89 protein-coding genes (2 of these 89 cut by a window edge) are annotated in these 115,343 nt (G+C 34.6%); 25 read left to right on the top strand and 64 right to left on the bottom strand.

Going from position 1 to position 115,343, the window contains the following annotated elements; genetic code table 11:
• A protein-coding gene (locus tag TL18_RS03680; protein WP_067041491.1) for a non-ribosomal peptide synthetase crosses the window boundary here: on the bottom strand, positions 1-21,133 show its 5' portion. Its footprint begins 11,315 nt before the window's first position; only the first 21,133 of its 32,448 coding nucleotides appear in the window; it begins with the start codon at positions 21,131-21,133; the stop codon falls past the left edge of the window.
• 515 nt (positions 21,134-21,648) lie between these two features.
• Here TL18_RS03680 and TL18_RS03675 point away from each other — a divergent pair.
• From TL18_RS03675 to TL18_RS03665, 3 genes are read left to right on the top strand one after another with little or no spacing between them, the layout of a single operon-like run.
• On the top strand, positions 21,649-23,358 hold the full coding sequence (locus TL18_RS03675) for an ABC transporter ATP-binding protein (RefSeq protein WP_067041488.1): 1,710 nt from the start codon (positions 21,649-21,651) through the stop codon (positions 23,356-23,358).
• Positions 23,359-23,378: 20 nt separating this feature from the next.
• Entirely contained in the window at positions 23,379-25,133 is a 1,755-nt protein-coding gene (locus TL18_RS03670) for an ABC transporter ATP-binding protein (protein WP_231483663.1), read from the top strand.
• A gap of 33 nt (positions 25,134-25,166) precedes the next feature.
• On the top strand, positions 25,167-26,150 hold the full coding sequence (locus tag TL18_RS03665; protein WP_067041482.1) for a hypothetical protein: 984 nt from the start codon (positions 25,167-25,169) through the stop codon (positions 26,148-26,150).
• Positions 26,151-26,380: 230 nt separating this feature from the next.
• Here TL18_RS03665 and TL18_RS11295 read toward each other — a convergent pair whose 3' ends face one another.
• Complete coding sequence (locus TL18_RS11295; protein WP_082706356.1) at positions 26,381-26,716, bottom strand: histone family protein; 336 nt, start codon at positions 26,714-26,716, stop codon at positions 26,381-26,383.
• A 370-nt stretch (positions 26,717-27,086) separates the two neighbouring features.
• On the bottom strand, positions 27,087-28,034 hold the full coding sequence (locus tag TL18_RS03655; RefSeq protein ID WP_067041479.1) for a phosphatase PAP2 family protein: 948 nt from the start codon (positions 28,032-28,034) through the stop codon (positions 27,087-27,089).
• A gap of 375 nt (positions 28,035-28,409) precedes the next feature.
• Between TL18_RS03655 and TL18_RS03650 the strand changes: the two genes are divergently transcribed.
• Positions 28,410-29,027, top strand: a complete 618-nt coding sequence (locus TL18_RS03650) for a zinc-ribbon domain-containing protein (RefSeq protein ID WP_067041477.1) — start codon at positions 28,410-28,412, stop codon at positions 29,025-29,027.
• 199 nt (positions 29,028-29,226) lie between these two features.
• Here the strand turns inward: TL18_RS03650 and TL18_RS03645 are convergent, their stop codons facing one another.
• Positions 29,227-29,919 (bottom strand): type II CAAX prenyl endopeptidase Rce1 family protein, encoded by a 693-nt coding sequence (locus TL18_RS03645; RefSeq protein WP_067041474.1) that lies wholly within the window; start codon positions 29,917-29,919, stop codon positions 29,227-29,229.
• A 291-nt stretch (positions 29,920-30,210) separates the two neighbouring features.
• Positions 30,211-30,966, bottom strand: a complete 756-nt coding sequence (locus TL18_RS03640; RefSeq protein WP_197031847.1) for a CPBP family intramembrane glutamic endopeptidase — start codon at positions 30,964-30,966, stop codon at positions 30,211-30,213.
• Positions 30,967-31,285: 319 nt separating this feature from the next.
• Here TL18_RS03640 and TL18_RS03635 point away from each other — a divergent pair, with 319 nt between their 5' ends.
• Positions 31,286-32,740: a sodium-dependent transporter gene (locus TL18_RS03635; RefSeq protein ID WP_067041467.1), complete on the top strand. Its 1,455-nt coding sequence runs from the start codon at positions 31,286-31,288 to the stop codon at positions 32,738-32,740.
• Between the two features lie 5 nt (positions 32,741-32,745).
• Here the strand turns inward: TL18_RS03635 and TL18_RS03630 are convergent, their stop codons facing one another.
• The 6 genes from TL18_RS03630 to TL18_RS03605 form a co-directional block, all read right to left on the bottom strand.
• Complete coding sequence (locus TL18_RS03630) at positions 32,746-33,135, bottom strand: hypothetical protein (protein ID WP_067041464.1); 390 nt, start codon at positions 33,133-33,135, stop codon at positions 32,746-32,748.
• A gap of 63 nt (positions 33,136-33,198) precedes the next feature.
• The gene (locus tag TL18_RS03625; RefSeq protein WP_067041461.1) at positions 33,199-33,627 is read right to left on the bottom strand and encodes an RNA-binding protein; all 429 of its coding nucleotides are present in this window, start codon (positions 33,625-33,627) and stop codon (positions 33,199-33,201) included.
• Between the two features lie 29 nt (positions 33,628-33,656).
• Positions 33,657-34,214: a 50S ribosomal protein L15e gene (locus tag TL18_RS03620; protein ID WP_067041458.1), complete on the bottom strand. Its 558-nt coding sequence runs from the start codon at positions 34,212-34,214 to the stop codon at positions 33,657-33,659.
• A 184-nt stretch (positions 34,215-34,398) separates the two neighbouring features.
• Positions 34,399-34,584, bottom strand: coding sequence for a hypothetical protein (locus TL18_RS03615; RefSeq protein WP_067041455.1), 186 nt, complete (start codon positions 34,582-34,584; stop codon positions 34,399-34,401).
• Complete coding sequence (locus TL18_RS03610; RefSeq protein WP_067041452.1) at positions 34,585-35,316, bottom strand: hypothetical protein; 732 nt, start codon at positions 35,314-35,316, stop codon at positions 34,585-34,587.
• Between the two features lie 105 nt (positions 35,317-35,421).
• On the bottom strand, positions 35,422-36,612 hold the full coding sequence (locus tag TL18_RS03605) for a glycosyltransferase (RefSeq protein ID WP_067041449.1): 1,191 nt from the start codon (positions 36,610-36,612) through the stop codon (positions 35,422-35,424).
• 53 nt (positions 36,613-36,665) lie between these two features.
• Between TL18_RS03605 and TL18_RS03600 the strand changes: the two genes are divergently transcribed.
• A complete protein-coding gene (locus TL18_RS03600; RefSeq protein ID WP_067041446.1) occupies positions 36,666-37,067 on the top strand; it encodes a DUF3795 domain-containing protein in 402 nt (133 codons plus the stop codon).
• 198 nt (positions 37,068-37,265) lie between these two features.
• Here the strand turns inward: TL18_RS03600 and TL18_RS03595 are convergent, their stop codons facing one another.
• The 3 genes from TL18_RS03595 to TL18_RS03585 all read right to left on the bottom strand — a co-directional run bounded on the left by TL18_RS03595 (position 37,266) and on the right by TL18_RS03585 (position 48,151).
• A complete protein-coding gene (locus tag TL18_RS03595; protein WP_067041443.1) occupies positions 37,266-42,188 on the bottom strand; it encodes a right-handed parallel beta-helix repeat-containing protein in 4,923 nt (1,640 codons plus the stop codon).
• 185 nt (positions 42,189-42,373) lie between these two features.
• Positions 42,374-46,081, bottom strand: a complete 3,708-nt coding sequence (locus tag TL18_RS03590; protein ID WP_067041440.1) for a right-handed parallel beta-helix repeat-containing protein — start codon at positions 46,079-46,081, stop codon at positions 42,374-42,376.
• 249 nt (positions 46,082-46,330) lie between these two features.
• Positions 46,331-48,151 (bottom strand): Ig-like domain-containing protein, encoded by a 1,821-nt coding sequence (locus TL18_RS03585; RefSeq protein WP_067041438.1) that lies wholly within the window; start codon positions 48,149-48,151, stop codon positions 46,331-46,333.
• A 451-nt stretch (positions 48,152-48,602) separates the two neighbouring features.
• Here TL18_RS03585 and TL18_RS10945 point away from each other — a divergent pair, with 451 nt between their 5' ends.
• On the top strand, positions 48,603-50,474 hold the full coding sequence (locus TL18_RS10945; RefSeq protein ID WP_067041436.1) for a hypothetical protein: 1,872 nt from the start codon (positions 48,603-48,605) through the stop codon (positions 50,472-50,474).
• Between the two features lie 26 nt (positions 50,475-50,500).
• On the opposite strand, the gene TL18_RS03575 is transcribed toward TL18_RS10945, so the two are convergent.
• The 34 genes from TL18_RS03575 to ehaA form a co-directional block, all read right to left on the bottom strand.
• Positions 50,501-50,923: a DUF3021 domain-containing protein gene (locus TL18_RS03575; protein WP_067041434.1), complete on the bottom strand. Its 423-nt coding sequence runs from the start codon at positions 50,921-50,923 to the stop codon at positions 50,501-50,503.
• Positions 50,924-50,931: 8 nt separating this feature from the next.
• A complete protein-coding gene (locus TL18_RS03570; protein ID WP_067041431.1) occupies positions 50,932-51,372 on the bottom strand; it encodes a LytTR family DNA-binding domain-containing protein in 441 nt (146 codons plus the stop codon).
• A 3-nt stretch (positions 51,373-51,375) separates the two neighbouring features.
• Positions 51,376-51,651, bottom strand: a complete 276-nt coding sequence (locus tag TL18_RS03565; RefSeq protein WP_067041428.1) for a 2TM domain-containing protein — start codon at positions 51,649-51,651, stop codon at positions 51,376-51,378.
• Complete coding sequence (locus TL18_RS03560; RefSeq protein ID WP_067041424.1) at positions 51,652-51,903, bottom strand: 2TM domain-containing protein; 252 nt, start codon at positions 51,901-51,903, stop codon at positions 51,652-51,654. It lies immediately after the preceding gene.
• Between the two features lie 129 nt (positions 51,904-52,032).
• On the bottom strand, positions 52,033-52,731 hold the full coding sequence (locus tag TL18_RS03555; protein WP_067041421.1) for a diacylglycerol/polyprenol kinase family protein: 699 nt from the start codon (positions 52,729-52,731) through the stop codon (positions 52,033-52,035).
• The gene (locus tag TL18_RS03550) at positions 52,731-53,849 is read right to left on the bottom strand and encodes a tocopherol cyclase family protein (protein WP_067041418.1); all 1,119 of its coding nucleotides are present in this window, start codon (positions 53,847-53,849) and stop codon (positions 52,731-52,733) included. The genes TL18_RS03555 and TL18_RS03550 overlap by 1 nt, the downstream gene beginning before the upstream one ends.
• A 97-nt stretch (positions 53,850-53,946) precedes the next feature.
• Entirely contained in the window at positions 53,947-56,127 is a 2,181-nt protein-coding gene (locus TL18_RS03545; RefSeq protein ID WP_067041416.1) for a nitrous oxide reductase family maturation protein NosD, read from the bottom strand.
• 271 nt (positions 56,128-56,398) lie between these two features.
• A complete protein-coding gene (locus tag TL18_RS10940; RefSeq protein ID WP_156064552.1) occupies positions 56,399-56,497 on the bottom strand; it encodes a zinc-ribbon domain-containing protein in 99 nt (32 codons plus the stop codon).
• Between the two features lie 11 nt (positions 56,498-56,508).
• Positions 56,509-56,934: an EamA family transporter gene (locus TL18_RS03540; protein WP_067041413.1), complete on the bottom strand. Its 426-nt coding sequence runs from the start codon at positions 56,932-56,934 to the stop codon at positions 56,509-56,511.
• Between the two features lie 39 nt (positions 56,935-56,973).
• Positions 56,974-57,600, bottom strand: a complete 627-nt coding sequence (upp, locus tag TL18_RS03535; protein WP_067041410.1) for a uracil phosphoribosyltransferase — start codon at positions 57,598-57,600, stop codon at positions 56,974-56,976.
• Positions 57,593-58,882 (bottom strand): uracil-xanthine permease family protein, encoded by a 1,290-nt coding sequence (locus TL18_RS03530; protein WP_067041407.1) that lies wholly within the window; start codon positions 58,880-58,882, stop codon positions 57,593-57,595. Before TL18_RS03530 ends, upp begins: the two co-directional genes overlap by 8 nt.
• Before the next feature lie 320 nt (positions 58,883-59,202).
• Positions 59,203-60,195, bottom strand: coding sequence for an NAD-dependent epimerase/dehydratase family protein (locus TL18_RS03525; RefSeq protein WP_067041404.1), 993 nt, complete (start codon positions 60,193-60,195; stop codon positions 59,203-59,205).
• A gap of 15 nt (positions 60,196-60,210) precedes the next feature.
• The gene (locus tag TL18_RS03520) at positions 60,211-60,846 is read right to left on the bottom strand and encodes an HPP family protein (RefSeq protein WP_067041401.1); all 636 of its coding nucleotides are present in this window, start codon (positions 60,844-60,846) and stop codon (positions 60,211-60,213) included.
• Positions 60,847-60,860: 14 nt separating this feature from the next.
• Positions 60,861-61,688, bottom strand: a complete 828-nt coding sequence (locus TL18_RS03515) for a 4Fe-4S binding protein (RefSeq protein ID WP_067041397.1) — start codon at positions 61,686-61,688, stop codon at positions 60,861-60,863.
• Between the two features lie 39 nt (positions 61,689-61,727).
• Positions 61,728-62,663, bottom strand: a complete 936-nt coding sequence (locus TL18_RS03510) for a carbohydrate kinase family protein (RefSeq protein WP_067041394.1) — start codon at positions 62,661-62,663, stop codon at positions 61,728-61,730.
• 8 nt (positions 62,664-62,671) lie between these two features.
• On the bottom strand, positions 62,672-63,562 hold the full coding sequence (locus TL18_RS03505) for a formylmethanofuran--tetrahydromethanopterin N-formyltransferase (protein WP_067041391.1): 891 nt from the start codon (positions 63,560-63,562) through the stop codon (positions 62,672-62,674).
• A gap of 15 nt (positions 63,563-63,577) precedes the next feature.
• Positions 63,578-64,624 carry a hypothetical protein gene (locus TL18_RS03500; RefSeq protein WP_067045390.1) on the bottom strand — a complete coding sequence of 349 codons (1,047 nt, stop codon included), beginning with the start codon at positions 64,622-64,624 and terminating at the stop codon, positions 63,578-63,580.
• 4 nt (positions 64,625-64,628) lie between these two features.
• Entirely contained in the window at positions 64,629-65,996 is a 1,368-nt protein-coding gene (locus TL18_RS03495; protein ID WP_067041388.1) for a 4Fe-4S binding protein, read from the bottom strand.
• Positions 65,993-67,018, bottom strand: a complete 1,026-nt coding sequence (locus TL18_RS03490) for a 4Fe-4S binding protein (protein WP_067041385.1) — start codon at positions 67,016-67,018, stop codon at positions 65,993-65,995. Before TL18_RS03490 ends, TL18_RS03495 begins: the two co-directional genes overlap by 4 nt.
• Positions 67,019-68,143, bottom strand: coding sequence for a nickel-dependent hydrogenase large subunit (locus tag TL18_RS03485; protein WP_067041382.1), 1,125 nt, complete (start codon positions 68,141-68,143; stop codon positions 67,019-67,021).
• Positions 68,140-68,589 (bottom strand): NADH-quinone oxidoreductase subunit B family protein, encoded by a 450-nt coding sequence (locus tag TL18_RS03480; RefSeq protein ID WP_067041380.1) that lies wholly within the window; start codon positions 68,587-68,589, stop codon positions 68,140-68,142. The genes TL18_RS03485 and TL18_RS03480 overlap by 4 nt, the downstream gene beginning before the upstream one ends.
• A 36-nt stretch (positions 68,590-68,625) precedes the next feature.
• Positions 68,626-69,018 (bottom strand): DUF1959 family protein, encoded by a 393-nt coding sequence (locus TL18_RS03475; protein WP_067041377.1) that lies wholly within the window; start codon positions 69,016-69,018, stop codon positions 68,626-68,628.
• 5 nt (positions 69,019-69,023) lie between these two features.
• Positions 69,024-69,329 (bottom strand): energy-converting hydrogenase subunit EhaL family protein, encoded by a 306-nt coding sequence (locus TL18_RS03470; protein WP_067041373.1) that lies wholly within the window; start codon positions 69,327-69,329, stop codon positions 69,024-69,026.
• Between the two features lie 8 nt (positions 69,330-69,337).
• Positions 69,338-69,592 carry a hypothetical protein gene (locus TL18_RS03465; RefSeq protein ID WP_067041369.1) on the bottom strand — a complete coding sequence of 85 codons (255 nt, stop codon included), beginning with the start codon at positions 69,590-69,592 and terminating at the stop codon, positions 69,338-69,340.
• Positions 69,589-70,461, bottom strand: a complete 873-nt coding sequence (locus TL18_RS03460) for a respiratory chain complex I subunit 1 family protein (RefSeq protein ID WP_067041366.1) — start codon at positions 70,459-70,461, stop codon at positions 69,589-69,591. The genes TL18_RS03465 and TL18_RS03460 overlap by 4 nt, the downstream gene beginning before the upstream one ends.
• 9 nt (positions 70,462-70,470) lie before the next feature.
• Positions 70,471-70,686 carry an energy-converting hydrogenase A subunit I EhaI gene (locus TL18_RS03455; RefSeq protein WP_067041363.1) on the bottom strand — a complete coding sequence of 72 codons (216 nt, stop codon included), beginning with the start codon at positions 70,684-70,686 and terminating at the stop codon, positions 70,471-70,473.
• 8 nt (positions 70,687-70,694) lie between these two features.
• Positions 70,695-71,366, bottom strand: coding sequence for a hypothetical protein (locus tag TL18_RS03450; RefSeq protein WP_067041360.1), 672 nt, complete (start codon positions 71,364-71,366; stop codon positions 70,695-70,697).
• Positions 71,367-71,375: 9 nt separating this feature from the next.
• Entirely contained in the window at positions 71,376-72,074 is a 699-nt protein-coding gene (locus TL18_RS03445; protein ID WP_067041357.1) for an EhaG family protein, read from the bottom strand.
• On the bottom strand, positions 72,074-72,667 hold the full coding sequence (locus TL18_RS03440) for an EhaF family protein (RefSeq protein WP_067041354.1): 594 nt from the start codon (positions 72,665-72,667) through the stop codon (positions 72,074-72,076). Before TL18_RS03440 ends, TL18_RS03445 begins: the two co-directional genes overlap by 1 nt.
• Positions 72,664-72,924, bottom strand: coding sequence for an EhaE family protein (locus TL18_RS03435; RefSeq protein WP_067041351.1), 261 nt, complete (start codon positions 72,922-72,924; stop codon positions 72,664-72,666). The genes TL18_RS03440 and TL18_RS03435 overlap by 4 nt, the downstream gene beginning before the upstream one ends.
• Complete coding sequence (locus TL18_RS03430; RefSeq protein ID WP_067041348.1) at positions 72,917-73,186, bottom strand: EhaD family protein; 270 nt, start codon at positions 73,184-73,186, stop codon at positions 72,917-72,919. The genes TL18_RS03435 and TL18_RS03430 overlap by 8 nt, the downstream gene beginning before the upstream one ends.
• A 5-nt stretch (positions 73,187-73,191) precedes the next feature.
• The gene (locus TL18_RS03425) at positions 73,192-73,440 is read right to left on the bottom strand and encodes a DUF2109 domain-containing protein (protein ID WP_067041345.1); all 249 of its coding nucleotides are present in this window, start codon (positions 73,438-73,440) and stop codon (positions 73,192-73,194) included.
• Positions 73,441-73,444: 4 nt separating this feature from the next.
• Positions 73,445-73,942, bottom strand: a complete 498-nt coding sequence (locus TL18_RS03420; RefSeq protein WP_067041341.1) for a hypothetical protein — start codon at positions 73,940-73,942, stop codon at positions 73,445-73,447.
• On the bottom strand, positions 73,942-74,325 hold the full coding sequence (gene ehaA / locus TL18_RS03415; RefSeq protein WP_067041337.1) for an energy-converting NiFe hydrogenase A subunit EhaA: 384 nt from the start codon (positions 74,323-74,325) through the stop codon (positions 73,942-73,944). Before ehaA ends, TL18_RS03420 begins: the two co-directional genes overlap by 1 nt.
• Before the next feature lie 112 nt (positions 74,326-74,437).
• On the opposite strand from ehaA, the gene TL18_RS03410 reads away from it, so the two are divergent.
• Positions 74,438-75,370 carry an NAD-dependent epimerase/dehydratase family protein gene (locus tag TL18_RS03410; protein WP_067041335.1) on the top strand — a complete coding sequence of 311 codons (933 nt, stop codon included), beginning with the start codon at positions 74,438-74,440 and terminating at the stop codon, positions 75,368-75,370.
• 45 nt (positions 75,371-75,415) lie between these two features.
• On the opposite strand, the gene TL18_RS03405 is transcribed toward TL18_RS03410, so the two are convergent.
• Positions 75,416-77,230, bottom strand: a complete 1,815-nt coding sequence (locus TL18_RS03405) for a YhgE/Pip domain-containing protein (RefSeq protein ID WP_067041332.1) — start codon at positions 77,228-77,230, stop codon at positions 75,416-75,418.
• Positions 77,231-77,543: 313 nt separating this feature from the next.
• Positions 77,544-77,915 carry a hypothetical protein gene (locus TL18_RS03400; protein WP_067041329.1) on the bottom strand — a complete coding sequence of 124 codons (372 nt, stop codon included), beginning with the start codon at positions 77,913-77,915 and terminating at the stop codon, positions 77,544-77,546.
• Between the two features lie 456 nt (positions 77,916-78,371).
• Between TL18_RS03400 and TL18_RS03395 the strand changes: the two genes are divergently transcribed.
• From TL18_RS03395 to gatE, 7 genes are read left to right on the top strand one after another with little or no spacing between them, the layout of a single operon-like run.
• A complete protein-coding gene (locus tag TL18_RS03395; protein WP_067041326.1) occupies positions 78,372-78,923 on the top strand; it encodes a helix-turn-helix domain-containing protein in 552 nt (183 codons plus the stop codon).
• A gap of 22 nt (positions 78,924-78,945) precedes the next feature.
• The gene (locus TL18_RS03390) at positions 78,946-80,610 is read left to right on the top strand and encodes an AMP-binding protein (protein WP_067041324.1); all 1,665 of its coding nucleotides are present in this window, start codon (positions 78,946-78,948) and stop codon (positions 80,608-80,610) included.
• A gap of 8 nt (positions 80,611-80,618) precedes the next feature.
• Positions 80,619-80,900, top strand: a complete 282-nt coding sequence (locus TL18_RS03385; RefSeq protein WP_067041320.1) for a 4Fe-4S dicluster domain-containing protein — start codon at positions 80,619-80,621, stop codon at positions 80,898-80,900.
• Positions 80,901-82,016: a 3-methyl-2-oxobutanoate dehydrogenase subunit VorB gene (locus TL18_RS03380; protein WP_067041317.1), complete on the top strand. Its 1,116-nt coding sequence runs from the start codon at positions 80,901-80,903 to the stop codon at positions 82,014-82,016. It abuts the gene before it with no gap.
• A gap of 13 nt (positions 82,017-82,029) precedes the next feature.
• Positions 82,030-83,475 carry a 2-oxoacid:acceptor oxidoreductase family protein gene (locus TL18_RS03375; protein WP_067041314.1) on the top strand — a complete coding sequence of 482 codons (1,446 nt, stop codon included), beginning with the start codon at positions 82,030-82,032 and terminating at the stop codon, positions 83,473-83,475.
• Positions 83,476-83,484: 9 nt separating this feature from the next.
• Positions 83,485-84,795, top strand: a complete 1,311-nt coding sequence (gatD, locus tag TL18_RS03370) for a Glu-tRNA(Gln) amidotransferase subunit GatD (RefSeq protein WP_067041311.1) — start codon at positions 83,485-83,487, stop codon at positions 84,793-84,795.
• Between the two features lie 9 nt (positions 84,796-84,804).
• Positions 84,805-86,670, top strand: coding sequence for a Glu-tRNA(Gln) amidotransferase subunit GatE (gatE, locus tag TL18_RS03365; protein ID WP_067041308.1), 1,866 nt, complete (start codon positions 84,805-84,807; stop codon positions 86,668-86,670).
• Positions 86,671-86,733: 63 nt separating this feature from the next.
• Here gatE and TL18_RS03360 read toward each other — a convergent pair whose 3' ends face one another.
• Entirely contained in the window at positions 86,734-88,080 is a 1,347-nt protein-coding gene (locus TL18_RS03360) for an MFS transporter (RefSeq protein ID WP_231483697.1), read from the bottom strand.
• On the opposite strand from TL18_RS03360, the gene TL18_RS11190 reads away from it, so the two are divergent.
• Both TL18_RS11190 and TL18_RS10935 read left to right on the top strand, forming a co-directional pair.
• Positions 87,980-88,237: a hypothetical protein gene (locus TL18_RS11190; RefSeq protein WP_067041302.1), complete on the top strand. Its 258-nt coding sequence runs from the start codon at positions 87,980-87,982 to the stop codon at positions 88,235-88,237. The genes TL18_RS03360 and TL18_RS11190 overlap by 101 nt on opposite strands.
• 453 nt (positions 88,238-88,690) lie before the next feature.
• A complete protein-coding gene (locus TL18_RS10935; protein ID WP_156064547.1) occupies positions 88,691-88,831 on the top strand; it encodes a hypothetical protein in 141 nt (46 codons plus the stop codon).
• Positions 88,832-88,866: 35 nt separating this feature from the next.
• On the opposite strand, the gene TL18_RS03350 is transcribed toward TL18_RS10935, so the two are convergent.
• The 10 genes from TL18_RS03350 to TL18_RS03305 form a co-directional block, all read right to left on the bottom strand.
• Complete coding sequence (locus tag TL18_RS03350; protein WP_067041299.1) at positions 88,867-90,831, bottom strand: hypothetical protein; 1,965 nt, start codon at positions 90,829-90,831, stop codon at positions 88,867-88,869.
• Positions 90,832-91,686: 855 nt separating this feature from the next.
• The gene (locus tag TL18_RS03345) at positions 91,687-92,295 is read right to left on the bottom strand and encodes an Ig-like domain-containing protein (RefSeq protein ID WP_067041296.1); all 609 of its coding nucleotides are present in this window, start codon (positions 92,293-92,295) and stop codon (positions 91,687-91,689) included.
• Positions 92,296-92,533: 238 nt separating this feature from the next.
• A complete protein-coding gene (locus TL18_RS03340) occupies positions 92,534-95,434 on the bottom strand; it encodes an Ig-like domain repeat protein (RefSeq protein WP_067041293.1) in 2,901 nt (966 codons plus the stop codon).
• A 144-nt stretch (positions 95,435-95,578) separates the two neighbouring features.
• A complete protein-coding gene (locus tag TL18_RS03335; protein ID WP_156064544.1) occupies positions 95,579-98,692 on the bottom strand; it encodes an Ig-like domain-containing protein in 3,114 nt (1,037 codons plus the stop codon).
• 560 nt (positions 98,693-99,252) lie between these two features.
• The gene (locus tag TL18_RS03330; protein ID WP_067041288.1) at positions 99,253-99,834 is read right to left on the bottom strand and encodes a carboxypeptidase-like regulatory domain-containing protein; all 582 of its coding nucleotides are present in this window, start codon (positions 99,832-99,834) and stop codon (positions 99,253-99,255) included.
• A 152-nt stretch (positions 99,835-99,986) separates the two neighbouring features.
• A complete protein-coding gene (locus TL18_RS03325) occupies positions 99,987-104,141 on the bottom strand; it encodes an Ig-like domain-containing protein (RefSeq protein ID WP_197031846.1) in 4,155 nt (1,384 codons plus the stop codon).
• A 566-nt stretch (positions 104,142-104,707) separates the two neighbouring features.
• Positions 104,708-105,319 carry an Ig-like domain-containing protein gene (locus tag TL18_RS03320; protein WP_067041282.1) on the bottom strand — a complete coding sequence of 204 codons (612 nt, stop codon included), beginning with the start codon at positions 105,317-105,319 and terminating at the stop codon, positions 104,708-104,710.
• Between the two features lie 245 nt (positions 105,320-105,564).
• The gene (locus TL18_RS03315) at positions 105,565-106,188 is read right to left on the bottom strand and encodes an Ig-like domain repeat protein (protein WP_067041279.1); all 624 of its coding nucleotides are present in this window, start codon (positions 106,186-106,188) and stop codon (positions 105,565-105,567) included.
• A 69-nt stretch (positions 106,189-106,257) separates the two neighbouring features.
• On the bottom strand, positions 106,258-106,959 hold the full coding sequence (locus TL18_RS03310) for a hypothetical protein (protein WP_156064541.1): 702 nt from the start codon (positions 106,957-106,959) through the stop codon (positions 106,258-106,260).
• 78 nt (positions 106,960-107,037) lie between these two features.
• Positions 107,038-107,451 (bottom strand): C-GCAxxG-C-C family protein, encoded by a 414-nt coding sequence (locus TL18_RS03305; protein WP_067041272.1) that lies wholly within the window; start codon positions 107,449-107,451, stop codon positions 107,038-107,040.
• Positions 107,452-107,569: 118 nt separating this feature from the next.
• Between TL18_RS03305 and TL18_RS03300 the strand changes: the two genes are divergently transcribed.
• Positions 107,570-108,862 carry a dicarboxylate/amino acid:cation symporter gene (locus TL18_RS03300; RefSeq protein ID WP_067041270.1) on the top strand — a complete coding sequence of 431 codons (1,293 nt, stop codon included), beginning with the start codon at positions 107,570-107,572 and terminating at the stop codon, positions 108,860-108,862.
• Positions 108,863-108,970: 108 nt separating this feature from the next.
• Positions 108,971-109,885 (top strand): thioredoxin-disulfide reductase, encoded by a 915-nt coding sequence (gene trxB / locus TL18_RS03295; protein WP_067041267.1) that lies wholly within the window; start codon positions 108,971-108,973, stop codon positions 109,883-109,885.
• On the opposite strand, the gene TL18_RS11095 is transcribed toward trxB, so the two are convergent.
• Positions 109,882-110,028 carry a hypothetical protein gene (locus TL18_RS11095; protein ID WP_197031845.1) on the bottom strand — a complete coding sequence of 49 codons (147 nt, stop codon included), beginning with the start codon at positions 110,026-110,028 and terminating at the stop codon, positions 109,882-109,884. The genes trxB and TL18_RS11095 overlap by 4 nt on opposite strands.
• A 46-nt stretch (positions 110,029-110,074) precedes the next feature.
• Here TL18_RS11095 and TL18_RS03290 point away from each other — a divergent pair, with 46 nt between their 5' ends.
• The 6 genes from TL18_RS03290 (at position 110,075) to TL18_RS03265 (ending at position 114,763) form a co-directional block, all read left to right on the top strand.
• Entirely contained in the window at positions 110,075-110,590 is a 516-nt protein-coding gene (locus tag TL18_RS03290) for a hypothetical protein (protein WP_067041264.1), read from the top strand.
• Between the two features lie 59 nt (positions 110,591-110,649).
• The gene (locus TL18_RS03285; RefSeq protein ID WP_156064538.1) at positions 110,650-111,213 is read left to right on the top strand and encodes a GMP synthase subunit A; all 564 of its coding nucleotides are present in this window, start codon (positions 110,650-110,652) and stop codon (positions 111,211-111,213) included.
• A 2-nt stretch (positions 111,214-111,215) separates the two neighbouring features.
• Positions 111,216-111,473 (top strand): hypothetical protein, encoded by a 258-nt coding sequence (locus TL18_RS03280; RefSeq protein WP_067041262.1) that lies wholly within the window; start codon positions 111,216-111,218, stop codon positions 111,471-111,473.
• Between the two features lies 1 nt (position 111,474).
• The gene (gene guaA / locus TL18_RS03275) at positions 111,475-112,401 is read left to right on the top strand and encodes a glutamine-hydrolyzing GMP synthase (RefSeq protein WP_067041259.1); all 927 of its coding nucleotides are present in this window, start codon (positions 111,475-111,477) and stop codon (positions 112,399-112,401) included.
• A 49-nt stretch (positions 112,402-112,450) separates the two neighbouring features.
• Positions 112,451-113,623: an Nre family DNA repair protein gene (locus tag TL18_RS03270; protein WP_067041256.1), complete on the top strand. Its 1,173-nt coding sequence runs from the start codon at positions 112,451-112,453 to the stop codon at positions 113,621-113,623.
• A gap of 228 nt (positions 113,624-113,851) precedes the next feature.
• Entirely contained in the window at positions 113,852-114,763 is a 912-nt protein-coding gene (locus tag TL18_RS03265; protein ID WP_231483659.1) for a DegT/DnrJ/EryC1/StrS family aminotransferase, read from the top strand.
• On the opposite strand, the gene cgi121 is transcribed toward TL18_RS03265, so the two are convergent.
• Positions 114,747-115,238 (bottom strand): KEOPS complex subunit Cgi121, encoded by a 492-nt coding sequence (gene cgi121, locus TL18_RS03260; protein WP_231483657.1) that lies wholly within the window; start codon positions 115,236-115,238, stop codon positions 114,747-114,749. The two genes, TL18_RS03265 and cgi121, sit on opposite strands and share 17 nt — an antisense overlap.
• Positions 115,239-115,246: 8 nt before the next feature.
• Positions 115,247-115,343, bottom strand: partial view of a (R)-citramalate synthase gene (locus TL18_RS03255; protein WP_067041251.1) — the final stretch only. 1,373 nt of this gene lie beyond the right edge of the window; only the last 97 of its 1,470 coding nucleotides appear in the window; its start codon lies off the right edge, out of view; its stop codon occupies positions 115,247-115,249.

Raw genomic sequence — 115,343 nt, 5'->3', positions numbered from 1 at the left:
TGAACCATCCAACTGTTCTGTTAACATCAGCCAAAGTCTCTTCACGACCATAAGATTCACGATTGAAAATTATATCCCTATCATAAGTCTTTTTATATGCACGTGCAATGGCCAATGCAAGATATTCCTCTTCAGACAACATCAAAATATTATCAACATCATACACAGCATTTTCAATATTAAAGATGAAAGGTCTAGATTTACCTTTAATATCCAAATCATCCAATTGATTATTAATTTCCATCCAATACTCACGTTCTTCAACAGAAATATCATCCAATAAACCTTTGACATCTTCAACCCAATTTTTATACGGATAAGGCCTTAAAATATCAATTTCATTACCCGAAACCAGATTATTGTATATATGAGTTAAATCATCCAATATAATGCTCCAGCTTACACCGTCAACAATCAAATGATGTAGAACAAAAATAACATAAGACTCACCATCATGTCTCACCAAACTAATATCCATCATCCTATTATTATAAATATCAAGTGAATTAACGGCATTTTCATGAATTTCAGCAATATTCTGATCTAAATCACCATCAACAACAAATTCCCTAATCTCACATACCCGGGTATTCAATGGCAGGACCTCCTGAATAGGAACACCATCTTCAAGACTGTAACTTACCCTCAACATATCATGAAGATTAGATAACTCATCCCACGCACTTTGCAAAATACCAACATCCAAATCAACAAGAGATTTAACAATAAAAGACTGAGTATAATCATTCTTATGGACTTTATCAAAGAAATAACTCTGAATAGGTAATAAATCAACAGGACCTTCAACAGCATCATAAGAAACTTGCACCTTATCCTCAATAATTTGAGCAATAGCATATGGAGTCTTATAATCTAAAATATCCTTAGCAGCACAATTAATACCCTCTTTTTGAAGCAATGAAATAAGCCTTATGGATTTAATTGAATCACCACCAAGACGATTAAAATCATCATACAAACTAACAGTTTCTTGGTCAAATACAAGCTCAAATGCCTCAACAATTATCCTTTCAATCTCATTTGTAGGAGCAACATACTCCACTTGCAATTCTTTAACATCGACTTCAGGCAGCGCATGTTTGTCCACCTTACCATTTACATTCAATGGAATCTCATCCAATTCAATAACAAATGACGGAACCATATATTCAGGCTTACGTTCACCAACATAAGCAGAAATTTCCTTTTTAAGGCCATCACCATCAAATTCATCAGATACAACAACATAAGCAACCAATTCATTGTTAGTACCATTTTTAACTGTTTGAACAGTCAAATCCTCAATGAAGTCCATTTCACGTATAACCGCTTCAATTTCAGATAACTCCACACGATTTCCCCTGATTTTAACCTGACTGTCACGACGACCAACAATACCTAAAGAACCATCTGCCAGAACCCTTACAATATCTCCTGTCCTGTACATCACCCTATAGTCCTCTCCTTCATCAAATGGATTTTCAAGGAAAGCTTTCACTGTTTCTTCATCACGGTTCAAGTATCCGTCTGCTATTTGATTACCTGCCAAATACAATTCACCAACTGCACCAACAGGAACACGTCTGAACTCATCATCCAATACATAAGCCTTGATGTTGTCAAGCAGGAAACCGATAGATGACGAATCGATTCTCTCATCCAGATCAATACTGGTTACATCAACACATGCTTCTGTCGGACCATATGAATCTACGAAACGATATTCCACGTCAATTTCACTTTCACCCATCTTTTCTCCACCAGTGGTTAAAACTTTCAATGAAGTTTCGTCAACTTGGCTTATGAAGAGTTTGGCTACTTGTGTTGATATTTCCGTGTGTGTTACGCCCTGCTTAATGAAGTATTCATTCATTGCGTTCATATCCAGTTTGATATCACCAGGAATTACACTTAAACATGCTCCAGCACAGATTGTTGGGAATATCGCTTTCATTGCCACATCAAATCCAATGGAAGCGAACAATGCATACACATCATCTTCACCAAGACCATATTTTCGGATATAGAACTCTGACAGGTTCAATACAGATTTCCTTGTAATTTTAACACCTTTAGGAACTCCAGTAGTACCACTAGTATATAAAATACAAGCCAAATCACCATAGCAAACAGGCAAAGCATCCAAAGTGCCTATGTCTTCTTTCATCATATCGGAAATATTTAAAAGAACAACATCATCACTAATCAGCATTCTGGCACGTTCATAAGTTTCATCACTTACAATCAGAACTTTAGCAGCAGTATCCTCCAATATGAACTGTATACGATCATCTGGATGAGCATCATCTAAAGGAACATAAACCGCACCCGCAGACAAAATACCTAGAACACAGAACATGTAGAGTTCAGAACGTTCAACAAGGAAAGCAACACAATCCTGTTCACCAACATCCATATCCTTTAAAGTTTTAGCCAGTTTATCAGCAATGAATGCTCCTTCACCATAACTATATACATCATCCTCATATGATACAAGAGCATTATCCGGATTATCTGAAAGATTGTCATTGAATGCATCCAAAATATCATCATATTTCAAAGCATGTTCTGTTTGATTATATGTATCTAAAAGTTCCAAATCGTAATCTGAAACATAATTGATTTCACTTAACTTATCAACACAGATTATTTGTGACAGTATAGATTTATAAGATTCCGCAAACCTATTCATCACATCTTCAGAATACCTAGCTGAATATTGAAGACATATCGAATAAGACTCGCCTTTTTGAATAATATCAATACCTAAATCACTAATTAACTCATCTATTTTTTCAGATCCGCTATCCTCATGCATAGATTCAAATTCACTGTAGTTTGTATCATCACTTTCTATCCATTCCGGTATGAATTGGAATAATATGCTTGAATCAATACCATATTCTTTTGCAAGCAATCTGAATGGATAATAATTATATTTCATTACATCGTATACCAAATCAGACATATATTCCATGAAATCAGAAACATTCCAGTCTTTACAGTCAACTAGCATAGGCAATGTGTTTACATACATACCGATTGCATTGTAATTGTTGAATCTGCCACGCCCATTCTCGATAACATTGAAAGACACCCTGTCACTGCCTGTAAATCTGGATAATGTGTAAGCAAACACACCGGTGAACAGTACATTTTCACTAACTTTGCATTTTCTTAAGAATGACTTGAACTGAGTTAAATCCAATTCCAAATTCAACTGAATAATGCCCAAACCATCACCATCAGCACAATCCAATAGTCCACTTACTTCATCTACATCCGCAAGCATTCTATCATAGAAGCTTTTAGCATCAGAATATTCATCTGTTTCCTGTATTTGTTGACTGAATGCAGAAACTTTCAAGAAGGAATCATCAATATCAACACTGCCACCATCAAGGATTGTTTGTAAATCTTTTTTAAATACTCCATCAGATAATGCATCAAAGATTATATGATGGAAAACAGAATATAACGAATAACCCTCATCATTTCCAACAACCAGGAACCTAGACAAACTATCGTACAAATCAAATGGTTTAATTAAAAATTCTATAATATAATCATCATCCACATCAGATTTAAATTCAATAGACGGTTTTGGTCCTTTTACCAAATAAGGAATTTCATTATCATCACTTATGCATGTACTTAAAATTGGATGAACATCCAATATTACATCCAATGCATTTAATATACTATCCATATCATATTCATTACCTATTTCCATAATACTTGGAATAAGATAGATATCAAATTTATTATTTGCAACTATATCAAGGTATACATTCAATTGAGGCTCATTTAAAGGACAACCATTTTCTAAAGTGTAAATATCCAAATCCAATGTATCTTCTTTAATGCTTTCAGCAATTGCAAATGGAGTTCGTAAGCTCAAGATGTCCGTCGCAGTAACATTATAGTCGCCAAGATAAGACAGCACTTTAATTGCAGTTAATGAATCACCACCAAGATTAACAAAATCATCATAAACACCAATCTTATCTTGATTAAAGACTTCTTCAAATGCATGTACAATTAATTTTTCAGCTTCAGTGGTAGGAGCAACATACTCCACACGTAAACTATCCATATCAACATCAGGCAATGCACGCTTGTCAACTTTACCATTTACATTCAATGGAATCTCATCCAATTCAATAACAAATGAAGGAATCATATACTTAGGTTTACGCTCATCAACATAATTAGAGATGTCCTGTTTTAGGTCATCACCATCAAATTCATCAGATACAACCACATAAGCAACCAGTTCATTGTTTGTACCGTTTTTAATTGTTTGAACAGTCAAATCATCAATGTAATCTATTTCACGTATAACAGCTTCGATTTCAGATAATTCCACACGATTTCCCCTGATTTTAACCTGACTGTCACGACGGCCAACAATGCCCAGAGACCCATCAGACAATACACGTACCATATCACCAGTACGATACATCACACCATAATCTTCACCATCTTCAAATGGATTTTCAAGGAAAGCTTTTGTTGTTTCTTCATCACGGTTCAGGTATCCATCTGCTATTTGATTACCTGCCAAGTACAATTCACCAACTGCACCAACAGGAACACGTCTAAAATCATTATCCAATACATAAGCCTTGATGTTGTCAAGCAGGAACCCGATAGATGATGAATCAATTCTCTCATCTGAATCAATACTGGTAACATCAACACATGCCTCTGTCGGACCATATGAATCTACAAAACGATAATCAACATTTATTTCACTTTCGCCAAGTTTTTCACCACCAGTTGTTAAAACTTTCAATGAAGTTTCATCAACCTGACTTATAAATAGTTTGGCCACTTGTGTAGATATTTCCGTGTGTGTTACACCATATTTCATGAAGTAATCATTCATTGAAGCCATATCCAATTTGATTGCATCAGGAATAACGGTTAAACATGCACCAGAACATATTGTTGGGAAAATAGCCTTCATTGCCACATCAAAACCAATAGAAGCAAATAGAGCATAAATATCATTTTCACTTAAGCCGTATTTTCTGATATAAAATTCAGATAAGTTAAGAACAGATTTTCTAGTGATTTTAACACCTTTTGGAATACCTGTTGTACCACTTGTGTATAAGATACAAGCCAAATCACCATAAACAACAGGTAATTCATCTAAAGTTCCAACATCTTCTTTCATTATATCAGAAATATTTAAAAGGATTGCATCATCAGTTAATGATTCAGCACGCTCATAAGTATTATCATCAACGATAAGAACACTAGCCCGAGTATCTTCCAATATGAACTGTATACGGTCATCTGGATGTTTATCATCTAATGGAACATAAATAGCACCCATAGACATCACACCTAAAACACAGAACATGTACAATTCAGAACGTTCAACAAGGAAAGCAACCTTATCCTGAGATTCAACACCAAGATTCCTTAATGTATCAGTAAGTTTGTTTGCTATAAATGCTCCTTCAGAATAAGTGTAAGACACATCAAAATAAGACACAAGAGCATTGTCTGGGTTTTTGTTGAGATTTTCATTAAATGCATCTAAAATATCCTCATGCACCAAAGAATGTTCAGTTTGATTAATAGAATCTAAAATCTCCAAATCAGACACGGAAACATAATTTATATCTGATAATTTTTCCACATCCACTATTTGTGTTAATATTTCGGCATATGCTTCAACAAAACGAACGCCAGTTTCATGTGAATATCTGTTGGAATGTTCTAAATTAACAAGATATCCATCATCCAAATCATTTACGATGCATGAAATATCAGATACCAAATCAGGCACAGATCCAACGATTAATTCATTTTCTACATGAGATACATCATTTAAGTCAAAGTTATATTCGAAACTGACATCATTGTTTAAATCATATTCACTAGCAAGCAATCTGAATGGATAAACACTGTTTATCATTGAATTTAAGTTCAACTCAGAGAAGTAACTTAAGAAGTTTTCAACTGAGTCATCCTTACAGTCAACCAATAGAGGAATTGTACGGACATACATTCCTAAAGATTCCTTATTGTATTCTTCATGACGACCGTGTTCAGTGAAAGTGTAGTAAACCTTATCAGTGCCAACAAAGCGGGAATATGTGTATGCAAATATCGAATTCAATAATGCTCCTACAGTGATGCCCTTTTCGAGCGCAAATTCTTCAACACGATCACGAATACCTCTAACAGGAAGAGATAAATTCTCCGAAGTACCATCAAAATCATCCAAAATAGTGTTTACTTCATCAATGTCTGCAAATAGGTTATTAAAGAATTCATGTGCAGATTCATAAATAGGTTCAAATTTAGATTTAAATGAATCCGTACTGTCATATACAAATCCTAAATCAATTTCATCATCTAAACTGCCATCCAATGCCGCAAGTATGTCCTGCCTGATTATTGAATCACTGGTTGCATCACTTATCACATGGTGCATATTATAGAATATGACTTTTTCATATGCATTAATATAGAAACAGCAAAGAGATTCAGTCAAATTGAATGGTCTGATAAGATTTTCATAATTATTATGGTCAATTTCTTCAATTACAGGATTACTGTCACAGACAATAAGAGGCAAGTTACTATCATCAACAATACGTCCTTTTAAAACAGGATGTTTATCAATTAAAGCCCCGATAGCATTTTTCATATCTTCAACAGTACAGTCTGAACTGCATTCAACAAAGCCCGGTGAGGCATAAGCTATACCTTTATCGTTGACTTTTTCATCCAAATAAATACCTAATTGGGATTCAGATAAGCAGCAGACAATACCGTCTTCAATTCCATAACCGCCAATAAATTCTAATTCACATTTAATATTGCTTATAAACTCATTTAATGCGTTATCAATATATGTGCCTTCTGCACAATTACCAGATACAATATAATCATCATTTTCACGCCTAATATTCAAATCAATACCATAATAATCATCATCAGAAGACCCCATTTTACTTAAATCATCTAAGGATATCTTAGAAATATATGATTCAAATAACTCATTTTTGAATTCAAATGCACCGCTTAAAAAGTTGAAAGTTACAGGACAATGCTTAAACTCCAATTCATTAGCAGTATAAATCAATGAAGAGTAATTTAAACCTAATTTTTTAACTTCATTGAATGCTTTTTTAATCTTATAAACATCCTCCATCAAAGAGACATAATCATACTCATTACCAACATCTACAATTACCGGATATTCTGAAGTGAACCATCCAACTGTTCTGTTAACATCAGCCAAAGTCTCTTCACGACCATAAGATTCACGATTGAAAATTATATCCCTATCATAAGTCTTTTTATATGCACGTGCAATGGCCAATGCAAGATATTCCTCTTCAGACAACATCAAAATATTATCAACATCATACACAGCATTTTCAATATTAAAGATGAAAGGTTTAGATTTACCTTTAATATCCAAATCATCCAATTGATTATTAATTTCCATCCAATACTCACGTTCTTCAACAGAAATATCATCCAATAAACCTTTGACATCTGCAACCCAATTTTTATATGGATAAGGCCTTAAAATATCAATTTCATTACCCGAAACCAGATTATTGTATATATGAGTTAAATCATCCAATATAATGCTCCAGCTTACACCGTCAACAATCAAATGATGTAGAACAAAAATAACATAAGACTCATCGCCATGTCTCACCAAACTAATATCCATCATCCTATTATTATAAATATCAAGTGAATTAACGGCATTTTCATGAATTTCAGCAATATTCTGATCTAAATCACCATCAACAACAAATTCCCTAATCTCACATACCCGGGTATTCAATGGCAGAATCTCCTGAATAGGAACACCATCTTCAAGACTGTAACTTACCCTCAACATATCATGAAGATTAGATAACTCATCCCACGCACTTTGCAAAATACCAACATCCAAATCAACAAGAGATTTAACAACGAAAAACTGAGTATAATCATTCTTATGGACTTTATCAAAGAAATAACTCTGAATAGGTAATAAATCAACAGGACCTTCAACAGCATCATAAGAAACTTGCACCTTATCCTCAATAATTTGAGCAATAGCATATGGAGTCTTATAATCTAAAATATCCTTAGCAGCACAATTAATACCCTCTTTTTGAAGCAATGAAATAAGCCTTATGGATTTAATTGAATCACCACCAAGACGATTAAAATCATCATACAAACTAACAGTTTCTTGGTCAAATACAAGCTCAAATGCCTCAACAATTATCCTTTCAATCTCATTTGTAGGAGCAACATACTCCACTTGCAATTCTTTAACATCGACTTCAGGCAGCGCATGTTTGTCCACCTTACCATTTACATTCAATGGAATCTCATCCAATTCAACAACAAATGACGGAACCATATATTCAGGCTTACGTTCACCAACATAAGCAGAAATTTCCTCTTTAAGGCCATCACCATCAAATTCATCAGATACAACAACATAAGCAACCAATTCATTGTTAGTACCATTTTTAACTGTTTGAACAGTCAAATCCTCAATGAAGTCCATTTCACGTATAACCGCTTCAATTTCAGATAACTCCACACGATTTCCCCTAATTTTAACCTGACTGTCACGACGACCAACAATACCTAAAGAACCATCAGGCAACAACCTCACCATGTCTCCAGTACGATATAAAGTGCTATAATCTTCATCGTTGTCAAATGGATTGTCAATGAATGCCATGATGTTTTCTTCTTCACGGTTCAAGTAACCGGCAGCAACCTGATAACCAGATACATATAATTCGCCGACAGCACATATAGGAACACGTCTAAATTCATCATCCAATACATAAAACTTAGTATTGTAGTTAATTTGACCGATAGATGATGAATCAATCTTATCGTCGTTATTAATTGATGATATGAATGCAAATGTTTCTGTTGGTCCGAATCCATCTATTAAAAGGTAATCTTCAGGGCTTTCAAAGTCTCCCAGTTTTTCACCACCAACAGTTAAAACCTCCATAGAGGTGTCTTCAACATTTTCCACAAAGAGTTTACCCACCTGAGTCGTAATCATTGCATGAGTTACGCCATGTTCTACGAAATATTCGTTTAATTCCCAGATATTCATCTTGATGTCATCTGGAACGACCGATAGACAAGCCCCAGCATAAAATGTTTGGCAAACAGCCTGTGAACCTGCATCAAAACTGATATTGGCAAACAATCCATAAACATCATCTTTTCCAAAGCCGAACTTGTCAACATAAACTGTAGCTATATTAAGAATGGCTTTTCTTGTAACTTTAACACCTTTAGGAAGGCCTGTAGTACCACTGGTGTACAGAATACATGCAACATCACCATAAACAACAGACAACTTGTCCAAAGTTTTGATGCCTTCATTGAGAATGTCTGAAATATTTAGAAGAGTTACATCTTTTATCAGCGATTTGGCACGTTCATAAGTCTCATCACTAACAAGGACAACCTTAGATTCAGTATCATCCATTATGAATTGTATACGATCATCCGGATGGGCATCATCCAAAGGAACATAAGTAGCACCAACAGACAAAATACCTAAAACACTGAACATGTAGAGCTCTGAGCGTTCCACAAGGAAAGCGACATTATCACCTGTTTTAATGTCATGATCTCTTAAATATTTTGCTATTTTATCAGCAATAAAAGCTCCTTCAGCATAAGTGTAAACGGAATCCTTATAAGAAACAAGATTATTTTCAGGATGATGTGCAAGATTATCATTGAATGCATCTAAAATGTCATCATAATCCAAGGGATGTTCATTATTGTTCAGGGCATCCAAAAGCTCCAAATCAGATTGGGAAATATAATTGATTTCACTTAACTTATCAACACAGATTATTTGTGACAGTATAGATTTATAAGATTCAGCAAACCTATTCATCATATATTTAGAATATTTAGCTGAATATTGAAGACGTATCGAATAAGACTTAGCTTTTTGAATAATATCAATACCTAAATCACTAATTAACTCCTCTATGTTTTCAGAGTCATTATCTTCTCTCATAGATTCAAATTCACTGTAGTCTGCATCATCATTGTTTATCCATTCCGGCAGGAATTGGAATAAAATACTTGAATCAATACCATATTCTTTTGCAAGCAATCTGAATGGATAATAATTATATTTCATTACGTCATATACCAAATCAGACATGTATTCCATGAAATCAGAAACATTCCAGTCTTTACAGTCAACTAGTATAGGCAATGTATTTACATACATTCCTATTGCATTGTAATTGTTGAATCTGCCACGCCCATTCTCAGTTATATTGAAAAATATGTTTTCACTACCGGCAAATCTAGATAACGTATATGCAAACACACCAGTGAACAATACATTTTCACTAACCTCGTATTTATTTAAGAATGATTTAAATAATGTAAAATCCAATTCTAAATCCAATTGAACAACATCAGGACCATCACCATCAACACTGTCCAATAGACCGCTTACTTCATCCACATCCGCCAACATTGTATCATAGAAAACATTCGCATCAGAATATTCATCAGTATCCATTATTTGTTGACTGAAAGCAGAAACTTTCAGGAATGAATCATCAACTTCCACAATACCTCCATCAAGGATTGTTTGTAAATCCTCTTTAAATACTCCGCCAGACCTAGCATCAAAGATTATATGGTGGAAAATAGCAAACAATTTATATTCATCTTCTGATTCAACAATTAAAAACCTAGCCAAATTATCATATAAATCAAATGGTTTTGTTAAGAATTCTTTAATAATATCCTCATCAGCATCATGTTCAACAACAATTGACGGTTTAGACCCTTTAACTAAGTAAGGAACTTCATAATCATCACTAACACACATACCCAAAATCGGATGAACATCCAACATAACATCCAATGCATTTAATATGTCCCCCACATCATATTCTTTACTTATTTCCATAATGCTTGGAATCATATAGATATCAAATTTATTATTTGCAATTATATCCAAGTATACATTCAATTGAGGCTCATTTAAAGGACATCCCTCTTCTAAAGTGTAAATATCCAAATCCAATGTATTTTCTTTAATGTTTTCACCAATTGCAAATGGAGTGCGCAAACTCAAAATGTCAGCCGCAGTAACATTATAGTCACCAAGATAAGACCTCACTTTAATTGCAGTTAATGAATCACCACCAAGACGAGTGAAATCATCATAAACACCAATATTGTCCTGATTGAAGACTTCTTCAAATGCATGTACAATTAATTTTTCAGCTTCAGTGGTAGGAGCAACATACTCCACACGTAAACTGTCTACATCAACATCAGGCAATGCACGCTTGTCAACTTTACCGTTTACATTCAATGGAATCTCATCCAATTCAACGACAAATGAAGGAATCATATACTTAGGTTTACGCTCATCAACATAATTAGAGATGTCTTCTTTTAAATCATCACCATCAAATTCATCAGATACAACCACATAAGCAACCAATTCATTATTTGTACCGTTTTTAATTGTTTGAACAGTCAAATCATCAATGTAATCTATTTCACGTATAACAGCTTCGATTTCAGATAATTCCACACGATTTCCCCTAATTTTGACCTGACTGTCACGACGACCAACAATACCTAAAGAACCATCCGGCAATAACCTTACCAAATCCCCTGTACGATACAGAGTTTTATACTCTTCTTCATCACTGAATGGGTTTTCAATAAATGCTTTGGCATTTTCCTCATCACGGTTCAAGTAACCAGCAGCAACCTGATAACCGGCAAGGTACAATTCACCAATAGCACCCACAGGAATACGGCGCTGCTGATTATCCAAAATATAAGCTTTAGTGTTAAGACTTAACATACCAACTGAAGACCCATCAAGCTTATCGTTATTGTTTATAGATGATACGAATGCAAATGCTTCAGTCGGACCATACGCATCAACTAATTGATAGTGATTAGGACTTTTGAATTCACCCAATTTTTCACCTGCAACAAGCAGGACATCTAATGATGTCTCATCAACACTTTGCATGAAATATTTACCAACCTGAGTAGTAATAAAAGCATGAGAAACATTCTGATTCATAAAATACTTATTCAGTTCAAGCATGTCTAAGCGAATGTCTTCTGGAATGACTGATAAGCAGGCTCCGACATATATTACTGCTGAAATGACAAAGCTACTTACGTCAAAACCGATTGCAGAAAACAAACCATAAACATCATCACTAAAAAGACCATAAATATCCCGATAATATTGTGAAATGTTGAGAATTGACTTACGGGTGATTTTTACACCTTTAGGAAAACCGGTAGTACCGCTGGTGTATAAGATACAAGCCAAATCATTATAAGCTATCGGCAAGCTATGTAATGTTCCAATATCATCACCCAATATATCTGAGATGTTTAAGATGACTGAATCATTAGTTAACAATTTAGCACGTTCATAAGTTCCATCACTGGCAATGACAACCTTGGAACTAGTATCCTCTAAAATGAATCGTATACGTTCATCAGGATGCAAATCATCTAAAGGAACATAAACTGCACCCGCAGACAAAATTCCTAAAACACTGAACATATATAACTCTGAACGTTCCACAAGGAATGCGACACAATCTTGATTTTCAACACCCAAATCCTTTAATGTATTGGCCAGCTTATCAGCAATAAACGCACCTTCAGCATAAGTATAAACATTCTCATTATATGATACCAGATTGCTATCCGGATATTTAGCAAGATTGTCATTGAATGCATCCAGAAGATCTTCATAATCTAAAGCATGCTCTGTTTGATTATATGTATCTAAAAGTTCCAAATCAGATTTTGAAACATAATTAATTTCACTTAACTTATCAACACAGATTATTTGTGATAGAATAGCTTTATAAGATTCAGCAAATCTATTCATCACATCTCCGGAATATTTATCCGAATATTGAAGACATATCGAATAAGACCTGCCTTTTTGAATAATATCAATACTTAAATCACTAATTAACTCATCTATATTTTCAGATTCATTATCTTCTTCCATAGATTCAAATTCACTGTAGTCTGCATCATTATCCCTTATCCATTCCGGCATGAATTGGAATAAAATGCTTGAATCAATACCATATTCTTTTGCAAGCAATCTGAATGGATAATAGTTGTATTTCATTACATCATATACTAAATCAGACATATATTCCATGAAATCAGAGACATTTTGGTCTTTACAATCAACTATCATCGGCAATGTATTTACGTACATTCCTATTGCATTGTAATTGTTGAATCTGCCACGCCCATTCTCAGTTATATTGAAAAATACGTTTTCACTACCGACAAATCTGGATAACGTATATGCAAACACACCTGTAAATAATATATTTTCACTAACCTCATATTTACTTAAGAATGATTTGAATTGGGTTAAATCTAATTCCAAATCCAATTGAACAACATCAGGACCATCACCACCAACACTGTCCAATAATCCACCTACTTCATCCACATCCGCCAACATTGCATCATAGAAAACACTCGCATCAGAATATTCATCAGTATCCTGTATTTGTTGACTAAAAGCAGAAACTTTTAAGAATGAATCATCAACTTCTACACTGCCACCATCAAGTATTGTTTGTAAATCCTGTTTAAATACACCATCAGATAATGCATCAAAGATTATATGATGGAAAACAGCAAATAATGAATAACCCTCATCTTCTTCAACAAGCAAGAATCTGGACAAACTTTCATACAAATTAAATGGTTTTGTTAAAAATTTAATGATATAATCATCAGCAGCATATGATTTAAATTCAATAGATGGTCGGAATCCTTTTATCAAGCAAGGTATCTCATTTTCGTCGCTTATGCATGTACCTAAAATCGGATGAACATCCAACATAACATCCAACGCTTCCAGTATATCTTCAATATCATAATCCTTAGCTATATCCATAATGCTTGGAATAAGATAAATATTAAATTTGTTATTTGCAATTATATCCAAGTATACATTCAGTTGAGGTTCATTTAAAGGACATCCCTCTTCTAAAGTGTAAATATCCAAATCCAATGTATTTTCTTTAATGCTTTTGGCAATTGCAAATGGAGTGCGCAGACTCAAAATGTCTGCTGCAGTAACATTATAGTCGCCAAGATATGACAGCACTTTAATTGCAGTTAATGAATCACCACCAAGACGAGTGAAATCATCATAAACACCAATATTGTCCTGATTGAAGACTTCTTCAAATGCATGTACAATTAATTTTTCAGCCTCAGTGGTAGGAGCAACATACTCCACACGTAAACTACTCATATCAACATCAGGCAATGCACGCTTGTCAACTTTACCGTTTACATTCAATGGAATCTCATCCAATTCAATAACAAATGACGGGACCATATATTCAGGCTTACGTTCATTGACATAATCAGATATATTCTCTTTAAGCACATCACTGTCAAATTCCTTTGATACAACAACATAAGCTACAATTTCATTGTTGGTGCCTAATTTAATTGTTTGAACAGTTACATCTTCCACATAATCTATTTCACGTATTACTGCTTCGATTTCAGATAGTTCCACACGGTTTCCTCTGATTTTAACTTGACTGTCACGACGACCAACGATAGCCAGTGTTCTATCCGGCAACAACCTCACCATGTCTCCAGTACGATATAAAGTGCTATAATCTTCATCGTTGTCAAATGGATTGTCAATGAATGCATTGATGTTTTCTTCTTCACGGTTCAAGTAACCGGCAGCAACCTGATAACCAGATATGTACAATTCACCGACAGCACCTGCCGGCACGCGCCTAAACTCATTATCCAAGACATAAAACTTAGCATTATAGTTAATATCACCAATGGATGATGAATCAATCTTATCGTTGTTGTTGATTGATGATATGAATGCGAATGTTTCTGTTGGTCCGAATCCATCAATTAAAAGATAATCTTCTGGACTTTCAAAGTCACCTAACTTTTCCCCACCAACCATTAAAACATCTAAAGAAGTGTCTTCAATACCATCCATAAATAGTTTTCCTACTTGTGTGGTAAGCATTGAATGAGTTACACCATGTTCTACGAAATATTTATTTAATTCTTGGACATTTAGCTTAATTTCATCTGGAACGATTGATAAACATGCCCCTGCATAAATTGTTTGGCAAATACCCCATGAACCAGCATCAAAACTGATATTGGCAAACAAACCATAAACATCATCACTATCAAAGTCAAACTTATCAACATAAACGGCAGCAATATTAAGAATTGATTTTCTTGTAACTTTAACACCTTTAGGAAGACCTGTAGTACCACTGGTGTAGAGCATACAAGCCACATCACCATAAACAACAGGCAATTCATCTAAATTTCCAATACCTTCTTTAAGAATATCTGAAATATTTAAAAGGATTGCATCTTTTGCCAGTGATTTAGCACGTTCATATGTATCATCACTAACAATAACAACCTTAGATTCAGTATCATCCAATATAAATTGTATACGTTCATCAGGATGAGCATCATCCAAAGGAACATAAGTAGCACCAACAGATAAAATACCTAAAACACTGAACATGTACAGCTCGGAACGTTCAACAAGGAAAGAGACATTATCACCTGTTTTAATGTCATAATCCCTTAAATATTTTGCTATTTTATCAGCGATAAATGTTCCTTCAGAATAAGTGTAAACGGAATCCTTATAAGAGACAAGATTATTTTCAGGATGATGAGCAAGATTATCATTGAATGCATCTAAAATATCGTCATAATCCAATAGATGCTCATTATGGTTCAAGGCATCCAAAAGCTCCAGATCAGACCGGGAAACATAATCCATATCAGACAATTTATTATGACTAATCATCTGAGATAGAATCTGATTATATGTTGCCGCAAAGGTTTTGCACATGTCTTTGGAAAATTTAGCTGAGTAGATAATATTCAAAATATAACTTTCATCTATTTTCCTAACATCAACAGTAAAATCATTAACTGAATCATCCAAATACGGAATTAATTCATTTTCAATATCCAAATTATCTGCATTATTGTCAGCATACTCTATCCATTCAGGCAAATATTGGAAAATAATATCAGAATCAATATCATACTGATTTGCCAGCAATCTAAATGGATAATAGTTATGTCTCATCACATCATAAACCAAATCAGACATCTGTTCCATGAAACTAGAAATGTTTTGGTCTTTACAGTCAGCCAAAATAGGTAATGTGTTAACATACATGCCAATAGAGTCAAAATTATCGAATCTGTCACGCCCATTTTCTATTATGTTAAATGAAACCTTATCGCTACCAGTGAATCTGGATAATGTATAAGCAAATACGCTGGTGAAAAAGATATTTTCACTGATGTTGCATTCCTTTAAAAATCCATTAAATGCATCATTATCCATTTCCAACGTAGTCTGAAGGAATCCCTGTTCATCGCCCAATACATCTTCCAATAAGATTCCTGCATCATCACTATCTGTCAATCTGGAAGCATAGAATTCTTCAGCCTCTTTAAATTCTTTTGTATCCTGTATTTGCTGATTAAATGCAGCCACCTTTAAGAATGAAACATCTAATGCAATGGAACCTCCATCAAGGATTGTCTGCAAATCACGTTTGAATATATGTTTGGATGAAGCATCATACACCAAGTGATGGAAAACAGCAAATAATACATACCCATCTTCATTTTCAACAATTAGGAATCTTGATAAACTGTCATACAAATCAAAGGGTTCAGTCAAAAAGTCACGAATAAAATCCTTATCAATGGCATGCAAAAATGAAATTGATGGCTTTCTTCCATTAACCAAGCAAGGAACTTCAAAATCATCGTTTACATGCATTCGTAATATAGGATGGAAATCAAACATGACATTCAATGCTTCCTCTATATCACTGAGAGAATAATCATTAGAAATATTCATGAAGAAAGGAAGATTATATGCATTTACCTTTTCATTAGCAATAATATCCAGATAAACATTTAATTGAGGCTCATTCAATGGGCAGCCATCCTTTAGAGAATAGATATCCAAATCGAATTCCTTATCATTACGTATACTGGCTGCAATGGCTTGAGGGGTGCGCAACCTTAAAATATCCGCTGTTGAGAAATTATATTCCTCAAGATATGACAATACTTTTATGGCTGTCAGGGAATCTCCTCCAAGACGAACAAAGTCATCAAGAATACCTATATCATCCTGATCAAATATTAGTTTAAATACCCTTACAATACTTTTTTCCACATCGTTTGTTGGAGCAACATATTTTGCACGCAGCTTATCACGATTAACGTCAGGCAATGCACGTTTATCCACTTTACCATTTACATTCAATGGAATTTCATCCAATTTTATTACATATGATGGAACCATAAATGGAGGCTTGCTTTCACCTACATATTCCAGAACATTTTCCCTGAGCTTTTCCTCGTCACAGTTATTATCCGCAACAACATATGCCACCAATTCATAATTGGATTCATGTTTAACTGTCTGAACACTTACGTCAGATACATAATCCAATTGACGGATGATAGATTCAACTTCAGATAATTCTACACGATTCCCTCTGATTTTTACTTGAGTGTCACGGCGTCCGATAATACCCAATGCTCCATCAGGCAAAATTCTTACCATGTCACCTGTACGGAACATAACACCGTAATCTTTGCTGTCATTGAATGGGTTATTTACGAATGCTTTACTGCTTTCTTTTTCCCTATTTAGATATCCGTCTGAAATCTGATAACCAGAAATGCATAACTCCCCAACAGCTCCAACTGGCACACGTCTCAATTCCGCATCCAAGATATACATTTTGGTATTGAAATTCCACATACCAATCGAAGATGAATCGATTTTTTTGGTATTGTATAATGAAGTAATACTTGAAAACACTTCAGTAAGTCCGAATGAATCTACAAAATGATAATCATTAGGATTATCAAATTCCCCTAATTTTTCACCAATTACAGTAATAATTCTTAAAGGAGACTCATCAATAGTTTCCATGTAAAGTTTTCCAACTTGCGTTGTGATTAAGGTATGTGTAACTCCATGTTCTATGAAATAATCATTCAATTTTACCATGTCAAGTTTAATGTCTCCCGGAACAACTGACAAGCAAGCTCCTGAATAAAAACTTATACATATTCCAAGTGAAGCTGTGTTAAAGCCAATTGTAGCAAATAAACCATAGACATCCTCATTAGTCATATTATATTTATGGACATAGGATTCCACACTATTTAAAATTGCTTTTCTTGTAATTTTTACACCTTTAGGAAGGCCAGTGGACCCGCTGGTATAAAGAATACATGCAATATCAGATTTAACAGTGGGTAAGCTAGCTAACTCTTCAATTTCTCCATTGACAATGTCTGAAATGTTAATGATAAATGTATCACCATTTAGGTATTTGACACGATTGTAAGTTTCATCGCTGACAATAACTGTCTTAGCTGAAGTATCATTTAATATGAACTTAATATGTTCATCCGGATGGGCATCATCTAAAGGAACATATCTAGCGCCAGTTGATAAAACACCTAAAATACAGAACATGTACAATTCAGATCTTTCAACTAAAAAAGCAACATTATCGCCTTCACTAACGCCGGCATCCTTTAAGGTGCAGGCAAGTTTATCTGCAATAAATGCTCCCTGACCATAATCATAAACCTTATCTTTATATGATACAAGAGGCCTGCCCAAATCTTTAAACAAATTATAGTTAAATGCTTCAAGAATATCATCAAACATTAGAGGATATTCAGTTTTATTGTAACTGTCTAAAAGTTTTAAATCAGATTCATCAATATAATTGATATCTGATAGCATCTCTTCGGTAACGATGCCCTCCAATATTAATTTGAATGAATTGGCAAAGTGTTTTACAAAATTATCAGAGTATTTTTCAGAGTAGAAAATTCTTATTTCCAATGAATTCTCTTTTGCATAATAGACCACCACTGAAAAATTAGCCCACATGTCCTTTTCCATCATCTCAAATTCTATATCTAGTGTAGACGAAAATATATCCTGCAAAACACCAAATGAAACTGTATTTTCCAGCTGATAGTCAAACACCACGTCCAGATAAGAATACAGGTCAAATTTGCTTACAGTATCAATTATATCACTGGAGTAATTCATGAATGATTCGACACTTTGATTATCGCATTCCATCAGCACTGGAGATGTTTGGAAAAACATTCCTACAGAATCAGACAACCCCAGATGAGCCCTACCATCTGTAATCAAATTAAATAAAACTTTAGAATATCCTGTAAATCTTGATAATGTATATGCAAAGACGCTTGTGAAAAATTGATTGTGGGTTATATTATGATAATCTAAAAATGAAGTCAAACTTTCATCATCAATGCTGAACCGTTCAACATAAGATTTGGAGCTATCTTCAGCAACGGAAAATATCAAATCATTTACCTCATCCCTTTCAGACAATGCGCTATCATAGAACTTTTGAGCGTAATCCCTATATTCAGAATTGTTAATGGTTTCTTCAAATGATATTTCTCTTAAAAATCCAGTATCCACCAATTCAGTATTTTCTCCATTTAAGATTTTCAATAAACTGTTTATTGCTGTATTGAATGAGGTTGCATCGAAAATCAAACTGTGAAAATCCATACATAAAAATACATCATTTTTATTTTCTACAATTAAAAAACGGGACAGATAATTATTCAGTTCAAAAGGCTGGACAAAGGTTTCAATGTCTTCAGCTGAACCGACCACTACCGGAGGTTTAGCATCAAAACCCATTAGGCATTCTTCTATGATACGTGAAGTTAAAACTGGATGTAATTTAAGTAATTTGCTTATGGCTTTTTTTATTTTTGCTATAGGGTATGAATTTCCAAGTCCTAATTTGAGTGGGTTATTATATCTGGTGCCGGTGCCATTTTGAGAATCCCTATAAATAGTCATTTGAGAGTCTGTTAATTCATATAACCCATTAAAATCATACTTTTCCCCAATTGATAAAAATTCCAAATCGCCACAACGCTGGTTGATGCCTTCCAAAACATTATCGGTCAAATGCTTTATGTTTTCTATCAGATATCTAATGTAAATATCCGAAAATACCTCATAATTGTATATGATATCAATTGAATCTTTGTATACATTGAATGTTAGGGCGGATCCGTCTCCATTTCTAACATCAATATCATTTAGATTAGTGAAATCGTGAATCGCATAATAAAATGAACTGTCAACATAATCTTCAATACGCACTTTGGTGTGTTCAATGGCTTCTTTATAATCCTTTTGTATTCTGTTCAGATACTCTTCGAAAGTGTCATTTTTATAGTAATCAATCACCAATAAAGTATTTTTGACATGTGATCCAAAAACAACTTCATCAGCATTAATTGATGATTTCAATAGACATCCTTCAGTTGAATCTGTGCGAGACAGATATAGTGAAAAGATAGCAGTGAAAAAGTCATATCGGGAAATTTTATGATTTTTTAGAAAAGTGAGAATTGAATCGTTTTCAATCGAGAATCCGATGTTTCTATAATTATTAGATTTTATATTGAAATATTTTACATAATTTTCAGCACCAAAAAGTTTATTTTGCCAATAGCTGCTATCATTTTTAAAATCTGGTGAATTTAGATATGCATCATACTCTTCAAAGTAAGGCCCTATGTCTTTTGGAATATGGGATGCTTCAGGGTTGTTGAATATTTCCTTGATGACATTTACTGATGAGTAGTCAAAGATTGAAGAGTGAATATTTGCCAAGATGGTTAATTCATCATTACATCTTAGAACTAAAAATTTATACAGAGGAACATCAATAATGTCGGTGAATGTGAATTTGAAAAAGATATTCATTTGTTTTTCAATTGTCTCATCACTGACTTCCTTGAGTTCGTAAATTTCCCCATCATTTTTTTGACGGTAAAAATTTAAATTTTCATCAAAACGCACATCAAACAAGTCCCCAATATTACTAAAGACTGTATCCAAACTCTTTTTATCCATCAGCTTATGGTTGAAGCTGAATTTTATTTCATAAAATTCCATATTTCATGCCTCGAATTTTCTAATATATTATAATATTATAAAGTAAATTATATATAACTTATTAAATATTCTTCAGAATTTTTAATAAAAATTAAACAAAAACTATTATATAAAGTGTAATAAAATAAACATTGTACAGTTATTTATAAAATAATTATGAAAAAAATATTTAAATAAAAATTTTTGTAATTTATTTCATTATTATGATACTACAACTTAAAAAATAATAAAAAAATAAAAATTTAAACATTAGATTACTACTAAACTAAAAATATGAATCAAAATTTTTTTAAAAATAAACAAAAATATAAAATAAATATATATTTTTAAAAAATAAATAAATTTTAAATATAAATTAACATAATAATTTCAATTATGAACTAATTTATCAAAAATTGATAAAAAAAATATGAAATAAAATCAATTCTATTATATTTATAAACAAAATAATAAAAAGTGTGTAAATTATTGAATAAAAAATAATTTAAATATTACTTAAGAAAATAAATATTATTATGAATTCATTGATTTCACCAATATTGAAAAAATACAAAACAATAATACTTATTCTGCTGCTGTTAATTGTTCAGGCATATTTTACATTAATGCTGCCTGAATATACTGCAGACATTGTAAATGTTGGTGTTGCCAATGCAGACATAAATTATGTCTATGATATTGGAATAAAAATGATTGCAATAACAGTTCTTGCAACAATTACTGCAATACTTGTCTCATTTTTCTCAAGCAGGTTTTCTTCAGGATATGCGAGAGACTTAAGAAAAATGATTTATCCAAAGGCATTGAAATTTTCCAATCATGAACTGAACAATATTTCTAAGTCTTCATTGATTACCAGAATCCTGATGGACGTTTCACAAATCCAGATGTTTGCAGAAGAGCTTTTAACAGTGATTATATTCGCACCAATAATTGGGGTTGGGGGCATTATCAAGTGTTTTGAACTTGGAACAAACTTATACTGGATTGTTCTGATAATATTTATCGTCATTATAATTTTGATGATTCCACTTTTTAAAAAAGTCATGCCATACTTTGGAAAACTGCAAGAAATCACTGATAGAATCAACAGTAACATCAGCGAAATCATAACAGGAATGTCTGCCATTAAAACTTTTGTAAGGCAAGATTATGAAGAAAAGAAATTTGACAAAGTAAATACTGAGTTTAAGGAAAACAACATTAAAGGTTACAGACTCATTCTTCTTTTAGGACCCTTAATGACATTGCATTTATCCATTATGACCATTAGTTTAATTTATTTTGGATCTTTTCATATTGAAACAGGAGATTTATTGGTTGGAGACTTGCTTGCATTTATTCAATATGCAACCCAAATTGTTAGCGCCTTTTTAATGATTGCAACATTTTTTACCGAAATACCTGAAGTAATCGTATCCATAAGGCGCGTGAATGAAATATTCAAAACCGAAGTGAGTATCGTTGACGGTGAAATAGAAACAATCAGTACAGAAAAACCAAGCATTGAATTTAGAAATGTGGATTTCAAATATCCTAATAGTGAAAAAAACACTTTAACAAACATCAATTTCAAATTGGAGCCAAGTAAAACCGTAGCCATTATCGGAGGAATCGGATGCGGAAAATCAACAATACTCAATATGATACCTCGCCTTCAGAATCCAACTGCCGGAGAAATATTGTTAAATGGAGAAAATATCAAGAATTATAAGTTAACTGCTCTGCGGGAAAGCATAAGTTTGACACCGCAAAAAGCCCAGCTATTCGAAGGAACCATCAAATCCAATATGCTCCTCGTTGATGAAAATGCAAGCGACCATGACATTAACGAAGCATTAAAAAAGGCCAATGTGAATTTCATCAATGGTTTGGATGATGAAGTAGTACAGGGAGGATCTAATTTTTCAGGCGGGCAAAAACAACGTTTATCCATAGCAAGATCAATTTTAAAGAAATGCAATTTTTATTTATTTGATGACTGTTTTTCAGCACTTGACATGAACACTGAAACAATAATAAAAAACAACTTGAAAGACTTGAATGATGCATCAATTCTAATTGTATCCCAAAGGATTTCGACAATTAAGGATGCTGATGAGATAATTGTCTTAAATGATGGGGAAATCATTGATAGTGGAACTCATGACGAATTAATTGAAAGTTGTGACATTTATCGTGAAATTGTAAACAGTCAAGTCGATACATTGAGGGATGCGATATAATGACTTCCGATGGAGAAAAAATGGGAATTAAAAAAATTATAAAAAATGTTTTGCAATTAATGAATGAGTATAAACTTACATTCACTTTTGCAGGCGTTTGTGCAATAATAACAGTCATATGTACCGTCATTACTCCCATATTTTTAGGAGACGCAATAGATATTCTCACTGAAGGAGCCCTCAATATTGTTAACCATACTGGAACACTTGATTTTGCTAGATTATGTTACATATTACTCATTATTGGAACACTATATTTCATCGGCAATGTATTTACATACCTTAAAACATATTATTTGGCGAAAACGACTTCCAAAATTGTTTACACATTAAGACAAAGAATGACAAATAAAGTAATGGGAATGCCGATGAATTCTGTTGATGAAAATCAAAGAGGTGATGTTTTAGCAAGAATGACAAATGATATTGACGCTCTGGAAACTGGTCTTATATCATCATTTTTTGAAATAACAACTGCCATAATTACAGTCATAGGTACCCTCATAATGATGCTTATCACTAATGTTTGGTTGACATTGGCCGTTGTTTGCATATCCCTCCTGTCAATATTTTTCATTGGAATCGTCGTGAAATTCTCTCAAAAATATTTCGATAAACAGTTATCCATCCAAGGAAGTACCGCAGGCCAAATTGAAGAAATATTTTCCAGCCAGGAATTAATAAGAACACTTAACTATGAAGACCGCGCAGTCGATGATTTTAATGAAAAGATTGATGAATGGTACGCCCATGAATGGAAATCACAATTCTTTTCAAATCTCAACACCCCGCTTATGAACCTGGATTCCAATCTGGGATATGTTGCAATAGCAGTATTGGGATCAATCTTTGTTCTTCAAGGCACAATGTCAATTGGAAGAATTTTATCATTTTTTGAATTCTTAAATAATTTTACAGAACCTATAGAAAACATAACCTCAATAATACCTCTACTTCAGGCAGGAACAGCCTCTGCTGAAAGGATATTCGAGTTTTTAGATATGGAAGAAGAAGAAAATCCCTCCAAAAAGGAATTTAAATCATTTAATAATAAAATAACCTTCGATAACATCAGTTTCGGTTATACTGAAAATGAAAAGATTATTGACAACTTTTCATTAACCGTCAAAAAAGGTGAAAAAGTAGCCATTATCGGTGAAACAGGATCCGGTAAAACAACCCTCATTAAGCTACTTACAAGATTATACGATGTCGATTCGGGAGAGATAAAAATTGACGGAGTAAACATCAACGAATATGACAAACATTCTCTTAGGTCATTTATTGGAATGGTTTTACAGGAAATCTGGCTGTTTTCAGATACGATTGAAGAAAACATCAGATACGGCAATCTGGATGCAACAGAGGATGAAATAATTGAAGCTGCAAAGAAGGCGAATGCAGACAGTTTCATAAGACAACTTCCAGAAGGTTATAAAACCATCCTAAATGAAGATGGGGATAACCTATCACAAGGTCAAAAACAACTCCTGACAATAGCTAGAGCAATTATCTCCAATAAGGAAATCTTAATTCTAGACGAAGCAACATCCAATGTAGATACAAGAACAGAACTATTGATTCAAGAGGCTTTAGACAAGTTGATGGAAAATAAAACCAGTTTTGTTGTAGCTCATAGACTGTCAACCGTTAAAAATGCCGATAAAATCATTGTGCTTGGAAAAGGAAGGGTAATTGAGCAAGGAAACCATGATGAGCTTTTAGCCAAAAAAGGATACTACTACAATACACTGAAAACTCAAGAGAATAACTAATAATATATTTCAATAATTAATGGAGGACTAATAATGATTGATGATTCCAAATTAGGTTATAGGAAATATGTTCTAGAAGAATTTGAATTTGAAAGCGGATATGTCCTTCGGGATGTTGAAGTGGAATATACCACTCGCGGAACTCCAAAATATGACAGCGAAGGCAACATTACCAATGCAATCATCTATTGTCATAGGTTTAATGGAAATTGCCTATCCATCGAAGATTTGCATCAATTGATTGGTCCGGAAAGCGAGTTATCTGATTTTAACTTTTTTTATATATCCATTACATCTTTAGGCTATCAGGAATCATGTTCACCATCTACAACCAATTTAAAATTTGATTTCCCAGAATATTCCATTAGAGATCGTGTAAACTTCAAAAGAAAGTTTTTAGACGAAGTATTCAATATGACTAGAGTCCTTGGTATTCTGGGGGTTGGAATTGGTGGTTATGAAGCCTATACATGGGCATGCGAATATCCTGATGAACTTGAATTTCTAATTATAGGCAGCAGTTCTTTTAAGACAGATGGCTATCGCTACATTACTTCCAAAGCCCTGGATAATATGATTTATGTCTCAGATGCTTATTGGAGTACTGTTTATAGTGAAGATTTATCTAAGATGATGTTTTCAATCAATTCATTAATTTATTCCCAGTACTTTCCAAAAAGAGCATTTCAAAAGTTTACCCGAGATGAACTTGACATATTTATGGATAAATTTATTGATGAGGGTTCTTCTGAAGACATCTATGATTTTAAATATAGGAATAATGCTCTTTTAGATTACGATGTGGAAGATAAATTATCCAATATCAAAGCAAAAACATTGATTGTCGGTTCTTCCGAAGAAGTTTATTATTCTCCCGAATTTGATTTATGGCCTCTTAAAGACAAAATAGAAAATGTAGAAATCCGTCTTTTTGAAGCTGAAAATTTCGTTTACAAATATGATTTTTCAATGTTTGTAACACTATTTAGAGAATTTTTAGAAGAGTTTAGAAAATAGATTGAACCTCCCTATGATTAGAAAATGCGCAAAAAGAGCAACAAATCATTTTATTGACCGCCTGTGAATTCTACAGTTATTTCATGTTTTCCAATCCAGAAATGAAAAAAAATATCTAATTAACCTTAATAAAAAAATAAAAAAAATGAAGAAAAACTTGCGAATAATAAACTATAAGATTTAAATTAAATCAATATAATTTAATCGTATTAATATTAATATCCACCAGTTTATTCTTGTTTTTCCAATTTCATAAATCCTTTAATGATTTCTTCAATGCCTTTTCCTTCTGAAGCAGCTTCAAATACATCTTTGATTACATCTAAAAGATTGTGTTTATTCTTAACAGAAGATCCACTAGTTTCTGATTTGCCAATAGCTAAAGCAATATCTTCTGCTTTTACTGTTTGCCTTTTTGCATATTTTGCATATTCAATTGCCTTTTTAGCGATTGCTTCTGCGTCATCTTCTAAGAATTCAACTAATGTGTCTACTGCATCAGCACTTACTCTTTCAGCACCTTCTTCTTTGATAATCCTTTTTACAGGAGCTTTAGGAATTGCCATAATTTTCACCTCCGTTATAATCGTATGATATTATTATATTATAATTTAATATTAAAGCTTTTTCATATTTAACTTAAAATTACTAAATTTCATATAAGAAAATACACAAATTATAAGCATCAATTCAATTTTTACATAACCCTTTATAAATGAAACCGAACGCTCAAAAAAATATCCGATAAATCAGCTTTTGCTGTCTATCGATATATATAATAAACTGTCATGGCCTACACATAATCCATTGAATTATATAATAATTATTAGGGTTACCCATACCTTAAAGAAATAATTTTTAGAGGGAAATATCCATAGTTTAATTTAAATACAAACATTCAAAAACCAACAGGATAATGTGATTAAAACTAACTTATTATATTATTTGGCTCTTTTGGAAAAATTTAATTATTGCCGGATATATTAACATGACAAATAATCCTAATATAAACATTCCCAGGAAATTTACTAGTGGAGTAGTGGATCCAATTAATGGCAAAATAACAGTTGCAATAAATCCAATGCCCACAAACCCACATAAAAATCTAATCATTTTAATTTCAGTTGTTCCTTCATCTGAAAATTTAATGAATCTTCGCTCTATTGGCCATGAAATCAATATTGCTGAAATTAAACCGATATTATAAAAAGCACCTAAAGTCAAAATTGCAGGATCAACAATTAATTTACCTGCAGAATCATAATCCATTGGATATCCTTTTGTTAAAATATAAATAGTTACTATTGCTGCAAGTATTAATCCAATAACTGATATGATTATGTCAAAATTAGGTTTTTCATCTAATCTATCGAATAATTTGGAAAATATTAGCAATACAATAACCGTATATATGAAAGCGCCCAAAACATCCAAAACAGAATGAACACATAAATAAAGTCTACTAAAAAGAACAAGCATCATGCAAACAGCAAAAACAATATTTAAAGCTTTAGAGTATTTTCCCCTTATAATAATTCCGCCGAATAAAGTTGTTACATTTGATGAATGGCCACTTGGAAAAGAATATCCCGTAGCTGAGGGCATGGCATCATTTACAGGATGTATTCTTGAATCCAGTATCCATGGCCGATATATACATGCAATATTTTTAAGAAAGGAAGTAACAATATTAGACCCGCAAAATGCAATAAACAGATATTCTCCTAGTTTTTTATCCAAACACCAGTAAAATAATGCCATTAAAACAATGACGCTTATTGTTTCACCATAATATGAACATGAAACAAAAAACGAATCAAATATTCCGCCTATTGATTGTCTAAAAAATTGTATAAATAATAGTGGGTCTACAATAATATTCATAAGAATCATATAATTCTATATTTGGAGAAATATTTAACTCTTCCCAAAAATAAAAATATTAAACTAATTTACTGAAAATTTATATAATTCACCCCAGACTATAACTAATTAATAATTTTATCTATTTTATCAAAAATACTTCCGCAACGAAATTAGTTCTTAACGATTTAGCAATTAATGATAATTATAGAAAAAACATTCAGTTTAAACTCTAAAAAAAATGTGAGAAAAAACTAATTTAAATTAAGAGAATAAGTTTTAAAATCTTTTTTATCTAATCCGACCATCGTAGTAGAAATTGGAAAAATATACACAATATATAAATAAGTTTTGACTAAAATTTGTTTAAGAAGACTAATTTGAGAAGGGTATGAAATGGCCAATTTTTGTACTAATTGCGGGACTAAATTAAGAAAAGATGATAATTTCTGCACTAATTGCGGAACTAAAATAGATAAATCTGATATAAAACAGAATAATCCTTTATTAAAATCAGCACCCGACAGTATAGAAAAGAATAAAGCTAAAAAAGAACTTAAAAGAGTGGTTGGCGGAAAATTATTATACAATGAAACATTTAGTGAGGAATTACTCAGAAACGGTTTAGATCTTATCCCTACAGGAAAAGCTATCAAAGAGCAAGTTGAAAAAGAAATAGATTCTGGTCAAATTAAAAGCGGAGGCGTAGAATTTAGGGTGAATCAATTAATACAGGAATACAAAATCAAAAAAGAAGAAGAACCTAAAATCACAAAAGTAAAAAAACAAACTAGAATCAAAAAAGTAAAAAAAGAACCTGTAATAGCTAAAGAAAAAGAAATAGAAATGACTCACAGAAACTATTGTGATTTGAATTGTATACATTGCCACGAAGAATTTTTAGATAGTGAAGGATCCATAATTGGTGATTATACTGATGGAGGGATGTTTGACTATTATTGTGATTTAGGACATCAAGTAGCCCATGGAAGATTCTGTAAAGATTATGAATGAATTGTTACAATTGTTAAGTTTTAAATATTTTCAACAACCATTGCTAAACAAAATACGATGAAACTAATTCTAAAAATTATTACAATAATTATAATCTTAAAATTTTTGATTATAAAGTAATCTGCAATATAAATGCATCCACTAAGATTAAAAAAATGGGTTTAGAAAAAAATAATTAGAGATGCAATTGCATATCCATTTAGACAAATCCAAGCAATGTAATCATTACAATAAACTCATCAGTCAATAAATGACAAAGGTATGGAACAAGGATGTTTTTAGTTTTAATGTATCCATAAAACTCGAATATTGATCCAAAGCCCTGTATGAAAAGTGCAAATATGAACATGATAGGATTATATGCATGCAAGGCTGCAAACATTACCATGATTAAAGCAACAGATGAGATTATGGATAATTTACGGTTATTCGAGTATTTGTAAATCACTCTTAAGAAAAATATGAATGGAATGAATTTAACGAATTCCTCACCCATCACTTGAAATATCATACTAAACATTGTAAAAATATTGAATGAATGCGGATCCAGGGTTCCACTACTAACTATTCCAAATTGGGACAATATAAAATCCATAACAATTGAATATATCATATATCCGGCAAAAAGAGCTACTATAAGAACAATATCTCTACGGGAAGGCATTCTAAATACTGCCTCATAATCCCATTTTAAAAAATATAATACTGGAACAATTAACACTATACATCCCAATATTGAAAAATGAATCTTATCAGATATTGCTAAAAAAAAACCAATAAAAAATGCAAAGAATAAAACAATCCAACCCCATTTTGGAATGTATGGATTTTTATTATAAAACGGGATATCATAATCCTTATCTTCAAACTTAAACCAATCTGTTTCTACCATATTCTAAACTATAATTTAAACATATTTATAATTTTTCAAATTATTTTTTATTTATAATATGAAAAACATTTTAAAGAGTATTTCAATAGATTTTGTCTGATATTTCTTTTAAAAAAAAGTAAAAATCTATTCCGTCCTCCAAAAATTTAAATTGTAAAATATTGTTTCAAAGAAATGATTCCATAATTTCATGAGAATGTTTGACGGACAAAGATTTTTTCATTTTCAAATCTAAAAAAAATTAGTTTAAATTCCAAAAAATAATTAAAAAGATTATTCATAATTGAATAATCATATGTTTTGAGCGTTTTCTGGGATTTCACCAAACCAATCAGTTTTCTTACCAACGCAATACACTATAATGTATAGTATAATTAAAAAAACAATTCCTGATACAACATCCAATAATTGCGGAGATGAAGTTGATACTTTTAGTCCAAGCATGACAAATAAACCAACAGCAAAATTATTCACAGAATGCATGGCGGAACTTACTTCAATACCATTTGTTTTCCAGGCAAAAAATCCATAACCAAGACCTGAAACTAATGTTTCAAAGAGGCCAATACTGTTATATCCATGGGCCAGCGTAAATATTATGGCTTGAAGAACCAACGCTAAAAGAGGTATCCTAAACCATGACCCAAATGTTTGCATAATCAATCCACGAAATACATATTCTTCTGCAATAGACTGGAGAGGTACAGAAATCAAAATTACGGCAAGAAATGCTATTGAAAAATGAGATACATCCTTTTGTCCTGAAATAGCGGCCTCTGCACCCATATATATTATGTACAATATTAATGGAATAACCAATGCCTTGAAATAGAGTTTGAAATTCCATCCTCCACGTGAAGATGAATAAGAGGAAAACGGCCTATCCCCAACAACTTTTGATGCAAGATATAATGAAGGGATAAACACAATAACAAACAAATCGGAAAAGAGTATTGCAAGTGGAGAATTTAATGCCTCATATCCTCCTCGGATAGTATCTCTTACAAAATCAGGTCCAACAATTATGTAAAAAACCCCTATTACCACTCCAGTGAGTATAAGAGTTATTATAAAACTTAGTATAAAAACAATTATCGGTTTGTACCACCTATAGTTCTCAAAGGTTCTTGGAAACGTAACATAATCAGCTATCTTATCATTCATTGTCATAATTATAAATTACAAATTACATCATATATACTTTTAGAGGAGGTAGTCAATTTCATATTACCTCTCCAAATATGATTAAAGAATTACAAGTACATGCTAAAAGAACTTTTTTAAGTTAAATGAGACATATCCGATTAAATTAACATGAATATATTTATATTATTTTTAAAAGAAAGATTAATCAGGTGAAGAATTAATGGTTAATCAAACTCAATGGAATTCAAGAATTGCATTTCTTTTGTCAATGATTGGGTCTGCTGTCGGATTAGGCAATATCTGGCGTTATAGCTATGTGGTTTATACTAATGGTGGAGGAACCTTTTTTATACCATATTTAATTGCAATTCTAATTATGGGAATTCCATTTATTGTATTGGAATACGGTATTGGATTCAGACATAAGGATTCATTTTCCAATATTCTAAAGGGCATTAATCCTAAATTGGAGTACATGTCATGGGCATTAGTTTTAATCATGTATTTAGTTTTAATCTATTATCTAGTTATAGTAGGTTGGGATTTGGTATATTTGGGTTCCAGTTTTAATTTCAACTGGGGAAGTGATCCTGCACTTTATTTTGTAAAAAACGTTGGTGGAAGCTCAAATTTATCCAATATGGCAAATTTCATAATTCCAACAACAATTTCCATGTTGATAGTATGGATTTTAGTTTGGTATATTTCCCATAAAGACTTGAATGAAGGAATAGGCACAGCTTCAAAGATCTTAATCCCTATGCTTTTTGGCATAATGGCTTTCATTATCATTTTTGCATTAACGCTTCCAGGTGCAAGCATCGGCATAAAAGCACTATTGAATCCTGATTGGCCTATGCTTCTGGATATAGATATTTGGCTGGCTGCCTTTTCACAAATTATTTTCTCATTAAGTATGGGATCGACCATTTCATTAACATTTGCCAGTTATCTGCCTGAAGGATCAAAATTAACAGATAATGTTTTTATTGTGATTTTTGCAAATTGTGCATTTGAAGTATGTACAGCATTTGGAATATTCTCCATTCTAGGATATATGTCCTATACTTCAGGAACCCCCCTGGTCGAATTGGTAAATGAAGGTACGGGACTGGTATTTGTTGTATTCCCAATGATTTTTAATATTATGGGTCCTATTGGCCGCATAATTGCCCCATTATTATTTATAGCAATATTATTTGCTGGAATAACTTCATCTGTTGCGATATTTGAACCAATGATAAATTCAACAGTCCATAAGCTAAACTGGTCTCGTAGAAAAACAGTAACTATATGGTCAATAGTTGGTTGCATACTCTCATTATTATTCACAACAGGAATTAGCTGTTATCTGGTGGGCATTGTTGACGGTTTAATTACAGACTTCTGCATCCTTCTTTTAATTGCAATCCAATGTATATTATTCACATGGTTCTATGATATTGAAGGACTCATTCCAATATTGAATGAAAATAACAAGGCTAAAGTTGGAAAATCATGGGTGTTTGTCCTTAAATATATATTGCCGATATTTCTGTTCATCATGTGGGGCATTGGAGTATATAATTTACTTTTAAATGCAGATAATTTCGAATTAACTATTTATGGCATAATTACAGTCGTTATTTTAATCGTGAGTTATATTTTTACAAATATCATTGAAGAACGCCATTGAAAAAGTTATCTGCTAACGACAGTAACATTACCCTCATAGGTGCAGCCCTGATACTTTCCATCGCCTGCAAAGGTAAAATCACCGTAATAGTTTTCATTTTTGGCATCGGGCAGGTATTCTGCATGCTCTATCGTGAATTCACCGTTTTCATCAGTTACAACATCTACAAGAGTGCCCATTTCATGGCCGGGCTTGTGGTATGTGATTGTCTTATTTGCAACGCCATAACTGTATGCATCCATCAATACTCCTGAAAAAGAGCCATTCTCGGCAACTTCCGTTTGGTTAATAAGTATAAAAGTTGCTACATTATTGTTGAACTGGAACCAGAATACTCCAAAGCATATTACAAGAGCAACCAATAGAATTATTAAATAATAACTTTGCTTTTCCATATCAATCCCTTGTAAATATATTAGATTTTTTCTAAAATAAACCTTATGACTGAATAAGTATATCTAGCAAGTTTTCTCATTTGAAATAGCTTCACGAACTTTATCAACAGCAATCTGTTTTTTAGCAGGAAACGCAGCAATCTTTATTTTGAGATGGATTGCATCACCCTTATCCAAAATGGTGAATTTTTCATCTAGAGCGTCAGCTTTATCAAATCTTAAAAACCAGTTCCCTTTATCATCAATTTTGCGCTCTAAGTCATCGTTTAATTTGTCCAAATCGACATTTTCCAAAAGTGTATTAAAAAAAGTCTTTGTGTATCGTTTTTTGGAAACAACACCAGATAAAATAATAATCTTATCTTCCAATAATCCTTCGGCTTCTTCTGCTTCGATTTCAGCCTCGGGAAGAATGTTTAAAATAGCTTGAGAAATCTCATCAACACTTTCATTTTCATAAACGAAAGCTCTAAATTTTATATTATGAATCATTTTAATCAAAAAAGGAATTTGAAGAAAAATTAGATTTTTCTTCTTCTAGCTTGTTCTGAGCCTTTTCCTTTAGATTTGATTCCACGTCCTTTGTTACCAGCACTAGTTAAGCCTCTGAGAGCTCTGTTAGTGTGTTTTTTGGAGCAAATCCAATTGATTTTCTTATCGTTAATGATAGAAGGACTGTTTGGATCAACTAAAATTACTTCATAATATTTATGTTTTCCAGTAGACCATACCCAGTAGGAGTTCAATACTTCTAAGTTAGGGTATTTTTTAGCTACACGTTCTTCAGCAATTCTTTGAATGGATTTTGCTTGGGTAATTTTGTTTACACCCATTCTTTTAGGTTTACGACCATTGAAACGACGAGTTTTTCTTCTTCCACCACGTCTTACTCTGGTTCTTACTAAAACGAAACCTTTTTTAGCTCTGTAACCTAAACTTCTAGCTCTGTCGAGTCTAGTTGGTCTTTCAATTCTTTGAACTGCTTTTTGTCTTTTCCATTTAGGAGCTCTTTCCCACATGAGTTCACGTACGTAGGACTCATCTGGGTTTTTCCATGCGTCTCTAATATATTTATACATAAATTAACACCTTTTTGTTCAGCCACGAAGGCCACATCCATATGGGAACTTATCCCAAAAAAAGTAATTATTACTGTCAAAAATAACAGTAATCAAATATTTGTTTTATGTATTTATAAATGTATCTATATTTTAGATAATTATGAGATTTAAAAAAGCTGAACAGAAAAACTAAAAGAATATCCTAATCTATTAACTCAAATCCATATTTTCTTAAAAACTTTATAACCCTTTTTTCTCTATTTTTAATATATTCACTCGATTGACCCTCAATCCTTTTTCTAAAAAGTGAATGTTCCTTAGGGTACATGGGAATTCCACCACATTTATGCACATGACAGATTCTTTTTGACGGGTTTTCTTTTGACATTTACTCATACTCCATTTTATTCAAAATTAAAGGTATACCACCAATACTTTTTTCAATAGAGGTTAACAAATAATCACTAAATATACATTCAATCATATCCCTTACCATCACTACCCCACCATATTGCAATTTAGTTTCTTTTTCAATTTTATCTAATTCAATTGAAAGATTCAACTGGAAATTTTCTCTTAATTCTTTATCAATGCCGCCCTTAAATTCTACTGTCCAAAAAGAATTTTTTGAAGTTATAACTTCATAATCTTCAAATTCGTTTTCTAATATGTCAAAATTCTCTGGAGATGGAACAGAGTAATAACCTTCTGTATGGTTATGAACAGATGCTAAATTCCGGTCATTTAACTGAATTATATCTAAATCCCCTCCACTTTCACCCATTTTTCCTTTCCAACAATATATCACATCACCTGTTCTGTAATCAAAATATATCAACCATTCAACATCTTCATTAACAGTTTTCCTTCTAAATTCATCAACTAACCTGCATGCCCCATCACAAAAGTCACTAGGCAAATCTTTAGGATTAATTGACTTAACACTTTCATCAACTTTTAATTTTTTATATTCTATCCAATCTTCATCATCTATTGCATTGCCTGAAATTGGTAAAACCAAACCGCCCCCATCATCATTTAAAAATTCATTGAAACTTTCAATCGACAATAGCGAAGAAAAAGCACTGATGATTATCAAAATAATGTTTCTGAAATTCATGAACTTATATTAAACTTTAAAGCATATAAATTACTTTGTTTTAAATTTAAACAATTTTAAAGAGTTAAATAAATATTTCAAAGTAAAAATAATATTCAAGAGTAACTACAATAATCGTTTCATGGCTTCCTCAAACTTATCCGTGATTGCTTCCCAATCATTTGATTCCACATATTCCCTTCCGGCAGAAGCGATTTCATCATATTTTCCACTTGCCAAAATGTCATCCACGGTTTCCAATACCTCAGAAGCTTCATGAATATATTCAATGCCATGACCATATCCGAATTCCTTTGAAATGCCCGGAAGTTCTGTTGCAATCACTACCTTCTTCATGGCCAGGTACTCATATAGCTTAATCGGAACAATATCCTGCATTATCTCTTCATCAATGTATGCTGGAAGCAGGCAGAAATCGGCTGATGCCAAAAACTCAGGAATCTTTTCAAATGGCTGCTTTCCGGTTAAAATAAGCTGATTTGACATGTCATATTCGTCTCTGATTTGGCACATCTCATCATATGCATCGCCGTCACCCACAACCAAAATCTTATAATTGGGATAGCTTTCCTTGTTTTTGCCAAGTTCACGTGCGAGCTCCTTCATTCCTGCAAACTCATAAATCCAACCCATGAAGAAAAGAACAATGTCATCTTTGGCTATTCCGTATTCTTCACGTATTCTGGAATCGTCCAAATCAGGATTGTAGCTTGCAAGATCAATTCCCGCATCAATCAATATTGTAGACTCGGGCTTTGCACCGACAGTGTATGCGAATTCCGTCAATTTCTTATTGATTGTAATTACCAAATCCGCATTGCGAATGGTTTTTTCTGTAAAAATTTGGCCTAACTTTTGAAATGCCTTTTCCGGAATCAACGCATAAATCACATCAATGAAATAGTATACGAATGGAATGTTTTTCTTCTTGGCGATTGCTGATGCATTGTATGAATTTAAAATGCCCAATGCCAATATGATATCCGGTTTGAATTCATCTATCTGGTGTTCAATTTCCTTTTTATGTGTGAAAAACAGTGTTGCGTAATTGAGTCCCTTGATTTTGATAAATCCCGGCCTTATCACATCAATATTTGCACCCTGTTTGATTTTTGAGACATCTTCATGGACTTCCCTATGGTATATTAGGCCTTTGTCATCATCATTCGGCCAGTCAATAGGATAGTCGATAACCCTGATTTCATGACCTCTTAAAGCCATTCTCTCCATCAGATGATGCTGTTGGTGAGGATTTCTCTCCAGCCAGTCGGACTCCTGAACAACCAATATTTTCATGAAGTAATATTTATTATTGAATAGATATATAACTTATCTTTGAGAGTGTTAACATGAAAATGCCTGATGAAATAAATCCGAAACTACTTGCGCCTTGCGGAATCAATTGCATTAGCTGTGAAAAATACCAGAACCCATGTGCAGGCTGCTTGATTAGTGATGACGGGAAAAGCAAAGCCAGCTTAAAATGTAAGATTAAAACTTGTTTTGACACTAAGAATTTCAGCTATTGCGGACGCTGCAGTGAGTTTCCATGTCCCCTAATTAAAAAGCACTCCAAAAAGTATGTCAAAAGGCATGATTTGAATACATTGGACAGTGCAAAAAGAATCAAGACTACTGGCATCGGGCGCATGATGAGCCAAGACCGTGAAAGGTGGTTATGTCCCGAGTGCGGAGGGGTTGTGAAATTCCAAACAAAATCCTGTAGCGAATGCAACTTTAAAGTTGATTAAATTCAATATATCGTTGATTATTTTCATAGGGGATTATAAAAATAGTGATTTAAAGATAGCTATGATTAATTAAAATAAACTTATTTTGAAAAAAAGATTTAAAGAATTATGAAATCTATATGAAAAATGATAAATATCGAAATTTTTAACATAATTGCTAAAAAAATAAAAAAAATAATAGAGAAATAAGATTCCCTATTAAACTACAATTGTACGTGTTTGTGTTTCCGGAAGGTATTTGTAGTTACCGCCGTAGCTGGTTTTCAGCGTGTAAGAACCATGTGCCAAGCCAGATAATGTAACCGTTGCAACGCCCTTGACTATTTGGGCTTTGTAGGTGTTTCCATTAACAGCAAAATTGACATTTCCCCTTGCATCCTTGGCAATGTTTGCAGTAAGGACCACATTATCATCCACAATAGTTTTATAAACTACCATCTCCGGCGAAATTTTAGTCACTTCAAAGTCCATATCGACGCTTTGGGCAGCATAATGAGCATTACCTGCATAATATACATGCAAGCGGTATTTGCCAACCTTGATAGCCGGAAGGGAAGTTATTGCCCATCCATCTTCAATGTGAATCTTGTCGGTTACTATTTTTGTGTTGTTCTCATCAGAGACTGTATACCAGACATTACCGTTGACACCGTTCATTTTGACTTTGACTGTTACATCCTCATTTGGTGTCCAATTGGAAACATTGACTGAATCGATTGGAGTCTTCATGACAACTTCAAAGCTTCCTTTAACAGTCTGTGCATGATATCGGGAGTTTCCTGCATAATACAAGTGCAAGTAATATTTGCCTGCATCAAGGTTTGAAATGGTTCTGATAGCACTGCCATTCTCAATATGGATTTTATCTGTCAAGATTTTGGTTTTATTCTCATCAGAGATTGTAAACCATATATTTCCGTTGATTGTATTGGTCAACATGGTGACATTGATGATGGCATCATCTCCATGGCCAACAACAGACGGTGATACTCCTCCGCTGAAGGTCGGAATTTCACTGGAGTTCAATATTTTGGTCATTTCTGCTTTGAAAATCCTGTCCTGATCTGTCAAAGACCCTATGGATACTTGGATTTCATTATATGTCAAATCAAAATCATCTATATCAAATGAAAATGTTCCCACACCATTGACAACATCGAATACAACTTCAGTTTCATTGTTTAAAGTGGCATACATGTCAAATCTAGGAAGAGCAGAGGCGACTTTGCCGTTCTTATAGAAAGTGATTGAATATGTGCCCGGAGTTTCACATTCGATTTCGTTGAATGCAATCGGTGTTGTTTTGATTCTCGGACACATTGTTCCATATCCAACAATACCTGTATCGTTGTCCCAGGTAATGATTTGGTTTTTACCATACCAATTCGGATTAAGTTTCAGTTTTAGGGAATCGTTGAATACTCCCGGACCGTAGATTCCTGCAGGATTTGCACTCAATTCGCCTAAAATCATCATGCTTGGACCTCTTGCATTTCTATAAATTGCATTGTTTGTCACTTTAGGTTCAACTGCATTTTCAGCCAAATCATAGCCTTCATTAAATCTGATTCCTTCAAGAACACTATCGGAAATCCAATTGGATGTGATTACAATGTTTGTTGAATAGTTCGCATCTATTGAGATACCCATATGGTTCCATGTAATGACATTTCTTGTAATTGTAACGTTCACTGCAGAATTGTTGAGGAAAATACCGTATCCGCTAGGCCCTTCAGGAACCTCCATTGTGTACAGACCAATGCTGTTGATTATGGTATTGTTTGCGATTCTAGTATTTGATACACCAAATCCGTATTTGATGCCGTAATTGTTTTCCCTTATGGTATTTCCAGTAATGACGGCATAAAGCACATCTTCCATATATATTCCACTTTCAAATAAGCTTATGTCATTATTGAGAATCTGTATGTTTTTGGATGCGGAAATGTTTACTCCATAACCTGGAATTGGAACCTCACCACTTAAATAATCTGCACTTTGTGATTCATCCCATACATTTGTAATTATGTTATCCTGAATGATGACTTTTCTGGCATTTGCTATTTCAATTGCATCATATGAATCTGCAATGATTGTGAAATTGGAAATTACCACGTTGGAAGCAGTAATCTTAAATACTGGATTGTTTGATTTAGCATTTAAGATTGCTCTGTTTTGGGAATAAATATTCAATGGCTTAGTGACATTCAATGCCACATCAGTGTAATTGTTGCCTAAAAATTCCACATTGTCCCCATTTTTACAGCTGTCCAAAATCCTTTGTATTTCTGAGTTAGGCAATCCATCATCAACAAACACCACACCAGTTTTATCTGAGATTGTAATCCTATTGGTGCTTGAAGCTGAAGTATATCTGTCGTTTTCTTCATGTACAGATTCAATGTCAAATGATTTTAATGTAGAATCCAAATTGACGGTAGCGATACCATCTGAATCTGTTGTTTTTGTAACACTTTTGCCATCGTATTTGAATATAATTTCTTCATCGACCAAAGCATAACCGGAGTCATCTTTTAAGATTACGGAATACGCTTTGTCTGAATCTTTGGCAAAGGTTCTGTCATAGCTTTCCAATACAGTGACAGCCTTTACAACCTTGATTGTTCCGCTTGCTGAAGCACTTTTATAAATCATGTTTCCATCATAGGATGCCCTTACGCCATAAGATTTGATTGATGGTAAGTTGACATTTAAATTGACCTGGCCATTGTCGTCTGTAATCTCATTATATGTTTTTCCATTCACTTTAATTGTAACACTTTGATCTGAAATGCCTTCCCCCAATTCATTCTTTAAAGAAATGGTATATATCCTATCAGTATTAGGAGGAATGGTGACTGCAGGAACAGTTAAGATAGTTTCTTTTGATGAATATTGAACATTTATCTCATTTATATTTGAAGTGCTGCCGTATTGGGCTGATCCTGCAAATTTGCTGACAATGCTGTAGGTGCCTTCTGTGGCAAAACTTAACTCTTGAGATGCAACACCATTTGCATTTGTTTTAACTGTGTATGATTTTTTGTTTACGGTGAAAACAACATTCTGATTGGCAATTGTTTGATTACACTCATCAATCAAGGTTACTGAATAGTTTTCAGCCATTCCCGGAACCATATTAACATCGGAAGATATGATTTCAACAGTCATCTTTTTAACAACAACACTAGCTTGGGCACTGCTTGAATCATAATCATCATCTCCAGCATAGTAGACAGTGATTGGATATGATCCTTCATTACTCTCATAGACCTTTATGCTGGCTTTACCTTCCCTATCGGTTATCGCGGTATAGTTTTTTGAATTGATGTTGAATGTTAAAGACTGGTCCGCTATAAAATTGCCATCCACATCAGACAAGACAGCAGTGAATAAATCATTTGATTTAGGATAAGTGTTTAAATCTGAAACTGTGATTCTTGTTTCAGCCTGATCGCCAGGAATATTATTATCTGAAATATCCAATGTCTTATAAGGCCTGTTTTTGTTGGAATAGATGTTATTTCCAATACCTGGGAAACTTGCAAGTAAAACATTTCCGGTTTCCTGATAGTTCTCAGTTGTAAAGGATACTGTTGCAGTACCGTTTTTCATATATACAATCTTATAGACATCCCCTTCCTTAGGAATAGGCTGGTTATCGGCTTTGTTGAGATAAAATGTGACAGGCACGCTGCTCAAGTCCTGTGCAATGGTGCCATTTTCATCAACGATTGAGATTGTATATGTGCCTTTGCGCACTTGGGTGATGTCACTTAATTGGAGTTTATAGTTTCCTGTTTTTGTCCATGGTGTAACCCCATCTGTAGGATAGTAGAAGAAAATATTCGGACAAGCAAGCATTTGATTTATTTCAAAGAGGAATCCCAAGAATGTTCCACTTTGATGTCCGTAATAGTCCCCATTTCCATCCCCGACATAAGTATACTCATCAGTAACTGGATCATATGTATAATCGGCGACATATTCGCCAGGCCTGTATTCATAGACTTGACGCCAAACCGGCCTTTCCGCATGACCAATCATATAGTTGTTTGTAATTACCTGAATCTGTTCACCACCAGGAACAAAAAGGTTTCTTACCCTGTGGTCGTTGAAAATATCATATTGGGCATTTTGATTGATGAAATTGCCTCTAATATTCATTTGGGTAATGTTGCAGTTTACATAAACACCATACCTGCTGTTGAATGCAATGTAATTATTCAAAATATCAACATGGTCCGCACTTGTCAGGTTGACTCCGATATTGCCGTTTGAAATGTTATTGGAAAGTATTGTGGAATATGCACTGTTTCCTGCCACAGCTATTCCTGCAATTGTATTTCCGCTAATATCATTTGAGAAAATTCGAGTATTTGTTGAATCAACAATCATTACGCCATATTTTGAACCTGAGATGCTGGATTCAGTCACATTAACATTTTGAGAGTTTTTGATTCTAATTCCATTTTCTGATTTGTAAGCTGTTACATTTTCCACCAGCACATTTTGTGAATTTTCTATTCGGATTGCATCCGAAGATGTTCTTTTGTTGGTTATCTTACAGTCCTTTATAATAACATTTGATGCTCCGCTAACAAGTATTCCATAATCATTAGCATTGTTTACCTCATTGTTGATTGTAAATCCTTCAATGACAGTTCCGCTGCCTCCTGAAGTTATATAAAATATACCTCTATATCCTGAATATGCTGTGCTGGAACATACTCCCATTGTTGTTCCAATATTACTTTTAATTGTCAGTTGCTTATTTACTATAAAATGACAGTGCTGATAGCTTTCACCGTTGATGATGATTGTATCACCTGCATTAGCACCGTCAATTGCTGTTTGGATTGTCGGTTCATTCATCTCATTATGATCTTTTTCAACCTCTTCAACAATAATAGTTTTTGGAGTTGATAATAACGAATCTTCATATTGCGACAATTCATTTTCAACATTATTTTCTAAACTTAATTGTTCATCTGATTGCGTATCCAACCATAATGAACCATCAGTTGAATTAATATCATTATCATAAGCTACAACGGAGCTCATACACATTAATGTAACCAATAATAATGAACATATTAATAAAATATTCTTAAATTTCATATTAATTACTCCAAATTTTCCAAATACGATATATAATAATATAACTATCGTGATATAAATATATTCTCATAAAATTCTATTAATCAATCTCCTTAACACAATCTAATCTATTACATCCCCAAATTACCTTTGAATTCAATAAACTATATAAAATGCGTTATTTTAAAAATAAAGAAATAAATTCACTATTTAATAGTGATTGTACGCATTTTTGTTTCTGCAAGATATTTGTAATTACCTCCATAGCTGGATTTAAGAGTGTATGTACCAGGTGCCAAGTCCGGCAGTGTTACAGTCGCTATGCCTTTAACTATTGGGGCTTTGTATGTGTTTCCGTTGACAGCAAAATTCACATTTCCCCTTGCATCTTTAGCAATGCTTGCAGTAAGAACTGTCTTGCCTTCCACAGTTGTTTTTGCGACAGATAGCCCTGGTGAAATTTTAGCCACATCAAAGCTAGTTTTAATGGTTTGAGCACTATAATGGACATTTCCTGCATAATATATATGCACATAATATTTGCCTACACTTAGGCCCGGAATTGAAATAATCGCCCAACCATCATTTATTCGGCAACTATTAGTAAGAATCTTGGTCCTGTTTGCATCTGAGATAGTAAACCATATATTACCGTTGACACCATTCACTTTAACTTTAATAATTGCATTATCCCCCGGAGCACAATTAGATACATCAACTGAACTGATTGGAGTTTTTTTGACTACATCAAAAGATGTTTTAATGGTTTGAGCATTATAGTGGGCATTGCCTGCATAATAGATGTGGAGATAATATTTTCCTAAACCAAGACCAGGAATAGATCGAGACGCAACACCATTTACAATCGAGAATTTATCTGTTAAAATCTTAGTTTTATTCTCATCAGAAACAGTAAACCACACATTACCATTGATTTGGTTATTTAACATGTTAACATTAATGATTGCATCATCGCCAAAGCCAACAGGATTGGATACATTAACTGAACTAATTGGAGTTCCTTTAACTACATTGAATGTGGAAGTCATGTTTTGAGGAACGTATTTGCCGCTTCCGGAATAGGTCACTGTTACATTATATGACCCCATCTTTAAACCGGTGAAAGAAGTATTCAAGGATTTACTGGTAATTTTGACTTTTTGAACGACTCCATTTACTGAAACATCCAAATTGCCCGGTGCATTTTCATCCACCTCGATTTTAATCACTGCATCCTGACCATACCCTACATCATGTGATGAAAGTGAAGTGATTGCATAGTTCGCATCCACTTTGATAAATAGGGAAATCGAATCACTTGGATAAACAGAATCCCCCTCATATTGAACATCAACAGGATATGTTCCTGTGCTTAAATCATGGAAATATGCTTTTGCTTTGCCGTCTTTTATTTTAACTTTTATTGTTGCACCTTTGATTGTGAATTTTATATTGCCTGTCGCATCACTGGCCAATTCTGAAACAACCAATACCTGACTTGGATTTTTAGAAAATGTCGCGGCATATCCGTATATGAATGGAGAATCGGATTTGAATGCATAATTTCCATCATTATAGTTTTCATCACTCCAAGCTTCAGGGTATGTTATCTCATCATAGGCATCATGGCAGTTTACGCAATATGAATCAGAAGCCACACCTTCACAAATAACAGCGGCATGATCATTAGCTGAACAATTCACAAAAAGACAATCTGTTGCATTGCCCAAATAAATAGCACCTCCATTTTCGGCATGGCAATTAACAAACAGACAACCAACTGCATTGCCCCTATAAATGGCACCTCCACAAACTGCACAATTGTTTTCAAAAATGGAACTTGTAATAGTAATCGGTTTTTTACTATCCACAACACCACCATTGGTTTTAGCTACGTTATTTATGAACTTAGATTTGGATATGGTCAATATACCATCATTATCAATCACAGCAGCATCATAAGCAGTATTATTATCAAACAAGGAATTTTCAATAGTCAATTGTCCTGAATTGTCTGCAGCAGCACCATAGCTTGTTGCCTCATTTGAAATGAATTGGGAATTGTTCACCAATACATTGGCCATTGAATTAAAGATTACTCCTCCTTCATCAGCACCTGTGTTAAGCTTGAATATTGAATTATCGATTTCCACATTTCCTTTTGAAAAATAGAATACTCCTGCATTATGTGTGACTTTGTTTTCAATAAATTGGGAGTTGTCAATAGTCAGATTGGTTTTTGAATATATCACACCGGCTTGAAATGCCTTATTTGAATTGAAAGCAGAATTTTTAATGTTCATTGAGGTGTTACCGTAAATCACACCACCGAATCTTGCCTCATTTGAATTGAATGATACATTATTCACATTCAAAACATACACATTATAAATGGCTCCACCATAATTTGTGGCAGCATTCTTATTGACTTTTGAGCTTTCAATGAAAAGATTATTTGTATTATAAATAGCTCCACCATTTTTTGCCCTGTTTGAATCTAAAATGGAATTTTTAACATACGCCAATCCATCGTTATAAATTACTCCACCAAATTCGGCTTCATTTGAATTTAATGAAGCATTATTCACATTCAATTCATATTCATTATAAACGGCCCCTCCATTATCGGGAGCTTCGTTATTATTGATTTGGCAATTTTCAATTGATGTGATTTTTCTGTTATAGATGGCTCCACCACTTTCATTTGCCCTGTTTGAAGTTAGATTAACATTGACCAGATTAACTTCAGCACGATTAAAGATCGCCCCACCATTTTGGGCCATATTATTTTTAATTGTGACATTTGTGATGTTTACTGTGATGTTCCTTTGGCTATTGACATAAACCGCTCCACCCCTTTTTGCGGCATTGTTGTTGATTTCGGAATTTTTTATCGCAGAAGACAGATAAGAACAGTAGATTCCACCACCGTAGGTCTCTGCAGTATTATTGTTCACACTGCAGTTTGTCAAATCAAGAGCTCCTTGATTTAAGTCAATACCTCCACCTCTAACGGCACCATTATTGATGATTTTTGAATTTTTAACTGTGGCTTTAGCTTTTGCTTCAACATATATTCCTCCACCCCATTCAGCATTGTTGTTTTCTATAAAACAGTTATTAGCCAATAATGTATATTCGGAAACATATATTCCACCGCCCTGTTTTGCAGTGTTGTTTTGAACTATGGTGTCGTAGACTTCACATGTTCCCCAACTTTTAATTCCACCGCCTAAATCATAAACATTGTTGGAAATGAACCTTGAATCATGGATTTCCATATATCCCCTATTGTTATATACTCCACCACCGCGTGCAGCGGAATTGTTGATGAATGTACAATTGTAAATCAGAAACTCGCCAAATCTATTGTAAATCGCTCCTCCTTCAAGACAAGCATTATTGGTGAAAGTAGTGTTGATAATTGTTAAATCAGCTTCATTATTGTCAATAGCTGCACCGAAACTGGCATTATTCATATCAAATAAAGAATTTGAAACTGTTAATTTTCCTTTCCAAGCATTATGAATGGCACCGCCATCTGCATAATTATCAATAAATTTGGAATTATCAATAGTCAATATTCCTGAATTGTATATTGCTCCCCCTTCAGTTGAATTATATCCATTAATAAAAGTTAATCCGTAGAGTTTCACATCAACTTTCGGCGAGATGACAAAGATACTTGATTGAGAATTTGCATCCAAGATTGTATTTGATGAATCACCTTCAATAACTATGTTTTTATAGATTTTGATTGATGAACCACTTCCAAAATACGTTTTGTTTTCTAAATGAATTGTTTGGCCTGGATTTGCCTCATCAATTAATTTCTGAATTGAATCAAAATCATCATTGATTGCCGTTTGATTGGAATTTGTATCCAGCGCATATGTTGTACTAACTAGTAACATCGAAAAAATTAGTATAAATATAATAAATATACTAAATTTCAGTTTTTTTATTTTAAACACCCCAAAAAATTATCATTTAATAAAATTTCCAATTTAATAATTAAAAATAAAGTTAAAAATCAAAATTTTATCTTTTAATTATAACGAATGTAAAAAATTTTATTAACGTTACTATTCAATTTATTAAAAATATTATATAAAATGTGTTATTGAAAAAAAGAAAAAAAGTTGGGAGTAAATCTCTCCCATTTATGCAATTTTTACATAATTAGTTACTTCACAACCTTCAAAGTTTGCGTCACCAGCAAATTTCACGGTATATTTGTAAGAACCAACTTTATCTAAGTCAACAGCAAATTCTGCTACACCTTTGGAATTGGTTTTTGCAGTGTATGTTTTACCATCAACAGTTAAAGTTAATTTTTTGTTTGAAACCGCTAACTTACCATATTTAAGAGTTACAGAAATAACTTTAGTAGGTTCAGATGCAGGAATAGTAACATTTCCCGCAGTGATGGAAGTTATTTTTTTGGTAACGTTAATTTGAGCAGAGCTCATAGATCCTGTGTAGTTTGCATCACCAAGGAAGATGACATTTACAGTTTTAACACCGGTTGTTTTTAAGTTTAAGCTTAAAGTTGCGATACCTTTATCATCGGTAGTAGCATTGTAGACAACACCGTCAATAATTGCGGAAACTTGTCTATCAGCAACAGCGTTACCTTCTTTATCTTTTAAGGTAAGTTTATATTTGTTAGTGGTACCTACACCGAATTGTGCATTTTCAGCAGCGATAGTGGTTGAAACTCCACTAATAACTGTTTGAGCTTGTGGAATAACAACGTCCCCATCTTCGCTTCCCCAGTCATTATACCATACGACAACAGGTCTGATTCCAGCAGGGAAGGTGTTGCCGGTTACGGTAATAGGAGCTTTAGGATTGATGTCTCCTTGTCTGCTTAAAATGTGTAATAAGGTTACGGAACGAGCTACAACATCAGGATTAGACAATTCAATTATGTTGTTGGTAACATTAATATCACCAAGGGTACTTGGAGCTCCGTGAGCGGTGTTACTTGATTCAGCTGCAATTAAAATGTTGTTGTTGATTACATGGAATTTGTTACCTTCAAAGTAAACACTATCAGCAGCTTTTTGAATACTGATTACAGGGAATTCATCATAGTAACGGTTTTCATCTTGGAAGTAACCGCAGTTAAAGAATTCGTTGTTTTTAATGAAAGTACCTTCAGTTGATGCACCACCGAAGAATATTGAATAAGCATTGTTATAGAATTTGTTACCGATGATTTGAGCATCACCACTTCCTTTTGCAATGGAAATTGCATCAAGGACAGGTCCATCGAATACATTATTTAAGATACTGGTGAAGAAAGATCCTCCAACACTAATAACTTTGGAACCTTGTTCTTTGTTAACAGTAGGGTCATTGATAAGTTTTGTTGCTATACCACCAGTGAATGTACTTCTTCTAATTTCTACATTATTACATGAGTTGATAACGACAGCTTGATTGAAATCTTTGAAGGTACATTGAGTTACTTGACCACCGTTAGAATCTTCACCATCAAAGTTTATACCCCAACCTTTTACAACACCGTCATAGGTTAAATTGTTTTCAGGGTTTACATCGACAAAATCAATACATGCGAATCTTACATTACTACTTTCAGATACGTAGAAAATACCATCTCCAGAACCATATCCATTTATAGTTACACGTTGTACTGATTTACCTTTTATAAAAAGATTATCTTTACCACTGATAGTTATAGTACTATCAGTTACATTATATTCTTTAAAAGAACTTAAATCAACTGTATCTCCTGGTTGAGCAGAATCTATTGCTTCTTGAATACCTGCTGCAGTAGCAGCATTAGGTTTCCAAATGTTTGCTTTTAATACTTGAGCATTAGAATCTGCACCTACTACATCTTGTGAATCATCAGCAGCAAGAACACTTGCATCTTCTGCTGCAGAAACAGCACTAACAGATACTGCAAGGAGAACAATTAATAAAAGAGACATTAACATCTTTTTGTTATTCATAATTTTTTTCTCCAAATATTTTTTTGATAAAGTATACTTATATATAAAATAAAAATAATCCTCTGAAAATAAAATACCCTATTCATTTCCAGATTTTCATTTTAATATGAGTACAATAATATTTTTTATCGAATTACAATATAAATATTATTATTTATCGATGTTAAATAAAAACATATTAAATTAAGTTAAAGTCTAAACATTCAAAAAAAATATTATTAAAATACTAAAAAAATTATTTTAACTAATATTTACTTAAATTACAAATAAATAGATTATAAACAATTAAATAAAAACTTTTAAATAAAAATATTATTTATGAACTTATATTCATAACGAATAAGAATAATTAATTGATATGAACATTATTATATATTGGAAAATATAAATAAAAATATAAAACTTTTTCAATTATTTGAATGGAGGTGAAAAAATTAGGACAAAAACCTACATGATAATACTATTACTGATTGTTTTACTGGCTGTCAATTCAGTGAGTGCTTGTGAAGATGCCACTTCTTTAGAAACAGATACTGATGGATTAATTTTAAGTTCAGATGTTAATCATGAATCTGACATAAAAGACAATTCTTCGGATTTGGAAATGAGGATAACTAATGCTAAAAATGGTGATAATATCCTTATTAATCCAGATACATATTATATTAACAATATCATGATTACAAAAAATCTTACAATTCAGGGAAACGGTAACCCTGAAGATATTGTTCTTGATGGAAGGAATATATCAAGCATCTTTTTAATAAGAAATGACAACGTATTTGTTACATTTAAAAATTTGACATTCATCAATGGGTTTACCGAAAATTTCGGCGGTGCAATCTCAATGGAAACAGGCCACGTTTATGTAGATAACTGCCATTTCATAAACAATACTGCACTAAACAATACCAATGCCGGTGCAATATCCAATTATGGAAATGAAACCCATAAGGGATATCTGTTTGTAAACAATTCATTATTCATTAATAACCATGCAGACCACGATGGTGGAGCAATAACAACCTGTTATGCCCATTCTGACATATACAATAGTGTTTTTATAAATAACACCGCACATAGAGACGGCGGAGCTATAAGGGTAAGCGTTCAAGGATATGCGAATGTTGAAGATTGTATTTTCATGTATAACCGTGCTGATGAATGGGGTGGAGCCTATTACAGTTGGTCAGGCACATCCAACATCAACAGATGCATATTCATGAATAATACTGGAGGAACTAACGGCGGAGCCATAATGGTTTCAGGCAATCTCAATCTTGAGAATTCTGTTATAGTAAACAACACTGGGGAAAAAACAGGAGGTTCTTTCTACATCCAAGAACCAATGTATCAGGCTAAAACAAATATAAATGTCCATAATAATTTAATTACAAATAATTCATCACCAAAAGGTCAGGAAATATACATAAAATGGAGACATGCAGATAATCTTTACCCTGATTTCAACGATAATGATTGGGGAGCTGAAGATCCAAATGATTACAGAGTAAACGACCCTAGAAATGTAACAAGTAGAATTAAAGTACAATCAACAACTGATAAATCTAATTTATTAGATGAATTGAACTTTAATTTATTAAATAAATTTACTGATTTAATTAGTGATTATTTCCCAGAAGGTTATTTAGATAAATTCCAACCAGTTGAACCAAATGAAAATAATAATCAGGAAAACAACAATCCTTCTGTAAATCCTGATTTAAACAACAATTCAGATAAGAATGTATCAAATAACAATACAATAAACCCTGGTAACGGAACAAACACCAATTCAAACACAACAAATAACAATACAATAAACCCTGGTAACGGAACAAACACCAATTCAAACACAACAAATAACAATACAATAAACCCTGGTAACGGAACAAACACCAATTCAAACACAACAATACCGGAAAACACAACAGAAATACCAAAAGAAACAAACACAACAATACCGGAAAACACAACAGAAATACCACAAGAAACAAACACAACAGAACCAATTACCAACGAAACAACAAACAAAACAAATACAGACTTGTCTGAAATACTAGAACAAGTAATTAATGAAACAAGAAGTTCAAACTTAGGTGAAAATGTTAATGAAAATGCAAATCTTAATGAAAATAACAATCCTGCATCATCCGAATATAGAAATAACTATAAAAATGATGAAAAAGCATATGAATTAAATAAAACACCAACCGTAGCTAAAACTTCATTTTCTTCTTTTAATTTACTATATGTGGGGTTAGCATTAATTATTGCATTATCCGCATTAATATATGGATATAAAAGAGAAAAAAATAGATAAATAGTTTTTAAAACTATTTATTTTTTTTAATTTTTTAATTTGTTATTTAAGTCACGAGCGACTAAATAATAATACAAATAGAAACCAAACCATGAAATTGCACCAAATACACAGGCAATTACAATCCAAGTGACGATTGCTCCAATTCCTAAATCAATCGGCATCCATTTAAGATAAATTGCAATAATAAACAATAAAGTCATTCCAATTCCCATTTGGAACAATACCTGAAGCGGAAATGGAACTTCATCTTTTTCATATATCAATCCAGTTATGGAAAAACCCCATCCTACAACAATGGATCCTAAAAATGCATTTATTATATCAGTACCTGAAAAACTAACATTTTGGGGGCCTAACTGTAGTGACCCTAAAACCATGACAAGCATTACAATAAAACAGCCTACAAAAGCACCTAATGCCAACCTTTCAATTAATTTTACTTTCATGTTTTCACCTATAAATCCAAAGCCTGCTTAAAATCAGGTAAATATTTCCTTGAGATATTATCTTTCAAACCGTTTTTAAGTTGTATAAACATCATTCCCCTAAGCGAAGGAGCCACTCTTTCTACTTTCTTCAAATTAACGATTGTAGTTTTCGAAATTCGAACAAAATCGCTTGTTAGACTTTCCTCAACCTGATACAACGGTTTTTTAACTAAATATTCGCTGTTTTCAGTATATACCTTAACCTGCTTGTCTTCAACCCTAAACATATACACATCATTAAATTCCAAAAGCGCAATGTCAGATCCCTTTTTGACAGCCAACATGTCATTTGAATCGTCACTTTCCAAAATAGACATTGCTTTTGTAATGTTGTCAGTCAATTCATTGGTGTGGATATCTGCATAGGGCTCTTCAATATCCCTTGAAACAAATAAGTTTACCTTCATGATTTATTTCCTTAATTTTTCCATCTCTTCTTGAATCTTACGTTCTCTGTAAGCTTCGCTGTCGAATTTATCATTGAATACATATGCTTTTAGAAAGTCAACAAAAACCCCTATTCCCCAGAAAACTACCGGGAACAATACCCACCAGAACTCTGGAGTAAAAAGATAATTGATAACTGCCAAAAATGCATTTACAATTACATAAGCCTTAAAATTTTTTAAAAATTTGATCTTCGCATTTACACGTTCTTCAGCTATTGTCCTTAAAGTATCGCTCATCTAATCACCCATTTTTGAAATTTCTCTTTGAATCATATTTTCTCTATAATCATTAAGAGAGTATGCTTCAAAAAAGTCATCTAACACTCCAATTCCCCAGAAAAACATAACAAATGCGAGTAACCAAAAGCTATGTAGAAATACAAGACTAACAATAGCTAATATAGTATTTACAATCAAATATTTATATAGATTTTCTTGAAATTTTATTTTTGCATCGACTCTTTTTTCTGCTTCTTCTCTTAAATTCATATTATCACCATTCGATAATAGTAATTAGTAAAGTAATATATAAATGACTATTTGGCGATGCCTCCAAGATGCAAAATATTGAAGCTGAAATGCAAAAAATAGTAGTTAAAAATAAAAAAAATAGAGTAGCTATAACACAGCTACCAAGTAATATAAAATTGAAGTCAATGCAGGAACTGTCAAGTTGTCAATTCCACCATAACTTAAAGCTTCACATACTGTTGCAACAGCAGAAATCATCAATATATAGACAATATTGAATTCTGGCATTGTACAGCCGATAGATGTGAAAACCATCCAGACGAATACGCTCATTACGGAGGTAATCACAAACATTGTAAGTGATCCTTCAACGGATTTCTGACCGCCGAATACAGTGTATTTCAATCTGCCGAATTTTTGACCTATCAATGCAGCAAATCCGTCACCATATACCATAGGAACAATAGCCAATGCTACAATCCAAATGTAGAATTTAGGGTCTTTTGCTGGAGCAATCATTGTAAATACTGCAATCAGTATTGTCCAAATCAATGCATAGAAGAATAATCCTAATGCATGACCAGATTCAGTCACACTATTTTGAATTTTAATTGGTGAATATTCAGTCAAGAAGAACAAACCAATTGTAATCGGCAAAGTTAAAAACCAAACCATTACCCACGGATCTGAGAAAAACGGCATGGCGAATATCATATTACCTACCATAATATGTAAAAACTTACGTGAAACTTCAGGTCTTGTCTTTAAAACCAATTCAGCTACCACGAAAATGACAGCTACATAAATGTATACAACTATTAACGCAAGGATGTCGGTGAAAATCATTATTTATCATACTCCCCATATTCACAGCCTGCATTTTCCATTTTCACATGATCAATCAATGTTCCGTCTTTCTTGTATAGTTTGATTTCACCCCAACCGTTTCCTCCATTCCATAAACGGTTGTGTCTTTTCTGGCCGTCGGGAGCTTCGTAATTAATGAACATCATTTCGTCACGTTTACAGTAAAGTACCATTTCCATTTTGGAGTTTCTGTTACTTGCATTTACATGCCAAGTATGGACATCCTCACCTTCCTCAAAGTCAAAATCGATTTTTACCATGTTCCAGAATCTTGCGAAATTGTATTCGTACATGGTTCCTTCATAGTAAAAACCAATCAACAGTTTACGAGGGATTGAAATTCCAAATGCTTTTGGTTTTCCTCCACCTGCTTCAAATGCAGAGTTGTTTAGTTTTTTACCTGTTTTGAGGCTTGTTAGGTTACATGATGAAATCCAAAGCCATGGTGAGGTAAAGTCTCCACCCCAGTTTTTGTCAGCATAACCATAGGACTTTTCAGGAATAACTTCATATTCCTCGCCGTCAAGCCAAATGGTTCCGCTGTATTGGGTTTTGATTCCTTCAGCATGCCAAAACATTTCAAAGGAGTTCAATTTTCTGAACAATGAATTTGCACCATAACCAACATTAAAAGTGATTTGTTTATCGATATCCAAATCCCACATCATATCTCCAGCATCACTCATGTATTCTGGGTGTTCACGAGCTTCTTCTTCACTTACTCTTGAAAATCCACTCATATGAGTTTCAGTTAAGCTACAATCTCCAACTTGAATGTTCAATTCGTCATCAGGGCAATTGAAATACTTCATTGAGTAAAAATTATGAATCTGTTTTGGATTTTTGCCCCAAGTACCCGCTTTAATCATACAATAGGAAGGTTTTTTACCTGCAGCTTTATTTTCAGGTAATTGACCTAAAGTAGGTTCTTCTTCAGCTAACGCGGGATTACACACAAAATACTCTATAAAAAAAGGTTTAGGTTCGCCTGTTTTTTTATTATATGCAGTTAAGGAATGCCACCACCAGTCATAACCCTGCTTGGCAAGAGGTCCCTTGAGCATAAAATAATCTCTTTTCAAATCACTTTTATTCATATTAATCCTCCAAAGGTAAGATAATATTTAATTTGTTTTAGATATAATAAATAAGTTATTATTAAATTTAAAAAAAATAAGAAAAAAGAGATAAATTTTACAATTTTGATTTCATTTCCATAATATCTTCACGATAATACAATCCAATTGTTAATAGTATTATCAAAATAATAAATGAAATGCCTGTAACTTTGAAAAATTCATCTTCATCAATTATAATTTGTTTAACTACAGATTGTGAACCTGCACCCACATCATTTCCTGAACTACTTGGAGAAGCACTTTCTTGAGAATTGCTAGGTTCTACTTCTGGACTTTGAGAAGCTTGAGTATCTTGTGAGGATTCTGTTTCCTGTGAAACCTCATTAATTGGTTCGGTAGACGGATTTGTATCTGGTTCCATTTGTTGCTGTGTAGTGGAATTAGTCACCTCTGAAGACTCAGAAGGCACATCAACGGGTTTTGATTCTGTTTGGCTAGTAGGATTATTTTCACCAGATGAACTACTTTCAGATGAAGAGCTTTCATTGCCTTTAGTAGTGTTTCCACCTGATCCTTGACCACCTTCACCATCTCCGCCACCCATGGCATTAGAAGGATATGAAATACTAGGATAATTATAGGATTGGGACTGGCCATTGATAGGTGCTGCACCGTAATTACTGTGATCATGAGTATTCACTCTGCTTGTACGATCAACAGTGGATTTGACCAAATCGATTTCATCTGTAGTAAAAGTTCCTGCACCACCACTAATCACAATACTTCCAGCCGGTCCATTTGATGTTTTATAGGTTAAGACCCTATCAGGAAGCAAACTTGCAATATTGCCATTTGAATCTGTGAATGTTGCTTGGAACAGATTATCACCAATTTGTGTAACAGTAAATCTTAGATTCTTAGTATTGATTTTAGGACAAAGCAATCCATCATCAGTATACCAATTTTCACCAACTTCCAATTTTTTACCATTGTCTGTATAGTAGGTATCTTTAGCTTCAACTTGAACATGACGGTTTTTATAAATTGCATTATATGAAACATCCTGACTTTCAGGCGGGACATAATCATCAGCAAATCTTACTCCAACATAACTGTTTGTAATAACATTTGATTGAATCTGATAATTTCCTATCTTATTAATGGAAATGCCGTTGTCTCCATTGGCATCAATTGTATTTCCTTTGATGTTTATATTATCTTCAGCCCTTTCTATGTAAATACCATCCCAACCATTTTTATTAATTGTATTTTCACTAATAAAAAGATTTTCAGGCCCTGTTTTATAATTAAATCCATTGACTTTATCTGCTATATGCATACCAAACAGAGCATTCTTGAAAATTGTGTTTCCATAGATATAAGTATTATTTGACTTGCCCATTACAAATCCGTTTTCTCCATTGTCGTTCATTATATTCCCAGAAATGTGAGAATTATTGGATAAGACAAGAGTAAGCCCATTTTTAGAATTTCCAGAGAGATTATTCTCTGTTACATTCAGGTAATTTACATTTGAAGCCGCAATACCATTATTATCTGTTGAAATAGTATTATTCTGAATAGTTACAAAATCACTACCGTCAATCTTAACACCTATGCCGCTTCCTTGGATATTAAACCCTTTAACTGTAGAAAAAGAAGCATTGTTTCCCTTAATGTAAATGGCAGGATTATTGGAAGAAGATCTTAAAATCGTATTAATTTCAGACAATAATGTGATTCTCTTTGTGATTACAAGGTTTATGTCTGAATAGGCCTCCCCTATAAATCGGATAACATTATTCTCTTTTGCATTGTCAATAATGTCTTGAATTTCAGAGTTGCTCAAACCATCATCAACGACACGAGTATTTTTAATTGTAACCATTGTTGTCATTGATGAATCCTTGTAATAGTCATCCCCTTCGAATACAGTAGTAATTTCATGTTCTCCATCAGGTAAATTAAGTTTAAGTGATGCAAATCCATTGCTATTTGTATTTTTGCCATAGCTGTTATTATTCACAATAAAGTATATTTTTGCATTTTTGATTGACACATTATTTTCATCAGCCAATCTTATTTTGAAGATTTCCCCAATTACGTCAAAAGTTGTGTTGCCTACAACATCAATATGGGCATCCACTTTATTTGAATCAGGAATAATCTGATTATTGTCTGATGAATTAATTGAATTTGAATCAGAAATATCATCATTGACTTCCTGAGCCGCACAAACGTTTATCGCTAATAATGTCAATACAAATAAAATTACTATGAATGTCTTCTTGTTCATTTTTCACCTCCTTTAACCCAATTGCAAAGAAGTAATTATTGAAAATTTTCTTTAATAATATAATATATACTATTAGATTATATATATTATTGGATTTTTTGCGATAAAAATAAATTTTTTTAAAAACAAAGATTATAAAACTATTTTAAGATAAAAATAGATAATTAACATGGAATTATCAAAATATGATATAAACAATTATAATATCGATAACCAAAAAAAATTGATTAAATAATAAATAAGATTAGTTTTTTAAAAGAGAATAAAATACTTATGAACAATCCTCATCAATACAGTAAACGTCATATCCGCATTTTGGACAGTATTCTTCACCTTCCTCAACCCATGCACCACATACCGGACAATACATAACAAAACACCTCAAAGGTTAATCAAGACCAAACCGAACATGCAGACAACTATTCCAACAATCTGATTGATTGAAACGTTCTCTTTGTATAGAAAATAGCCGACAAGCAAAAGAACACATGCTAAACCAATATTTGCAACCACAGTAGCTGTACTTACTGTCCATCCTGCACGATATACGAATACATAGCCGATTTCAAGCCCTACAATTGCCAATGCCAAAACGACAGATGTCCAGTTTATCCGGGACATTTCAACACCCACATTTGACGGTCCGACCATATACACGAAAATTATCGCAGAAATTATGGCTGCAACCAGATATGTAATCATCAACGCTCCAAATGGATTCACATCTGAAGGCATAGATTTCATGCAAATGTTATAAAAAGTATTCGATAAGATAACGACCAGAATCGGCCAAACCAATTTCCACATATTATCAAAAAAAGAAAATAAAAGTGAAGTTAAACTTCACTATTTTGTTCCGTATACTCTGTCACCTGCATCCCCAAGGCCAGGAAGGATGTATGCATTTTCGTTCAGCTCCCTGTCCACTGTTGCACAGAAAATTTCAACATCAGGGTGATCTTCTTCAATTGTTTTAATTCCTTGAGGAGCCGCTACAATACATAACAGTTTGATTTTAGTAACTCCATCCTGTTTGAGCCTTGATATTGTTGCGGATGCACTTCCACCTGTTGCAAGCATAGGGTCAATTACAAGAACTTCCCTTTTGTCGATTCCCTCAGGCATCTTATAGTAATATTCAATAGGTTGGAAAGTCTCTTCATCCCTGTAAAGTCCAATGTGGCCTATTTTTGCATTTGGAATTACATTCAAAATACCATCAACCATACCCATTCCAGCCCTTAAGATTGGAACAACCGCATAGTTGTCTTCATTCAACATTCCGGTATCCATCTTTTCAAGAGGGGTTTCGATTGTTGCTTCTTCAAGTTTTGCGTCCCACATAGCTTCATAAACAAGAATTGTTGATATTTCAGTGACCAATTCCCTGAATTCCTTAGTTCCTGTATTGATATCCCTTAGGATTGCAAGCTTATGGGTTATCAACGGATGATTTAAGACAAACTCATTCATGTTTTTCCTCCGGCACAAGTAAATTTAAAAGCACACCGACAATAGCTGCAAGAGACATTCCTGAAATAGATATTGACAAATCACCAGAAACAAATGATAATGCAGCTCCACCTAATCCTAAAACGAGCATTGTTGCTGCTACAACGACATTTTTGGTGTTGTTGAAGTCAACTTGATTGTTGATTAAAATTTTAAGACCGTTTACACAAATGAAACCGTATAACAATACAGATATACCACCTAAAACAGGTTGAGGAATAGCTGTTAAAAGAGCAGTTAAAGGTCCTAGGAATGCAAATAGAATTGCGATGAGTGCAGCAAGACCGATAACGTAAGTTGATGCAACACGAGTCATACCAACAACAGATGTGTTTTCACCATAGGTTGTATTAGCAGGTCCTCCCAAGAATGCTGCTAAGAATGTTGCAAGACCGTCACCAAGCAAGGTTCTTTGAAGACCAGGATCTTCAATCAAGTCACGGCCGATGATTTCACTCAATACCTTGTGGTCCCCAACGTGCTCCACCATAGTTACCAGAGCAATCGGAACGATGGTCAGGACTGCTGCAAAGTTCAGCTTATAATTCACAAATGGCAAATAGAACTTAGGAACTTCAATAATATTAGCTGCCCATACAGGAGCAAAATCAACCATACCAAGTAACGCCGCTACAATATAACCTACAATAATACCTATTAAAAATGGAATGACCTGCTGGATTCCTCTTCCACGAACCGCTACAATTGCAGTCATCAAGAATGAAACAAAAGCGACAAGCAGATTGTTCCATGGAACTGCTGTCAAGTCAAGACCGATTTCCTGAATAGCTGTTGGCGCTAAGGACAAACCGATAACCATAATCATCGGTCCGACAACGACAGGAGGCAGCAGCTTGTTAATCCATCCAGGACCTGAAACACGGATAATCATTGAAATAATTACATAAACAATACCTACAATCATCAATGCTGTGAATACACTTCCAGTACCCCCTATTGCATAACCTGCAACCATAGGAGCAATGAACGCAAACGAACTTCCCAGATATACTGGGCTTCTATTACGGGTACAGACCAGATAAATCAATGTACCTAAACCAGATGAAACTAATGCTACAGGGATTGATAGAATATTCGCTCCAGCAGTAGTGTTTACTACAATAGGAACCAGAATAGTAGCTCCAAACATTGCACATACATGCTGAATAGCAAGTAAAACCAACCTGAGTGCAGGCGGTTTATCACCAGTGCCATGTAGCATATTGCTATTTTCTTCCACCATATCTATCACAAAATTTTCCTATATTTTATCATAAATTGATTAATTATTTTAAAAAATTCTGTTGAATGTTTTAATAATTAATGTAAAAATATCTAAAATTTGTAAATATTATTTTAAATATTGTTTTAACAATTTCTGATTGTTAATATATATCTGAATGAAAGTATAAAATATTTACTTTTGTCAAAAGATTACCGTTTACTTACGATTCTTTTTCATTGCTAAAAAAATATTATAAGATATAAAAATAATTAAAAAAAAATATTAAAAATTTAAATAAAAATTTAAAAAATATATAAAAAAATATAAAAAAAATAAAATCAGAATTCTGCAGATTCGAAAATGTCATCCCAATTTTGACAGAACCAGTCATGGGTCATTTCAAGACCATCATCAAAAGATACTTTCGGAGAGTAACCCAAAATGTCCTTTGCCTTTTCAATAGATGACAACAATTTTGTTTTGGCATCCCAATCACGGCGAGCGACAAAGTTTATTCCGGCTTCGTTTCCAGTTAATGCATTTATTTTGTTTGCCATGTCGATTACCCTGTGATCTTTTCCTGAACCAAGATTAATGGCCTCACCGATAGCTTCCTCTTCAATTCCCATTGCTATCAATCCATTGCAGATATCGTCTACAAATGTCCAGTCCCTTGTTTCAGTTCCATCCCCTGTTATCGGTAATGCCAGTCCGTTTTTAGACCAGAACATAAAGTTTGGGATTACGTTTCTGTATTTGCCCGGAACCTCTCCCGGACCGAATACATTGAAAAATCTTGCATTGACAATATTCATGTCATATAAGTTGTGGAAGTAGTTTGTGTAAAGTTCGCCTAAGAGTTTGGTTACTTGATATGGGGTGTGGAGTGAAATAGAAATATCATGCTCTTCAAACGGCATTTTTGAATCCAGGCCATAAACGCCACATCCTGATGAAGAATAAACAAACCTGTCTACTCCTGTAAGCTGTGCATATTGAAGTACTTTTAAAATTCCGATCCCATTGACCATCAAATCCTTTTCAGGATTGTCTACACTGTTCTGATTTGCAAAATGTGCTGCCAAATGATATACATAATCAGGCTTTTGCTTGAATACCCTTTTTAAAACGGCATCGTCCAAAATATCGCCTTTTATAAATTCAATATTTTCACTATCGGCAATATTCCATTCATATGCTGAGGATAGGTTATCCAATATTATTACCTTTGCACCCAAATCTGCAAATTTTTTTGTCAAGTTACTTCCGACGCAACCTGCTCCTCCAGTTACAAGGATTGTTTTGTCTTGATACTCATTATATTCACGCATAAACATCACTAAAATCTATCTTCTTGCTTTTCCTACTCTACGTGCAATAACCAATTCACCCACTGAAATTAAACCTGCAAAGAATTTTTCCAAACCGCCAGTTGCCCAGATAGCTTCACCGAAAGTGGAATTCATTATGTTTGCTTCATATTCTTCAGGTGAAATCTTTTTGCCGGTGGTTTTTTGAGATACCAATGCGGATGCCGCCATAAGCTCTTCCCAGGTTACACCGTTGAGTTGATTTTGCATTGCTTTGTATAGTTTTACAACCTTAATATCATACAATTCAGATAACAATGCTACAATATCGCAGGAACGTACCATTCCTATAACCTGTTTTTTGTCATTCAAAACAGGCACGGTAACGAACTTGTTGTTTGCTGTCAATAAAACTGCTTTTCTTGCAGGATCATTTTCATTAACAGTAGCAATTTCTTCATAACCGCTCATTATTTCTGAAATCTTTTCATTTCCTTCCCTTAAACCTTTTGTAATGTCAAATGAAGTTATCCATCCAATTAACTGCTTATCGTCATTTACAACTGGACAAGTAAAACGTCTAATTTCTTCCATTACTTTTGAAACTTCAACTACACTATCGTTAGCGTTTAAGTATACGAAATCTTTATCCATTAATTCTTTTGCTTTCATAAACAGACCCCATTTTATTCAATATCTACTCTTTTTAGAGCTCCAACCGGACAATGATTTGTGCATTCAACACATCTTACACATTTGTCATCGTCTAAAACAACTTTACCATCCACTAATTCTATAGCTCCTGTCGGACAATTCTCTTCACACAAATAACAATTTACACATGATTCATGATTAATATCAATGAATCTGCTATGAATGATAGGTCCGATGTACCTATCCAGTTCAATTGCAAAGTCATTTAGAGAGATTTCAACACAAGCTCCGCAACCAATACACATTTTTTCATCGATATGAGGATATAATTCATCTTCAATCAATTCTATGCCCAAATCCATATTCAAATCTTCAAAAAACTCTTTAAATTGAAGAGTGAATGCGTTAGTCGGACATAAGTTTGCGCAATCATCCCAATTAGTATCAATCGTATAATCAACTGAAATGCTGTTCATACGAACTACTCTGTGAGGGCTCCTCACATTGGACAAGTTATATTCAATAACCTCACGCTCGTCCTCATCATCATAAGAAACTGAATTGTTGATCAATTTGATTGCCGAAACCGGACAGGTCTGGACACAAATTTCACATTTAACACATTTATCAGTTATCTTAGCTATTCTAAAAATATTAGCTGGTTCGATTGCATTAACTGGACATTCACTAACACAGGTGTTACACCTCACACATCTTGGTGCAATAGCAATGATTTCCTGTTCTCCGCTGAAATCATTCAGTTCAAACTGGAAATCTTCACCATCATCATCTAATTCAACAGACTTCAAAAGAACTTCACGTTCCAAATTTTTCATCTGTTTTATAAAAGATACATTCATTTTTATACCAACTAAATAATTTTTTAAATAAATATAATTTTACTTAAAAGAACTCCTTAAATCCTTCAGGGAAGGGAACTTATCCATTCCAAATCCTTCGATTGACTTGCTTGCAACCCAATTTCCGATTTTGCAGGATTTTTCCAAATCGAAATCATTCAAATACGAATATAAAAATCCGCTATTGAAGCTGTCTCCGGCACCGGTAGTGTCCACAACATCGCATTCATATGCTTCAACAAAGCAGTCTGTTGAATTGTTCATTGCAAACACCCCTTTTGAGCCTTGCTTGACAACAACGGTTTCAATTCCCAAATCAAGGAAACCAATAGCCAGCTCTTTTAAGGAAGCTTCATTATTATTACATAATAATCTTAATTCCGGTTCATTGATGAGCAGAATATCTGTTCGCTCAAGAATCGGTTTTATCTCATTGAATCCTTTTTGAACATACAGCATTCCAGGATCAAAACTCAATACTGTATCTTTGCTGAGCTTTTCCAATAGCTCAATTTGAGTTTTGAATGAATCTCCAACAAAGGATGTGTAATGCATTATTTTACATCTCATAATGTTTAAAGGATTTATCTCGTCAATTTTAATTTCATCATTTACTCCAGGATCAATATACAGGCATCTTTCACCGTCCGCATCGACAAATCCAAGGCATTTGCCTGTTGAACCTGTTTCTGAGTAAATAAGATTGTTACTGTAAACGCCGTTTATGGCTAAATTGTATTCTATCAAATCTCCGTCATCGTCTTCTGCGATTTTTCCAATGATTGATGTTGAACATCCCAATCTGGACAAACCAATTATGGTATTTGCTGCGGAACCTCCTGGAGTGTCAGTTTTGCTTTTTATAAAACTTTCTTCATCTTTACCTGCGATATTTTCTACTGAATAGAGTTTATCAACATTTAAGGCTCCAAAACCTATAATTTCTGCATTTAAGTCATTATCTAAAATTTCCATTTAAAACCCTACTTTAAAATATCTAATAAATTAATATTCTTGTCTCCAAGCTTGCCATCAAAATTGCCTGCTGATATTCCGATTACACCGTCAAATTCCAAAGCGGCATCAATACCTGCCTTAACGGCTTTGTTCATGGATTCTTCATCAATTGCATTAATCACAACTTCAGGAATGTAGTTAACTCCTTCAGGAACTTTAGAAACATCTCCTAAAGATTCTTTTAAAGAAGGACAATAAAAATGATTGGTTGTTGGTCCGATTTCAGGATAGTTTGTTTCTGGTTTTGATGCTGCAGAACAGATATCAAATGGTGCTGTAGCTCCTTCAACATCCATTATTGCATCAATAATTGCATCACCTGCATCCAATACTGCTTCGGGTGTGGAACATAAATACCAGAAGTTACCTCCCATTATCCCATCATTAATCCTGAATTTTTCTTCGATTTGGAAATCCGGAACTGCAATTGGAACATTAATCATTTTTCTTCCGTATTCCTCTACAATCCATTCATATCCATCACCGCAGTGACCTACGATATCCATCATTTCAATGAATTCATCACTGTCCTTATCAGAATAATCAAAAATACGGGTAAACGGTTTAACCAGCACATCCTGTCTTAACCTATATGAAAGTTCAAATGCGAACTTTTCAACGTCATCCCCGTCTAGCCAGTATTGAACAACGGCGCCTAATCTGCCGTCCGGGGTTTGAGATTCATCTAAAAATCCTTCTACACCACCTTCAACTCTGCCTATCACTGCACTTGGTGTTGAAGTTGAATCATAAGCTGCTCTTCTTACAATTTTCTCATTTGGTCCTGTAATTAAAGCTCTTACATATTTTCCTTCAAAGGCTTCGAAGAATGTGTCTTGTACTTTATCATAACTCATTTTAATTCACCAATTTTATCCTAATCCACCTATATCCTGACCACGAATATTATTTCTCATTTCCTTGCTTGGTTTTAAAATATCATCAAAATTGTCATCTGTGATAATTTGAATTATCGGATAATCTTCATTATTGAATACTGAGAAAAACTTATTTTTTATATCTGAATTAATATTGTAGTCATCAAATAAACTTTCATAATCATCTGAATTATTATAATCATTAATAAATTCTAAAACCTTATTTTTATTATTTTCTGCATAAATATTGGCAATGACAGCTGTTGTAACCGCACTTGGTGAAACTATAGCTATTTCAGCCACTTTCAATGGATATTCATTTCCATTGAATGATATGCTTATGCCATTGTTTTTGCGTGCAAATTCCAGCGGCTCCACATCGGTAATGCTGTCGCCAATATATAAAATCTCATCAGTATCTATGCCATCCCTTTCAATTATTTCATCAATGGCCAATTTTTTGCCTTCACCACCGACAACATCAACATCCTTAATGTCTTCATAAAATCCCATCTTTACGATTTCACTGAAGAAGATGTCATCGAACAGCTCATAATCTGTTGGGTTGGCTAAAATCAACTCCTTGAATTCATTGATTTTCTTAAGTTCGTCATCATTTAAAGTTATGTTATCTAGATTGACCTTCGTGTAAAATGTATTTTCAAATGGAACTTCCATATAATTTGATACAGCTTCAATATATTGGCCATAACTGGTGCTAACTATGTAAGTATTCATAGCATCTTTCAAATAGCTTAACAGAAATTTGGAATCATTTACTGAATAAATATGTTTTTGTGAAAAATCAATCAAATCCTTGTTTTTAAGATTTTCTGATATGAAAAACGGTAAAATTAACTTTAAGGTATTTCCTGCTTTATAATTTTCTTTTTTAACAATGTCTGCCAAATAATCATCGTACAAACTGAGTATCTTAAATAGTTCACCACCGTTTTCGATGAAATTGGCTGATAATTCAAAAGCATTATCATTTAATGTTAATGGACCTTCACAATCAGTAATAAATGATTTTTCAAACATCAACTCACCTGAAATTAACAATTCTAATTGCATCAAGAGGACAAATCGCCTCACATTGCCTACAGTAAATACATTTTTCAATGTCAAAGTCTATCTTATCATCATTCAATGTCAATGCCTCGACAGGACAATTTTTAACACAAATTGCACAGGCTTGACATTTGGTGCTTGAAAGTGAGAAATCACCTAACCTTTGGTCATGCAAATATGACCTTGCATAATACAAATCAGTGTCTTTGCTGTAGAAATAATCATCATAAGCGCCGATTGCATCAAATTTGCATTGCCCTACACATTTTCCGCAGTATACACAATTATCCTTAATGGTAATTGGATTAGGGCCGTTCAATTGAATTGCACCAACAGGACATACGTTCAAACAGTCACCGCATGCAATACATTTGTTATCATAGACTTCAATGTTCCTATCCATCAGATATGATCCAAACAGCTTTGTGAAGTTATCAATTTCGATATTGGTGTCTAGACTGATTTTTAATTCCTTCTCCATCAAATCATTGACCTTATACTCAATGAAGTTTTCAAAGCTTTGGTCATCAAATTCCAATGCTGTGGATTTACCTACTTTTTCTAAAACCTTGTTTAGACTGATAAGATTTAATGACAATATCTTTATGTCATGGTCAACAATTGTAGACACAATATCAAACGATTTGATCTCACTATACATTTTATAAGCTTTTTTACGTGAAGAATACCTGATTGCTGTTGAAGGACAGGAATGCATACATTCCTCACATCTTGCACAGTAGCCAGGATTGATATAAGGCAATTTATTTGTTCTTGCAACATTTATCGCACCCATCGATGGGCAGACCCTTGTACAGGTCATACAACCGATACATTTATCCTGGTTAACGATAATGGCTTTACCTCCCTTAACGGTTTTAGGAAGCAATTCACCGTATTTAATAGCGTCAGTAGGACATACTCTGAAACAGTATCCGCAACGAACACAAGTATCCTTATCAATTTCACTATGAGGTATTTCCTTTCCATCCGAAACTATGTGTATGGAACCGTTTTTACATGCCTGGACACATGCTCCACAAGCCTTACATAATTTGACATTAATATTTGGAACGTTTTCTTTTATTGGTGGAGCCATATGCACATCCAATGAAATGGCATCATGCGGACAAGCATTACGGCATAATACACAACCGAAGCAAGTATTTCTTATTTTTACAAAACCTTCCTCTTCATCAATATAAATTGCATCAATAGGACAGGAGTTAAGACAAGGCTTGTCTTTACAATCCATACAGCTTGTTTGGTCGATTAAATAATCAACATCAACATGTCTTAAAGGTCTTGGTGTTTTTGTATAACTATCAATCATAACACTCACTCCACAATATCCTCATTTAAATTAGATGCTTTAACGGTAACATGAATGTTTTCACCATCATCCAGCAGGAATTTGGCAATGAAATATTTGATCACTGAAAATGGACATGTCTGATAACATATACTGCAGCGTAAACATCTATCTCTATCTCTTACAATCGTATCTTCTTTTTCATCAAATGAAATGCATCCGGTAGGACAGTCAGTAATACAGAGTTGACATTTTTCACATCTGTCCTTGTCCCAATCGATAACTCTGATTTTAAGCCTATTTACTGCATTGGTTATTATTTCCAAAGCAATTTCCTCATCAGGAATAATCCTTAATGCATCATCCCATATTTCTGAAAGCGGAACATCATATTGCAGGAGCCCATTTTTCTCCAAAGACCTTAAATCTTCTTCCTTATTGTTGATGTAATCCTCCAAATAGTTTACACATAAAAGAATCAGATCCTTTTGGTCCTGCAGGTTATCAACAAAGACTCCTTTCATAGCCCCATTTACAGGGCAGATATCAAGACAGTCCCCGCAGGAAATACAATTAAGCTGGTCTACGACAAGCTTGCCGTCAACAAGATGTATTGCATCGACCGGACATTGCTTCATACATTTTTTACATTTAATACATAAATAATCATCAACGATATATTGCCTTTTTGATGGAATTAAATTAAATTCAGGCAAAATTAAATGGTTTAAACCACATTCCAAAGTTTTAGGATCAGTAGGACATACTTCAGCACAAAAACCGCAACGGATACAGGCGCCAGGTGTAATGACAGGATATGTCAATCCTTCACCTGTCTCATCATCCTTTTGTCTAACGATTTTGATTGCATTAGGGGATGGACATGAAACAGTACAGGCACCACATCCTATACAGTATTCCTTGTTGACTTTCGGAAAGTCCCTGAATCTTTCCGGTTTTTCTACAATTTCCGGATCGGTTTTTGCATCTGCAAAAGCATCCGCCCAAGCCTTTCTTGCAAAATCAAAAATATACCACATTAGAGATGACATTTATATCACCTCGTGAATGTTTTTGAATTCTGTTTTTCCATGCTCATCAGTAATTGCAACCCTTTCAGCGCAAGCGACACAAGGGTCACAGGATGCGTAAGTTGAAACTGCATCTGCAACTGTTGGAACATCACGAATCATATATTTTGCACAGGCATCCATATTGGAAATACTTGGTGTTCTAATGGAAATATGCTTAATTAAATGTCCATTAGTTTCAATCATGTAGGTAACTTCACCACGAGGAGCTTCATTTCTGCGCATTGCATAACCTGATTTCAAATCAGCGGGAGTACGGATTTCACCTTTAGGTATATTTTCAATAGCTTGTCTGATTAAGCTGATTGATTCTGGAATTTCATCAAATCTGGTTAATGTTCTTGCGTAATTGTCTCCTTCTTTTCTTCTGATTACCTTAAAATCAAAATGATCATCATAAGTATAATGGCCAATCCTGTAATCCTCTTTAACATCGGAAGCCCTTCCTATAGGACCGACAGCCCGGCCTTTGATGGCTTCTTTTTTAGTCATTACACCTATTCCTTTACATCTCAATGCCAATGCAGGACCTTCTGCAAATAGTGCACGGGTTGTTTCGAAACCTTCTTCGATTTTTTCAAGGTTTTCCAGTATCGGCTTGAAGTGACGTTCATCGGCATCCATTCTAACACCACCAACAACATTCCAACCCATATTGACTCTATTTCCTGTCAATAATTCGATTGCATCCATTGCGTATTCCCTCAATTCCAAAACATGCATGAATAATGTTTCATGGTCCATTGATTTGAAAAATGTGGAATTGGCTAGGAAATGGCTTTGAATCCTATCAAGTTCATTTGTAATGACTCTTAAGAATTGGGCTCTTAGCGGAACGTCAACATCTGAAATTTGTTCAATGGTTTCTGCGAAGGTCTGTGTGTGCTCATATGAACAGATACCACATACCCTTTCGGAAAGGTAAATTCCTTTCTGCCAAGTTTGTCCTTCAATTATCTTTTCAATACCTCTGTGAACATAACCGAATTCAATCTCTGCTTTAACAACACGTTCACCTTCAGTCTGAAGCTTGAGTCTGATTGGCTCTTTTAAGGCCGGATGGATTGGACCAATAGGCACTATCATTTCTCTTCCCTCCCACGATCGGCAATAGCTTGTGGACCCACAGCTAGAATAGCTTCCAAAATCTCGCTAGGTCTAGGTGGACATCCTGGAATGGCCGCATCAACTGGAATAAAGTCAGAAGCAGGGGCATGAACATGGCCTCCCTCCTGATTGAATACATCTCCAGATTGCGGGCAGTTTCCAACAGCTACAACAATTTTAGGTTCAGGAGCCTTATCATAGACTCTCTTTAAGTTGTCAACCCATTGTTCAGTAACTGCGCCAGTCAACAATAGGACATCAGCTTCACGAGGATTATTCTGAACGTAAATTCCATACTGCTCTAAATCGTATCTCGGAGACAATAATGCGACAACTTCAACATCACAACCGTTGCATCCTCCACAATTTACAATGCAGACATGAATTGAGCTCTTCCTCACAGCGTCCTTTATAGCATCTAACATTGTACTCCCTCTTAATTTTCTATAATCTAATAAACATTAATATTTAGCTTCTTCTTTCAATAATTCATATAACTCTAACTGGCCTTCCTTCAGCACTTCTTCATAAGGCCTGCCTTTTTTAACTTCTTCAACTAGTTTCATCTTTAATTTTTTACCCTCTTCAGGAGGCACTATCTCCAATGTGCCGATAAACCAGCACAACCTTAAATCTGCATTGAACTTCTGATATAGGCAAATGTCTCGTGCTGACTCCAATGTACCATGCAACGCTTCAAGTGTGCCTAAATCAAACAGAGAGAAGAACAAATCTTCTACCTCTTCAGCAGTACAATCAAAATCCTTGGAAAGTGGAACTATAATGTCTCTTTGCCAAGCATAGCTTTTAATTATTCTCTTTTGCATCACTCTTAATTTAGCATCATCATCCATTCCAATCACATCATAGTGCCAATTTTAATAAAATATATAATAATCGCAATTATCAAACCTACTGCGGTTTCTTTTCTACCGTATCCAGGCCTTCCCCCCATTATAAACCCTGCAAGGAGAAAACCGATTGCTGATAAAATCATATTGCCTGAACAGAATGCAAGACACCATCCTACAATTGCAACTATTGCAAACGGAATGTTGAACTCGGGTGCTGCAACATAAGGCTCGCCATGCAATTTATAACTGTAAAGCAAACCCAAAATGGATCCAACAGCAAATACAAGTATATAAATCATATAATCTAACATAATATCTCCTACATTGGTTTATAAAGTAATATAAATGAACAAATAATTGCTATTAAAGTTATAACAAAACATATTTTCTCTATACTTTCAATCTTGTGTGCAAAGTTGCCCTTAGCATATAATGTAAATATCGCTAGGATTATTCCGATAACTACTATAGGAAGTATGATTATTGAGTGGAAAACTGAAGTCAACAGGCCCACGACAATTATGCCAACAGCAACCAATGAAGTCAAATAGACAATTACATTTTCACTATTCATGCTACCACTCCTGTAAATATCATTATTATTGTTCCGAAGAAGCATATTGCTCCGATAGTAATTTGTGTCATTACTGAATGATTTGGACTTAAGATTGGTGTTGTAGCATTAATGAATCCTGTAATGAATGTGATTGCAAGCATACCAATCAGATATCCAACGGCATCCAATGGACCGAAGAATATTGTTAAAAATACCCATAGCAACACATACCATGCAATTGACTCTGAAAATAGCATGAATCCCCTTAAGAATCCAAAGTGCTCTGTTTCAAATCCGGAAATCAAAGCCTTGTCTTTTGTAATTGCAAATGGAGAGTATGGGGATTTGGTAATAATCAGCATGAAAAACATCAATGCCGCAAGTGGAATTGTAAATATCAAAGGACCATGAGCTGACTGATAAGCAATGATTTGGTTAATGTTCATGGATCCTGTTACCAAATAAACAAATACTATTGCCGCAAACAGCGGAAGTTCAGTTGCCGCAGACAATACTGCCCTTACACAGCTTAATTTACCATATGGTGAACCTGAACTTGACCCGGCATTATGTTCAACGATTTTATAGACTGCATAAACACCGAACAATATCAATAAGGAATCATGAGCTACAGGACCTGCAATAACACCCACAATCCAGATTAACGCCAATATAAACACGATTCCAATATAAAACACTTTTGAAACTGTTTTTGGAATTGCAGTTTCCTTAAAGAAAAATTTCAGGGAATGAAGCAAATGCTGGACAATAGGAGGTCCTGGACGTTTCTGAACACGAGCCATGATTTTTCTATGCAAACCTAGAAGAAGACTTCCTGCTAGAAATGCAATAATTACTTGAATTAAAATTTCTGCCATTAAATTCATAATACCACTCTAATATCCAGTAAACGGTTCTTTCACCCTTTCTTCCGCATCTTCAGGCCTTGGTTTAGCCATAGTTAACAATCCTAAGGATAAAACCCATAACGGTATACCAAAGATAGCTACAGTATAAACAATCCATGCTTCAAAGTCTATAACCAAACAAGCAAGAATAGCTATTGTTGACAATACCAATAATACAATACATAAACTTTTTTGACTATCCATACTTACCACTACCACAATACCAATAATAAAATTTCAACAGCTCTTACAATAATAAACAATGAACTTAAGTGAATGATAACGATAAATGGGGAACCTGCAGTCCTAAACATTTCCGCCTTACTTGCGAAAAATGGTGCAACTCCACTTTCTCCCAAAATACCAATCAACATCAACGCAGCACCAAAGACTACCATCGGGCTTGCAGGCATTTGAGACAATACTGCAAGAGATAATGTTCCAGTTGATGCAAGAATAATGGCCGCACCGCCAAACAACGGCAAACTGCACATCATAGCTATCAAACCATAGTTGAATGCTGAATTCAATACGCTTGTCTGTTTAACGGCTGAAACAATACCTATATTCAAAATACCAACCAATGCCATAAACAGTGTAAAGTTAAATAAATCTCCAGTAATCATTGCCCCTGCAGATGCGATACCACAGAGTACTGACAGGAATCTTCTTTGTTTAAATTCCTTAGGACCTACTTTAACTTCGGTATTGTTCAGATAATGCATTGTAGCCTCTATTTGAGTTTCAGGCTTACTGAATGCAATCAATACAGTGAACCCAAGCAGAACTGCGAAAAGGAACAAGTTAAATGGTGTAAGGTACAGCACTATGTCCCCAAGCGGGATTGTACCAAGCAAATCTCCTCCAAGTGTAACAAAATCCATACTCATCACCTACTCCTTATCAATGTCCTCTCTCATAAGCAGTCCCATAAGTCCTACTTTTGAAGCTACTTTTAACAATAGTCCGCATGCTGCTAAGAATAAACTTAATAACCAATATTGAGGTGTTACAAAGAACAATAGGAAACCGATTATCCATAAACACCATGAAATTCCGGAAACACCTGCAACACCATCCAAAATAAGCACAGGAAGACCCCTTGCTTTTTTAGACAATGCATATAATACAATTCCTCCACCAGCTACTGCACCACCAGTAAAACCAGTCAGGAATATACCATAACCAATCAGAACCAATGCAATGAAGTTAGGTGCTGTATTTAAAATCTCCATGTTTAGGGTAAATGGCTGAGGGAATAATGATGAAGACTTGGATAAGTTTCTTCTAGGATTATTCTCAATGATACGCATTTCCCTTGTAATCAAAATTTCAGAGATTGCTAAAGTTTCTGCCAGTTCAACTACCAGACCCGGCAAAATCAAAGCTTCCGCAAGGTCAGTTCCAACAGCAGACACTACCAATATCATTGCAAGGCCAACCAAATCAGTTAAGATAAGAATGTGTAGCTCTTCTCTTTTAAGCGCTATTGCCATGGTTCCAATGAAACCAACAATTAATCCTGCATAGATTGCTGGCAAATACATGCTCAAGAATGCTGCAGGAACATGAGGAGGTACGAAAACAACCATCAGTTATCCCTCCTTAATTGTTTTGATCTTGCTTTAACATCATTCGCCTTAACTTCATTAGCCACCTTGGTTGAATCAGTTATAGCTTTTTTAACATCTTTTCTAATCTCATTCTCATCATTTTTTCTATTCATTGTATAATTAATAGACAACCATGATGCAATGATAAATGACATCATTAATATTGAAGATTCAAGTATTGTATCGAAACCTCTTGTATAATACAATATTTCATCTATAAGACCGCCAGGAGATGAATAAATTGAAGTACCGAAGTAAGGTGATATCGATGACACCCATTGAGCCAGCGGTGACATATAACCTGTAATCATTCCCAATTCGGCTGCATTCTCAGGATATTGAGGATTAATGGTTCCTGGCTGTTTTAATACTTCACCACCCCTATCATATGGAGCGATTGCTAAACCGTCATCAATTTGCTCTTGAGGAGCTGGTCTAACATACAATTGATCTGGGTTTAAAGCCATTGGGACAATTAGGCCTATGATTAAAATGATTCCTAAGCTGAATGCAAAAAGACGAGGAATATTTTTTGGTTCAGCTAGTTTGTTCCATAAGACTCCTATTCTCATACATCTGCCCCCATTTCTTCCAAACGAATAATAGCTCTAAATAGGATTAAAGTAATAATAACGGTTGTAGCCAAGAATGTCAATAACGCCAGAACGTGATTATAACATAATAAAACCAAGCAGACACCGATAGATGCAACTTCAGTATTGAATGTCCTTACAATAGGGTCGTTTACTCCAGGACCCCATGCTGTAGCAATACTTCCTACAATTGCCAGAATTATTCCAAAGTAGAAAAATAATGAAACGCTAATCATTTGCATCACCACTTGCAAGCTTATTTTTTCTGATTTCATTAATTTTCACAATAGCCAAAATGAACACTAATGTAGATAATGGATCTGCTAGGGCTGCAAACATTGCAACATCCAAATATTTGAATAGTACAACCACTAAAACGAAACCTGCATCAAGTATTGAAAACATTATAACCTTATCCAATGGTTTTTCAAGGAATATTATACCGAATGCTCCGATTACCATTAAAGCGATTGCGATTATTGATACGAAAAACTCCATTTATCTCACTCCAACAGTATTTCATCATCTAACCTTTTTAAGGTATAAGCAATTGCGTTTGCACTAATTGTAGAACAGATAAAGAACGCCGCAGCAACAACAAGAGCAAAAGGAGTATTGATTACCAATGCTATAATAGCTGATACTCCAAATCCGATTACATTTATGTATAAAAGTCTTTCAGCTCTGTTTCTTGTTACTAAAGCTCTTAATGCTACGAATATGACTATGATACCTATAATTTCAACATACATCTAATCACTCCCTAGCATGCCTATTGAATTTTTTTGCAATCTTTCCTAGGACTATGGAAGCCTTTGCTTGGTCTATTCCCATGATTGTCAATATCGCAATAACCATACCGACAATGAACATTTCAGGTGCCATGCCCATAAATGAACAGATGGAAATGATAGCTGTTGCTGTCAAACACCCTGTAGTTCCGGCATAACCCGGATCAGCGCATAGTCTATTTCCAATAAACACAAAGAATGCTGCTATTATTCCCCCAGGAATTCCCAAAAGCAAATATCCAATAGAAGCTAATAATGTACCAGCAGACGCGTCCGGAGAACATAAAATGTTTCCTTGGAAGAATCCGCCAGCAATGTCTCCCCCTCTTTTTTCGACATCTTGTCCAATATTCCTGGCTCCTCTAACTCCAGGCTGTTCGGGAAGTCCGAAATATGTGTCTACAATTACAAAATTCAACCAACAGAGAATTGCTGCAATTACAATTCCAATTACTTCACTCATTAAATATCCTCCCCCTCATCTTCATTTAGAGGCTTTGGAAATACAAAATCAAATAAATATTTCACAAATAATGCAGATAAAATACCTATAATAACCGCCAATACAAGTCCATTGTACATGAAAGTGTAATTTAAAACTAAAAATATCGAAAGGATGCCCGCAGCTATTATTGGAGTTGGATATATAGCACTTACATCAAAAGAATACCTATATGGTTTGCCAGGTAACAATGGGATTTTCAAAACTAACGCCAAAGCAATTGAAACAATAATAGCTACAATATAAGCTATAATAATATCAAATGGACCAATGGTTATATTGCTTAACCCAAACACATTACCATAAGAAGCAAAGAATATGGTACTATCAACCAAATCAAACATATTATTAGACTCCTCTTATAAAATAATATACATATAAAAATATATAAATATTGTTACTTAAAAATAATAAATAATAGCTTAATTATAAATAAAATTAATTATTGGTGGCTAAATGAAAAATAAAAATATTTTAATTACAGGTGGGCTTGGATTTATCGGTTCTCACATCGCAGATGAAGTTTTAAAGGACAACCAAGTCACAATACTGGATAATCTATCCACTGGGAATATTAATCATTTAAATGAACCAGAACATAATAATTTAAAAATAATCGAAGGAGACATTCGCAATACTAATTTAGATGATTTAACATCAAATATAGATTATATATTCCATCTTGCAGCTATGGCAAGTGTTCCATTGAGTATCGATAAACCCGTTGAATGCACAGACATAAACCTTAATGCCACCGTGAAACTTTTAAAATCTGCTGTTGACAACGATGTTAAGAAAATAATATTCTCATCTTCCTCATCAGTATACGGCCAAAATAGGAATATGCCTTTAAAGGAAAGCGAGCAGCCGATGCCTACATCACCTTATGCGGCATCAAAAGCGAGCTGTGAGCTGTATTTGAAGTCATTTTATGACAGTTATGGCCTGAATTATGTTTCACTAAGATATTTCAATGTATTTGGTCCAAAGCAGGATAAAAATTCCCAATATGCTGCGGTGATACCTAATTTCATTACTGCAATCCTTGAAAACACCCAACCCGAAATTTATGGGGACGGCGAACAGACCAGGGATTTCATCTACATCAAGGACGTCGTAAAGGCAAACATAAATGCCTGCGAATCAGATTATAACGGAATTGTAAACATCGCATCCGGTGAGAAACTGAGCATAAACAGATTATATGAAATAATAAAAGAGACCCTTAACAGTGATTTGGAACCTATTTATCTTCCGGAACGCCAAGGGGACATCAAACACTCACTGGCAGACATCAGCAATATGGAAAAAATCAACTTGAAAATAGATTCTACAGACTTTGAAAATCAGCTAATTGAAACCATAAACTGGTTCAAAACAATTTTATAATCCCTTTTTTTGAAAAAATAAAAAAAATAAGAATAGAATCCGACCTTAATTAAAAAGGTTAGATTCCTCCAATTTTTCTTCGAAATATTTAGTGCGCTTATCGAAACTACGTTTTAAAATGATTGATATTAAAACAACAGCCATTCCTAATCCCAGCAGTATTAAGAATGACGGTATGTAATTAGCCCATATCAAACCAAGCTGCGCTTCACGAACAATATTTATTGCATGAGTCATTGGTAAATAAGGATACAGTACTCCAAAGATCTTATTCATAATTTCAACCGGATAAATACCTCCAGTACCTGAAATCTGGAACACCAATAAGATAATTGCTATTCCTTTTCCAACATCACCCAATACGGATATCAGCGAATAGATCAGTCCCATAAATATCACAGCAACGAAGTAACATGAAAGAATGAAAACTAAATGGTTATGAATATCAATTCCAAGCAGATAACATCCTAACAAGGTTATAGTAGTCTGCAATATAGCTATAATGCTGAATAATGATAATTTAGCCAAGTACATTTCATGAGGCCTATACTTAGTACCGATACTTGTTCCTGTCTTCAACATTACACAAGTAATCAATGCACCAACCCACATACATAAAACCAAATAAAATGGAGACACCTGTGAACCATAGTTATGGGTTGGGAATTCTTCATGCCTATCCAATTTAACCGGAGAATAGAAATAATCACCGACTTGACTTTCATTTAAACCAGTCACATCATCCAAACCGGCAGCAGCTCCTGCCAGTGAACTTGAAGCAGTGAACAATGCTGAAGCAGCAGAATTCGCAAGCAATTCCGCACCAGCAGCTAAACTTAAAGTACCACTAGCCAATTCATCAGACCCGGTTGCAAGATCGTTTGCACCACCAGATAACTGATATGCTCCATCAGATACTGCATGAGCACCATTATCCAAATCATTCAATCTGCCGGACACATTTGAAACCTTAGTCGAAATATTATCGACCACTTCATGAATTATAGGACTGGAAGTATGGTCTTTAATTACTACTGCAGCATCATCTACAGCAGTTGAAACCTCATTGGCTTTTGTAGAGACTTGATGAGTCCCGTCAGCCACCTGAGATGCTCCACCAGCCAATTCACTTGCACCTGAAGACAATTGATGAGCACCGCTTGACAATTGGTTAGCACCACCAGCCACCTGACCGGCACCGCTAGACACTTGACCTGCACCGTTTGACAACAATACTGCACCACTTGACAATTGGGATGCACCGGAAGCCAAACCGTCCTGTAATTCTCCAAGCTTATCATAAGCTGCAACATTAATAAATGTAACTATCTCTGCATTAATGTTATTATATACTGCTTTTGCAGCGGCATCAGCTAACTTGGCGGCAACAGGGTTTGTTTTTTCATTAACATAATATTCCAGTATCGCCGAATGCGGTTTATCGGTTGTAATCGAAACAATCGATTGACTAAAATTGGCAGGAACCACCATACCCGCATAATACTTTCCATTATGAACGCCTTCCCGCAGTTCATCCGAGCTGACAAATACCCATTCAAAGTCAGTGTTGTTTTTCAGCATGTCAACTAGATCTTTTCCAGCATCTATTTTCATGCCCTGATAAATAGCTCCTTTATCTTCATTTGCAATTGCAAATTGAACATGATCAGTATTTTCATATGGGTCCCAGCACGCATAAATGTTTATTAAACCATATAAAGAAGGCAATATCATTATTGCTATCAATACCAATACAACAATGGGATTTGCAGTTGTAGATTTTAAATCTAATTTCAATATTTCAAAAATATTTTCCCTAGTATTTTTTCTAAACTCAAGTATATCCCTTAATGAAACCATTACGATTCTCCAAATAATTTATACCTTAATGCTTCAACCCTTACTGAAAAATCATAATCGCCATGCATCAAAATTCCATGAGATTATCGATGACGTCAACTGCAGCTGAAGCAAGAATTAATTCTTTTGCCTGTAAAATAATTAATCCTATAAAATGGCAAATAACCTTTTAATTACACCATTAATATTATTTTATAAATGAACTTATAAAAGATTTTCTATAATCTTTTTAAAAAGAAAGTATATTCTAAACTGAATATTTTGGATAAATAGTGCTAATCAAAATTAGTTTATTAAAAAAAATTAAAAAAAATTAGTGGAAACCACAACCGCTGCAAGTTTCACATTTTTCCTCTTCTGCAGGATCATATTGTTTATCCTCTTGAAGAGTTGCTGAGATAAAATATTGATCAAACGTATCTTTACTTTTTAAAACTGGAGAAAGACCTTTGAAATCACATTTGATATCACCAGTTCCCCCAATATCAACCATAATCGGTTCGCCTAACTTAAATCTTTTGAAATAGGATTCCACTTCATCCTTCAAATCCCCAGGCACTCTAAAATTAAAAGATAGGATATTGTTCTCCTTCATTTTTAGACCAACATATTTCTGGTCGATTTCAAAGTTTAAACCTAATTGCTTTTTGAAAATTACATTAGTACCAATTTCTGATGATGCCATGATTTTACTCCATTTTTCTAATTAATATATTAATTAATTGTTTTAGGATTATATAACTTTTATGAAAAAAATAGTTTACCAAAAATCTAGCCGAAAAATAAAAAAAGTTAGGTTGATCATGCTAAAATCAATTTTTCGAGGTTTCCAAAAATAATGGAAGCTGTAAATGAGCATAATAGCCCAAACTTAACATGATTAACACACTTCCTTTTATATTCAATATTTTTCAATGATTATATGCTGATTGGACATCCAATATGAAGACATACAGTATTAAGACTTGCAGATGACAGCTGCGAATTTCACAATACTTTTTTTAAAAAAAGAACAATTTGTAACGAATTATCATGATTTTTAATAAGCTTTATATAATTTTAAATTCAAATCTACTATATGTTATAATATATATAATAATTATAATATCATAATCAATTAAAAAAAATTAGGTGTTTATTAATGAATCAATACAACAAAGATATTGGAAACAGAATTAGAGAATTGAGAGAACTATCCGACATTACTATTAAAGAAATTTCACAAGAGCTAAACATTACAGAAGAAACCTACATCCAATATGAAAATGCTGAAGCAGACATTCCGGCAAGCTTCTTATATGAACTTGCACATATTTTTAAAGTTGATTTAGGCTTATTATTAACTGGTGAAGAAAGCAGAATGAGTATTTTTGATATTACTCGTGCAAACAAAGGAATTTCAGTAGACAGAAGAAAAGAATATACTCATGAAAACTTATGTTCAAATTTCATTAATAAAAAAGCAGAAACATTCCTTGTTGTAGTGGACCCTGAAAAAAATCCTGTTCCTTCACTTAATTCACACCCTGGTCAGGAATTCAACTATGTTCTTGAAGGTTCCTTAAAAATTTATATACACAACAACGAAATCGTGTTAAATGAAGGAGACTGCATCTTCTTTGATTCAACACACAGACATGCAATGGTAGCACTAAACGACAAACCCGCTAAATTCTTAGCAGTAATCATATAACATTTACAAAGGAGTAATTTTAATGACAGCAGTAATCGGAGATTTTTTAGAGAGAGTTGACTTCAACTCATATGAAGACTTTTTTGAAAACTTTAAATTAAAATATGATGATGACTACAATTTCGGATTTGATGTGGTCGATAAATATGCTGAAATAGACCCTGATAAAATAGCATTGATTTGGGTCAATGACGATGATGAAGAGCATACCTTCACATTTAAGGAAATGAAGGAATATTCCAACAGAGCCGCCAACCTATTTAAAAGATTAGGAATCGTTAAAGGCGACCGCGTAATGCTAACCCTTAAAAACAGATACGAATTCTGGTTCTGTATGATTGCATTGCACAAGATTGGGGCAATACCAATTCCTGGAACACACATGCTGAAACTTCATGATATTGATTTCAGAATAAAGGAAGCTGAAGTTAAGATGGTAGTATCCGTAGAAGAGGATTCATTGCTTCCTGATTATGAAGCAGCTGAAAAATCATTAGGAATCGATTTGATAAAACTGGTTATCGAAACCGACAGGGACGGCTGGATCAACTTCAATAAGGCAATCATGGAAGAAAGCCCGGAATTTGAAAGGCCAACCGGCGAAGACAAGACCTATGCGGAAGAAGTTTTCTTAATCTATTTCACTTCAGGAACCAGCGGCCCTCCAAAAATGGTTTCACATAAGCATACCTACTCATTAGGACATATCCCAACTGCAAAATACTGGCATAATGTTGTTGAAGACGGAATCCACCATACAGCTGCAGATACCGGTTGGGGAAAAGCGGTATGGGGAAACCTCTATGGTCAATGGATTGCAGGAACATCCATATTCATTTACGATTATGACAGGTTCAACGGAATCAAATTGCTTGAAAAAATCATCAAATATAAAGTGGATACATTCTGTGCACCACCTACAATTTACAGATTTATCATCAAAGAAAATATCGAAGGCTATGACCTTTCAAACTTAAAATACGTTACAACTGCTGGCGAACCGCTTCCTCCAGAAGTGTCTGAAAGATTCTATGACCTTTCAGGTTTAAGAATTAAAGAAGGATTCGGTCAAACTGAAACAACACTATCCATTGGAACATTCATCTGGCTAGATGCAAAAGTTGCTTCCATCGGTAAACCTTCCCCACTATTCGATTTGGAATTGTTGGATGAAAACGACAACAGAGTGGAAATTGGTGATGAAGGGGAACTATGTTTCAAAATGAATGACGGACCAAATCCAGGATTATTCAAAGATTATGTAAATGACGATGAAAAATACAAAAAACAAATCCACGACGGATATTACCATTGTGGAGACACCGCCTGGGTTGATGAAGACGGATACGTCCACTTCGTCGGAAGAAACGATGACATCATCAAATCTTCAGGTTATCGTATTGGACCGTACGAAGTAGAAAGTGCAGTCCTATCACACGAAGCAGTTGCACATTGTGCTATTACCGCTTATCCTGATGAAGTAAGAGGTCAAATCGTAAAAGCAACAATTATTTTACAGCCTGGCTTTGAACCATCAGATTCATTAACTAAAGACATTCAAAATCATGTGAAAAGAGTTACAGCTCCTTATAAATACCCAAGAATGGTTGAATACACAGACGAAATTCCTGAAACCATCAGCGGTAAAACAAGGAGAGTTGAAATAAGAGAAAAAGACCAAAAATAGATGATATAATGACAGAAGAAATATCTTATCCAGTTATCAATAAAGAGATTTGCAAAGGCTGTATGAGATGTATAGTCGGATGTCCTCAAAATGCAATATTACTTTCACAAGACATGAACAACGCAGGATATCAATTTGCTTATTATAGTGGAAATGGCTGTACAGGATGCAAAGACTGTTACTTTACCTGTCCAGAACCATTAGCATTAGAAGTACATCAATATAAAAAAATCGTTGACGATTCAGTTGCAAAAATGATTAAAGCCAAAGCTAATCAAGGGGGAAATTAAATGAGTAATCAAATGGTAAAAGGAAATACTGCAGTTATCATTGGTGCAATGTATGCTGGTTGTGATTGTTTCTTTGGATACCCAATTACTCCTGCAAGTGAAATTCTACACGAAGCATCAAAATACTTCCCAATGGTTGGAAGAAACTTTGTGCAGGCTGAAAGTGAAGAAGCATCAATCAATATGGTTTACGGTGCATCAGGTACCGGCCACAGAGTAATGACTTCCTCATCAGGACCTGGTATCAGCTTAATGCAAGAAGGATTCACATTCCTTGCGGGCGCAGAACTTCCTGCCGTAATCGTTGATATTATGAGAGCAGGACCGGGACTTGGAAATATCGGACCTGAACAAGGGGACTACAACCAGATTGTTAAAGGTGGAGGTCACGGAAACTATAAAAACATAGTTTTAGCTCCAAACAGCGTTCAGGAAATGTGTGACTTGACAATGAAGGCATTCGAACTTGCAGACAAATGGAGAAATCCTGTAGTCGTTTTGGCAGATGGTACCTTAGGCCAAATGGCTGAACCGTTAGTTTTCCCAGAAGAAGCTATTGAGCCAAAAAACGACAAGCCTTGGGCAGTTAAGGGGAACAAGGACACTATGGAAAATCTTATCACTTCAATCTTTAACGACTTCAATGACTTGGAGGATTTCAACTACAAGCTTCAGGAAAAATATGCTAAAATCGAAGCTGAAGAGGTTGTCTATGAAGAGTACCAAGTTGAAGATGCTGAAATCGTTTTGGTTTCATATGGTATCAGCAGCAGAATCGCAAGATCCGCCGTTGACAAAGCCCGTGAAAATGGTATAAAGGTCGGGCTTTTAAGACCTATTACATTATCACCTTTCCCAGTTGACAAGATAAAAGAATTGTCAGACAAAGGCGTCAGCTTCATCTCAGTTGAAATGAGTAACGGCCAGTTATTGTCAGATGTACAATTTGCAGCTTTAAGAAAAGAGGATACTCATTTAGTCAACAGAATGGGTGGAAACCTAATTGAATTGAAACAGATTCTTGCAAAGATTTATGAAATAGCAGGATTCGAAGATGAAGACATAGACTTGTCCAGAAGAAGTGAGGAAAAAGCCAGCCCGAATATAATTGATTAGAGGATGTGGAAAAATGAGTGAAAAAGAATTAAATAAAGATTATGAATTACAAGTACGTAGAAATCCACAATCCCTTTTGGAAGAGTATCCTAGAAAAGGAACCAATATCCAATCTACTCACTACTGTGCAGGTTGTGGACATGGAATCATACACAAATTAATTGCCGAATGTATGGATGAACTTGGAATCCAAGACAGATGCGTAATGATATCCCCTGTAGGATGTTCAGTGTACGCATATTTCTACTTCAACTGCGGAAACTTCCAAACTGCTCACGGAAGAGCGCCTGCAGTAGCTACAGGTATTTCAAGAGCTGAAGACAATGCAATCGTTATGAGCTATCAGGGAGATGGGGATTTAGCTTCCATCGGTTTAAACGAAACCCTTCAGGCTGCAAACAGAGGAGAAAAAATTGCAGTATTTTTCGTGAACAATACCGTTTACGGAATGACAGGCGGACAAATGGCTCCTACAACATTAATCGGTGAAAAGACAGTCACTTGTCAAACCGGAAGAGACCCTAACTATACAGGACACCCTACCCACATGTGTGAGTTGATCAATACATTAAAAGCTCCTGTCTACATCGAAAGGGTTTCCCTTGCAAATCCATTAAAAATCAGACTTGCAAAATTCGCGATCAAACAGGCATTGACAGTTCAAAAAGAAGGAAAAGGATATTCATTTGTTGAAATATTATCACCTTGCCCTACTAACTTAAAACAAGATGTGGCAAGTGCTCAAAAATTCATCGAAGAACAAATGGAAAAAGAATTCCCGGTCAAAAACTTCAGAAACAACTTATACACCAAAGAACCTGTCATAAGACCGAAAAGTGACTTTTCAACAGAATCCCTGGATAAAATATTTAATGTTTCAAGAGACGGCGATTCAGGATATGTTGATGATGAAACCATTAAGCCGACAAGCATCAAGGTTTCAGGATTCGGAGGTCAGGGAGTATTGAGTGCTGGCCTTACAATAGCTCAGGCAGCCTGTGCTGAAGGAAAACATGTTTCATGGTATCCGAGCTACGGACCGGAACAGAGGGGAGGAAAATCAAATTGTTCTGTAGTAATATCCAATGAAACCATTGGAACACCTGTCGTTGATGACATTGATATTCTTATTGCCTTAAACAAACCGTCTTTAGAACAGTTCTCACAGGACGTTAAGGATGGTGGAGTAATACTTTACGATTCAAAAATCGGTGAATTCGAAACAGAAAGAGACATCAAAGTCATTGCAATGCCTTGTGTAGACATTGCTGAAGAGCATGGAAATGCAAAAACAGCAAACACCGCACTTTTAGGTGCATTGACTGAATTGACTGATGCATTAAAACGTGAATCTTATGAAAATGCTATTCGTGAAATGTTTGCATCCAAACCTAAGGTGATTGATGTAAACATTGAAGTGCTGGAAGCCGGAGCGGAATGGCTAAAAAACAATTCATAGTGTGATTTGATGACTTATAAAGAAAATGCTAAAAATTATATGGAAAATTATGGTTTAGGTATTGGAGATACCATTAAAGTCAACAAGGAAGACATCTCCTATACAGGTATTTTGCTTGATAGGCCAGAAGATGCTGATGATGGATATCTTGTAATCAAATTATCAAGCGGTTACAATATCGGCGTGGCTATTGAAGATACTACCGCAGAACTCATTGAAAAGGGTGAAAAGCCTAAAATAGGATTCGGGGAAACTGAAATTCCACATGATGAAACAAAACAGAACATTTCAATCGTTTCAACAGGCGGTACAGTATCCTCCGTTATTGATTACAGAACTGGAGCAGTACATCCTAAATTTACAGCATCAGACCTTGTAAAGGCAAACCCTGAATTATTGGACTATGCCAATTATAACGTTAAAGCGTTATATAACATTTTAAGTGAAGATATGAAACCTGAATACTGGGTTAAGGCTGCAGAAGAGATAGCTAACGACATTTCCAGCGGTGCAGATGGTGTTGTAATAGCTCACGGTACCGATACAATGCATTATACTGCGGCTGCATTAAGTTTCATGTTAAAGACACCTGTTCCTATTATTCTTACCGGTGCTCAAAGAAGTTCAGACAGGCCTTCAAGTGACGCCAACATTAACCTGATTGATTCTGTAATAGCTGCAAAGTCAGATCTTGCAGAAGTATGTGTCTGTATGCATGGTAGTTTAAACGACGAATACACCTACCTGCACAAAGGAACAAAGGTCAGGAAAATGCATACTTCAAGAAGAGATACCTTCAGAAGCATTAACGCACAACCAATAGCTAAAATCCAAAACAAGCAAGTCAACATCAATCCCGAATATGACTACACTAAAAGAGGGGAAAATGAACTTGAATTGAATTGCTCTATCGAATCCCAAGTAGGATTTATCAAAAGCTTCCCCGGCATCTCAAAAGACTACATTGAATATCATATTGATAAGGGCTACAAAGGCCTTGTAATTGAAGGAACCGGTCTTGGACATGTTCCAAATGACCTGATTGACTCATTTAAAAGAGCAAAAGATGAAAACATCCCTGTTATTATGACTTCACAATGCCTTTACGGCAGAGTTAACATGAACGTTTACTCAACAGGACGTAACATTCTCGATGCCGGCGTGATTTCAGGTATTGACATGACCCCTGAAACCACATATGTAAAATTATGCTGGGCATTAGGTCAAAGCGATGATTACGACAAAGTAAAAGAGATTATGCAAACAAACATTGCAGGTGAATTCGGACAGAAATCTTCAATCAAGGATTTCTTAAACTAGGTGGTTACAATGGATTATGAAAAATTAGGATTAAAAATGGGACTTGAAATTCACCAACAGCTAAACAGTGAGCATAAATTGTTCTGTCCATGTAAGACAGAACTTGTTGATGATGATTTTGATGAATTGATTCAAAGAAAATTAAGGCCAACACAATCTGAGCTTGGAGAAATCGACAGGGCCGCGCTTCAGGAATCCTTAAGAGGATTGAACTTCAAATATGAAAACTTCGAAAGGCACACCTGCCTTGTTGAAAACGATGATGAACCACCTCACAGCTTAAATGAAGAAGCGCTTGACATCTGCATTACCATTGCATGCTTGATGAACATGCACATTGTTGATGAATTCCATACAATGAGAAAACAGGTTATTGATGGAAGTAACACCGGAGGTTTCCAGAGAACAGGTATGGTTGCAACTGACGGATACCTGGACACACCTTACGGAAAAGTTATCATTGAAAGCCTTGGTCTTGAAGAAGATGCTGCAAGAAGAATTGAAACCAAAGACGGATTTACCGAATTCAGATTAGACAGATTAGGTATTCCATTAGCTGAAATTACAACCGACCCTTCAATGCATCATCCCGATCAGGTCCGTGAAGTAGCATATATGCTCGGTCAAATCTTAAGAAGCACCAACGTTAAAAGGGGCCTCGGTACAATCAGGCAAGACTTGAACATATCCATTGCCGAAGGTGCTCGTGTGGAAATCAAGGGTGTTCAAGACTTGGATTTAATGGCTGAAATCGTAAACCGTGAAGTTGAAAGACAATTGGCATTAATTGACATTAAAAAAGAGCTTAACGCCAGAAACGCTGAAGTCTTAGATGAAATTCACACATTGGATGAATTATTTGAAGATACCGAATCCAAAATCTTGAAATCCGCCGAAACAATTAAGGCAGTTGTTTTGAAAGGTTATGATGGTCTAATTGGCCGTGAAGTGCAGCCTGGAAGAAGATTCGGTACAGAAATTGCAAGCTATGCCAAAAAGCGTGGAGTATCAGGCATTTTCCACTCCGACGAATTGCCGGCTTACGGAATAACCCAGAAAGAAGTTGACAGAGTAAACGATTTCCTTAACATCAGCGATGAGGATGCATTCATTATCGTCGCACATGATGAGGACATTGCGGTATCCGCACTGGAGGAAGTCAAAAGAAGAGCTGAACTCGGTTTGGACGGCGTTGTTGAAGAAACCCGTAAAGCATTGGATGACGGAAACACCGAATACATGAGACCTCTTCCAACAGCAAACAGGATGTATCTTGAAACAGACATTCCATTATTTAAGATTACATCAGACAGAATCGAACCTATCGCAAACAACCTTCCTGAACTTCCAGACGTAAAGCAGGCCAGAATAATTGAGGAATACAAATTAAGTGAAGATTTGGCAACACAGCTTGTCAAAAGACAAGAGGCAGACATGTTCGAAGACATTTTGGCTAGTGTTGACGTGGATGCAACACCTGTAGCGTCACTTCTTGCATATGACCTTCGTGAAATCAAAAGGGAAGGTTATGACGTTGATGTGCTAACTCTAGACCATTATAAAGGAATATTCACCCTTTTGGCTGAAGGCAAGATTGCAAAAGACAGCGTGCGCAAATTGGCGGTTGAAACAATTAAGGCTCCGGATATGGAGATTTCTGAAATCGCCGAGAAAAACAACCTTACCATGCTCAGCGAAGATGATGTTGCTAAAATCATTGCTGAAATTGTAGCGAACAATGAGGGAATGGTTAAAGAGCGTCAAATGGGAGCTATGGGTCCTTTAATGGGAATGTGCATGAAACAGCTTAAGGGAAAAGCTGACGGCGGTATGGTTAACAAAATCGTTCGTGAAGAAATTCAAAAATTAATTTAGGAAAACTCATAAGAGTTTCCTACAAACTTTTTTTAAAAAACAGATATAACATATGATTAAAAATCAGTCCTCGTACTGGTCGTCCATTCTTTTTTTAGCCCATTTCGGTGCAATACTCTTGAAAAATCTTACAACCTCTTCGTTAGGGTCATGGTCATATTTGTATTTGCTGTAAAAGAGTAAAACTGTAGCGGAAAAGGTCACTAATATGCATATGAACATCATAACGTTAGTTGATTGGATTAATAAAGGGTCAAGATGTTCAGGCCCCAGGTCATTATTTCCAATGAACACTGCCAATATCAATGTGAAAATCCCCGCACTTAAAATTTTACCGAATTCCTTACTGGTTGATAAAACTGAACTGGCATCGGGCAAATCCCTTTCTTCCACAAGGGTCAAAACATATTTGTTGTTTGGAGCCGAGAACAGTCCGTTACCGGCACCCTGCAGGGCACATGCAACAAGAATGAAATTGAACGGTATGAAATCAAGGAAGAAAAATATGATTGATGAGATGCATAAAAACATCATTGCAACACCTGATATCAGTCTTGGGTCTATCCTGTTTGAAAGCCTTCCTGAAAAACCGGACATCCCTATCATTATAATAGGCGCTATAATAAGAACCATCCCCACAATATATTCCTCAATGTCTAGAACATACTGCAGATGAAGGGATAATGCTGTAATGGTGATTGTTGTAGTGAAATATGTTGCCATAGCGGCATAATTTCCAATGACATACTTTACGTTTCTAACCAATTTGAAATTGAATATCGGCTCAGGGACACTTCTTTCAACTTTAATGAATATTACCAAAAAGATCAGACAGATTACCAAAAAGATAATTCCGATATCATCCAGTGTTGTCATACCATAAGAAAACAGAATCATCAGAAGAATATATATCAGTGAACCTTTATTGTCGATAGGCCTTTTTTCGGTAATCCATTCATAGTCGATTTTATTTAACAATATCAATAATATGGCTATTATCGGAATCAATATCAAAAATGCCAATTCCCAATTAAGCAAGTAGATTACAAAACCCATAAATGACGGGGCGATTAACATTCCAACGTATCCTGCTGATGAAACTATACCCAATGCAGAACCTAATTCATTATCATCAAATTCTTCCACTATCATAACATATAAGCTGATAGCCAGTGATGCGGAAGTGAAACCCTGAATTAATCTGGATAAAAGGAACATGATACCATTTATTGAAAATACTGATATTAAAACGGAAATCAAGAGTAAAAGAAGACTTAACTTAATGCATCTTTTAACCCCATATTGAGAAATGATTTTAGCAAAAGGCAAGCTGAAAGCTACAAAACTCATTAGATACATCAGATTTATCCACAAAAGAATGTCTGCTGGAAAATTTAAACTTAAAGCTATTTCAGGCAGTGCAACAACAGTCATATTAGCAATCAACTGCATAATCAACTGTGCTGTCGCCGCTACTATTAATGTTAGTCTTGTTTGTGAAAAGTTGATAATAATCCCTCTAATTAAAATTATATTTTTGCAGCATATAATTTTTTTAGGTTTTTGAATAATTTTGCAAGATAAACATTTTCTAATCGCAATTTTTGTGGATTTCTTTTGAAGATTATGAAAGTTTAGGTTAACCTAAAAAAATGGAAAGCTTTATATAGTATGACGACAAAGTATGTAATAGAGTTGAAATTTAGGTAAACCTAAAACACTCTCACATTATTAGTCAAATAATGATACACTCTCAAAATTTAGAATTCGTGTTAAATTAGATTTTTCACAATTTCTCTAATTTGATACAAGTCGTTGGAAAATTTAAATCTGCCAAAAAAATATAATTTTCCTCAAAAACACTGGTGTTTAATTTGTCAGTTAAACACCCATACTCTCTCTTTTTATTAATTCTTATAATTATAAATAACAATTTGATTCTGCCAAACATCAACAATAACGAAGGCAAGCTCCAATAATTGTTATTGGGATTGTTCTTGTTCAGGGACCCCTTTTCGGGATGTCTTTCGCTGCTAATGAAACAATTGATTTTGCAACATACCTAATACTGACTATAGTGTTTTCAGTATTTTTCGCAGGAATCTTTGTAGGATACTTCGGATGCATGGAAAAATCTTATATAATTGCGAACTTTTCTTAATTAAATTCAAAAAAAATAATAAATAATAATGGATATCATTCCACTATTATTTTTTCTTTATATGTTTTTGTTTTGTTTTCACTATCTGTTAATTCCACTGTTATCTCATGTTCTCCAAGGTATTTGTCTATGATTTCAAATATTACTTGTGTTAAATCATCAGTTGTATTGCCATCAAATACTAACTCTCCATCAATATACACTTTTATGTGGATGTTGATGAATGTCATATTAAACAGTTTGTTTAAGTGATCAAGAATAAAGAATTTTGATTTGCAGATTATTTGATGGTCAGATACGCGTGTAACAGTATATGTTTTTGGAGCTACATTGCGGTATGCATATTTGACTGGTTTATAACTGCTTGGAGCAGATGGGACTGTTTGATTGGAGTCTGGAGTGGTGTTTTGCTTTCGGAACAAGTTTAGTAATTTTTCCAAGTCAAAACCTTTCATAAATTCAGACAAATCAAAATCAGTAATATTAAACATGCCCAAAATGCCGGATATATCTAAGCTGGATAAATTAAAACTGGATATCATTCCTGATATATCAAGACCACCTAAGTCAAGACTGGATAAGTTTAACTTAGATGTAATTGCAGACATGTTAAAGTTAGAATCGCTTAATATGGATGAGATATCTGAAATGTTGATTGCAGATAAATCATAACCTGACATGTCTATACCAAAATCAGATATATTGATGCCTAATGAATCAAATAATCCTGTTAAATTCAACACGCTTGAGCTTAAACTTGAATAGTTCATGTTTGTAAATAGGCTACCCAAATCTAAACCTGAAATATTCAAACCTGATAAACCTGTACTAGAAAGATCAATAGCGTTAAAGTCTAAAGAGCTTTGATATTTACCCGGCGTATTATCAGTGTAAGTGGTAATATCAAATCCTGAACTCAAATAGGAGACAAGGCTGGATAAGTCCATATTTGAAACATCTAAAATGGATACAATACCAGATAAGTCAACACTAGACAAGTCCAAGCCAGTAGTAATGTTTTCAAAGTTTAAACCAGAAATATTGAAACCTGGGAACTGAAAATCACTGGAATTTAAACCAGTAAAGTTAAAAGTAGACCCGCGGACAATTGCCTTGAAGTCAGTTGAATCTAAAATCGGCTCAAGTGACAAGTCCAAATCAGTCAAATTTAAACTAACGTCATCTAAATTAGTGTATTTGAAATCTGACATGATGACTGACAAATCAAGATTTGCTAATTTTAAATCCGGCAATAAAATAGATAAATCCAAATCACTTACATCAACCCTATTGTTTCCTGTTATGAGTTTTAAGGTAGGTAAAAGTATAGCCAAATCAATACTTTTTCCATCCAGACCCAATTTCATATCCAAATCCAAATCGCCCATGTATAGAAGTTTCTCATCAGTGTCGCCATACATCAATTCGGAAAAGGCAATAGCTAAGTTAACGCCATTCACTTCAGGATATGATTTGAAAAACATGTCAAGGCCCTCGAGGTATACATAACTATTCTGAGTCAATAGTTGTAGATTATCCATAAGGACTTTGAAGTCAAGAGCTGATGGATCTGAGCTAGGTGCGATAGACAAATCAAGGTTTTCAAATACGAACTCTGTACCATTGTTGTTAGTATATGAAACTTTAGGGATGAACATAGTCAAATCAAGTTTTGAAGAGTCAACGCCAGGAATGATTGACATGGCGAATGCAGACATGTCCAAACCATCTTGACTGAAGGCTTCAAACTCCAAATGTGTGGAATTTCCCGAAAAGTTTATATCCTTAACAACCAGATCCTCGTAATTCATCTCAAATGAGCCCAACATAGGATTTGATTCATCCCCATCTATTGTTGAAGATAATACTACGTCATCTTCGGTTGCAGAGCTAGATAACAAGGTAGTATCCGCTGATTGATTTTCATCAGCATATGCACAGGATAATGTTAACAAAAACATCAACACCATTGCCAGCACATATGTTTTTTTAAATCTCATTTTAATTCCCTAGAATTTTTTATTAACTAAATTATAGGATTGCTCCCATTTAGGTAAATAACATTATTATTTACAATTATTAATTTATTTTTATTGTATATAAATTTTAATATTTTTTTAGATAATAACCAACATATTTTTTATTTTATTTAATTATAATTATTTTTAAAATAAATTTATATGTGTTTGTATATTTTTTTCATTATTATAAAAATGAATATTTTTTAAAAAATATATCTATTTTCTAAATAAAAATGACAAAAGATAATGAGTATGACAAAATTCTATTTGATTTCCATCATGCTATTAAAAAAAAATTTTAAAAATTTTATTTTTTAATAAAACTGAAAATTTGTAAAATAATTTTATCAAAAATCAATCTGAAGGATTAACTGTTTAATATTAATATCTTAAATTAAACTGTCGTCTTTTTCATCAGTTATGATTGTTATATTATTCCTAAAAATTTTAGACGATTGAATAGTTTTCATCGCCGTTCAATAGAAAATGTACCATCTAATATGATACAAGTCGTAGGAAAAAAATCTGGCAAAAAATATAATTTTCCTCAAAAAAGAAAACACTTGTGTTTAATTTGTCAGTTAAACACCCATACTCTCTCTTTTTTATTAATACTTATATATGTAAAAGCATGAAATTATCATCGACACAAAAGCAAATTAATATTATTAAAGAAACAATGAATTAAATTAATTTTTCAATAATGACCATAAATATAATATAGCTGAAATTAATATTTATGCAAGTAACTTTAGGTATAAAAAATAGGAAATGATGATTCCGAATATAACGGAAATCATGATTATGTTTTTATTCAATATTATCAACTTTTAATTATCTAAATCCACCACTTGTTCTTTCACCAGTTCTTAAATCAACAACACTTGCGTAACCATCTTCATATTCCTGAATTACATAATCACCTTCCTGATACCTCCTAGTCTCAGGATATGGATCATTACTTGGAGGTAAATTATCTATACTATATTTAGATGATGATGATGAACTTGATGATTGTGTTGATTGTGTTGATTGTTGTGATGCCTGTTCCTCAACAACTTTTCCTTCAATTGTTATCTTTTTAGTTGCATTACATCCATTATAATTTTCATTACCTCCATAATTAGCAGCAATAGTATAATTTCCAGCACTTTTATCTAATTTTAAAGTTCCAACTCCTTTTTCATCTGTAACAACTGAATGGTAATCGCTTGTTTTTGTTTCATCAGTGACTGTTATATTAACTTCTTTATTGGATAATTCTGCTCCATTATTGTCAATTAACTTAATTTTAATTGAATCACCTTCAGCAATTGTGGAATTGCCTTCAAATATTAATTTTGTATCTTGTTTATTCGTATTTGGCATCATTGCAACTATTCCAACCAAAAGAGCAATGATAACTGCAATTAATGCTATAATTATAATTTTATTTTTTTCCATGATGCCCCACCAATGTAAATAATGTTAATTAATATTGTGTCAATCATATGTATATAATAATTCCTCCATATGAACTTATGAAAGTAGCTTCTCTACCATGAGGCACAAGTAAATTAAAAAGAAGACACATATAATCACGCAAAAACATTGAAGTAGTTAAATGGCCAATGCTAGGAGAAATAATATGCAATGGAGAATAGCTGGTAGAAAAGAAGAAAAAAATAGAGAAAATGAATCTCTATTTGATTGTTATTGAACGTGTTTTAGTTTCTGCAAGATATTTGTAATTGCCCCCATAGCGGGATTTAAGTATGTAGGTTCCGGGTGCCATATCTGGCAGTGTAATGGTTGCTACACCTTTAACTATTTGAGCTTTGTATGTGCTTCCGTTGACTTCAAATTTCACATTTCCACGCGCATCTTCAGCAATGCTTGCAGTAAGAACAGTTTTTCCGTCAACAGTGGTTTTTGCAACTGACAGCTCCGGTGAGATTTTAGTCACTTCAAAGCTGGATTTGATGGTTTGAGCAGCATAATGGACATTGCCTGCATAATAGATGTGCAGATAGTATTTTCCCACACTCAACGCCGGAACTGAAATAATTGCCCAGCCATCTTCAATATGACAGCTATCGGTAAGGATTTTGGTTTTATTGGAATCTGAGATGGTGTACCAGATATTACCGTTTACATTGTTGACTTTGACCCTGATTGTCACATCTTCCCCTGGAGCCCAATTGGAAACGTTCACTGAAGCTATCGGTGTTTTCTTGACAACTTCAAAGGTTCCTTTGATTGTTTGGGCATTATAGCGTGTGGTACCTGCGTAGTATAGGTGCAGGTAGTAGTTGCCTAAGCCGAGACCTGGAATTGCACGGGTTGCAGTGCCGTTTTCAATGTGAATCTTATCGGTTAAGATTTTGGTTTTGTTTTCATCTGAGATTGTAAACCATACGTTACCGTTAATCTTGTTGTTTGACATGTTAACGCTGATAACTGCATCATCACCGAAACCGACAGGATTAGGGTCTACAGCACCGGAAGCAATTGGTGTTCCTTTGACAACGTTAAAGCTTGTGGTCATGTTTTGACCATTGAACTTATCATTTTCAGAATAGCTCACCATTGCATCATATGATCCTATTTTCAATCCGCTGAATTTGACATTCAATGTAGCGGAGGTTATTTTAACCTTTTGAGTTACATCATTTAGGGTAACTTCAATGTTTCCGGGAGCGTTTTCATCGACATTGAGAGTAATTACTGCATCTTCGCCATATTCAATGTCTTTTGATGAAACTGATTTAATGGCATTTTTCTTATCTATCTTGATTGAGGTGGTTATTGTATCACTTGTATAGTTGCCGTCACCTTCATATTGGATAGTCACAGGATATGTTCCTTTGTATAAATCATTGAAATATGTTTTTGCCATTCCGTTTGCAACCTTGACTTTTTTGGTAACTCCGTTGATTGTGAATTTTACATTACCTGTTGCATCGCTTGCTAATACGACTACTGTAACTACTTGACTTGAATCAAGAGAGTAAGATGCTGCATAGCCATAGATGAACGGTGAATCGGATTTGAATGCATAATTTCCTTCATTGTAATTTTCTTCACTCCATGCAGTCGGATAGGTTAGCTCATCATTATAGGCGTCATGACAGTTTACGCAATAGGAATCCAAAATACGGCCCCCATACATAACTGCTGCATGACGATTAGAAGAACAATTTATGAATAAACAATTATTTGCATTATTACTTTCGCAAATAGCACCACCACCTTCACCAAAAAATTCGACAGAAGAACAATTTATGAATAAGCAATTTGTTATAATTTTACTTCCAAAAATGGCACCTCCCTCTGCACAATAGCAATTTAAGAAAGTACAACCATAAGCGTCACCAATAAAAATAGCGCCGCCATAGAACTCACAATGACAGTTTATAAATGAAGAATCATTTGCATTTCCATGAAAAATTGCGCCACCGTAGTCCCCGGCGGCTTTACAATTTACAAAAGAAGAATTATATGCATTACCATAACCAATAGCTCCACCACAAGATTCATCGGCAGCATAACAATTTTCAAAGTAACAATTAGTTGCATTACCATTGGAAATGGCCCCTCCATTATCCTCGACAGCATAACAGTTTAGAAAAGAGCTATCAAAAGAATTACCTTTAGAAACAGCACCGCCGGCATAGGCATGGCAACTTTTAAAAGAACAGTTATGAGCATCACCGTCCCAAATTGCACCTCCACGTCCATTATAACCTTCAGAGCAGTAACAATTTATAAAGGAACAGTTATAAGCATCACCGTCCCAAATTGCACCCCCATGTCCATTATAATCTTCAGAGTAACAATCTACAAAGGAAGAGTCATAAGCGTTACCGAAACAAATTGCACCGCCACCACATGCATGGCAACTTTCAAAGGAACAGTTATAAGCGTTACCGTAAAAGATTGCACCTCCGGCATCAACAGGAGAATAGCAATTCTTAAAGGAACAATCATAAGCATTACTTTGGAAAATTGCTCCACCACAGTCAGCACTACAATCTACAAATGAACAATTATATGCATTACTATCGCACATGGCGCTTCCATACCATGAATTGCAATTTTTAAAAGAACAGTTATAAGCGCTTGCGCCAGTAATGGCTCCCCTATTTTCTTCACCAGAACTTCTACAATCAGTGAAAGTACAATTAATGATTGTGCTATCTTTATTTCCATAAACGGTACCATAATTACCATAGCTATTAATGAAATTGATGTTTTTCAGTGTTACTTTGTAATCGGTTGCAACAAAGATGCTTGATTTTTTATTTGCATCTATGGTGTGGCCCTGTCCATCAATGGTAATCTCCTTTGAGATTCTTATTTCACTACTGGATTTATCGTTTACATAATCCTTTTCTAATTTCAATGTTTTTCCGCTGGAAGTGTTTTCTACCAAACTTGACAGTTCAGCAAAGTCCCCCTGTGCAGCTTCAAGTTCGTAAACAGGTTCTACACTGAGAACCTCTTCCGTCGTGTCAGTAATGTTTTCATCGGCCGCGTTAACGGCACCAATTTCGAAAATAAGCAATAGGATACTGACAAAAATAATCCTATTAAATTTCAAAATATACAACCCCTTAAAAAATTTTTTTAAAACTTAATTAATGATTAATTTTTTAAAGCTAATATATATTTCTGAATGGAAAATTTGTTTTCCAGTATATTTTTAGTAAATAAAAAAAGAAGAAAAAAATAGAGAATTTAATCTCTATTTTATTGTTATTGAACGTGTTTTTGTTTCTGCAAGATACTTGTAATTACCGCCGTAGCTGGTTTTAAGAGTATATGTTCCGGGTGCCATATCAGGCAGTGTAACGGTTGCCACACCATTGACTATCTGAGCTTTGTAGGTGTTTCCCTTAACATTGAAATTGATGTTTCCTCTTGCATCTGCAGCAATGCTTGCAGTAAGAACGGTTTTTCCGCCAACAGTGGTCTTTGCAACAGAAATGCCCGGTGAAATCTTGCTTACTGTAAAGCTTGCTGTTTCAGTTTTCGCATTATACTTGTAGTTGCCTGCGTATTTTACTGTAACGCTGTATGTTCCGGCTTTTAGGTCTGCAATATCCACATAGGCAACACCTTTTTTCAGTTGGACTTTGTAGGTATCTTCTCCGATTATGAATCTGACAAAGCCTGTCGTATCCGTAGGTAAATTAGCGGTGATTCTTTCTGTTTCACCAACTTTAATGTTGGTGGTTTCAATCTGTATTTCAGGAGTTGTTTTGCCTACTTGGAAAGAGGTTGTTATTGTTTCCGCACGGTATTTGTAGTTGCCTGCATATTTTACAATAAGGTTATAGAGTCCTGCTTTTAAACTGGAAAGCTTAATACTAGCCCATCCATTTCCTATTTGAACTTTATAGGTTTCATTTCCGATTATGAATCTGACAAATCCTGTTGTATCGCTAGCTAAATGCACCTCAATTTCAGGAGATGCACCAATATCGTAATAGTCATGTACTATTCTAAATTCTAATCCTGGAGAGGGCTTGGCCACATTGAATGTTTCTGTTATTGATTCAACATTGTACTTGTAGTTTCCCCCATATTTTAATGTAACGCTATAAGTTCCGACTGTCAAATCATCGATGTCAACATAGGCAACACCGTTCTCGATTGCAACCTTGTAGGTATCTTCTCCGATTATGAATCTGACAAATCCTGTTGCGTCCTTGGCCAGTTTGGCAGTTATTCTTTCAGTATCTCCTACTGTAATATTTTGAGTTTCAAGTTGCATTCCTTGTTTGAATTTGCCAACATGGAATGTGCCTGTTATTGTTTCAGCATTGAAATATACGTTACCTCCGTATGTTACCTTAACGGCATATGATCCGTCTGCCAAGTTTGGAATGTCAACTGATGCAACACCCGAACTGATTGGCACACGGTATGTTTCGCCGTTAATGGTGATTCTTGCAAATCCTGTTGACTTTTTAGACATTGTTACTTTAACGTTTGCTGTTTCACCGGATTTTGCAAAATCATTTGCAAGTGTTAGTTTTGGAGATCCCTTATTGACAACAAGACTAACATTTAACGGGTCGGCGCCTGCACATGCCAATGCGATGATGTATTTTCCAGGTGCGGCGTCAATGTTTAAGTCTGAACCTGAAACAGCTGAAAATGAATTGATTAATTGATTGTCCTTGTAAATTTTAACATTTACAGTTATTCCTTCAATGTTTATACCATTGGATAATGTTTTAATCGGCAATTTTCCGCCATTTCCGTAATTTACAGTTAAATTTGAGCTGGATAAAGTGAGTGGGATGAAAGTACAATTGTTGTAGTTTCCCTTAATAATTAGGTTTTTCTTGGAAGAAGAGCAATTTATAAATATTGAATCAGAGACATTTCCCATGTAAATAACGCCTCCGTAACCGTATTGCCAATTGTAACACTCTACAAAAGAACAGTTTAAGGCATTACCGTAGTAAATGGCACTGCCGCTACCGGCGGAGCAACATTCAAAATAACAATTATATGAATCACCTCTACTAATTGCACCACCCGAGCCTGCAATAGTAGGTCCGTCATATGCGTAACAACCTATAAAAGAAGAATTATAAGCATTACCATCATAAATTGCACCACCGGAATAAGCGTGGCAAGTCACAAAAGAGCAGTTAAAAGCATCACCTTGATTAATAGCACCACCAAAACCTACAGACCAACCAACACTAGTGCCAAAGCATTTTTCAAAAGAAGAATTGTGGGCATCTCCCTGATAAATAGCACCTCCATCTACTGAAATACACTCACTGAAAGAACAATCGTAAGCGTTTCCCTGATAAATGGCACCGCCATAACCCTTAGCATCCCATTCCCAATCTTGATAAATATATTCTGCTATACAAGTTTTAAAGGAACAGTTATATGCATTTCCATTGTATATTGCACCGCCTTTGCAAGCTTCATGATTTTTGCTGTCATAATAGTCAAATTCATCTTCGCTGCGATAAGCTTTACAGTTCATAAATGATGAATTATATGCGGTTCCACTGAAGATGGCTCCGCCATAATTGTTAACGGAACAGTTTATGAAAGAACAATTTGTAACATTTCCCACAACTGCGCCCCCATCTACTGAAGTGCACTTTATGAAAGAGCAATCATATGCATTGCCGTCATAAATGGCTCCGCCATAACCTTTAGTATAAATGTTGACCACACCATCATAATAGAGATATTTGGCTTCACAGTTCATAAAGGTACAGTTATAAGCGTCTCCATTGTATATTGCACCACCTCTGCAAACATAATTCCAGTTAATATCTTCATGTTCCCATGAAAGTTCGGGAAGATATGCCTTACAGTTTATAAATGAGGAGTTGTAGGCTGTCCCTTGGTATATTGCACCTCCATCTTTTTCAGATATGCAATCTGTAAAAGTACAGTTGATTATTGTGCATGCTCCATAAACTGCAGAATAAGTGGCATGATAAGTGTTGATGAAATTGATGTTTTTCAATATTACCTGGTCGTTGCTGATTCTAAAAATGTTTGATTTTTGATTTGCATCAAGGGTATGACCCTGTCCGTCGATAGTCATTTTCTTGGAGATAAGGATTCCCTTGGTGTAAGTTCCGTCATTAATGTAATCCTTATCTAAAGTCAAAGTTTTTCCGCTTGAAGTGCCTTTTATCAATGTTACCAGTTCAGAAAAATCTTCAGGCTGTGTGACTTCAAGCTCATCTGCAGGTTCCGTGCTTAAAACCTCATCCGTCATGTCAGTAATGTTTTCATCGGCCGCGCTAACGGCACCAATTGCTAAAATAAGCAATAGGATACTGACAAGCATAATCCTATTAAATTTCAAAATATACAACCCCGTAATTATTAATTGATAAATATTATTTTTAAATTAATATATATTTGTTTTGAAAAAAAAAAATAAATGGTGAATAATTTTTACATTTAAAAAAAAAAAAAATAACAGAAAAAATCCTGATACATCATGTGATTATACCCTACGACTTGCTACTAAGATTGTATAACTCCCTGAATCTGTATGGACCTATTGTATTCCTTTTTGATATTCTAATTACATAATATTTTATATAACTGCCTGTTACTCTCAGGTTTTTTCTCAAAAAAAACATTGGTGTTTAATTTGTCAGACAAACACTTATAATCTCTTTTTTTAAAAAAAATATTCTTAATCCATCAGATTTTCAGAGAATATCCATATACAAAATTACACAAGTATCTGCAATTAAAAGAAACATTGAAAAATATTGGAAATGCAATTCATATAATTGCAATATAATTTTGAAATGGTTGAATTATCTATGATAAAATAAAGGATTTTGTATTAAAATAATTTGTAAAAAAAGAAATTTTAAGCAGATGCATATACACCCGCTTATTAAACAGATATCATCTACCGATTCTATGTCCTGCATCATCATAACCAGGCTCATCCATGTCAATGTACCCATTGCCTCCAACATGGTAGTTCACCATACCATATTTACCTAACATGTATTGGTCCACCTCTGCCTGGCTGTACATCGGAGTTCCGTCGGATTTGTATGCATAAGGAGTAGGTCCTGATTGGGTAGCGGTGGCTTCTTCTTTTTCCTTAACTGTGAATTTTTGGGTTGCATTGCATCCATTGCACTTATCATTTCCACCATAGCTGACAGTTATTTCATAGTCTCCAGGATCCTTATCCAATTTAAATGTTCCTTCACCGTTAGCGCTTGTAACAACTGAATGGAAATCAGATACCCTATCCTTATCGGTGATTGTTATATTTACATTCTGATTTGCAATCGGATTTCCATTAGCATCGGTTAATATAATCTTAATCGAATCACCTTGATTCAAGGTAGCATTGCCTTTAAAAACCAAATTCGTATCCTGTTTAGTAAAATTCGGTACCATTGCAACTATCCCAACCAAAAGAATGGCAATAATTGCAATTAAAACTATGATTATAAGTTTATTATTGTCCATGATATCCTCCTAAATTATAAAAAATATTTTCTCCAATATAAATTGTGTTAAACATATGTATATAAAAATTCCGAAATTTAATTGCAAAAAAACTCCAATCCAGTAAAGAATTAATCACTAAAAAAAAGAAGAAAAAATAGAGAGGTTAATCCCTATTTTACTGAAACTGTTCTTGTTTTTGTCTGCGCAAGGTACTTGTAGTTACCGTTATATGTCGCTACAACTTCATGGCTTCCTGATTTGAGGTTAGGTAGGGAAATGCTTGCAACACCATTGCTTATCGGAACTCTGTATGATGAACCGTTGACTTTAATCCATACGTTACCCGGAGCATCTTCAGCCAATTTCACTGTTATCATAGGATTTCCGTCCACTGTTGATTTTAAAATGGAAATTCCAGGTGAAAGCTTGTTCACGGTCAAATTGGATGTGAATTTTTGGGCATCGAAGTTGGCGTTTCCTGCATATACTGCACTCACATCATAAGTACCTGCCTTAAGGCCTGAAAATTTCGCAGTTGCAACACCGTTAACTATTTGAACCCTTTCAGTAGCTCCATTTACTGTTATTTTAACAAAACCGTTGACATTGCTTGCCATCTTAACAGCAATTGTGGTATCGCGGCCAACATAATTGTTTTTAACTGAAATGGATGTTATAGGAGTTCCTTTAACCACGTTAAGGGTGGTTGTGTAGTTTTGTGCGTTGTAATTAGTACTACCCTTATACATTACGTTTACATCATAAGTTCCGCGTTTAAGTCCGGAAATGGAATATGTTGCTATACCGTTTGTAATCGGAGCTTTTCCAGTTACACCGTTGATGGTAATATGCACATTACCGTTAGCGCGATTACCCAAGTTAACAGTGATTACAGCATCTGATCCATAGCCTGCGTCAGGCGCGTCAACAGAGATGATTGGTGTTCCTTTAACAACTTTAAATGTTGTTGTTTTTGTTTTACTTAGTATATTGGCAGTACCTTTATAGAGAGCAGTTACTTCATAAGTACCCCTTTCCAAACCGGAGAATGTGGCTGTTGCAACACCATTTGTAATTGGAGCTGCTTTAGTAACATTATTTACAGTGATATGAATGTTACCATTCACTTTTTTCGCCACATTAACTAGGACTGTTGCATCTTCATTAAATCCTATGTTTTCTGCAGAGACGGAAACTATCGGTGCGCTAAGTTTATTTACTTTAAGAGATGTGGTTATTGTATCGTCAGCATACTTAGCGCTTCCCCTATACCTGATGTCAACAGTGTATAATCCATATTTCAAGCCGGAAACTGTGTAAGTTGCAACACCATTTGTAATTGGAGCCTTATCGGTTTTGCCGTTGATGGTAAACCATACATTGCCCCTAACATCCTTAAACAAATTGACTGTAACATTTACATCTTTTCCATATTGAGTTGTTACAGAATCAGCTGAAATGAAAGGAGATGGATTATATTGTACTGTAATAGTCTTCTCAAGCACTAAAGTTTCTACTATCTCTGTACTGTAATCAGGTAAATAATCAGGATCCAAAATGTCTTCAGGGTCTCCCGGAATGTGTGTTACCTTAATATTATACTCGCCGGAAGCTGTGATGTTCAAATCAGCCAATGAGATGTGAAGCTCAGGGCATCCATGACGGAAGGAAGTCAAGCGGAATAGTGTAATATCATCAGGATAATCTGATTTAAATGTATCATTTAATATTTGAATCTTTTCCTCTCTGCTCAATTCTGCAAATTCTTCCAGAGGCATGTCGATGTCATCAGCAGCAATATCCATATCACGTAATTCTTCTTCATCCGCATCCAATACGCCTGAAAGGTAAAGCCAATTTTCATAAATCAGTCTGCCCAAACCTTCAACTTTCTCGTCATTTACATATACATTGAATTGGCCTTCACCTACATCCATCCAAATGGATTGTGGGTTTGCATCAATACCTACAATATCCACTGCAATATCTTCTTTACTGGTCATGACATCATCATTGATGTTTATGTCATATGACTTTGCCACATCATCGGGAGTGACGACTTGAGCGAGATAATCGCCGTGCCTGATACGTTTGAATGTTAATGAATCGCTTTCGAAATTCAAAGTGACTGTTATATTCCTGTTTTCAGGAAGGTTCATCAAGTCAAAATCATCCAATGAAATCATATATGAATTTCCTAAAACTTCATAACGGTATTGAACATCTTCGAAATCATCAAATGACTTTTCAATAATTGTTCCGGAACCGTCGTCAACAACAATGCTTCCTTCGCTGACGTTGAATGCATCCGGAATGGCCAATTCGATGAAACGGCCGTCAGGGTGCGGACCCATCCTGTTAGGGTCATTGAAGTCTCCAGTGGTTATGTTTCCTACGAAAACATATGAATCAATCATTTCCTCATACCAATGGAAAATTGCTGTATCCTCATCTATCTCAATTCCATATGCCCAAACTTCTTCATCAAAGCAATCCAAAGCAATGCTTAAGAGGTCCTTATCACCGAGTTGGGTCAAATCTAGAACAATAGGATATTTTTTAGCCTTTTTAACATCATCGATTTCATATTCCATTTCATCCGTATTGAAAGCAGCAAAGTCGTTTCCATTTCTAGTGACGTTGACTGTTACAGCAGTGCCGTCAAATTCCTCATTGTCAGGAATCAGCAGATAAGCGATGATTTCACTGTCACTTATTTCAAATTTCGGCTCTTCCTCATCTTCTGCATTTAAAGATAATTCAATGTCTTCTATAGGGCCGTCTTCATCATCCTCGCGATAGAATTCAATATATCCACTGTTGTCAATGACCCTATTGCCATCTTCATCGTTGTAAGCAACACAGATTACGTAATCACCATGACCTAAGTCTTCAAAGAATTCCGGAAGAATCCAGTACTGACCCTCTTCTTCATCAAAACCGCTCAAGTCACCTAAAGAGCCTTCCCAGCTCCATCCATCATAATCATCAGCCCATATCTCCACTGTGCCTTCAGAATCTTCAGGGGCGGTAATTACGATTACATATGTCCATTCTTCAAATATATAACCGTTTTCGCCAAAGATTTCGATGGAATAATCGCCATCACTCACGATATTCCTCTCAATCATTCTGACTTCCGCCTCCTCGGTAAACAGATAAGGAGACTGTCCATTGAGGGTTAAAATCGCACCGATTACATACTCATTTCCATTCTCAAAGTCATAGGCGAAGTGATAATTGTCTATGCAATAGTACTTCCAATTTTCATCAGGTCCTCCATAGCCGTCGCCATATCTCCAGTAAGGGGAATTGCCCCCCTCAGCAACAAATTCGTCTAAGGATTTTGTGAATATTTCCTCACCATTAATCATGAACAATATTTCACCATCTTCAAAATTGGAAGGAATTTCTACCAAAACCAGTCCGCCACGAATTGTGGAATTAATATATGAAGATGATGCTATACTGATTGGACTTACTAGTTCAATTTCTTCATCTCTTCTGATATCCTCATAACTGCCATCGCTCCCAATATGGTAAACATTGAAAGAGTATCTGCCGTCTTTTCCATAAATCTCCAATTCTGACAATGACCAATAAAGCATGTTTTCATCATCCTTATCCAAGATGTCCTTAGCGGATGATTGGAAAAATTCATCGTCATCTTCTTTTCTAACGTCTACAATGACTGTGCCGGAACTGCCATCAGGACAGTAGACCGCAAATACGTCCCCCATGAGAAGCGCATTAGGTCTAAAAGTGTCCAAACTGACATACCTGAATTGAGAATAGTCGATAGCTTCTATACCTCTGTGTGCCTCAAAGATTTCCTCATCCTCCTGGAGGTCTTCAGGGTCCTCTGCACAATAGATGAGAACTATATAACCTCCAGGTTCGGTGATGCCCAAATCCTGAGGAGTGATGTGAATGACATTACCATGATCGCTTCCCTTGATTACATAAGTGTAACTATAAAGTTCCCTCCAGTCATCATTAAGAGTCTTAAAGACAAAGTAACCGTTCTGTTCATCTACAGGACATGTTATGTTGATTATTGCTAAGCTTTGATCATTTACATCAAATTCATCGACTACCTCAACATTATAAGGATCATCACCTTCTTCACCATCATCAAGAGGGTAAAATACGGTTGAATTATCCATACTTAAATCATCAAAATCTTCCTGAGGAAGCTGAACATCAGCGACCTCATCACTAACGGCCAGTTCATCGAAAGCAACATCTTCCGATGCGCTGACAGCACCAATTGTCAAAACAGCCAGCAACATGAACGTTACCAGCATAATCTTTCTACAATTCATTATCATAACCCTTTTTTATTAAATATCATATTCAACTGAATACAATATTGATTTTTGATTTACTTTTTATAAATAAATTATGATTGAAATTTGAATAAAATAAATATTAAAAATGAAATTCCTGACTTAAAATATAATGTTTTTTAAGACATCTATTGATTTTTTAGCAATATCATAAAAAATAGAATATTTTTTAAAAATAATTGTGAGAATGTTCAACCAGGATTACATGGCTTGAAAAATGCCCTAGCCGAAGTAAATTAGTTTTTATTTAGACAGGAATCATGCAATTTTATGTTATATCCAAAACCACATGACAAACAGATAACTAAACCATTTATAGCAGATATATAGTTAGCTAATTCATATGTGCTGTTTTTATATCTTCAGTACAATAATAACTAGAAGAATACATTACATTACCAACTACCATAATCACATTATCATAATCAAAATTACAAGTTATTGCAGTTGATGGGAATCCCACTAATAATTTATAATTTGCATAAAAACAATCAGAGATATCTCATTTCAGAAAAAAAATTTAAAAAATAAAAAATGGAGGTTTAATATATCCTTGTACCCCCATGTCCCAAGAAATTACCTCTGATTATATTTCCTTGAGCATCTTGACCACCATAGTCATAATATCCATCCCCCGCAATTACGACATAACGACCAGTGGCCAATTCAACAACCTTCATTTCAGACTCTCCAATTCCAGTTGATCGATAATAGCCCAAATCAGGATTATATTCCGGATAATTATCTGCAGATGATTCACTGACCACTTCCGTAGTTGCTTTTTCAACTTCAATATTTTCTGAAAGTGAACAAGAGGAATATTCGCCTTCACCCTTAAAAGTACAATCGACAGAGTATTTTCCAGCTTTTTCGACTTTCAATTTAGCTTTACCTTCAGAATCAGTTGTGACATCTTCACTTATGACTACACCATCCTCACCAGTTAGTTTAAAATTGATTGTTTCATCAGATAGACAGATTCCATCTGCATCACTTAATAAGATTTCTATATTATCTCCTTCACTTATCGAATTGTTCATAAGAGTTAACTTAGTCTCCTGTTTATTAATGTTTGGCATCATTGCAACCAATGAAACTAAAAGAATGGCAATAATGGCAATCAAAACGATGATAATAAGTTTATTATTGTCCATGATATCCCCCTAAATTAAAAAAAAATATTTTCTACAATATAAACTGTGTTAAACATATGTATATAAAAATTCCTAAATTTAATTGCAAGAAAGACTTTAATATTATATTTATCAATTTTTAGATGCATTAAAAGATATCAGAAACCCAATAACAAAATAGTCAATCCTAACTACATGAATATTAAAAATCGGCAGATACATCTGCATCCACCTTTAATATTAACATGAATCAAGGCAGACCAAAATTAAAAGAATCCTCCATGCCTATCACCGGTTCTCAAGTCAACAATGCTGAAGTAGTTGTCTGAATATTCCTGCCTGACATGGTTTTCATCGATGTAGAATCTTCTAGTTTCAGGATTTGGGTCGTTGCTTGGAGGCAGATTATTGATATCATAGGGATTGCCTGATGAAGAGGAGGAATCGGATGACTGGGAGCTGGATGAGGATTGGGAGCTGGAAACCAGTGAAGCTTCAATGACTTTTTCTTTAATCAACAAATTCTGAGTTGTACTGCTTTGAGCATACTCATTATTTCCACCGAATGTTGCCTCAACAGAATATTCACCGGGATTTAAATTGAAATCCATTTTTGCATTGCCCTTAGAATCTGTCTGAACTGATTGCTCAACTGCAACTTTACCATCGTTGTCTATTATTTTGACATCCACCTCTCCGTTGGATATAGGATTCTTATTTAAGTCTGTCAACTGAATTAATATGCTATCCTGTTCGTTTAAAGTTGAATTGCTAGTGATTATTAGATTGCTTTCTTCCTTTGCATTCATTTGTAAAAATGTCATTCCAATTAACGCCAACAGTATAACAATTATTGCAACAAGTATTATGATAATATTTCTATTTTCCATTTAATACACCATCACTATCGATTTAACTTTTATTCATTATATAAAATTTTAATATTGTGTCCCAACCTGTTAATCATAGCCCTCAACTTCAAGATAATCATCGATTTCATAGTTATCTCCATATTCATAGTGGTCATAATAGGCCCCTGGGTCGCTTCTAGACAATGAGTACCTGTCCCCCACCACAGTGTGATAGGTGTTGCCTCCGCCCATGGAATATGTGGAAGTTCCGGAACCGCTATAGGACAACTTAAATCCGTTTGGATTGAGTCCCAATATTTCATATATCAACTCAGATTCCGTGTAATGTATATCATCACAGCTAATAATGATTCCATAAACCATCTTATCCTCATAGGAGTATTCAATGAACGATTTTGCATAATAATCAAGCAAATAATTAGATGAATATAGATTCACGTTTTCTGAAGTGTCGAACGGGAATTTGTCAGGAGTCGTTTTCCAAACGACAATATACCCTTTTCTACCCTGATCATCAACATAACTAATGTTTTTCGCATTATAATAACCAAATTCACCATTGGAAGTTCTGATTTTACCATCAGGGATATTTTCCTCACTTATTTTACGGCATCCTATAAGGGTTGCGTTCAAAAATTCGTCCCCTCCAATCGCTTCGAAAATTACATCATCAGGATTTGCCTTTTGAGGTGTAAAAAAGCCAAGTGCCCCAAAGGCAGTACAGCCTGCAATAAATAGAAGCAGAAAAATTGCCGCAAGCATTATGATTAAATCCCGATTTTTCAACATGATTCTATATAACAACTTAAACACATTTATAGTTATTGCTGTTTTGAATTATCTGTAATAGGGCAATAATATAGTTTTTCAGTGAATTATCTTTTCCAGTATTTCTGCTGCGGATTCAACCATTCTTGGACAGAATTGTTTAAATAAATTGTTGTCTAATGCATATTCCACCCCTTCCTCTGTTGAAATATCGCAATTGAGCAAATCTCTGCATATATATGAACCGTTGACGTCTTTAAACTCATCCAAAAATTCTTCACATGCCCTGTCACTTTCGGATTTATTATCCCCATATCTTAAGCCCAATACCATTAACGCACCAGTGCATGCCCCACATACTTCTGCTTTTCTCATTCCGCTTCCAAAACAAGCCCCAATTTTTAAAGCATCATCCTTTGAAACTCCAAAATCAGGAGAAAATGCTGCAAAAACCGCCTGTGAGCACCTATACCCATCTTCAAATAATTGAACTGCATCTTTTATTTTGTCCATATTAATAGTTTAATTCTGTTAATATATATCAATTTGCACAAAACATGTGAATATTTTCAATACAATTTATTAGTTAATAACAACATATATTTAATCAAAAAATATTAGGGGAAGGATAATGTTATCAAAACTAAAATCAATTAGTCTCAGTAATTGGATATTGATTGGGATGGTATTGGGTTTTCTTGTGGGTTTGTTCTTAAACTTCTTCGTCACAGATCCATTTATTAAAGATATCGTTTTAATTGATAATGTATTTTACTTAGGTGGGACTTTATTTATCAAATTAATGAAAATGCTGGTCGTACCACTGGTTTTCTGTTCAATTATAGTTGGTGCAGCATCAATTTCAGATATAAGAAAAATAGGTACTATCGGTGGACGAACAATCGCAATTTATCTTTTAACTACCGCTTTGGCAGTCTCTATCGCTCTTGCATTAGGAGCATTAATCGAACCTGGTGCAGGATTGAATATGGTTGCCAGCGCAGACACCTCAAATGTTACTCTTAATCAGACAATGACAGATACCCTTTTAAATATGGTTCCTGATAACCCGTTCAGCTCTTTAGCCAGCGGGGACATGCTGCCAGTTATCATATTCGGATTGCTTATAGGAATTATCTTGGCTAAATTAAAAGAAGAAGTGCAAATAGTTTCTGACTTTTTTACTGAAGCAAATCACATTATGATGGAACTAACATCTCTCATAATGAAATTCGCACCTATCGGTGTATTCTGTTTAATGGCAAAAACATTTGCAGGACTAGGATTTGAGGGATTGATACCTCTGGCCAAATACATCCTATGTGTACTTGTAGGTCTTGCAGTACAGGCATTCGTAGTATATCCATCATTGCTTGTCATATTTACCAGACTGAACCCTATCAGATTCTTTAGAAGGTTCATACCAGTAATGTTCTTTGCATTTTCATCCTCAACATCAAATGCAACAATTCCTCTAAACTTGGAAAAAGTATCTGAAATGGGAGTTTCACCTGAAATCTCATCATTCACCATTCCATTAGGAGCAACAATCAACATGGACGGAACTGCAATCATGCAGGGATGTGCAGTTATGTTTGCTGCTCAGGCATATGGTATGGACTTGGGAATGGCAGGACTCATTACAGTAATCTTTACAGCTGTAATGGCATCAATCGGTACCGCAGGCGTTCCTTCCGTTGGACTCGTTACATTGACTATGGTATTTAATTCCGTAGGATTACCTGTAGAGGCAATCGGTATAATCTTCGGAATAGACCACATCCTGGACATGTTCAGAACCGCAGTAAACGTAACCGGAGACGCTATCTGTACAATAATCGTTTCATTCAAAAACAAAGCAATGGACATTGACGTATTCAACGGCAAAAAAGAGCCCGGTACGATTGGAATGGATTTCGATTAAAAATAAATATGCATCCATTGGATGCATAACATTTTCTTTTTTTACAGAAATTATTTGTTATCTAAAATTTATACATATTTTTAACTAAAAAAATTTTGAGGTTTTCCCATGGAAAAATACGACATTATCATCATCGGAGCAGGACCTGGAGGTCTAACCGCTGGAATTTATGCCGGCCGTCAAGGAACAAAAAACTTAATTATTGACCGAGACTTAACTGGAGGATTGGGACGTGAAGTCCCCGCAATGGAAAACTATCCCGGTTTTGACAATATTTCCGGTCTGGAACTGATTGAAAAGATGAAAGAACAGGCAGTCAAAAACTGCGAACTGCACGAAATGGAAGAAGTAACCGAAATTACAAAAACAGAAGATGAATACAGATTCACAGTTAAGACAACAAAAGATGAATACCAAAGCAAAACAATAATCCTTGCAACCGGAAGCTCACACCAATCTCTAGATGCAAAAGGCGAAGAGGAATTTAAGGGAAAAGGCGTGAGCTACTGTGCAACATGCGACGGATTTTTCTTTGCTGGGCGCGACATCATCATGGTCGGTGGCGGAAACAGCGCACTGCAGGAGGCATTATACCTTAAAAACCTCGGAGCCAACGTCACCCTTGTACACAGAAGAGATGAATTCAGAGCCCAAAAGCACCTGCAAGATATGATTAAGGAAGCAGGAATCAATACTATCCTAAACGCAACTGTTGAAGAGATAAAAGGCGAAATGCTTGTCGAATCAGTTGTTTTAAAAGATACAAAGACAGGTGAATTGAGTGAAATTCCAACAAATGGCGTTTTCATAAGTGTAGGATACATTCCCCACACTGAGCTTGCAAAACAACTTGATGTCAATTTGGATGAGTCAGGACACATCATAATTGACAAAAATCAAAAAACTAATATAGATTATGTCTATGCAATCGGTGATGTTTGTATTGGCTTAAAGCAGTGGGTTGTAGCTTGCGGAGAAGGTGCAGTTGCTGCAACTTCCGCATTTGAAGACCTGCAAGGCTAATTATAACGTTCCTGCAGGTAAATATAAATAAAGAATGCTATAAGCAAGACCACAATTACAGGCAACAGCCACATGAACAATTTAAGCAATACTACAGCTATCAAAATAGCGGCAATTATAAATATTAAATCTTTAAGTTCCATGTACCATTGATTTATTAGACGTGATATATAAACTTTAAGTGATTGGATGAAACCAAAAGAAAAAATAATATTGTACTTCACGATATTTTTCATCTCAGCGGCAATGCTGATTGGATACAGTTACTATGCCGAGCAAACGGAACCTTACGATTTCGGCGAATTTACAATTGATGTGCCGTTAGGAAGTAAATTTAAAGATGTAACCTCAAGATATGATAGTGAAAATTATAATATTGGGAAAGCTTATATATGTACCGATAAAGACCTCACCATAAGCATTTTTGACAAACATTACATTGAAAACACCTATGAAATGAATACCGGCGATAAAATCGATTTCGGAAAATCACTGCTTGGGCATTTGCACGGAGAGAACAAATACAAGATCAATGAAAGCTCCGAAAACTTAACCTTTTTCATTTTAAACCACAGGGTCAAGGGAATCATTGACACCGATATTGCAGGAGTCTACAACGATGACGATCACCTGATTATCGTTGAGGGCGGCGACATAGAATTCATCGAAAAAATTGCAAACTCAATCAAAATCAAAAATACTTAGTTAACTATAATAAATAAAAAAACCAAAAATAATATCATTATATTTTCATGGAGTATAATATGACAATAATAGTAGTTAACAATAAAGGCCAATATAATCACAGAATCGCTAGAAGTTTGCAATACTTGAAAATTCCTTCTAAACTTATCCCAAACACAACATCAATCGAAGAAATTGAAGCTGAAAATCCAATCGGATTGATTTTGGGTGGAGGACCTTCATTAGAAGGCGCCGGTTTAAGTGAAGAGTATATCAAGCACTTCGACATACCGATTTTAGGAATCTGTCTTGGCCATCAGTTGATTGCTAAGGCTTATGGTGGAGAAGTAAGCACTTCCGACACCGAAAGCTACGCTCAAGTGAAAATTAACATTGATAACGATGAAAACTTATTTGAAGGACTGGCACCGGACATGGACGTTTGGTCATCCCATAAGGATGAAGTCAAAAGCATCCCTAAGGAATTTGAAATCCTAGCCAGTTCAAATTTATGTGATGTTGAATCATTTAAACATAAAGACAAAGATGTATATGGAATCCAATTCCACCCTGAAGTACATCATACTCCAAAAGGATCAGTTATTTTTGAAAACTTTTATAAAATCTGTCAAAACAAGGTGTAACAATGATTGATAATGCTGAAGATTTAAAAAACAAGGCTGTTGAAAACAAAGCGGGTTTAAAAAGACAATATGTAAACATCCCTATCGGTGATGAAGAATACGGATTCAGAATATCCGGAATCGGAGAAAAATCTGTTAAAATCGAAAAATTCATTAAATACGATGATATCTTCGAAGCCATCGAATCAGGCAATGATAATGGACTTGAAGCTATGATCAAACAAATAATTGAAGATTACGAGGAAGAGGACGGCGAATAAGATGTTAAGCCCAAAAGAATTTATTGAAGATGCAATCCAAAAAATCAAAGACCAAATCGGTGATGAAAAAGCAATCATTGCATTATCCGGTGGAGTGGACAGTTCAGTCTGTTCCGTTCTTGTTCAAGAAGCTATCGGCGATAATTTAACTGCTGTTTTCGTAGACCATGGTCTTTTAAGAGAAGGAGAAGTTGAACAAGTAACCAATACATTCAAAGACAGGTTGAATTTCAAGTTTGTTGATGCTTCTGACGAATTCATGGATGCTCTTGCTGGCGTTGAAGACCCTGAAGAAAAAAGAAAAATCATCGGAAAAGTGTTCATCGATGTATTTGAAAGAGAAGCAATCAAATCCGACGCCAAATTCTTAGTGCAAGGAACAATCGCTCCTGATTGGATTGAAACCAAAGGCGAAATCAAATCCCACCACAACTTGGCTCTTCCAAGCGGAATGGAATTGGAATTATGCGAACCAATCCGCGACTTATACAAAGATGAAGTAAGAGAAATCGGTGATGAACTCGATTTACCTGCAACTACCGTTTACAGACAACCTTTCCCAGGACCAGGTCTTGGAGTGCGTGTTGTTGGAGCTCTTACAAGAGAAAATGTTGAAATCTGTAGAAAAGCAAATAAAATCGTTTGCGATGAAGTTGAAGCCGCAGGTCTTGATAAAGATGTATGGCAATACTTTGCTGTTCTAACCAACACCAAAGCAACCGGTGTTAAAGGAGATCAAAGAGACTTCGGATACTTAGTTGTAGTCAGAATCGTCAACTCCATTGATGCAATGACCGCATCAGTCGCTGAGCTTCCTTGGGATTTAATAAAAACCATATCTCAAAGAATCACCTCAGAAGTTTCTGAAGTTACCCATGTCGCTTTATCCATTAGTGATAAACCACCTGCAACCATCGAATTCTGTTAAAAATACTAATTTCTAGTATTTTTACTTTTTTACTTTTTTTAGAATAATTATGAAAACCACAAAAAATGCATATTTAGCCAAGTTAACAGAACAAATCCAAATGAAATCTGTTAAAATTGGGAAAAATCTTGAAGGAACCACCCCGCCATCTGTTTTTATTGGAAGATGGTCCTATCCTAAAGTCTATGCCGGACCTATGATGAGCTCTCAAATGGGCGACACCCATATCATGGACTCGCCGGAAGACTGGATTGGGCAGAATAAAACCCAAGAAGATATTATCAACTATAGAATGGGGCTGGTTAGGGGCAAACAATTAATAAAAATTGATGATTTGGAAAATCCTTTTGTTGAAAAACTTCAAGATATTTCACTTGCATCCAAATCAATTGACAGTGAGGCAACATTCGGCAGAAGGCCGACAGGATCCATGTTCACGGAAGACAGCACTCCCCATGGACCAAGTGCCGTTATTGAAAAATTCGATATTGATGCAGTCAGATGGGACAAGCAGCTAGAAAAAACATTTTATGATACTGATTTGAAAGCAACAGAAGCTGTCTTGAATTTACATGACAAAGATGTTCCATTTACTGCAATGCAAAAGGCATTTTCTGTAGGTGCAATCGGAACTAAAAATAGAAGAAGACTCGTTCCTACCCGCTGGTCAATTACCGCATGTGACTCAACATTAGCCGATGAGTTTTTAAAAGATGTCAGAAAATTCGATATTCTTGACACCTATAGAGTCTTTGAATTCGGAGCGCTGAATACCTATTATGTAATCATTTTAACCCCAACTGAATGGCAATATGAGTGGTATGAAGCATTCATCAAATTAATCCATAACGAGGAATTAATGTTTTCAGATTATGAGACAAATGCCGGCAAAAAAGAATATTCAAGAGTGGGCGGTTGTTACTACACCGCAAAAATGGTGGTTCTCGATTACCTTTCAAATATCAAAAAACAGTCTGGAGTTCTAATTTTAAGAGAAGCGTATGAAGATTATGTTCCATTAGGTGTTTTTAATGTAAGGGAAAACATCAAAGAAGCAATGGCAAGGCCATATATTGAATTTGAAACATTGCAAGACTGCTTGAAATATGCGGGAACAAAACTTAAATTGCCAATCAGCAGGTTTGTGAATAATGGAACCTTATTAAATGAAATGCTTCACACAAAGCAAACCACATTAGACATGTACTTTAAAAAAGGATAATAATTGTCTCGATTAAAAAAATACGATCCTGATTCTTATATCAACCTCATCGACATTCAAAACTTAATCCAATCTGGTTTTATCGATTTGAAGAATTCAATAACATCATTATTTCCATCATAATCATGCATCCCATATGGCAAAAGACAAGTAATATTTAGTATAAGCATACAATATTAAATTGATATGTTTAAATTCAAATCCCCCTCTAAAAGAACATGCCAGATTATGGCCGAAGTTGCAAACAATGGCATTAATGAAAACTTTGAAGAAAAAACAATTGAAAAAATCAAAGACATGACCAAACACGAAGAGGCAAGAATCACCTCAAGTGGAAACAATAGTATTTTCATCGCACTTTCAGCCATTGAAGGGGATATAATCATACCTGACCAAGGAGGGTGGCATGGATTTAAGCAAATTGCAAAATTTTTAAATAAGAACATCATCACATTAAAAACAGATTTAGGATTGATAAATGCAGAAAGACTAGATGAATTAGAGATAAATGAAAAATCAGCATTAATTTTTACAAGTTTTGCAGGTTATACTGCCGAACAAGACATCAAAAGCATTTCTAAATACTGTAAAAACAATGACATCACCACTATTGAAGATGCATCTGCCGGAATTGGGGATAAAAAAAACAGATTGGGAAATGGAAAATACAGTGACATCATAATTGCATCAACAGGTTCGCCGAAAATGATTAATGTTGGAAGTGGCGGATTTATTACAACCAACGATCAAGAGATTTTAAAAAAAACAGGCGTGCCTCAAAAACTTAGTAAAACTAATGAAATTATATGCAGTGGTATATATTCAGAACTTGACAATGTAAGCAACAACCTAGAGGTTACATTAGATGCAACAGAGCATGTAAAAAAACACATACCTAATGCAATTCATCCAAGCAAAAGAGGGGTTAATGTAATTATACCTCATGATGATGCAAAGTCAATATGTTGGGATTTGAAAAAGACATTAATTACAGACAAAAGCGGATTTATTACAACTTGTCCAAACTATAACCGTGTAAAACAAAAAGCAATTTGCATTGAAATAAAAAATTTAGATTATCAATGTCTTAAAAAAGAATATTTGGATATTATAATCGACAACGTTACATGTCAACTGTAAGTTTTGTGATTCTGTCAATAATTATCTCTTCGACTGACATGTTTTGGAGTTCGGTTTCGCTAATTTTATAGATTTCAGTTAGTTTATCATTATCCGGAATTAAAACATCATCATCCCTAGTAAAAATAGAAGATAACTCCTCAGTGTAATCATTAGAATTTATTAAGATTGCACATAAATTCATATTACCCTCTTTTAGGCCTAAAATTTTAAAAGCTTTTGAAATCTGGCGCTGAGCTGAACATCTCAATACTATTTCAACACTGAGATCCTTTGCCAAGTTTTCACCGCGTTCAAATGCAAGATATGCCTGATTGACACCGTGAATTATATGATTTTTTGAAACGATAGAATCCGAATTCAAAAGCTGGATAATTTCATCGTCACTTTTAATAGAATTAATTTTATCAAGGGTTTCTTCAACTGAATCAATAGTCGCCCTAAAACCCAAAATCTGAATGTTATCCATGTACATGCAAACACCTAATCGGACAATAATCTATTAACTCCCGCAATGTAAGCTTTCACACTGGCATTAATAATATCAGGTTCTGTGCCTCTAGCAGACACTACCTTATCA

Source organism: Methanobrevibacter sp. YE315, assembly GCF_001548675.1.
Taxonomy (GTDB): Archaea; Methanobacteriota; Methanobacteria; order Methanobacteriales; family Methanobacteriaceae; genus Methanocatella.
This window is presented reverse-complemented; position numbering and strand designations above follow the sequence as displayed.

What these genes read in the sequence shown, in the direction of transcription:
- TL18_RS03675 (WP_067041488.1), top strand. Translation starts at nt 21,649, where the DNA reads ATGAATTCATTGATTTCACCAATATTGAAAAAATACAAAACAATAATA.
- TL18_RS03670 (WP_231483663.1), top strand. Translation starts at nt 23,379, where the DNA reads ATGGGAATTAAAAAAATTATAAAAAATGTTTTGCAATTAATGAATGAG.
- TL18_RS03665 (WP_067041482.1), top strand. Translation starts at nt 25,167, where the DNA reads ATGATTGATGATTCCAAATTAGGTTATAGGAAATATGTTCTAGAAGAA.
- TL18_RS11295 (WP_082706356.1), bottom strand. Translation starts at nt 26,716, where the DNA reads ATGGCAATTCCTAAAGCTCCTGTAAAAAGGATTATCAAAGAAGAAGGT.
- TL18_RS03655 (WP_067041479.1), bottom strand. Translation starts at nt 28,034, where the DNA reads ATGAATATTATTGTAGACCCACTATTATTTATACAATTTTTTAGACAA.
- TL18_RS03650 (WP_067041477.1), top strand. Translation starts at nt 28,410, where the DNA reads ATGGCCAATTTTTGTACTAATTGCGGGACTAAATTAAGAAAAGATGAT.
- TL18_RS03645 (WP_067041474.1), bottom strand. Translation starts at nt 29,919, where the DNA reads ATGGTAGAAACAGATTGGTTTAAGTTTGAAGATAAGGATTATGATATC.
- TL18_RS03635 (WP_067041467.1), top strand. Translation starts at nt 31,286, where the DNA reads ATGGTTAATCAAACTCAATGGAATTCAAGAATTGCATTTCTTTTGTCA.
- TL18_RS03630 (WP_067041464.1), bottom strand. Translation starts at nt 33,135, where the DNA reads ATGGAAAAGCAAAGTTATTATTTAATAATTCTATTGGTTGCTCTTGTA.
- TL18_RS03625 (WP_067041461.1), bottom strand. Translation starts at nt 33,627, where the DNA reads ATGATTCATAATATAAAATTTAGAGCTTTCGTTTATGAAAATGAAAGT.
- TL18_RS03620 (WP_067041458.1), bottom strand. Translation starts at nt 34,214, where the DNA reads ATGTATAAATATATTAGAGACGCATGGAAAAACCCAGATGAGTCCTAC.
- TL18_RS03615 (WP_067041455.1), bottom strand. Translation starts at nt 34,584, where the DNA reads ATGTCAAAAGAAAACCCGTCAAAAAGAATCTGTCATGTGCATAAATGT.
- TL18_RS03610 (WP_067041452.1), bottom strand. Translation starts at nt 35,316, where the DNA reads ATGAATTTCAGAAACATTATTTTGATAATCATCAGTGCTTTTTCTTCG.
- TL18_RS03605 (WP_067041449.1), bottom strand. Translation starts at nt 36,612, where the DNA reads ATGAAAATATTGGTTGTTCAGGAGTCCGACTGGCTGGAGAGAAATCCT.
- TL18_RS03600 (WP_067041446.1), top strand. Translation starts at nt 36,666, where the DNA reads ATGAAAATGCCTGATGAAATAAATCCGAAACTACTTGCGCCTTGCGGA.
- TL18_RS03595 (WP_067041443.1), bottom strand. Translation starts at nt 42,188, where the DNA reads ATGAAATTTAAGAATATTTTATTAATATGTTCATTATTATTGGTTACA.
- TL18_RS03590 (WP_067041440.1), bottom strand. Translation starts at nt 46,081, where the DNA reads ATGTTACTAGTTAGTACAACATATGCGCTGGATACAAATTCCAATCAA.
- TL18_RS03585 (WP_067041438.1), bottom strand. Translation starts at nt 48,151, where the DNA reads ATGAATAACAAAAAGATGTTAATGTCTCTTTTATTAATTGTTCTCCTT.
- TL18_RS10945 (WP_067041436.1), top strand. Translation starts at nt 48,603, where the DNA reads ATGATAATACTATTACTGATTGTTTTACTGGCTGTCAATTCAGTGAGT.
- TL18_RS03575 (WP_067041434.1), bottom strand. Translation starts at nt 50,923, where the DNA reads ATGAAAGTAAAATTAATTGAAAGGTTGGCATTAGGTGCTTTTGTAGGC.
- TL18_RS03570 (WP_067041431.1), bottom strand. Translation starts at nt 51,372, where the DNA reads ATGAAGGTAAACTTATTTGTTTCAAGGGATATTGAAGAGCCCTATGCA.
- TL18_RS03565 (WP_067041428.1), bottom strand. Translation starts at nt 51,651, where the DNA reads ATGAGCGATACTTTAAGGACAATAGCTGAAGAACGTGTAAATGCGAAG.
- TL18_RS03560 (WP_067041424.1), bottom strand. Translation starts at nt 51,903, where the DNA reads ATGAATTTAAGAGAAGAAGCAGAAAAAAGAGTCGATGCAAAAATAAAA.
- TL18_RS03555 (WP_067041421.1), bottom strand. Translation starts at nt 52,731, where the DNA reads ATGATTTTCACCGACATCCTTGCGTTAATAGTTGTATACATTTATGTA.
- TL18_RS03550 (WP_067041418.1), bottom strand. Translation starts at nt 53,849, where the DNA reads ATGAATAAAAGTGATTTGAAAAGAGATTATTTTATGCTCAAGGGACCT.
- TL18_RS03545 (WP_067041416.1), bottom strand. Translation starts at nt 56,127, where the DNA reads ATGAACAAGAAGACATTCATAGTAATTTTATTTGTATTGACATTATTA.
- TL18_RS10940 (WP_156064552.1), bottom strand. Translation starts at nt 56,497, where the DNA reads ATGTATTGTCCGGTATGTGGTGCATGGGTTGAGGAAGGTGAAGAATAC.
- TL18_RS03540 (WP_067041413.1), bottom strand. Translation starts at nt 56,934, where the DNA reads ATGTGGAAATTGGTTTGGCCGATTCTGGTCGTTATCTTATCGAATACT.
- upp (WP_067041410.1), bottom strand. Translation starts at nt 57,600, where the DNA reads ATGAATGAGTTTGTCTTAAATCATCCGTTGATAACCCATAAGCTTGCA.
- TL18_RS03530 (WP_067041407.1), bottom strand. Translation starts at nt 58,882, where the DNA reads ATGGTGGAAGAAAATAGCAATATGCTACATGGCACTGGTGATAAACCG.
- TL18_RS03525 (WP_067041404.1), bottom strand. Translation starts at nt 60,195, where the DNA reads ATGCGTGAATATAATGAGTATCAAGACAAAACAATCCTTGTAACTGGA.
- TL18_RS03520 (WP_067041401.1), bottom strand. Translation starts at nt 60,846, where the DNA reads ATGAAAGCAAAAGAATTAATGGATAAAGATTTCGTATACTTAAACGCT.
- TL18_RS03515 (WP_067041397.1), bottom strand. Translation starts at nt 61,688, where the DNA reads ATGAATGTATCTTTTATAAAACAGATGAAAAATTTGGAACGTGAAGTT.
- TL18_RS03510 (WP_067041394.1), bottom strand. Translation starts at nt 62,663, where the DNA reads ATGGAAATTTTAGATAATGACTTAAATGCAGAAATTATAGGTTTTGGA.
- TL18_RS03505 (WP_067041391.1), bottom strand. Translation starts at nt 63,562, where the DNA reads ATGAGTTATGATAAAGTACAAGACACATTCTTCGAAGCCTTTGAAGGA.
- TL18_RS03500 (WP_067045390.1), bottom strand. Translation starts at nt 64,624, where the DNA reads ATGTTTGAAAAATCATTTATTACTGATTGTGAAGGTCCATTAACATTA.
- TL18_RS03490 (WP_067041385.1), bottom strand. Translation starts at nt 67,018, where the DNA reads ATGTCATCTCTAATGTGGTATATTTTTGATTTTGCAAGAAAGGCTTGG.
- TL18_RS03485 (WP_067041382.1), bottom strand. Translation starts at nt 68,143, where the DNA reads ATGATAGTGCCTATTGGTCCAATCCATCCGGCCTTAAAAGAGCCAATC.
- TL18_RS03480 (WP_067041380.1), bottom strand. Translation starts at nt 68,589, where the DNA reads ATGTTAGATGCTATAAAGGACGCTGTGAGGAAGAGCTCAATTCATGTC.
- TL18_RS03475 (WP_067041377.1), bottom strand. Translation starts at nt 69,018, where the DNA reads ATGGATGATGATGCTAAATTAAGAGTGATGCAAAAGAGAATAATTAAA.
- TL18_RS03470 (WP_067041373.1), bottom strand. Translation starts at nt 69,329, where the DNA reads ATGTTAGATTATATGATTTATATACTTGTATTTGCTGTTGGATCCATT.
- TL18_RS03465 (WP_067041369.1), bottom strand. Translation starts at nt 69,592, where the DNA reads ATGAATAGTGAAAATGTAATTGTCTATTTGACTTCATTGGTTGCTGTT.
- TL18_RS03460 (WP_067041366.1), bottom strand. Translation starts at nt 70,461, where the DNA reads ATGAATTTAATGGCAGAAATTTTAATTCAAGTAATTATTGCATTTCTA.
- TL18_RS03455 (WP_067041363.1), bottom strand. Translation starts at nt 70,686, where the DNA reads ATGGATAGTCAAAAAAGTTTATGTATTGTATTATTGGTATTGTCAACA.
- TL18_RS03450 (WP_067041360.1), bottom strand. Translation starts at nt 71,366, where the DNA reads ATGGATTTTGTTACACTTGGAGGAGATTTGCTTGGTACAATCCCGCTT.
- TL18_RS03445 (WP_067041357.1), bottom strand. Translation starts at nt 72,074, where the DNA reads ATGGTTGTTTTCGTACCTCCTCATGTTCCTGCAGCATTCTTGAGCATG.
- TL18_RS03440 (WP_067041354.1), bottom strand. Translation starts at nt 72,667, where the DNA reads ATGAGAATAGGAGTCTTATGGAACAAACTAGCTGAACCAAAAAATATT.
- TL18_RS03435 (WP_067041351.1), bottom strand. Translation starts at nt 72,924, where the DNA reads ATGATTAGCGTTTCATTATTTTTCTACTTTGGAATAATTCTGGCAATT.
- TL18_RS03430 (WP_067041348.1), bottom strand. Translation starts at nt 73,186, where the DNA reads ATGGAGTTTTTCGTATCAATAATCGCAATCGCTTTAATGGTAATCGGA.
- TL18_RS03425 (WP_067041345.1), bottom strand. Translation starts at nt 73,440, where the DNA reads ATGTATGTTGAAATTATAGGTATCATAGTCATATTCGTAGCATTAAGA.
- TL18_RS03420 (WP_067041341.1), bottom strand. Translation starts at nt 73,942, where the DNA reads ATGAGTGAAGTAATTGGAATTGTAATTGCAGCAATTCTCTGTTGGTTG.
- ehaA (WP_067041337.1), bottom strand. Translation starts at nt 74,325, where the DNA reads ATGTTTGATTTGGTTGATAGTACCATATTCTTTGCTTCTTATGGTAAT.
- TL18_RS03410 (WP_067041335.1), top strand. Translation starts at nt 74,438, where the DNA reads ATGAAAAATAAAAATATTTTAATTACAGGTGGGCTTGGATTTATCGGT.
- TL18_RS03405 (WP_067041332.1), bottom strand. Translation starts at nt 77,230, where the DNA reads ATGGTTTCATTAAGGGATATACTTGAGTTTAGAAAAAATACTAGGGAA.
- TL18_RS03400 (WP_067041329.1), bottom strand. Translation starts at nt 77,915, where the DNA reads ATGGCATCATCAGAAATTGGTACTAATGTAATTTTCAAAAAGCAATTA.
- TL18_RS03395 (WP_067041326.1), top strand. Translation starts at nt 78,372, where the DNA reads ATGAATCAATACAACAAAGATATTGGAAACAGAATTAGAGAATTGAGA.
- TL18_RS03390 (WP_067041324.1), top strand. Translation starts at nt 78,946, where the DNA reads ATGACAGCAGTAATCGGAGATTTTTTAGAGAGAGTTGACTTCAACTCA.
- TL18_RS03385 (WP_067041320.1), top strand. Translation starts at nt 80,619, where the DNA reads ATGACAGAAGAAATATCTTATCCAGTTATCAATAAAGAGATTTGCAAA.
- TL18_RS03380 (WP_067041317.1), top strand. Translation starts at nt 80,901, where the DNA reads ATGAGTAATCAAATGGTAAAAGGAAATACTGCAGTTATCATTGGTGCA.
- TL18_RS03375 (WP_067041314.1), top strand. Translation starts at nt 82,030, where the DNA reads ATGAGTGAAAAAGAATTAAATAAAGATTATGAATTACAAGTACGTAGA.
- gatD (WP_067041311.1), top strand. Translation starts at nt 83,485, where the DNA reads ATGACTTATAAAGAAAATGCTAAAAATTATATGGAAAATTATGGTTTA.
- gatE (WP_067041308.1), top strand. Translation starts at nt 84,805, where the DNA reads ATGGATTATGAAAAATTAGGATTAAAAATGGGACTTGAAATTCACCAA.
- TL18_RS11190 (WP_067041302.1), top strand. Translation starts at nt 87,980, where the DNA reads ATGATTTTAGCAAAAGGCAAGCTGAAAGCTACAAAACTCATTAGATAC.
- TL18_RS10935 (WP_156064547.1), top strand. Translation starts at nt 88,691, where the DNA reads ATGTCTTTCGCTGCTAATGAAACAATTGATTTTGCAACATACCTAATA.
- TL18_RS03350 (WP_067041299.1), bottom strand. Translation starts at nt 90,831, where the DNA reads ATGAGATTTAAAAAAACATATGTGCTGGCAATGGTGTTGATGTTTTTG.
- TL18_RS03345 (WP_067041296.1), bottom strand. Translation starts at nt 92,295, where the DNA reads ATGGAAAAAAATAAAATTATAATTATAGCATTAATTGCAGTTATCATT.
- TL18_RS03330 (WP_067041288.1), bottom strand. Translation starts at nt 99,834, where the DNA reads ATGGACAATAATAAACTTATAATCATAGTTTTAATTGCAATTATTGCC.
- TL18_RS03325 (WP_197031846.1), bottom strand. Translation starts at nt 104,141, where the DNA reads ATGAATTGTAGAAAGATTATGCTGGTAACGTTCATGTTGCTGGCTGTT.
- TL18_RS03320 (WP_067041282.1), bottom strand. Translation starts at nt 105,319, where the DNA reads ATGGACAATAATAAACTTATTATCATCGTTTTGATTGCCATTATTGCC.
- TL18_RS03315 (WP_067041279.1), bottom strand. Translation starts at nt 106,188, where the DNA reads ATGGAAAATAGAAATATTATCATAATACTTGTTGCAATAATTGTTATA.
- TL18_RS03310 (WP_156064541.1), bottom strand. Translation starts at nt 106,959, where the DNA reads ATGTTGAAAAATCGGGATTTAATCATAATGCTTGCGGCAATTTTTCTG.
- TL18_RS03305 (WP_067041272.1), bottom strand. Translation starts at nt 107,451, where the DNA reads ATGGACAAAATAAAAGATGCAGTTCAATTATTTGAAGATGGGTATAGG.
- TL18_RS03300 (WP_067041270.1), top strand. Translation starts at nt 107,570, where the DNA reads ATGTTATCAAAACTAAAATCAATTAGTCTCAGTAATTGGATATTGATT.
- trxB (WP_067041267.1), top strand. Translation starts at nt 108,971, where the DNA reads ATGGAAAAATACGACATTATCATCATCGGAGCAGGACCTGGAGGTCTA.
- TL18_RS11095 (WP_197031845.1), bottom strand. Translation starts at nt 110,028, where the DNA reads ATGGAACTTAAAGATTTAATATTTATAATTGCCGCTATTTTGATAGCT.
- TL18_RS03290 (WP_067041264.1), top strand. Translation starts at nt 110,075, where the DNA reads ATGAAACCAAAAGAAAAAATAATATTGTACTTCACGATATTTTTCATC.
- TL18_RS03285 (WP_156064538.1), top strand. Translation starts at nt 110,650, where the DNA reads ATGACAATAATAGTAGTTAACAATAAAGGCCAATATAATCACAGAATC.
- TL18_RS03280 (WP_067041262.1), top strand. Translation starts at nt 111,216, where the DNA reads ATGATTGATAATGCTGAAGATTTAAAAAACAAGGCTGTTGAAAACAAA.
- guaA (WP_067041259.1), top strand. Translation starts at nt 111,475, where the DNA reads ATGTTAAGCCCAAAAGAATTTATTGAAGATGCAATCCAAAAAATCAAA.
- TL18_RS03270 (WP_067041256.1), top strand. Translation starts at nt 112,451, where the DNA reads ATGAAAACCACAAAAAATGCATATTTAGCCAAGTTAACAGAACAAATC.
- TL18_RS03265 (WP_231483659.1), top strand. Translation starts at nt 113,852, where the DNA reads ATGGCCGAAGTTGCAAACAATGGCATTAATGAAAACTTTGAAGAAAAA.
- cgi121 (WP_231483657.1), bottom strand. Translation starts at nt 115,238, where the DNA reads ATGTACATGGATAACATTCAGATTTTGGGTTTTAGGGCGACTATTGAT.